The organism is Lachnospiraceae bacterium KGMB03038, from assembly GCA_007361935.1.
GTDB lineage: Bacteria > Bacillota > Clostridia > Lachnospirales > Lachnospiraceae > Massilistercora.
Map to the genome: position 1 here is coordinate 2,005,241 of CP041667.1, position 115,343 is coordinate 2,120,583.

General features: G+C 47.0%; 118 protein-coding genes, 1 tRNA gene, 1 other RNA gene and 6 pseudogenes (2 of these 126 running past the window's edge). 21 read left to right on the plus strand and 105 right to left on the minus strand.

Features of this window, described 5'->3' with window-relative positions; translation table 11 throughout:
* From FND36_09610 to FND36_09620, 3 genes are all read right to left on the minus strand, one after another.
* Positions 1 to 705 carry the beginning of a DNA gyrase subunit B gene (locus FND36_09610; protein ID QDW74267.1) on the minus strand. Its footprint begins 1,218 nt before the window's first position, so the window shows 705 of its 1,923 coding nt (coding positions 1–705); its start codon is at positions 703 to 705; its stop codon lies beyond the left edge, outside the window.
* 76 nt (positions 706 to 781) lie between these two features.
* The gene (locus FND36_09615; protein QDW75599.1) at positions 782 to 1,909 is read right to left on the minus strand and encodes a stage II sporulation protein P; all 1,128 of its coding nucleotides are present in this window, start codon (positions 1,907 to 1,909) and stop codon (positions 782 to 784) included.
* Positions 1,910 to 2,184: 275 nt separating this feature from the next.
* The gene (locus FND36_09620) at positions 2,185 to 3,153 is read right to left on the minus strand and encodes a GPR endopeptidase (protein QDW74268.1); all 969 of its coding nucleotides are present in this window, start codon (positions 3,151 to 3,153) and stop codon (positions 2,185 to 2,187) included.
* A 217-nt stretch (positions 3,154 to 3,370) separates the two neighbouring features.
* On the opposite strand from FND36_09620, the gene FND36_09625 reads away from it, so the two are divergent.
* Complete coding sequence (locus FND36_09625) at positions 3,371 to 3,634, plus strand: 30S ribosomal protein S20 (GenBank protein ID QDW74269.1); 264 nt, start codon at positions 3,371 to 3,373, stop codon at positions 3,632 to 3,634.
* Between the two features lie 178 nt (positions 3,635 to 3,812).
* Here FND36_09625 and FND36_09630 read toward each other — a convergent pair whose 3' ends face one another.
* The 15 genes and pseudogenes from FND36_09630 to FND36_09700 form a co-directional block, all read right to left on the minus strand.
* A complete protein-coding gene (locus tag FND36_09630) occupies positions 3,813 to 4,457 on the minus strand; it encodes an orotate phosphoribosyltransferase (GenBank protein QDW74270.1) in 645 nt (214 codons plus the stop codon).
* Positions 4,458 to 4,673: 216 nt separating this feature from the next.
* Positions 4,674 to 5,693: a ketol-acid reductoisomerase gene (gene ilvC / locus FND36_09635; GenBank protein ID QDW74271.1), complete on the minus strand. Its 1,020-nt coding sequence runs from the start codon at positions 5,691 to 5,693 to the stop codon at positions 4,674 to 4,676.
* A 96-nt stretch (positions 5,694 to 5,789) separates the two neighbouring features.
* The gene (gene ilvN, locus FND36_09640; protein QDW74272.1) at positions 5,790 to 6,311 is read right to left on the minus strand and encodes an acetolactate synthase small subunit; all 522 of its coding nucleotides are present in this window, start codon (positions 6,309 to 6,311) and stop codon (positions 5,790 to 5,792) included.
* A gap of 146 nt (positions 6,312 to 6,457) precedes the next feature.
* Complete coding sequence (locus FND36_09645; GenBank protein QDW74273.1) at positions 6,458 to 7,327, minus strand: radical SAM protein; 870 nt, start codon at positions 7,325 to 7,327, stop codon at positions 6,458 to 6,460.
* 38 nt (positions 7,328 to 7,365) lie between these two features.
* Positions 7,366 to 8,076, minus strand: coding sequence for a hypothetical protein (locus FND36_09650; GenBank protein QDW74274.1), 711 nt, complete (start codon positions 8,074 to 8,076; stop codon positions 7,366 to 7,368).
* A complete protein-coding gene (locus FND36_09655) occupies positions 8,073 to 8,948 on the minus strand; it encodes a DegV family protein (GenBank protein QDW74275.1) in 876 nt (291 codons plus the stop codon). The genes FND36_09650 and FND36_09655 overlap by 4 nt, the downstream gene beginning before the upstream one ends.
* A 45-nt stretch (positions 8,949 to 8,993) precedes the next feature.
* Positions 8,994 to 9,311, minus strand: a complete 318-nt coding sequence (locus FND36_09660) for a YolD-like family protein (GenBank protein ID QDW74276.1) — start codon at positions 9,309 to 9,311, stop codon at positions 8,994 to 8,996.
* Position 9,312: 1 nt separating this feature from the next.
* On the minus strand, positions 9,313 to 10,584 hold the full coding sequence (locus FND36_09665; protein ID QDW74277.1) for a DNA repair protein: 1,272 nt from the start codon (positions 10,582 to 10,584) through the stop codon (positions 9,313 to 9,315).
* 262 nt (positions 10,585 to 10,846) lie between these two features.
* Positions 10,847 to 12,043: an IS256 family transposase gene (locus tag FND36_09670; GenBank protein ID QDW74278.1), complete on the minus strand. Its 1,197-nt coding sequence runs from the start codon at positions 12,041 to 12,043 to the stop codon at positions 10,847 to 10,849.
* 101 nt (positions 12,044 to 12,144) lie between these two features.
* Positions 12,145 to 12,609: a LysR family transcriptional regulator substrate-binding protein gene (locus FND36_09675; GenBank protein ID QDW74279.1), complete on the minus strand. Its 465-nt coding sequence runs from the start codon at positions 12,607 to 12,609 to the stop codon at positions 12,145 to 12,147.
* A 232-nt stretch (positions 12,610 to 12,841) separates the two neighbouring features.
* Positions 12,842 to 15,637: a hypothetical protein gene (locus FND36_09680; GenBank protein QDW74280.1), complete on the minus strand. Its 2,796-nt coding sequence runs from the start codon at positions 15,635 to 15,637 to the stop codon at positions 12,842 to 12,844.
* 168 nt (positions 15,638 to 15,805) lie between these two features.
* Positions 15,806 to 16,799, minus strand: a pseudogene (locus tag FND36_09685) (site-specific integrase).
* Positions 16,799 to 17,011 carry a DNA-binding protein gene (locus tag FND36_09690; GenBank protein ID QDW74281.1) on the minus strand — a complete coding sequence of 71 codons (213 nt, stop codon included), beginning with the start codon at positions 17,009 to 17,011 and terminating at the stop codon, positions 16,799 to 16,801. The pseudogene FND36_09685 and the gene FND36_09690 overlap by 1 nt, the downstream one beginning before the upstream one ends.
* Positions 16,992 to 17,255 carry a helix-turn-helix domain-containing protein gene (locus FND36_09695; protein ID QDW74282.1) on the minus strand — a complete coding sequence of 88 codons (264 nt, stop codon included), beginning with the start codon at positions 17,253 to 17,255 and terminating at the stop codon, positions 16,992 to 16,994. Before FND36_09695 ends, FND36_09690 begins: the two co-directional genes overlap by 20 nt.
* A gap of 84 nt (positions 17,256 to 17,339) precedes the next feature.
* Entirely contained in the window at positions 17,340 to 17,555 is a 216-nt protein-coding gene (locus FND36_09700) for a DNA-binding protein (GenBank protein ID QDW74283.1), read from the minus strand.
* 263 nt (positions 17,556 to 17,818) lie between these two features.
* Here FND36_09700 and FND36_09705 point away from each other — a divergent pair, with 263 nt between their 5' ends.
* The 5 genes and pseudogenes from FND36_09705 (at position 17,819) to FND36_09725 (ending at position 22,140) form a co-directional block, all read left to right on the plus strand.
* Positions 17,819 to 18,442: a TetR/AcrR family transcriptional regulator gene (locus FND36_09705; GenBank protein ID QDW74284.1), complete on the plus strand. Its 624-nt coding sequence runs from the start codon at positions 17,819 to 17,821 to the stop codon at positions 18,440 to 18,442.
* An 86-nt stretch (positions 18,443 to 18,528) separates the two neighbouring features.
* Positions 18,529 to 20,214 carry an ABC transporter ATP-binding protein gene (locus FND36_09710; protein ID QDW74285.1) on the plus strand — a complete coding sequence of 562 codons (1,686 nt, stop codon included), beginning with the start codon at positions 18,529 to 18,531 and terminating at the stop codon, positions 20,212 to 20,214.
* A gap of 15 nt (positions 20,215 to 20,229) precedes the next feature.
* A pseudogene (locus FND36_09715) lies at positions 20,230 to 20,654 on the plus strand (sigma-70 family RNA polymerase sigma factor).
* Positions 20,655 to 20,846 carry a helix-turn-helix domain-containing protein gene (locus tag FND36_09720; GenBank protein ID QDW74286.1) on the plus strand — a complete coding sequence of 64 codons (192 nt, stop codon included), beginning with the start codon at positions 20,655 to 20,657 and terminating at the stop codon, positions 20,844 to 20,846.
* A 97-nt stretch (positions 20,847 to 20,943) separates the two neighbouring features.
* Positions 20,944 to 22,140, plus strand: a pseudogene (locus FND36_09725) (IS256 family transposase).
* Between the two features lie 122 nt (positions 22,141 to 22,262).
* Here FND36_09725 and FND36_09730 read toward each other — a convergent pair.
* The 3 genes and pseudogenes from FND36_09730 to FND36_09740 all read right to left on the minus strand — a co-directional run bounded on the left by FND36_09730 (position 22,263) and on the right by FND36_09740 (position 25,296).
* Entirely contained in the window at positions 22,263 to 22,802 is a 540-nt protein-coding gene (locus FND36_09730; GenBank protein ID QDW74287.1) for a hypothetical protein, read from the minus strand.
* 164 nt (positions 22,803 to 22,966) lie between these two features.
* A pseudogene (locus FND36_09735) lies at positions 22,967 to 23,860 on the minus strand (hypothetical protein).
* Between the two features lie 542 nt (positions 23,861 to 24,402).
* Positions 24,403 to 25,296, minus strand: a complete 894-nt coding sequence (locus FND36_09740) for a Fic family protein (protein ID QDW74288.1) — start codon at positions 25,294 to 25,296, stop codon at positions 24,403 to 24,405.
* A 331-nt stretch (positions 25,297 to 25,627) separates the two neighbouring features.
* On the opposite strand from FND36_09740, the pseudogene FND36_09745 reads away from it, so the two are divergent.
* A pseudogene (locus FND36_09745) lies at positions 25,628 to 25,729 on the plus strand (transcriptional regulator).
* A 248-nt stretch (positions 25,730 to 25,977) separates the two neighbouring features.
* Here the strand turns inward: FND36_09745 and FND36_09750 are convergent.
* The 10 genes from FND36_09750 to FND36_09795 all read right to left on the minus strand — a co-directional run bounded on the left by FND36_09750 (position 25,978) and on the right by FND36_09795 (position 35,770).
* Positions 25,978 to 26,988, minus strand: coding sequence for a GGGtGRT protein (locus tag FND36_09750; protein ID QDW74289.1), 1,011 nt, complete (start codon positions 26,986 to 26,988; stop codon positions 25,978 to 25,980).
* A gap of 51 nt (positions 26,989 to 27,039) precedes the next feature.
* On the minus strand, positions 27,040 to 27,732 hold the full coding sequence (locus FND36_09755) for a hypothetical protein (GenBank protein QDW74290.1): 693 nt from the start codon (positions 27,730 to 27,732) through the stop codon (positions 27,040 to 27,042).
* A gap of 105 nt (positions 27,733 to 27,837) precedes the next feature.
* Positions 27,838 to 29,271 carry a GNAT family N-acetyltransferase gene (locus FND36_09760; protein ID QDW74291.1) on the minus strand — a complete coding sequence of 478 codons (1,434 nt, stop codon included), beginning with the start codon at positions 29,269 to 29,271 and terminating at the stop codon, positions 27,838 to 27,840.
* 23 nt (positions 29,272 to 29,294) lie between these two features.
* Positions 29,295 to 30,779, minus strand: coding sequence for a GNAT family N-acetyltransferase (locus FND36_09765; GenBank protein ID QDW74292.1), 1,485 nt, complete (start codon positions 30,777 to 30,779; stop codon positions 29,295 to 29,297).
* A 12-nt stretch (positions 30,780 to 30,791) separates the two neighbouring features.
* Positions 30,792 to 32,036 carry a competence/damage-inducible protein A gene (locus FND36_09770; GenBank protein ID QDW74293.1) on the minus strand — a complete coding sequence of 415 codons (1,245 nt, stop codon included), beginning with the start codon at positions 32,034 to 32,036 and terminating at the stop codon, positions 30,792 to 30,794.
* 3 nt (positions 32,037 to 32,039) lie between these two features.
* Positions 32,040 to 32,582, minus strand: a complete 543-nt coding sequence (gene pgsA, locus FND36_09775; GenBank protein QDW74294.1) for a CDP-diacylglycerol--glycerol-3-phosphate 3-phosphatidyltransferase — start codon at positions 32,580 to 32,582, stop codon at positions 32,040 to 32,042.
* Positions 32,579 to 33,904: a 30S ribosomal protein S12 methylthiotransferase RimO gene (rimO, locus tag FND36_09780; protein ID QDW74295.1), complete on the minus strand. Its 1,326-nt coding sequence runs from the start codon at positions 33,902 to 33,904 to the stop codon at positions 32,579 to 32,581. The genes pgsA and rimO overlap by 4 nt, the downstream gene beginning before the upstream one ends.
* 74 nt (positions 33,905 to 33,978) lie before the next feature.
* Positions 33,979 to 34,218, minus strand: a complete 240-nt coding sequence (locus FND36_09785; GenBank protein ID QDW74296.1) for a DNA-directed RNA polymerase subunit omega — start codon at positions 34,216 to 34,218, stop codon at positions 33,979 to 33,981.
* A 6-nt stretch (positions 34,219 to 34,224) separates the two neighbouring features.
* Positions 34,225 to 34,845, minus strand: a complete 621-nt coding sequence (locus FND36_09790; protein ID QDW74297.1) for a guanylate kinase — start codon at positions 34,843 to 34,845, stop codon at positions 34,225 to 34,227.
* 43 nt (positions 34,846 to 34,888) lie between these two features.
* Positions 34,889 to 35,770: a YicC family protein gene (locus FND36_09795; protein ID QDW75600.1), complete on the minus strand. Its 882-nt coding sequence runs from the start codon at positions 35,768 to 35,770 to the stop codon at positions 34,889 to 34,891.
* 142 nt (positions 35,771 to 35,912) lie between these two features.
* Between FND36_09795 and FND36_09800 the strand changes: the two genes are divergently transcribed.
* Positions 35,913 to 37,658 carry a fibronectin/fibrinogen-binding protein gene (locus FND36_09800; GenBank protein QDW74298.1) on the plus strand — a complete coding sequence of 582 codons (1,746 nt, stop codon included), beginning with the start codon at positions 35,913 to 35,915 and terminating at the stop codon, positions 37,656 to 37,658.
* Here the strand turns inward: FND36_09800 and FND36_09805 are convergent.
* Genes FND36_09805 through pheA form a run of 3 tightly spaced genes read right to left on the minus strand, consistent with a single transcriptional unit; the run spans position 37,655 to position 40,397 of the window.
* Positions 37,655 to 37,924, minus strand: a complete 270-nt coding sequence (locus FND36_09805) for a hypothetical protein (GenBank protein QDW74299.1) — start codon at positions 37,922 to 37,924, stop codon at positions 37,655 to 37,657. The genes FND36_09800 and FND36_09805 overlap by 4 nt on opposite strands.
* Before the next feature lie 28 nt (positions 37,925 to 37,952).
* Positions 37,953 to 39,248 carry an ATP-binding protein gene (locus FND36_09810; protein QDW75601.1) on the minus strand — a complete coding sequence of 432 codons (1,296 nt, stop codon included), beginning with the start codon at positions 39,246 to 39,248 and terminating at the stop codon, positions 37,953 to 37,955.
* A gap of 18 nt (positions 39,249 to 39,266) precedes the next feature.
* On the minus strand, positions 39,267 to 40,397 hold the full coding sequence (gene pheA / locus FND36_09815) for a prephenate dehydratase (GenBank protein QDW74300.1): 1,131 nt from the start codon (positions 40,395 to 40,397) through the stop codon (positions 39,267 to 39,269).
* 84 nt (positions 40,398 to 40,481) lie between these two features.
* Here pheA and FND36_09820 point away from each other — a divergent pair, with 84 nt between their 5' ends.
* The 3 genes from FND36_09820 (at position 40,482) to FND36_09830 (ending at position 42,478) form a co-directional block, all read left to right on the plus strand.
* Positions 40,482 to 40,865, plus strand: coding sequence for a hypothetical protein (locus tag FND36_09820; protein QDW74301.1), 384 nt, complete (start codon positions 40,482 to 40,484; stop codon positions 40,863 to 40,865).
* A 237-nt stretch (positions 40,866 to 41,102) separates the two neighbouring features.
* Positions 41,103 to 42,020 carry an aspartate carbamoyltransferase gene (pyrB, locus tag FND36_09825; protein ID QDW74302.1) on the plus strand — a complete coding sequence of 306 codons (918 nt, stop codon included), beginning with the start codon at positions 41,103 to 41,105 and terminating at the stop codon, positions 42,018 to 42,020.
* Between the two features lie 17 nt (positions 42,021 to 42,037).
* Entirely contained in the window at positions 42,038 to 42,478 is a 441-nt protein-coding gene (locus FND36_09830; protein ID QDW74303.1) for an aspartate carbamoyltransferase regulatory subunit, read from the plus strand.
* A 64-nt stretch (positions 42,479 to 42,542) separates the two neighbouring features.
* Here the strand turns inward: FND36_09830 and FND36_09835 are convergent, their stop codons facing one another.
* A complete protein-coding gene (locus FND36_09835; GenBank protein ID QDW74304.1) occupies positions 42,543 to 43,427 on the minus strand; it encodes a LysR family transcriptional regulator in 885 nt (294 codons plus the stop codon).
* Between the two features lie 189 nt (positions 43,428 to 43,616).
* Here FND36_09835 and FND36_09840 point away from each other — a divergent pair, with 189 nt between their 5' ends.
* The gene (locus FND36_09840; protein QDW74305.1) at positions 43,617 to 44,060 is read left to right on the plus strand and encodes a GNAT family N-acetyltransferase; all 444 of its coding nucleotides are present in this window, start codon (positions 43,617 to 43,619) and stop codon (positions 44,058 to 44,060) included.
* A 1-nt stretch (position 44,061) separates the two neighbouring features.
* Here the strand turns inward: FND36_09840 and rnpB are convergent.
* The 4 genes from rnpB to FND36_09860 form a co-directional block, all read right to left on the minus strand.
* An RNA gene (gene rnpB / locus FND36_09845) (RNase P RNA component class A) lies at positions 44,062 to 44,412 on the minus strand.
* A gap of 101 nt (positions 44,413 to 44,513) precedes the next feature.
* Positions 44,514 to 44,987: a ribonuclease HI gene (gene rnhA / locus FND36_09850; protein QDW74306.1), complete on the minus strand. Its 474-nt coding sequence runs from the start codon at positions 44,985 to 44,987 to the stop codon at positions 44,514 to 44,516.
* A 64-nt stretch (positions 44,988 to 45,051) separates the two neighbouring features.
* Positions 45,052 to 45,747, minus strand: a complete 696-nt coding sequence (locus FND36_09855; GenBank protein ID QDW74307.1) for an MBL fold metallo-hydrolase — start codon at positions 45,745 to 45,747, stop codon at positions 45,052 to 45,054.
* 3 nt (positions 45,748 to 45,750) lie between these two features.
* Complete coding sequence (locus FND36_09860) at positions 45,751 to 46,221, minus strand: MogA/MoaB family molybdenum cofactor biosynthesis protein (protein ID QDW74308.1); 471 nt, start codon at positions 46,219 to 46,221, stop codon at positions 45,751 to 45,753.
* On the opposite strand from FND36_09860, the gene FND36_09865 reads away from it, so the two are divergent.
* Positions 46,209 to 46,271, plus strand: coding sequence for a hypothetical protein (locus FND36_09865; GenBank protein ID QDW75602.1), 63 nt, complete (start codon positions 46,209 to 46,211; stop codon positions 46,269 to 46,271). The genes FND36_09860 and FND36_09865 overlap by 13 nt on opposite strands.
* Before the next feature lie 28 nt (positions 46,272 to 46,299).
* On the opposite strand, the gene spoIVA is transcribed toward FND36_09865, so the two are convergent.
* The 5 genes from spoIVA to FND36_09890 form a co-directional block, all read right to left on the minus strand.
* Positions 46,300 to 47,772: a stage IV sporulation protein A gene (spoIVA, locus tag FND36_09870; protein QDW74309.1), complete on the minus strand. Its 1,473-nt coding sequence runs from the start codon at positions 47,770 to 47,772 to the stop codon at positions 46,300 to 46,302.
* Positions 47,773 to 47,969: 197 nt separating this feature from the next.
* Positions 47,970 to 48,983, minus strand: a complete 1,014-nt coding sequence (locus FND36_09875) for an NAD(P)H-dependent glycerol-3-phosphate dehydrogenase (protein QDW74310.1) — start codon at positions 48,981 to 48,983, stop codon at positions 47,970 to 47,972.
* A 54-nt stretch (positions 48,984 to 49,037) separates the two neighbouring features.
* Positions 49,038 to 49,688: a glycerol-3-phosphate 1-O-acyltransferase PlsY gene (gene plsY, locus FND36_09880; protein ID QDW74311.1), complete on the minus strand. Its 651-nt coding sequence runs from the start codon at positions 49,686 to 49,688 to the stop codon at positions 49,038 to 49,040.
* 2 nt (positions 49,689 to 49,690) lie between these two features.
* Positions 49,691 to 51,019 carry a ribosome biogenesis GTPase Der gene (locus FND36_09885; GenBank protein ID QDW74312.1) on the minus strand — a complete coding sequence of 443 codons (1,329 nt, stop codon included), beginning with the start codon at positions 51,017 to 51,019 and terminating at the stop codon, positions 49,691 to 49,693.
* A gap of 29 nt (positions 51,020 to 51,048) precedes the next feature.
* On the minus strand, positions 51,049 to 52,356 hold the full coding sequence (locus FND36_09890; protein QDW74313.1) for a DUF512 domain-containing protein: 1,308 nt from the start codon (positions 52,354 to 52,356) through the stop codon (positions 51,049 to 51,051).
* Positions 52,357 to 52,491: 135 nt separating this feature from the next.
* On the opposite strand from FND36_09890, the gene FND36_09895 reads away from it, so the two are divergent.
* Complete coding sequence (locus FND36_09895) at positions 52,492 to 53,670, plus strand: ribose-phosphate pyrophosphokinase (GenBank protein QDW74314.1); 1,179 nt, start codon at positions 52,492 to 52,494, stop codon at positions 53,668 to 53,670.
* A 45-nt stretch (positions 53,671 to 53,715) separates the two neighbouring features.
* Here FND36_09895 and FND36_09900 read toward each other — a convergent pair whose 3' ends face one another.
* From FND36_09900 to FND36_09975, 16 genes are all read right to left on the minus strand, one after another.
* Positions 53,716 to 55,149: a polysaccharide deacetylase family protein gene (locus FND36_09900; GenBank protein QDW74315.1), complete on the minus strand. Its 1,434-nt coding sequence runs from the start codon at positions 55,147 to 55,149 to the stop codon at positions 53,716 to 53,718.
* Positions 55,150 to 55,259: 110 nt separating this feature from the next.
* Positions 55,260 to 56,423 (minus strand): 3-phosphoglycerate dehydrogenase, encoded by a 1,164-nt coding sequence (locus FND36_09905; GenBank protein QDW74316.1) that lies wholly within the window; start codon positions 56,421 to 56,423, stop codon positions 55,260 to 55,262.
* Positions 56,424 to 56,425: 2 nt separating this feature from the next.
* Entirely contained in the window at positions 56,426 to 57,508 is a 1,083-nt protein-coding gene (gene serC, locus FND36_09910) for a 3-phosphoserine/phosphohydroxythreonine transaminase (protein ID QDW74317.1), read from the minus strand.
* A gap of 27 nt (positions 57,509 to 57,535) precedes the next feature.
* Positions 57,536 to 59,215, minus strand: a complete 1,680-nt coding sequence (gene ilvB, locus FND36_09915) for a biosynthetic-type acetolactate synthase large subunit (GenBank protein ID QDW74318.1) — start codon at positions 59,213 to 59,215, stop codon at positions 57,536 to 57,538.
* A 66-nt stretch (positions 59,216 to 59,281) separates the two neighbouring features.
* On the minus strand, positions 59,282 to 60,955 hold the full coding sequence (gene ilvD / locus FND36_09920; GenBank protein ID QDW74319.1) for a dihydroxy-acid dehydratase: 1,674 nt from the start codon (positions 60,953 to 60,955) through the stop codon (positions 59,282 to 59,284).
* 95 nt (positions 60,956 to 61,050) lie between these two features.
* A complete protein-coding gene (gene leuB / locus FND36_09925) occupies positions 61,051 to 62,133 on the minus strand; it encodes a 3-isopropylmalate dehydrogenase (GenBank protein QDW74320.1) in 1,083 nt (360 codons plus the stop codon).
* A 144-nt stretch (positions 62,134 to 62,277) separates the two neighbouring features.
* Entirely contained in the window at positions 62,278 to 62,721 is a 444-nt protein-coding gene (gene cdd, locus FND36_09930; GenBank protein ID QDW74321.1) for a cytidine deaminase, read from the minus strand.
* Between the two features lie 124 nt (positions 62,722 to 62,845).
* A complete protein-coding gene (deoD, locus tag FND36_09935; GenBank protein QDW74322.1) occupies positions 62,846 to 63,544 on the minus strand; it encodes a purine-nucleoside phosphorylase in 699 nt (232 codons plus the stop codon).
* A gap of 24 nt (positions 63,545 to 63,568) precedes the next feature.
* Entirely contained in the window at positions 63,569 to 64,354 is a 786-nt protein-coding gene (gene udp / locus FND36_09940; GenBank protein QDW74323.1) for a uridine phosphorylase, read from the minus strand.
* A gap of 126 nt (positions 64,355 to 64,480) precedes the next feature.
* Positions 64,481 to 67,012, minus strand: a complete 2,532-nt coding sequence (gene feoB / locus FND36_09945) for a ferrous iron transport protein B (GenBank protein QDW74324.1) — start codon at positions 67,010 to 67,012, stop codon at positions 64,481 to 64,483.
* A complete protein-coding gene (gene pflA, locus FND36_09950) occupies positions 66,919 to 67,641 on the minus strand; it encodes a pyruvate formate lyase-activating protein (GenBank protein QDW74325.1) in 723 nt (240 codons plus the stop codon). Before pflA ends, feoB begins: the two co-directional genes overlap by 94 nt.
* A 40-nt stretch (positions 67,642 to 67,681) precedes the next feature.
* Positions 67,682 to 69,934: a formate C-acetyltransferase gene (pflB, locus tag FND36_09955; protein QDW74326.1), complete on the minus strand. Its 2,253-nt coding sequence runs from the start codon at positions 69,932 to 69,934 to the stop codon at positions 67,682 to 67,684.
* A gap of 243 nt (positions 69,935 to 70,177) precedes the next feature.
* Entirely contained in the window at positions 70,178 to 72,439 is a 2,262-nt protein-coding gene (locus FND36_09960; protein QDW75603.1) for a glycogen/starch/alpha-glucan phosphorylase, read from the minus strand.
* 106 nt (positions 72,440 to 72,545) lie between these two features.
* Entirely contained in the window at positions 72,546 to 72,854 is a 309-nt protein-coding gene (yajC, locus tag FND36_09965; GenBank protein ID QDW74327.1) for a preprotein translocase subunit YajC, read from the minus strand.
* Between the two features lie 102 nt (positions 72,855 to 72,956).
* On the minus strand, positions 72,957 to 74,090 hold the full coding sequence (gene tgt, locus FND36_09970; protein ID QDW74328.1) for a tRNA guanosine(34) transglycosylase Tgt: 1,134 nt from the start codon (positions 74,088 to 74,090) through the stop codon (positions 72,957 to 72,959).
* 19 nt (positions 74,091 to 74,109) lie between these two features.
* Complete coding sequence (locus FND36_09975; GenBank protein QDW74329.1) at positions 74,110 to 75,945, minus strand: L,D-transpeptidase family protein; 1,836 nt, start codon at positions 75,943 to 75,945, stop codon at positions 74,110 to 74,112.
* A 194-nt stretch (positions 75,946 to 76,139) separates the two neighbouring features.
* Here FND36_09975 and aroC point away from each other — a divergent pair, with 194 nt between their 5' ends.
* The gene (gene aroC, locus FND36_09980; GenBank protein ID QDW74330.1) at positions 76,140 to 77,252 is read left to right on the plus strand and encodes a chorismate synthase; all 1,113 of its coding nucleotides are present in this window, start codon (positions 76,140 to 76,142) and stop codon (positions 77,250 to 77,252) included.
* 38 nt (positions 77,253 to 77,290) lie between these two features.
* Here the strand turns inward: aroC and FND36_09985 are convergent, their stop codons facing one another.
* The 15 genes from FND36_09985 to FND36_10055 form a co-directional block, all read right to left on the minus strand.
* Positions 77,291 to 78,961, minus strand: a complete 1,671-nt coding sequence (locus FND36_09985; protein QDW74331.1) for a nucleoside kinase — start codon at positions 78,959 to 78,961, stop codon at positions 77,291 to 77,293.
* Between the two features lie 14 nt (positions 78,962 to 78,975).
* Positions 78,976 to 79,755: a Nif3-like dinuclear metal center hexameric protein gene (locus FND36_09990; protein ID QDW74332.1), complete on the minus strand. Its 780-nt coding sequence runs from the start codon at positions 79,753 to 79,755 to the stop codon at positions 78,976 to 78,978.
* Positions 79,756 to 79,790: 35 nt separating this feature from the next.
* Positions 79,791 to 80,510 (minus strand): SAM-dependent methyltransferase, encoded by a 720-nt coding sequence (locus FND36_09995; GenBank protein QDW74333.1) that lies wholly within the window; start codon positions 80,508 to 80,510, stop codon positions 79,791 to 79,793.
* Positions 80,511 to 80,523: 13 nt separating this feature from the next.
* Complete coding sequence (gene rpoD / locus FND36_10000; protein ID QDW74334.1) at positions 80,524 to 81,639, minus strand: RNA polymerase sigma factor RpoD; 1,116 nt, start codon at positions 81,637 to 81,639, stop codon at positions 80,524 to 80,526.
* Between the two features lie 39 nt (positions 81,640 to 81,678).
* The gene (locus tag FND36_10005) at positions 81,679 to 83,448 is read right to left on the minus strand and encodes a DNA primase (protein QDW74335.1); all 1,770 of its coding nucleotides are present in this window, start codon (positions 83,446 to 83,448) and stop codon (positions 81,679 to 81,681) included.
* A 66-nt stretch (positions 83,449 to 83,514) separates the two neighbouring features.
* Positions 83,515 to 84,522: a deoxyguanosinetriphosphate triphosphohydrolase gene (locus tag FND36_10010; GenBank protein QDW74336.1), complete on the minus strand. Its 1,008-nt coding sequence runs from the start codon at positions 84,520 to 84,522 to the stop codon at positions 83,515 to 83,517.
* Positions 84,523 to 84,535: 13 nt separating this feature from the next.
* Positions 84,536 to 86,044, minus strand: a complete 1,509-nt coding sequence (pap, locus tag FND36_10015; protein ID QDW74337.1) for a polyphosphate:AMP phosphotransferase — start codon at positions 86,042 to 86,044, stop codon at positions 84,536 to 84,538.
* Between the two features lie 181 nt (positions 86,045 to 86,225).
* A complete protein-coding gene (locus FND36_10020) occupies positions 86,226 to 87,035 on the minus strand; it encodes an ABC transporter ATP-binding protein (protein QDW74338.1) in 810 nt (269 codons plus the stop codon).
* Between the two features lie 19 nt (positions 87,036 to 87,054).
* Positions 87,055 to 87,903 (minus strand): ATP-binding cassette domain-containing protein, encoded by an 849-nt coding sequence (locus tag FND36_10025; GenBank protein QDW74339.1) that lies wholly within the window; start codon positions 87,901 to 87,903, stop codon positions 87,055 to 87,057.
* Positions 87,885 to 88,652, minus strand: a complete 768-nt coding sequence (locus FND36_10030) for an energy-coupling factor transporter transmembrane protein EcfT (GenBank protein ID QDW74340.1) — start codon at positions 88,650 to 88,652, stop codon at positions 87,885 to 87,887. The genes FND36_10025 and FND36_10030 overlap by 19 nt, the downstream gene beginning before the upstream one ends.
* A 30-nt stretch (positions 88,653 to 88,682) precedes the next feature.
* Complete coding sequence (locus FND36_10035) at positions 88,683 to 89,309, minus strand: hypothetical protein (GenBank protein QDW74341.1); 627 nt, start codon at positions 89,307 to 89,309, stop codon at positions 88,683 to 88,685.
* Between the two features lie 45 nt (positions 89,310 to 89,354).
* Positions 89,355 to 90,314: a nucleoside hydrolase gene (locus FND36_10040; GenBank protein QDW74342.1), complete on the minus strand. Its 960-nt coding sequence runs from the start codon at positions 90,312 to 90,314 to the stop codon at positions 89,355 to 89,357.
* A gap of 16 nt (positions 90,315 to 90,330) precedes the next feature.
* Positions 90,331 to 91,239: a ribokinase gene (gene rbsK / locus FND36_10045; protein ID QDW74343.1), complete on the minus strand. Its 909-nt coding sequence runs from the start codon at positions 91,237 to 91,239 to the stop codon at positions 90,331 to 90,333.
* Positions 91,240 to 91,275: 36 nt separating this feature from the next.
* Positions 91,276 to 93,177, minus strand: coding sequence for a LacI family DNA-binding transcriptional regulator (locus tag FND36_10050; protein QDW74344.1), 1,902 nt, complete (start codon positions 93,175 to 93,177; stop codon positions 91,276 to 91,278).
* A 763-nt stretch (positions 93,178 to 93,940) separates the two neighbouring features.
* Complete coding sequence (locus FND36_10055) at positions 93,941 to 94,123, minus strand: antitoxin (protein ID QDW74345.1); 183 nt, start codon at positions 94,121 to 94,123, stop codon at positions 93,941 to 93,943.
* Here FND36_10055 and FND36_10060 point away from each other — a divergent pair.
* The 5 genes from FND36_10060 to FND36_10080 all read left to right on the plus strand — a co-directional run bounded on the left by FND36_10060 (position 94,117) and on the right by FND36_10080 (position 95,710).
* Positions 94,117 to 94,548 (plus strand): hypothetical protein, encoded by a 432-nt coding sequence (locus tag FND36_10060; GenBank protein ID QDW74346.1) that lies wholly within the window; start codon positions 94,117 to 94,119, stop codon positions 94,546 to 94,548. The genes FND36_10055 and FND36_10060 overlap by 7 nt on opposite strands.
* Positions 94,549 to 94,590: 42 nt before the next feature.
* The gene (locus tag FND36_10065; protein QDW74347.1) at positions 94,591 to 94,887 is read left to right on the plus strand and encodes a hypothetical protein; all 297 of its coding nucleotides are present in this window, start codon (positions 94,591 to 94,593) and stop codon (positions 94,885 to 94,887) included.
* Positions 94,888 to 95,001: 114 nt separating this feature from the next.
* Complete coding sequence (locus FND36_10070; protein QDW74348.1) at positions 95,002 to 95,184, plus strand: hypothetical protein; 183 nt, start codon at positions 95,002 to 95,004, stop codon at positions 95,182 to 95,184.
* Position 95,185: 1 nt separating this feature from the next.
* Positions 95,186 to 95,371: a hypothetical protein gene (locus FND36_10075; protein ID QDW74349.1), complete on the plus strand. Its 186-nt coding sequence runs from the start codon at positions 95,186 to 95,188 to the stop codon at positions 95,369 to 95,371.
* On the plus strand, positions 95,372 to 95,710 hold the full coding sequence (locus tag FND36_10080; protein QDW74350.1) for a hypothetical protein: 339 nt from the start codon (positions 95,372 to 95,374) through the stop codon (positions 95,708 to 95,710).
* 15 nt (positions 95,711 to 95,725) lie between these two features.
* Here FND36_10080 and FND36_10085 read toward each other — a convergent pair whose 3' ends face one another.
* The 25 genes and pseudogenes from FND36_10085 to FND36_10205 all read right to left on the minus strand — a co-directional run bounded on the left by FND36_10085 (position 95,726) and on the right by FND36_10205 (position 113,405).
* A complete protein-coding gene (locus FND36_10085; protein QDW75604.1) occupies positions 95,726 to 96,043 on the minus strand; it encodes an SH3 domain-containing protein in 318 nt (105 codons plus the stop codon).
* Positions 96,044 to 96,841: 798 nt separating this feature from the next.
* Positions 96,842 to 97,075, minus strand: a complete 234-nt coding sequence (locus FND36_10090; protein ID QDW74351.1) for a phage holin — start codon at positions 97,073 to 97,075, stop codon at positions 96,842 to 96,844.
* Between the two features lie 15 nt (positions 97,076 to 97,090).
* Positions 97,091 to 97,399 carry a hypothetical protein gene (locus FND36_10095; protein QDW74352.1) on the minus strand — a complete coding sequence of 103 codons (309 nt, stop codon included), beginning with the start codon at positions 97,397 to 97,399 and terminating at the stop codon, positions 97,091 to 97,093.
* Positions 97,400 to 97,403: 4 nt separating this feature from the next.
* A complete protein-coding gene (locus tag FND36_10100; GenBank protein ID QDW74353.1) occupies positions 97,404 to 97,808 on the minus strand; it encodes a hypothetical protein in 405 nt (134 codons plus the stop codon).
* A complete protein-coding gene (locus FND36_10105) occupies positions 97,741 to 98,160 on the minus strand; it encodes a hypothetical protein (protein QDW74354.1) in 420 nt (139 codons plus the stop codon). The genes FND36_10100 and FND36_10105 overlap by 68 nt, the downstream gene beginning before the upstream one ends.
* 356 nt (positions 98,161 to 98,516) lie before the next feature.
* Positions 98,517 to 99,221 (minus strand): hypothetical protein, encoded by a 705-nt coding sequence (locus tag FND36_10110; GenBank protein ID QDW74355.1) that lies wholly within the window; start codon positions 99,219 to 99,221, stop codon positions 98,517 to 98,519.
* A 47-nt stretch (positions 99,222 to 99,268) separates the two neighbouring features.
* On the minus strand, positions 99,269 to 100,327 hold the full coding sequence (locus tag FND36_10115) for a hypothetical protein (protein ID QDW74356.1): 1,059 nt from the start codon (positions 100,325 to 100,327) through the stop codon (positions 99,269 to 99,271).
* On the minus strand, positions 100,261 to 100,962 hold the full coding sequence (locus tag FND36_10120; protein QDW74357.1) for a hypothetical protein: 702 nt from the start codon (positions 100,960 to 100,962) through the stop codon (positions 100,261 to 100,263). The genes FND36_10115 and FND36_10120 overlap by 67 nt, the downstream gene beginning before the upstream one ends.
* Before the next feature lie 119 nt (positions 100,963 to 101,081).
* Entirely contained in the window at positions 101,082 to 103,337 is a 2,256-nt protein-coding gene (locus FND36_10125) for a hypothetical protein (protein QDW74358.1), read from the minus strand.
* 311 nt (positions 103,338 to 103,648) lie between these two features.
* Positions 103,649 to 104,068: a hypothetical protein gene (locus FND36_10130; GenBank protein QDW74359.1), complete on the minus strand. Its 420-nt coding sequence runs from the start codon at positions 104,066 to 104,068 to the stop codon at positions 103,649 to 103,651.
* Positions 104,068 to 104,610: a phage tail protein gene (locus tag FND36_10135; GenBank protein QDW75605.1), complete on the minus strand. Its 543-nt coding sequence runs from the start codon at positions 104,608 to 104,610 to the stop codon at positions 104,068 to 104,070. Before FND36_10135 ends, FND36_10130 begins: the two co-directional genes overlap by 1 nt.
* A 34-nt stretch (positions 104,611 to 104,644) precedes the next feature.
* Positions 104,645 to 104,956, minus strand: coding sequence for a hypothetical protein (locus tag FND36_10140; GenBank protein ID QDW74360.1), 312 nt, complete (start codon positions 104,954 to 104,956; stop codon positions 104,645 to 104,647).
* Positions 104,953 to 105,357, minus strand: a complete 405-nt coding sequence (locus FND36_10145; protein ID QDW74361.1) for an HK97 gp10 family phage protein — start codon at positions 105,355 to 105,357, stop codon at positions 104,953 to 104,955. Before FND36_10145 ends, FND36_10140 begins: the two co-directional genes overlap by 4 nt.
* Positions 105,341 to 105,682 (minus strand): head-tail adaptor protein, encoded by a 342-nt coding sequence (locus FND36_10150; protein QDW74362.1) that lies wholly within the window; start codon positions 105,680 to 105,682, stop codon positions 105,341 to 105,343. The genes FND36_10145 and FND36_10150 overlap by 17 nt, the downstream gene beginning before the upstream one ends.
* The gene (locus FND36_10155; GenBank protein QDW74363.1) at positions 105,682 to 105,987 is read right to left on the minus strand and encodes a phage gp6-like head-tail connector protein; all 306 of its coding nucleotides are present in this window, start codon (positions 105,985 to 105,987) and stop codon (positions 105,682 to 105,684) included. Before FND36_10155 ends, FND36_10150 begins: the two co-directional genes overlap by 1 nt.
* Positions 105,932 to 106,138, minus strand: a complete 207-nt coding sequence (locus FND36_10160) for a hypothetical protein (protein QDW74364.1) — start codon at positions 106,136 to 106,138, stop codon at positions 105,932 to 105,934. Before FND36_10160 ends, FND36_10155 begins: the two co-directional genes overlap by 56 nt.
* Positions 106,139 to 106,303: 165 nt before the next feature.
* Entirely contained in the window at positions 106,304 to 107,509 is a 1,206-nt protein-coding gene (locus tag FND36_10165; protein ID QDW74365.1) for a phage major capsid protein, read from the minus strand.
* A gap of 20 nt (positions 107,510 to 107,529) precedes the next feature.
* On the minus strand, positions 107,530 to 108,138 hold the full coding sequence (locus tag FND36_10170) for an HK97 family phage prohead protease (GenBank protein QDW74366.1): 609 nt from the start codon (positions 108,136 to 108,138) through the stop codon (positions 107,530 to 107,532).
* On the minus strand, positions 108,135 to 109,226 hold the full coding sequence (locus FND36_10175) for a phage portal protein (GenBank protein ID QDW75606.1): 1,092 nt from the start codon (positions 109,224 to 109,226) through the stop codon (positions 108,135 to 108,137). The genes FND36_10170 and FND36_10175 overlap by 4 nt, the downstream gene beginning before the upstream one ends.
* A 127-nt stretch (positions 109,227 to 109,353) precedes the next feature.
* A complete protein-coding gene (locus FND36_10180) occupies positions 109,354 to 109,587 on the minus strand; it encodes a hypothetical protein (protein ID QDW74367.1) in 234 nt (77 codons plus the stop codon).
* Between the two features lie 12 nt (positions 109,588 to 109,599).
* Positions 109,600 to 111,291 carry a terminase gene (locus FND36_10185; protein QDW74368.1) on the minus strand — a complete coding sequence of 564 codons (1,692 nt, stop codon included), beginning with the start codon at positions 111,289 to 111,291 and terminating at the stop codon, positions 109,600 to 109,602.
* Entirely contained in the window at positions 111,284 to 111,820 is a 537-nt protein-coding gene (locus tag FND36_10190) for a hypothetical protein (GenBank protein QDW75607.1), read from the minus strand. The genes FND36_10185 and FND36_10190 overlap by 8 nt, the downstream gene beginning before the upstream one ends.
* A gap of 99 nt (positions 111,821 to 111,919) precedes the next feature.
* Positions 111,920 to 112,336: pseudogene (locus FND36_10195) on the minus strand (HNH endonuclease).
* Positions 112,337 to 112,555: 219 nt separating this feature from the next.
* Positions 112,556 to 112,626 (minus strand) — tRNA-Arg (locus tag FND36_10200).
* A 125-nt stretch (positions 112,627 to 112,751) separates the two neighbouring features.
* Positions 112,752 to 113,405, minus strand: coding sequence for a hypothetical protein (locus tag FND36_10205; GenBank protein QDW74369.1), 654 nt, complete (start codon positions 113,403 to 113,405; stop codon positions 112,752 to 112,754).
* 100 nt (positions 113,406 to 113,505) lie between these two features.
* On the opposite strand from FND36_10205, the gene FND36_10210 reads away from it, so the two are divergent.
* Positions 113,506 to 113,820 (plus strand): helix-turn-helix transcriptional regulator, encoded by a 315-nt coding sequence (locus FND36_10210; GenBank protein ID QDW74370.1) that lies wholly within the window; start codon positions 113,506 to 113,508, stop codon positions 113,818 to 113,820.
* On the opposite strand, the gene FND36_10215 is transcribed toward FND36_10210, so the two are convergent.
* The 5 genes from FND36_10215 to FND36_10235 all read right to left on the minus strand — a co-directional run.
* Positions 113,663 to 113,893 (minus strand): helix-turn-helix transcriptional regulator, encoded by a 231-nt coding sequence (locus FND36_10215; GenBank protein QDW74371.1) that lies wholly within the window; start codon positions 113,891 to 113,893, stop codon positions 113,663 to 113,665. The genes FND36_10210 and FND36_10215 overlap by 158 nt on opposite strands.
* Before the next feature lie 8 nt (positions 113,894 to 113,901).
* Positions 113,902 to 114,306, minus strand: a complete 405-nt coding sequence (locus FND36_10220; protein ID QDW74372.1) for a hypothetical protein — start codon at positions 114,304 to 114,306, stop codon at positions 113,902 to 113,904.
* A complete protein-coding gene (locus FND36_10225) occupies positions 114,293 to 114,514 on the minus strand; it encodes a hypothetical protein (GenBank protein QDW74373.1) in 222 nt (73 codons plus the stop codon). The genes FND36_10220 and FND36_10225 overlap by 14 nt, the downstream gene beginning before the upstream one ends.
* On the minus strand, positions 114,501 to 114,890 hold the full coding sequence (locus FND36_10230) for a hypothetical protein (GenBank protein ID QDW74374.1): 390 nt from the start codon (positions 114,888 to 114,890) through the stop codon (positions 114,501 to 114,503). The genes FND36_10225 and FND36_10230 overlap by 14 nt, the downstream gene beginning before the upstream one ends.
* 201 nt (positions 114,891 to 115,091) lie before the next feature.
* Positions 115,092 to 115,343, minus strand: the 3' portion of a protein-coding gene (locus tag FND36_10235; GenBank protein QDW74375.1) for a hypothetical protein. The gene runs 144 nt beyond the window's last position; 252 of the gene's 396 nt are visible here — the last part of the coding sequence; the start codon falls outside the window, past its right edge; the stop codon is at positions 115,092 to 115,094.

Genomic DNA, 115,343 nt, shown 5'->3' on the forward strand with positions numbered 1-115,343 from the left:
CAGATCCCGGATAAATCCAAGGATACCCTCCGGCTCATGATAGACGATATGTTCTTTCGTCTCTCCCCGCAGATCTTCAAAGATGATCGTAAGCTCCGGGTTCAGATAGGCCGTCTCATGCATCCGGCTCTTCACTTCCTCCGCGCGGAACCGGGTCTTCTCAAAGATTGTATCGTCCGGCAGGAAATTGATCTTCGTCCCTGTCTTGCGGGTCTTCCCGGTCTTAGGAAGCAGCCCGTCTTCCAATTCTATCACCGGCACGCCGCGCTCATAGCGGTCATGGTGGACATACCCGTCCCGGCTGATCTCTACGTCCATGTAAGCAGACAAGGCGTTGACCACCGATGAGCCCACACCGTGAAGCCCGCCGCTGGTCTTATAGACAGAATCATCAAATTTTCCTCCCGCGTGAAGAGTGGTATATACGACACGCTCTGCGGACACGCCTTTTGCGTGAAGATCCACTGGAACTCCCCGTCCGTTGTCGGCGACCGTGGCTGAACCGTCCCGCTCTAGGGTCACTCGGATCTCGCTGCAGTATCCCGCCAAATGTTCATCCACAGAATTATCCACGATCTCGTAGATCAGATGGTTCAGGCCTTTGGTGGACACACTTCCGATATACATGCCCGGCCGTTTCCGTACCGCTTCCAGGCCTTCCAATATCGCAATACTGTCCGCATCATATGTATTCTTCTTCGCCATTGTCTGTAAATCCTTTCCTACATTTTTCCATGTCGTGACTATATTAGCACAAAATGTGGTATTAATCAAACACCTTTTATGGTGTCAGCACTGTATCTAGTGTTTCCGCCAGCACTTCCATGGCATTTCGCATCTCTTCCACTGTGTTGGTCTGCGCTCCGGCTTCTACCAGAAGGGTTTTGGGTTTCAGGTGCATATTATAGCGGTAGCTCTTCAGATAGATCCTCCGGGTGAACCCCGGATATTTTTCCGCTGCCGCGAGCTGCATCTGAAGAGAGAAGGCAAGATTGTCTTCTATGTACGGGTTCTTGAGGTAGTCAATACTGCCGTTTGCTTTGGTCCGGCTCATTCCGTTAAAGAACATGATCTGAGCCGTTGGCTTCCCATTGATTTCTGTCACCAGATGGGTCGATTCCCCCACTCCGTCCCTGTGCAGGTCGATAACCACCTCGATGCTCGGGTTTTCTTCCAGGATCTTCTGGATCTTTGGTTCCGCAAGCTCATAGGCACGGCTCCGGTCCAACTGTCCATCGATCAGATCGTAGACCCCTTTGTGGTGGATCGTGCTGATATGATACGTATCGTTCAACAGTTCCGTCAGATAATCTCCCATTCCTACAATGGAGGCGCTTTCATCCCCTTTCTTGGAATCAGCGAAGGCTTCCTGGGAATGGGTATGATAGACCAAAACCTTCGGGCCATCGCTTTTTGTATCGATCTTCATATTTTTACTGAGAAGTATTTCCGCGTTCAGTTGTTCCGGGTCTACTGCGGTACTTCCGTCCACAGTATAAAAATTTCCAATGAGATAATCAAAATTCTTTAATTTCTCAAGGGAGGTATCTATTGCGGAAGACGCTGCCTGGGCGGTATCAGCCTTTTCCTCTTCTCCGATCAGATTCCCATTCTCGTCTACCGCATTTTCATCATTGGCCTGCTGGGCCAGAATCATTTCGTAAGTCTCCTGATCTTCAATGGCGGTATCGGTCATGGTTTTCCCTTCCACATAACTGCCAAGAGGCACAAGTTCCATCGCTGCCTCTGCCGCCCAGCGGGAAGGCGCTTCTCCCGACCCGTCCTTACAGTAAGCAAATCCAGTCAGGTACGTATCCTCCGCTTTGCTTCCAAGGAACCTGTTCAGCTCCATTCTGGCTTCCTCCGGCAGATGGATATTTATGTGAAATCCCGCATATAAGATCAACATTCCCAGGATCACGACCATCAGTATCTGACTGATCCTCTTTTTCAACAAGTCCAACCATTTCACTCCGCTCAAACGCCTGGCTGTGATCTTAGTCCAAGGCCAGGTTTCTTATTTGTGTCTTAACACTATATGATGTCAGAATTTTAAATATGTGCATGTCCTTTTGAAAAATCCGCCTCACATGCGCATGCGCGTTTTTACTTCAATAAACTTCCTCTCTTCATAAGTGGTTTCTCTTTTCATAAGCGTTCCTCTCTTCATGAGCGCTCCTCTCTTCATAAGCGTTCTTCTCTTGAGAACAGCAGGTTGAGAGCCTCAGACAAGGTATAGCTGATCCGATTGATAGTATCGTCAATATCCTTTGGGGTGACAAAGAGACCGTTCAGGTGAGGAGAGATCAATTCCCGCACCAATTCATATTTTTCCGCCGCATTATATCCCTGAAGGACAACGCCTACTCCCTTCAAAGCTTCCGAAGTTTCCAGCGCCGCGATCAGGTTCTCCATGGCATCGTTTACGATCGTAGCCGCATCCACCACCGTAGGAATCCCGATCGCTACCACCGGAACTCCCACCGTCTCTTTTGTCAGGCCGCTGCGGTGATTTCCTACTCCGGATCCAGGATTGATCCCCGTATCTGTAACCTGGATAGTCCTGTTCAGTCGACGGGAGCTTCTGGCCGCCAGCGCATCTATCGCAATGATCATGTCCGGTTTCGTTTCCCGGACCACGCCTTTTACGATCTCTACCGTCTCCATTCCCGTCTGGCCCATAACGCCAGGCACGATAGCGCTCACCAAGCGTACCCTTTCTTCTCCCATAGCGTATTTCCCATATTCCTTCACGATATGCCGGGTAATATTCAGATGATCCACCACATACGGGCCCAGCGCATCCGGCGTTACCATACGGTTCCCAAGCCCTACCACCAGTACAGAGAAGTCTTCCTTTTCCATTTTCAAGAATCCTTCCAGGAATTTGGCCAGTTCCTCCGAAATCTCCCGGTGATAGTCCTCGTCCGGCACCGCCATTCCCGGCGCCTCCATCGTAATATAGGTTCCTACTGGTTTTCCCATCACCTTCGCTCCATTTTCCGTCTCGATCTTCACTTTGGTGATACGGATTTCCCTCTCTTCATCGTAATCCTCTTCCAAAACCACGCCCTGCACTTCCACATGATCCGACTCGAACCTTTCTTTTTGTTCCAGTGCCAAGTCCGTTCTGATACTATACTTCTCAATCATCCCATCAACCTCGCTGAACTTCAAGTTTCACTGACGGCCGCTCCTAATGCGGACCACAGCCGACAGCATCAGTTTTTGCAATATTTTGAGAAATATGTATTGACAGAACCCAAACCTTGGAATAAAATAAATTCGTATGTTTCGTTAGAACGTCCGTGTCCGGCTCTAACGAACTGGAAATCGATGAAATCGAAATATGGATATGGAGGTGGACGAGTTGGCTAATATCAAATCTGCTAAGAAAAGGATTTTGGTAAACGAAACAAAAGCGGCTAGAAACAAAGCGATCAAATCTAAAGTAAAAACTGCTGTAAAGAAAGTAGAAGCTGCTGTCGCTGAGAAAGACGCAGAAGCTGCAAAGACAGCTTTGAAAGCGGCAATCGTTGAGATCGATAAGGCTGGAACAAAAGGTGTTTATCACAAAAACACATGCTCTAGAAAGATCTCCCGTTTAGCAAAAGCAGTCAACGGAATCGCTTAATAGCATAGAAAAAAGACAGCCATAACCGTCGTGGCTGTTTTTTATTTTGTAAATTCCGTGTAAATTCCAGACGTAGCCTTTTGCAAAAAGGCTACGTCTGGAATTTACATTTACGGTGTACCATTTCGCATTTTGGGGTGTCACTTTTTGCGTTTTAAGGTGTACCCAAATGTATCTTTTACTCCAATTTAGAGTATCCAAAACTATTAACAAGAGCCTCTACTCTGCCGCCCTCCTGGCACATAGGACAGTTTCCCGCCTCATAGGCGCGGTAATCAGGCACATCTTTACTTGTAAATATTGTTTTAATATCCATTCCCGCAATTTTCGTAACTGCGCTGAAAATCGCACAAATCCCACATATAGTTCCGCCATAGTAAAGTATAGATTCAATCGCCCTGTTAATGGTTTTCCCTGTGGTAACAGAAGCAGCCAGAATCAACACCTGCTGATTCTTGACCATTCGCTGTTTATTATCCCTGAACATAATCTGGCCAAAAGGCGTGTATTCTGGCGTTACTACGGAAATATTATTTCCCGCGCTTAAAGACAACTGGCTGGAATCCGCCAGCTGCTCCGCCAAAAATGTCCCAATCACTTCTGTCTCATCCAAACAGACAATCGTATTTACAAAAGTATTGGCCAAATACTCCCCCGCCAGCTCTTTTGCGGTCTCCCTCGCATTATTATGTCTGGTTTTTATCGTTGACATATCGATATATGTATTCAAATGTGAGTTACTAGTAGCAAAATGTCCTTTCATAATTTTAATACGTGCTTTTGGATTTCTCACCGAACGCAGGTCTTCAAATCTCCCATCCATAGTTTTTCCTCCCTTCTGCAGGCATATTCCTTTTTTTGATACATCTATTCTATCATAATCGTCCTGCAAATTCAGCAAATTTACACGGAAGAATTACATTCGGGTACACCTCAAAATTCATTTTGGTACACCCCATCTTCCAAAAAGGTACACCCTTTAACGCAATTTAGGACGTAGCCCTTTTGCAAAAGGCTACGTCCTAAATTAAATAAAACTCTAATTATTGATCAGTTTATCGGAATCGCTCCAGCTGTAAAGACTTCTTACTTCTTTTCCGACTTTCTCAGAAGCGTGCTCGGAGGCCAGTTTCCTCATTGCGCGGAAGTGCGCCTGTCCGCCGGCGGAGGACATATCCAGAAGGAACTCTTTTGCGAAGGAGCCGTCCTGGATATCTGCCAGGATCTTCTTCATAGTCTTTCTGGTCTCATCAGTGATGATCTTTGGCCCTGTAATGTAATCGCCGTATTCTGCGGTGTTGGAAATGGAGTATCTCATTCCCGCGAAACCGGATTCATAGATCAGATCTACGATCAGTTTCATCTCGTGTACACACTCGAAGTACGCGTTTCTTGGATCATATCCAGCCTCTACCAATGTGTCGAATCCTGCCTGCATCAGCGCGCAGATACCGCCGCACAGCACTGCCTGCTCGCCAAAGAGGTCTGTCTCGGTCTCAGTACGGAAGGTTGTCTCCAGAACGCCCGCTCTTGCCCCGCCGATTGCCAGCGCATATGCCAAAGCTGTATCCAGTGCTTTTCCGGTGTAATCCTGTTCAACAGCCACCAGACACGGTGTTCCTTTTCCAGCCAGATATTCGCTTCTTACGGTATGGCCAGGAGCCTTTGGCGCGATCATGGTAACGTCCACATTTGCCGGAGGTACGATCTGTCCGAAGTGGATACAGAATCCGTGTGCGAACATCAGCATATTTCCTTCTTCCAGATTTGGCTCGATATCTTTTTTATACATTGCGGTCTGTTTCTCATCATTGATCAGAATCATGATGATATCTGCCTGTTTTGCCGCTTCTGCCGCTGTATAAACTTTCAATCCCTGCGCCTCAGCCTTTGCCCAGGATTTACTTCCCTCGTAAAGACCAACGATCACATCGCAGCCGGATTCTTTCAAATTCAGCGCATGCGCGTGTCCCTGGCTTCCGTAACCAATAACCGCAATCTTCTTTCCTTCCAGTAAAGATAAATTACAATCTTCCTGATAATAAATTCTTGCTGCCATTTTGTCATTCCTCCTACATTTATGAAATAGATTTATAGTTAAACAGGGGCAGAAGCTCGCCTTCTGTCTCCATTTAATTCCGGCTCACATCTGTCTCTACATTTTCTTTATGTTTCCGTCCTGATCGATCAGGGTTACGTTCTTCGTCCCCCGGTTCAGGCCGGTGATCCCAGTCCTTGCAAGCTCCAGGATCTCATACCCTTCCAGCAGATTAAGAAATGCTTCCAGCTTAGATTGAGCTCCCGTCAGCTCTACGATCAGAGACTCTTTTTCCACATCTACGATCTTCGCACGGAAAATATCCGCCACGGAAATGATCTCTGCCCGCTCAGCTCTGTCCGCCCGGATCTTGACCATGATCAGTTCCCGGTAAACCGAATCATCCGGCTGCAGTACTTTGATCTCTACCACATCTTCTAATTTTCTTACCTGCTTCTCAATCTGGGACAGAATCAGTTCGTCTCCGCTTGCCACGATGGTGATCCTGGTAAATCTAGGATCCGCGGTCACTCCGGCAGTAATACTGTCGATGCTGTATCCTCTGCGGCTGAAAAGCCCGGATATCCGGCTTAACACACCTGGATTATTGTCAACTAATAGTGAATATACTCTTTGCATATGGCACCTCTCTTTCAGATTATTTCAAAAACAGAGTGCGTTCTGTTTTTTAATCATAGCAATCTCACGCAGTTTTGTCAAGTACAACCGCTTATCTTCTTTTCAAAATCTTTCGTCAGAAAGGAAGACAAAAAACATCAAGGAACTTAATCTACAAAAGCAAATATTGGTTCTTTTCCATCTAATCCCGCAAGGGCCATTTGAATCTTTGCCCGCATCTTTTCCCGGTCTTTAGGAAGCTTTCCCCGTACTCGTACTTCCAGGAAATCATGAAATCCATCATATTCCAAGCCGGGCACCTCTAAAAGAGAAAGAAGCCTGTCTTCTTCCTCCAGATTCTCCCTCTCATCCGCCGGTGTAAAGATTCCTTTTTGAATCTCTTGGTACAAAGGCGCGCTTCGATGAAGAAATAGGGAGAAATTCACGATCCTGCTCGGCCCAGTCCGGTTAAAAAATTCCGCGGTCCTCTCTCCATTCTCAATTCCACGGCCCTTTCCCGCGATCCCGGTCATCATATGGGCGTCATAGACCAGCCCCGCTTCTTTCAGCCGCTCTGTCTCCCGGTAAGCCTGGGAAATGGTATGGTCTTTTTTCATAAGCCGCAGCACATCATCCAGCCCGCTTTCAATCCCAAGGTAAAGATGGCTGACTCCTTCCCGGCGCAGCCTGCAAAGCTGAGCCTCCGATTTGTTATGTATCCCTGTCACCGTAGCATCCATATTGATGGTCCTGCACTCTGGGAAATATTGGTGGATCAGATCCAGAATCTGAAGCAGCCGTTCCGTCTCTAAGTCAAACGCATTCCCATCTCCCAGAAAGATCTTCTCCGGTCTTCCGCCGGCAGCCTCCACTCTTTGGAGTTCTTTCTCGATCTGTTCCAGCGGGAGAACCCGGAACTTCAAGTGCTTAAACAGCATACAGAACCGGCATTGGTTGTAAGAGCAGCCCACCATCACAGGAAGCATAAAAGAGCCCCGCTCCATAGGCGCTCTGCAGATCTGTCCTTCATATTCCATGACATCCGCCTCCCTTCCTTACGAAAGTCCTTTGCCTCTTACCCTTTCATTCTCTGCAAAGAAGAGAACAAGACCTCGTAATTCTCTACAGACACTGGCACAAACACTCTCTTCATAAACTCTTCTCCGCCCGTTCTCAAAACTAAGCAGGAAACTTGACATCCTCCCGCTCGCCTGCGCAGTCTTTTCACCTGCGCCACTTCATTTCCATAGTCTTTCGCGCCGCCGGAAGCCATGACCCTCTCCACCGCTCGGCTCTGGCGGATTTCCCGCAGCGCTTTCGCCGTTTTCCAAACATCCTCCAAATATGTCAAAGGGTTCCGTCCATGGAAACCCCCTATGGAACCTGTCTTTATAAATTTCCGAAAGGCGGGCATCGTGTAATCAAACAGATAGATTCTTCCCCATTCGTCTCTTACAAAGACACACAAAAGCCCCTGGCTTCTGATTCCAATCTGATAGGCACCGACTGCAAGGAACAATGTGACCCCCACTACCGCCGCCAGCAGAAACCATGTCCTGGTCTGGACAGGAAGGCGGATACTGAATATGCTCAGACTAATGATCAGTAAAAAAGCGGCCAGGATCATTCCCGCCAGATAGAAAAGCCTCAGCCTCAGAAAACGGCCGGCCCCAGCCTCCTCCTGTTCCCATACGTAAAAACCTGTACTTCCATAGATATCCTTGGGCCTGTAAGAAGCATACGGATCTTCCTTCCTTTGCCCCCTGTCATTTTCCTCAAATCTCATCGTTCTACTTTCTTCCCATAAAATACCAGTCCCACTACACCTGGCCCCGCATGGGTCCCAATGCTGGGGCTTACATCATTGATGATCACATTCTCAAAACCCATTTCCCGCGCCTGTTTCTCCACCAGCCTGGCGTCTTCCAGACAATCTCCATGGATGACCGCCACCGGACGGTCTTTTCCAAACCGCTCCAGATCCAAAGCCTCTTTCATCCGAACCGCCAGCGTCTTTAATGCTTTCTTCCTTCCCCGCACCGTTCCGGCCGACTCAAGCTTTCCAGCAGCCGTCACTGTAAGCAGCGGTTTGATATTGATCATACTTCCCACCACCGCTGTAGTCTTGGATACTCGCCCGCCTCTCTGCAAATGGTGCAGGTCATCTACCGTAAACCACACATTTATGTAATCCCGCTCTTCCTCCAGAATCTTCAGGACTTCTTCCATTGGCTTTCCTTCCCGCCAAAGGCTTGCTGCCCGCATCACGGAAACTCCTTCCCCCAGGGAAGCATTCAGCGAATCGAATACCAATATCTTTCTTTCTGGATACTCTTCCATCAGATCTCTGGCCGCCACCTGTACATTTCCGCAGCTTCCGCTTAACGCGCTGGAAAACGCCACATGCAGGATATCCTTTCCCTCCTTCAATATTTTCTCAAATGTTTCCCGGATCACTTCTGGATTATTAGCCATAGACTTGGGCAATTCTCCCTTACGCATAGTTTCATAGAATTCCCCCGGTTCCATATTCAGCTCGTCCCCATATACCGTATCCCCAAACATATAATACTGAGGGATCACCGGGATCTCATACTCTTTCAAAAAAGCCGCCGGAACATCGGAATTAGAGTCTGTTGTCAGTATATATTCCGTCATTTCTCTTTTCCTCCTTTTCTCTGCTCTCCATTATATCGCACTCGCTTATATTTGACCAGAAAAACAAATATCGTACAAGTCGTCAAATGGGATCTTTGTGCGCACGATCTTCAGGATTCTTGCGGTTTTGTCAATTCCAGACACCATACCCGTTACTTTCAAGTACTCTCCATTTTGAAAGTAAACCGCCGTGATCATATCCCCTTTCTTTACCCGCCGTAATTTCCGATCCAGCTCCTGCTGGTAATCCTCAGAAAACTCAACTTTAGGCACTATAATCTTTTCTCTTTGTCTAAGAGCAGCCGGATACCCTTTCAGCGCCGCAAAGGGCATAAACTGTTTCGCCCGCTCCGCTCTTTCCATCTTAGGCCTCTCCACTTTTGTGTCCTCCGATCTGCAGGTTCCGTTCCTTCGTGGTGGCTCCTTTCTGCAAGTTCATACCTTTTAGGACCGCATTCTTCCCATATTTATCTTTAATATCCAGTACCGCTTTCTGAAGCCGATTCTCCCGCTCTTCCTCTTCCGGATCGCAAAACAGATCGTACTGCCGGTAAGCCTCGTCCATCACCCGGTTAAAGGTCAGGGTCATGCGCCGCACCGGAACATAAGGGTCCACGATCCTTCCATAAAGGTCCTCCGTCTCTTCCATCAAGCGTTTCCCCGAACTGGTAGCCGCCCTGAGAGATGCTGTGCCATGAGCCGGTTTGCTTCTCATCCGATTGGAATATCCCACATGCAGGGTCAAAGAATCCGTGACCAGTCCTTTCTCCACCAATTCAAGGCTGAGCAGATCCGCCATCTCTTTCACCACAAGTCTTCCCTCTTCAAAGCTATAGTCCCTGGGCAGTACCTGGCCGCTTCCAATCGAGTTGGACTTGGGCGCGTAGGCTTTGATATCCCCCATTGTCACCGGTTCCCTGCCCCAGGCATGATCGATCAGAAGCTCCGCATCTACGCCAAATAGATGGTACAAAAGATCTGGATCTCCTTGGGCCAGCTCTCCCATGGTGCGGATCCCTGCCGATTCCAGGCTTCTGGCTGTACCTTTTCCAATTCTCCAGAAATCAGTCAAAGGTCTGTGATCCCACAACGTCCTCTGGTAGCTCTCCTCGGTCAGCTCCCCGATATGGTCGTCTGCGTGCTTTGCCGTAATATCCAATGCGATCTTAGCCAGATACAGATTCGTACCGATACCTGCCGCAGCCGTAATCCCAGTGTTTTCATACACATCCTGCATCATCTTTCCCGCCAGCTCTCTTCCTGTCATCCGATACATAGCCAGGTAATCCGTCACATCCAGAAATACCTCATCGATAGAATAGACATGGATATCTTCTTTCGCCACATATTTTAAGTAAATCTCATAAATATCCGCCGAATATTTCATATACAATTTCATCCTTGGAGGCGCGATCAGATATTCAATGCCTTTTGGAATCTCAAACAGACGGCATCTTCCCGGTACTCCCAGCGCTTTCATAGCCGGCGAGACAGCAAGGCAGATGGTCTTCTCTGTGCGTTCCGGATCTGCCACTACAAGATTCGAAGTCATAGGGTCTAATCCCCGCTCCCTGCATTCTACCGATGCATAAAAAGATTTCAGATCAATACAGATATAGTTTTTTTCCAAGACCACACCTTCTTCCAGAACAGAACATATGTTCTATTTATAAATAATAACACACCTTCTTCATACTTTCAATAAAAGCTTTCCCGGAATTAGGCAAAAAATTTCCCCACAGCAGAAATGCTGTGGGGAAATTTTCTCTTTATAACTCTTTTAACACCTTTTTCCAGAAGGAGGCAGTCTTGGGATCCTCCATCGTTTCTTTTCTGGCGGCGAGATAGTGTCAATAGTTTTTCGCAAAATCAAAACCTAGCCGTTTAGCAGCCGGTAGTCAGCCGGCTATGATATCAGACAGCAGATCCTCTTCTGTTTTGAAAAGATGATCCATATTCATATAGCGTCTGGCTCCCCAACTGGTTGCTGCTACGTGACGCAGTCTGGCACATACGAGCATCAAGGCACTCTGCCCGTCAGGAAAAGCACCGATCGCTTTTGTACGCCGTTTAATCTCACGGTTGAGGCGCTCAATAGCGTTATTGGTTCGGATCCGGGTCCAATGCTGCGTAGGAAAATCCATATAGGTCAAGGTTTCTTCAATCCCGTCCTCTACCTTCTTGGCAGCTTTAGCAAGCTTCATGGCACGGAGTTTCTCCGCTACCTGGATTGCTTTTTCACGGGCGGCTTCCTTGCTTTCCTGCGCATGGATCGCCTTGAGCATAAGCGCTACCGTTTTCATCTTGTTACGGGGGGTAACAGAAAATATATTTCTGTAAAAATGAACCGTACAGCGCTGATATCTGGAATCCGGAAAGACTTCCGGAATGGTTTCAAGCATACTGAGATTCTTATCGCCGATGATCAAACGTACACCAGTAAGCCCGCGTTCTTTCAACCATACGAAGAAAGAACGCCAGCTTTCACGATCCTCTTTCATCCCTTCCGCAGCACCAAGGATTTCCCGGCAGCCATCCTGACTGACGCCAATGGCAACGAGAACAGAAACGTTCTGGATCTCGCCGCCCCAGCTACGTTTCAGGTAAACACCATCTACGTAAACATAAGGATAGTTCCCGGAAAGCGGACGGGTACGCCAGGTTTCAATATGCTCATAAGCCTTTTTATTCAGGTTACTGATGGTTCCAGGGGATACTTTCGTTCCCCATAAGGCTTCGGTGATATCTTCCACGCGTCGGACAGAAACACCGGCCAGATACATCTCAATAAGAGCTTCTTCCACGGAAGATTCTCTGCGACGATATCTTTCGATAATGGCTGTCTCGAAAGGAACCCCTTTCAGTTTAGGAACCTTCAGTTCGACTTCCCCTGCGGTAGTGTGGAGATTTCGCTTATAATGGCCGGAACGATATCCCTGGCGGTCAGAGGAGCGCTCATACTTTTCAGCGTTGACTAATTCGTCGGCTTCCTTATCGAGCAGGGCGTTTAATGTTTCTTCGACACTGTTACGGACAAGATCCTTTAAATCATGCTTTATTAAGTCCTCATTTAGCTGTATAATCTTATCAGACATGGTTCTATAGCCTCCTTTGATAGATTTAGTTGTGGTGACTTGATTTTACCAAACGGCTATAGACCATGTCTATTTTTATGAAATTGATTTTGCGAAATTAATTATACGTTATCGGCGGCGATCACAATATCCATATAGCATGCGGGCTCCAAAGAAAGTGGAATAAGTTCGCTGTCTTTTTCCAGGAATTCTCTGGGAAGGAATACGCCTGCTCCCGCATTATTTCTTACATACTCCGCCAAGACATGGGGACGATTAGATCGGAGCACGCTTTTGGGTTTGGCGTGGTGCCCTTGGTAAAGCTTCATGACCTTCTTAAAATTATAGGAATCCGGTCCCAGAGAAACGATTTCCATCTTCTCAATCTCCGAGAATGTCACAGAATTTTTTTCTGCTAATGGATTCTCCTTATTCACACAAAAACAAAGTTCCAAAGAAACTGCCGGCAGATAGACAAGCTCTTGGAATCGTTCTCCGTCTCCCAGGCACAAAGTGTAGTCCAGCAGCTCATTCATCACCATTTTCTGAAGCTTTACATAGGATTCCTCCGTTACATCTACCAGCACTGACGGGTTCTCTTTTGCCGTGGCACACGAAAAGCACTCGTATCATATTTTAAAGTCCTCCTAATTTGCGTTAGTTTGCCCTGTTTTGCCGCAATTTGCCGGGTATGTAATTGCCTCTAAGATTGTTGAAACATTCACAGAATAAGCAAAACGGGGCAAATCGGGGCAAGTTGAGGCCGTTAATCGTAGTAAAAACGTAGTAAGAATAGGGGTGTGTTACTACCATTACTTATCATCGGCTATTCATCCGATATTTATGTTTTCTTAAATCAAAAGCAATTTTCCCTCCTTCGAGAATATCACAAATATGTTGTTGGATTCCTTGTTTTCCCAAAACATCTTTTCTTTCTGCGTCATAAGGCATGTCATCTTCTATAGCTCCGGAACGATATTCGAATCTATATTTTTCATTTGGAGTATTTTTACCTGTCTGATTCGCAACAATAACTTCTTCAGCATCTCCACCAAGCACAACATTAGCATTGTGCGTCACGATGATTATTTGACGATCAATTTTTTTTCGTTTTATAAATGGTATAAGTTCATCAAAAATAGATCTATTATCAAGATCATCCTCTGGTTGATCGATTAAAATTGGGCACTTACTTTCAGCCAGATTTATCAACATTTTTAATAACACCAATGCTTTTTTACCAGGCGACATATCATCAATCAAATCATTATCCATTGCCACTCTATATGTAGTATTATACCAATCACTCATGATATCCCTCAAAGCACTTTCTACTGTTCTACCACGTGTTAAGCGTAGTCTTCCATCCAGGCATGCCTCTATTAATTTTTTTACATTTTCTTCTTTAATCCACTCTCCAGAAAATTCATCTGTATTAATAATCATTTTTTGTGTTTTAAGAGTTCGTTTATCAAATATTTCTTCTATTTGCTTAACAAACGCCTCTGATCTATAAGGTGTCTCAACAGAAAATTCCAAATCTTCACTATTTACTGCTGAACTATCATTAATTATTTTTGCATACTTATCATGTATGTTATAATATTTAATGAAAGAATTTACTAATAGATCTAAATTGGAACCGAATTCCTCTTCTTTCTGTTTTATCATTGAAACAACAGCTTGGAACTCTATTTTTTTCTTTTCTTCACTCTGAATAGCTTCAGTTAGCTTTTTTATAGATTCATTGTCAGCTATTTTAGGAGATAAGACATTTATTATATCTTGCTGTTCCGTTTGCAATTTTTCTATTTTTGATACTTGTGTTTTTAATTCAGCAATTATTTTTGTTTGCTCTGTTAACCATATATGATCTGCTGATTCAATTACATTTTTAATGGAATCATTTATTAAATCTCTCGTTTTTTCAGAAAAAAAGTCGTATACCTCAACAGGTTCAACTACAGATTTAATCATTTCAATTTTTTGAATCTCTTCTTTAAGCTTTTTTATTTGTACCTCTATCTGTGATACTATCCCAATAGCCTTATCATATTTTTGTATATCTTCTTCTGACAAAGAAAGTTCCCTGGAGATATTCTCCTTCTGTTTTTTTAAATTATCTAATTCCTTTTCTATACCAGAAAAGTTTCCAATATCAGATAATTTTTCTTTTTGCTCATTTAAATTATTATAATTTTGTACTAAGCGATAAATATATTGATCAATCTCCAATTTATTCTTTGCCAAATCATCTTCCATTTTTTCAAATGCCGTTTTTGCATCTTCATTTATTAAAACAATTTCATGAATTATTTTATCTATTTCGGTTATCTCTTCATGTTCATCGCTTAACCTATTTAAATAAGTCTGTGGAATATAAATGATTTTATGTTTATAATCAGAACTCTCCGTAGTACTTACAGTTCCATCCTTCCAGAATACTTTTACTTCATCGATTTCTTTATTATTTCCCTTAGTGACTTCTAATTTTTCCTTTTCTTGTTCTGAATCAATTGCTCGAGCCATATTATTTAATAATAAGGATTTGCCAGTAGATTTCCCCCCTATAATACAAGTTAATTTATCATTAAATAGTATAGGTTCCGTAGGAAAATTGGAATTAGAAAATTCCACCCTCTCGATTACCTGATAACTTGGTTTTCTTTCTGGTACAATGGGTGATATTTGAATTCTATCCTCCGGTTCATATAAAATTTGCCTAAAACCATTAAAAGTAGGATTCGCCTTTATCCAACAATACCTTTTTTCATCTGGTTCAAAAATTTTTTTATTTGTATGTGCGTCTGATCCGTGTATACATCCCATCAAGGATCCACACTTTCTTTTCACTGTTTGAACATCATCAACTCCTTTTCCCAAGAAATATAATCTATCAGATTGTTTTGCTGAAAAGATTAAATCTGACATTTGATATATAGCTCTTCTAGTAGCATCCATTTGAGATATTTTCCCAATAAAATACTCAGAATGGTTAACCACACCACTTGCTCCATCACCACTACTGTTGGAAACTACAATAATTGTATTGTCTCTTAATTCAGGATCTTTATTAAAAACATTTTTTATTGCATCTATAGTAAGAACATATTGCTGTAACCCTTCTTTGTATGCTTGTTTGTCTTTCAATTCGCTATTATTAGTAAACGCTCTACCTAATCTACATAATTCGGAATGTGAAGCACCATAATTCTGTCCGTTATAATCAAACTCCAACTTGCCAAAAAAACGTGTTTCTAATTCTTGTGCCAAATCAGGATTAAATATGCAATGAAGATTTACGGGACTACTTTTAGCTAAAGGGACTATACGCATTTCTACATTTGGGAGTACCAATTGAATGGACGATGGTAATTTTTTATCATTAACTACTTTTAAGTAATTGTCGATCGATAAATAATCTGTTATTCCCAAAACAGCTATATTTCTTAATGGTTCTTTCCCATCTCCTATATATTCTGATATTGTTTGATAAAATTGTTCCCATTTTTCTTCAGTATTTTTCCCTGAAAAATTATCATTTTTCTGTGTTTCAGGTGTATGAAGATGCAGCTCCCATCTTCTCCACTCTGATCCCCTGTCAAAATGTTTCATTATTATCCCCCTTACTTATATTTAATAGCTAATTCTACCACTCTAACTAAACACATTAAAGACATAGTAGACATAGTAATTTTATCATATAGATCGAATATTAACAATTCAAAACACTGTACATAGAAAAACGCCCTGCCATAGCAGAGCGCCTTCATCCTTTCCATATTATATCGCCCGGAACATTTTCTGTGAAATTGCCCCTTCCCCATTTAACTTCTCCATCTCCTTCCTTGCGTTCTCCAGTTCTTCCACCCGCTTTAACTCATTCCTCCAGGCCCAGATGAGTATAGGTGTTCAGCGTTACTCCGATATCGCTATGCCCCATCAGATACTGGAGTGTCTTTGGATTCATGCCTGACTTTGCCATATTGCTGCAGTAAGTGTGACGGCAGACATGCGGGGTGATATTCGGCATCTGAACCCGGTAAATGTCGTTGTATCGTTTTACCATATGATTAAATCGATGCTCCCAATGCATCGCCACCAACGGAAGGCCCTCTTTATCCGTAAACAGAAATCCTGTGTATCCGTCCACCACTCTCTCATACCTTGGTGCTTCCCGGTCCTCGATGATGGCCTGGAAACACCGGAATACGTCTTCGGACATCGGCAGCTTCCTGGTTCCTGCATTGGTTTTCGTTGACTCGATAACCAGCCGCATATCGGAAGTTCTTTGCAACTGGTGATCAATGTTTATGATTCGATTCTTCATATCCAGATCCTTCAGTGTCAGGCCACAAAATTCCGAAATGCGCATCCCTGTATGAAAAAGGATATAAACCACTTCGTAATACTTACAGTACACATTATCGTCATGGACGAATTTTAAGAACTGCCGCATCTGCTTTCTGGTAATCGCCTCCCTGGTCACGCTGTCGTTGACTACCACTGTGGCAAGTTCAAAGCCAAATGGTTTTTTGCGGAGGACATCATCATCCACCGCCATCTGAAAAGCGGGACGCAGCACACCCCGAACCGTCTTGATCGTGCTGTACCTTCTGCCGTCCTGCTGAAGTTTGTCCGTTGGTTCCAACCACCAACTGTATACAAAATGCGGAATCCCATTCACATGGTACTTAAACTGGTATTTCCCATCGGCCCGAATGGATTCTCCCCGCCGGAGAACCCGGTGCTTGGAGTCACGCCTCCTGCCTGCCATCAGCTTCCCCTCCTTTTCAATTCTGGGTGCTTATCCAGGCATTTCTGGAATTCTGACCGGATAATCAGCTTTCTGGAACCATACATAGCCAGAAATCCCAGCTTCCGGTTTTCTTTCAGCAGCTTATAAAACTTTCTTCTGCTGAGTACAAATAGTTCAATCGCCTCATTTGGATTTAAAATATCTTTTTCTTTAAGAATCGGTTTGCTCATCCGCTTCGTCCTCACTTTCTCCATTGATTAAAGAATCAATATATTCTTCAAATTTTTCCCGGACAATAAGGTATCGGCTGCCCATTGTAATCGCAAACTTTCCCTCATTGTCTTCTGCCATTCTCCTTAACTTCTTAACTCCAATGCTAAAATAGGCAGCCGCCTCGTTAATAGTCAGCATATACTTTTCGCTGATCGGAATCTCTATCTTCCGGCTTCCTGGAGTCTTATGAATTTCCTGCATCGTGCCACCTTCCGTTTCTTTGGTCATGACATTCATCACTCTAAACAGGAGAAATAGCAACTACTTTTGGCAGAGAAAAAGAAGTTATATCGTAGAAGTTTCCTCCATAAATTTTTCAAATTTTGTGCGGATTATGAGGTAGCGGTTCCCGCTATAAATCGCAAACCTGCCCAGATTATCTTCTGCCAGACGTCTCATTTTCTTTATTCCAATACTGAAATATTCCGATGCTTCCCGAATTGTTAGGGCGTACTTTTCCTGTACCGGAATCAATTCTGCACTTCTGTTAACTTCCTGCATAATGTACCTCCTATCTGAAGGATAATCTCCTTCAAAATACGGAGATTTATATGGCGTTTTGAGGGGGGATCGCAGGCAAAAAAATAAGGCCCGCAGACCATGCATCTTGATATGATTCCTCTTAAGTAGACACGAGGAAATAAGGATATGAGTGTTGTTGCTCCACTGAAAGATAAACTGTTTTCAAAAAGAACTCCCCATTGACATACATACAGATTGCATGATATCATATACGTGCAAAGTACATGTATGGGGGTGGGCTTTTGCCACGAAACAAGTATCCAGAAGAAACAGTTCAAAAAATATTGGACGCTTCTTTAAAATTATTTTTAGAAAAAGGGTATGAAGAAACAACTGTATTAGATATTATAAGCGAAATGGGCGGACTGACGAGAGGAGCTTTTTATCATCATTTCAAATCAAAGGAAGAAGTATTTGACGCTTTATGTGAAAAACTTTTTTATGAGAGTAATCCCTTTGAGAAAGCAAAAAGCCACAAAGAACTGAACGGATTAGAAAAGTTGAAGTTCGTATTAAAAACATCTTTTGATGAAACAGAGCACCATCAGTTAAGTATGGCATCCATGCAGCTTATGGGAAGTCCAGCTTTTCTAAAAAAACTGATTGAAAGTAATCAAGAACTAGCACCTATGTATCAAGAACTGATCGAGGAAGGAATACAAGACGGTTCTATTAAATCAGAACAGCCAAAATTATTAGCAGATTTATTTGTTCTTTTAACGAATTTCTGGTCGATACCTACGATATATCCCATGACTGATGATGAAGCATGGCAGAAATTTTTAATGATTAAATCGATTATGGATAATCTAGGGCTTCCAGTAATTGATGATGAAATTGTCAAGTTATGCAAAGAAAACGCTTAGCGTTGCATATGAAAATAAGATTGTCGAAAGGCAATTTTATTTTTTACAATATACATACATGCAACATGTATAAAAGGGAGGAAATTATGAGTATCTATATTAAGAAAAACAAGTTCTTATTTATCTTAACGATTTTAACCAGCGTAATCTCTTCTCTGGGGTATGTTTTTATGGCTGTCCTGCTTCAGCAACTATTGGATATCGCTATGGATAAAAATATCCAGCAATTTATAAGAATGGTTATATTTTCGATTGTCTACTTTGTAGTGTTGGGATTTTTTCTTTATCTCCAATCGTTACTAAGCAAAAAAGTGATTTGTAAGATTATGCTTCAAATCCGCTCGGATGTTTTTCGAGGAACAATCAATCACAGTATAGAAGATTTTGAAAAGAAGAATACCGCTGATTATATATCTGTCGTTACAAATGATGTGAAAATGCTGGAGGACAATTTTTTACTCCCATTATTTGAAGTAGTCCAATACACCGTTATCTTTATATCATCTTTCGTATTGATGATTTATTTTGACATCATTGTTACACTTTGCGTAATAGTAGCGATTGCAGTTATGTTCCTTATGCCAAGTTTGCTGGGTGGAACACTGGAAAAAAGACAGAATAAGTTTTCTTCAAACTTGGCAGAATTCACAGTCAGCTTAAAAGATATTCTGTCTGGATTTGAAATTATCAAATCATATTCTATGTCAAAAACCGTAATACAACGATTTGATAAGGCAAATACCGAAACAATCAAATCTAAATATAGCGTTGACAGATTACTTGCACTAAACGAGGGGCTTTCTGCTTTCCTAGCCCTTATGGTTCAAATTGTGGTTTTATTCTTATCTGCTTACTTTATTATCGCAGGACGCATAACTGTGGGAACTTTATTAGGAATGGTACAAGTGAGCAGTAATCTGGCAAATCCACTTATTATGATCTTTACAAATATTCCTAAAATGAAGAGCGTCCACCCCATTGTAGAGAAGTTGGAAATTATATCGAAACATTCCATATTTCTGTCCCAAAAAGAAAGTGTAGCCACATATCAATCTCATATAAATGCAAAAGATTTGTCCTTTTCCTATGACGGAACAACAGATATATTAAGCGGAATAGACTGTCTTATTAAAAAGGGTAAGAAATACGTTATTGTTGGGAAAAGCGGTTGCGGAAAAAGTACACTGATTAAACTTTTATCTGGTTATTACTCCACATACAAAGGCAAAATTTTATATGATGATACGGAATTTCATATGCTGGATAAAGATAGAGTGGTTCAGCTGTCATCAATAATTCATCAGAATATCTATATGTTTGACGAAACCATATATGACAATATCTGTTTACATGAACATTATCCAGAGGAACAAGTTGAAAAAGTTATAGCGGACAGTGGATTGACCGAATTTATATCTAAGCTTCCAACCGGCTTGCAATATCGGGTCGGAGAAAATGGCTCTAATCTATCTGGTGGACAAAAACAAAGAATTGCAGTTGCACGTGCTTTGATCAGAAACAAACCTATTCTCATATTAGACGAGGGTACCTCTGCCATTGATATGCAGACAGCATACGATATAGAAAACAGATTATTAAAAATGGAAGATTTAACACTCATAACAATTACTCATCATTTAGAACAAAATTTATTGGATAAGTACGATGAAATCTTTTATATGGAAAATGGTCACATTAAAGAAAGGGGAAGTTTTAAACACCTTATCAATACATCCTCTTGTTTTTCAGAATATTTTCATTTAAAGAAATAAAGGACACTAGAAAGAATGAAATCATCTTCTTTTAAAGAAGTCATCAGACTACAATTCAATGCTTTAATGATGATAACATAAAAGGCACGTTGAAGCAAAAGAGAAAGTTGCTTGCCAGACGTTTCAAGCAGGAAGTGTTATTTTGTGAAATGGGCGAAACAAAGCTGAATGAGCAAGGTAATTTTGATAAGTATTCTTGCGAAGCAACGATATTCCCGGTGTTACATTTCACTGTTCAAATATCTGATGAAAAAATCAGTACCGCATTGAACAAATTGTCAGAGAAACAAAGGGCGTTTATTCTGCTCTACTATTTCCATGATATGAGCGATAAAGAAATTGCCAAGCTGTACCATGTATCACGTTCTGCTGTTGGCTATACACGGAACAAAGGCTTAGAAAAATTGAAAATGATGTTAAGTAAAAAGGAAATATTGTAAATGACAAAAGATTATGGTTATCCCTCTTTTGACCTTATCTGTAAAGCGTCAAGCGGAGATGAGACATCCATCAAAGAAATTCTAAATTTTTATGACGCTTATATCTCCAAGCTGTGTTTACGCCCGTTTTATCACGAAAACGGCAATGTCAGCATGCAGGTAGATGAAGAATGGAAGATAACGTATAATTAATTTCGCAAAATCAATTTCATAAAAATAGACATGGTCTATAGCCGTTTGGTAAAATCAAGTCACCACAACTAAATCTATCAAAGGAGGCTATAGAACCATGTCTGATAAGATTATACAGCTAAATGAGGACTTAATAAAGCATGATTTAAAGGATCTTGTCCGTAACAGTGTCGAAGAAACATTAAACGCCCTGCTCGATAAGGAAGCCGACGAATTAGTCAACGCTGAAAAGTATGAGCGCTCCTCTGACCGCCAGGGATATCGTTCCGGCCATTATAAGCGAAATCTCCACACTACCGCAGGGGAAGTCGAACTGAAGGTTCCTAAACTGAAAGGGGTTCCTTTCGAGACAGCCATTATCGAAAGATATCGTCGCAGAGAATCTTCCGTGGAAGAAGCTCTTATTGAGATGTATCTGGCCGGTGTTTCTGTCCGACGCGTGGAAGATATCACCGAAGCCTTATGGGGAACGAAAGTATCCCCTGGAACCATCAGTAACCTGAATAAAAAGGCTTATGAGCATATTGAAACCTGGCGTACCCGTCCGCTTTCCGGGAACTATCCTTATGTTTACGTAGATGGTGTTTACCTGAAACGTAGCTGGGGCGGCGAGATCCAGAACGTTTCTGTTCTCGTTGCCATTGGCGTCAGTCAGGATGGCTGCCGGGAAATCCTTGGTGCTGCGGAAGGGATGAAAGAGGATCGTGAAAGCAGGCGTTCTTTCTTCGTATGGTTGAAAGAACGCGGGCTTACTGGTGTACGTTTGATCATCGGCGATAAGAATCTCGGTATGCTTGAAACCATTCCGGAAGTCTTTCCGGATTCCAGATATCAGCGCTGTACGGTTCATTTTTACAGAAATATATTTTCTGTTACCCCCCGTAACAAGATGAAAACGGTAGCGCTTATGCTCAAGGCGATCCATGCGCAGGAAAGCAAGGAAGCCGCCCGTGAAAAAGCAATCCAGGTAGCGGAGAAACTCCGTGCCATGAAGCTTGCTAAAGCTGCCAAGAAGGTAGAGGACGGGATTGAAGAAACCTTGACCTATATGGATTTTCCTACGTAGCATTGGACCCGGATCCGAACCAATAACGCTATTGAGCGCCTCAACCGTGAGATTAAACGGCGTACAAAAGCGATCGGTGCTTTTCCTGACGGGCAGAGTGCCTTGATGCTCGTATGTGCCAGACTGCGTCACGTAGCAGCAACCAGTTGGGGAGCCAGACGCTATATGAATATGGATCATCTTTTCAAAACAGAAGAGGATCTGCTGTCTGATATCATAGCCGGCTGACTACCGGCTGCTAAACGGCTAGGTTTTGATTTTGCGAAAAACTATTGACACTATCTTTGCAGCAACTTCAATTATATAAATTCTTAATAATCGTGATAAATTCAATAACCATTACAAAGTATTTAAGCCAAATATTTTTGATTATCTACAATATACTGCTTTATTGTTTTTCGTGATTTTAAATAATATTTTTTTCCAACACTATCAACTACATATAACATAATCTTATCTGTATTTCTAAATGTACCTTGGTCAACCTGCTCTTGAAGATTTTTAACAAATAATTTTATATCAAAAAGCAAATCCATAGATTGCTCTGGCTCAAGAGTGTATGGCAATGGTTTTTGAATCATTTTAATTATCGGATTCTTCACATCTGGCACAATTAAAAGATTTTGCTTCTTAGATACTTTAATTCCCCAATTTTGAACTATAATATTTCTATTTCCAATATTTGAAACAGATAAACATACAAAATGGAATTCTAAATTTCCATTCTCCGAAAACACAACATTATTATCAGAAAATGTCATCTTCACTTTTTTTCTATTGGCAAATTTAATTTGCCATAACGTAATAATCACTGCTAGTGCAGTAGCAATTGCACCAATAACTTGTCCAATAGCAGCAAATGCTGTCCAAAATAGTATTTGTTCATCCATGTTTTTTCTTCTTTCCATCTCTATTTTCTATTTCACTTTTACCTATCAAAAAAACTCTTAGCTGTGTAATATAATGGCAAATTTTTATCTGAGGGTGTGTTTTTTTCTATTACACATAAATCATCAACTAATGAATATACATCTGTCCAAGTCATCCCACTATGAAATCCTCTTCTATTATCCGCTGGAACATTTAAGGAATACATTGCAAAAACTGTTTCGCAACTTCGTCTCGGAAACATTCCCAAATACGAATCAAAAAAATTATTTGTATATCTATAATGATGTGAATATATAAAATCTTTCCACTTAAATAACATTTCTTCTTCGTCAATGATGTCTATTACTGATACTTCTTCAAGCTGTCTATCTTCTTTTTTACCCCATGCCTTTTTTAGAAGTCCAACCGCTTCTATATCACTTGAAGGAGCGCTATAACCAAATATAGTTATCATATATGATTTTTTTATAACCTCATCTACCGCTTCCCAACATCCGCTTATATAATCATCATCTTTATAGTTTTTTTTCTTTACTGGATATAGTAATTTTATTGGGGTTAATATTTCATTGCAAATAGGACAGATTGCATCCTTAGTACCAAATTCTCTATGCTCTTCGCAATAACCCATTGCTACGTTCCCATGTAAACATAAAATATGAGGTAGATTATTTGTAATTTTGTAACATCTTACATACGCTTGAATCAATAATGGATCCCAATTAAAAGTGGCAATTACATCTTTACTGGTTAGGCTTAGTATCAGCATATCATAAATCGTTGGCTCATCTGGTAATTCAAGCGAATCAAAATATTCGTATAATCTCTTTTCTAATTCCACTACTATTGCTTTATATTCTGTTTTTGCATATAGTTCAGAATATATATCTTCAATATTGTCACTTTTCGTATCAAGTTTTACATTTTTTAACAAATCATCTAATGCTAGTTTTTGAATCATTCCATTCATAACAGCCGACTTTTTCCCATTTTTATCTCCATTAGGAATTGCCGCCATTGTTGCACCTGCCCCTAAAATAACCGTATGTGCTCGCATATATCTATCCTCTCTTATACTATTACTCATAGAACATTAAATAGCATGTCATATCGAAACGCTTTTCAAAAGTTGTAAACACGTTGTAAAATATTGCTTTAGTATGTGGAACCCCGCATAAAATAAGAGAATTTAGAAGAAACGGTAACTCCTGCCGTGGCACACGAAAAGCACTCTAGCCGGAGACGATGGAGCATATTATCTTGAGTCTCAGTTTTTCCCCAAAAGCCGCACCATGTTTACTTTCAGAGAACCCAAGATTTATACCATTTATTTCTAAAGATTTAAATCGTTTAAATGCTGTTTTATAAAGTTTGTCCTTTTTTGAATCAGAGGCATTAAGAAATGTCGCTATTTCACTAAAATAATCATTTATTCGCTGATATGTATCTTTGAAATCGGGAACATCAGATATTTTCAAACGCATAAGATTAATAAAGAATCCACTGTCATTGTCCAGAACACAATCCCCACATTTTATCCAATTCATCGTCTAAGTCAAAATATACTGAAACAAACATTCCCACACCTCCATAATATTTTCATTCTTCCAACATTGTCAGATAGCTGTCCAACCTTGTATTCACATATCCAGCAAACAACTTTTCCATCGCATCCAGATTATGATTTACATGATATTCATCAAACGCATTGTAATAAGCAATCCGATCTGTAAACTTAATATCTATTGGAGGATACCCAGCTTTCATCAATTCCAGATTCACAAGCAGCCGTCCCGTCCGGCCATTTCCATCGATGAAAGGGTGTATACCCTCAAACTCAATATGAAACCGCGCAAGCCGGGGAATGATATGCTCAGTACTGTTTCTATAATCTTCCAGCAGCTGCTCCATCTTAGGCTGTATCAGATATGGCTGCACTGGTTCATGCTTTGCACCCATAATTCTTACCGGAACTCTTCTGTAAACGCCTCGGTCATCCTTTTTATCAGCCAACACCAAATAATGAATCCGCTTGATAATGCTCTCTGATAATGACACCTGATCTTTTACCAAATCCTGCACAAAATCAAAAGCTTCCTTATGTCCGACCGCTTCCATATGATCTTTCAGCGGCTTCTTGTCAATCGTTAAGCCACGCAGCACCATATCTGTCTCTCGCAAAGTCAGCGTGTTTCCTTCTATCGCATTGGAATTGTAAGTGTATTCAACTACAAATTCCTCTGTCAATCGCTCTACCTCTCCCGCTGTCAAAGGCCGGCTGGAATCCAGTTCGATTTTTTTCCTATCAATCATTGCAAGCAGACTCTCTGCTCTTTTATACCTACCGTCCTCCGGTTTCTTTGCAGCTGCAGGAATTTTCCAACTGCGCCCTTCGCGGGTAACACCCGGAATCTTTCCTTCTGAACATAATATACGAACTCTTCTATCTGAAACACCCCATTTCTCCGCTGCCTGCTTCACTGTCATGTACATAAATCTACACCTCACTTCAAACAGTAGTATACCCTATTATCGGAACAATATCAACGACATCGGAATAATATTCCCCGCTTATCGGAACAATACAAAAATCCGGAAGATACCAATTATCCATCTCCCGGACTATTATTTCACACTTCTGATTTTGGACTCCTCAATCGTACTCTAAAGCCTCAGACTGATGATACTTTGAAATAAGACTTACAAATCGAGGCTTTGCTGCAACTATACAGTCATATACCTCATTCCTTTCTATATTCTCCTGAATTCTTAATAAATAAGATTTTACAGTTTCATAATTATCAATAGTCAGAAAGTGAGATATTATGATGATGTAACATTAGCTGACCTTGCGGATGAGAACAATAAGCGGAACATTCCAGAAATATCACCGAAAGATAATTTTGACAGCTACGCTTATAAAGACAACGGGAGCGATCATCCTTGTCTGTGTGATCGGATGTTTCGCGCTGACCACCCTGCTTGGCATTCCAAGCGGCATTACACCTTTATTCTGCGTGGTCGCAGGCGGTATCTGCTCACATCTGATCTATAAAAAAGGGAAAAAGGCGGAAACAAAAGCTTAAGCTTTTGTGGCATACATTACCTATCCAAATTGAAAAGAGGGACAAAGACTGCAGACTTTGTCCCTCCTATTATTTATGTATGTCTGTTTTAGAACTTGCCAGCCTTAGCAGCTTCTTCAATACTTACCGCCACAGCTACCGTCATACCTACCATCGGGTTATTTCCAGCGCCAATCAGTCCCATCATCTCTACATGGGCCGGCACGGAAGAAGATCCGGCGAACTGCGCGTCAGAGTGCATACGTCCCAGAGTATCTGTCATACCATAGGAAGCCGGGCCTGCCGCCATGTTGTCCGGGTGAAGGGTACGTCCTGTACCGCCGCCGGAAGCAACGGAGAAGTATTTCTTGCCTACCTCTACGCACTCTTTCTTATAGGTTCCTGCTACCGGATGCTGGAAACGGGTCGGATTGGTGGAATTTCCGGTGATGGAAACGTCAACGCCCTCTTTCCACATGATGGCAACGCCTTCCCGCACATCGTTGGCGCCGTAGCAGTTTACTTTGGAACGGAGTCCGTCAGAGTAAGCGATCCGCTGTACTTCTTTCAGCTCTCCTGTATAGTAATCATAGTCTGTCTGTACATAAGTAAATCCATTGATCCGGGAAATGATCTTTGCCGCGTCTTTTCCCAGTCCGTTCAGGATCACACGAAGTGGTTTTTTCCGTACTTTGTTCGCTTTCTCAGCGATACCGATGGCGCCTTCCGCCGCCGCGAAAGATTCGTGTCCCGCAAGGAAAGCGAAACAGTCTGTATCCTCTTCCAGAAGCATTTTTCCAAGGTTTCCGTGGCCCAGGCCTACTTTCCGCTGATCCGCTACAGATCCTGGGATGCAGAATGCCTGAAGACCCTCTCCGATGGCCGCCGCCGCGTCTGCCGCTCTTGTACAGCCTTTCTTGATCGCGATAGCCGCTCCTGTAATATAAGCCCAGCAGGCGTTTTCAAAACAGATCGGCTGGATGCCCTTGATCTGGTCATACACGTTAAGGCCCGCGTCTTTTGTGATCTTCTCTGCTTCTTCCAATGAAGCGATCCCATAGCTGTTTAATACTTCATTGATCTTATCAATTCTTCTTTCATATGATTCAAATAAAGCCATTTATGTACCCTCCTGAATTTGTTCTTTTCAATAACACTTATCCTGCCGCGTCTACTCTTTCCGTGGATCAATGATCTTCACTGCGTCCGCGACACGTCCATACTGTCCTTTTGCTTTTTCCCACGCATCATTCGGGGTATCTCCGGCCTTAATGAAATCTGTAAATTTGCCAAGGCTTACGAACTGGTATCCGATAATCTCGTCATGGTCGTCCAGCGCGATCCCTGTCACATACCCTTCAGCCATCTCAAGATAACGGGGACCTTTTGCCAGAGTTCCATACATGGTCCCTACCTGGGAACGAAGGCCTTTTCCAAGATCTTCCAGGCCCGCGCCGATCGGAAGACCATCTTCTGAGAACGCGCTCTGGGTCCTTCCGTATACGATCTGAAGGAAAAGTTCTCTCATTGCTGTATTGATCGCATCACAGACCAAGTCTGTGTTCAACGCCTCTAAAATAGTCTTGCCCGGAAGGATTTCGGAAGCCATAGCCGCGGAATGAGTCATTCCTGAACATCCAATAGTCTCTACCAGCGCTTCCTGGATGATCCCATCTTTCACATTCAGCGTCAGTTTACAGGTACCCTGCTGTGGAGCACACCAGCCCACACCATGCGTCAGGCCGGAAATATCTTTGATCTCTTTTGCCTGTACCCATTTTGCTTCTTCCGGGATTGGAGCTGGTCCGTGATTCGCGCCCTGCGCTACCGGACACATCATTTCTACTTCGTGTGAATAAATCATTTTAAAACTCCTTTCAACTATGAATCTTTTCTGTCGTAAAGGTTGTTATAACTTTAACACCATACCACGTTATATTTTCTCATAGATTGGTTGATTCGTCAATTATTAGTTTTCCTGCACATGGAACAAGTTCCACATCTGGCTGTCTGTCTGATAGGGCGCGATCTCTTCCGGGGTGAAGGGCGCAGTCACCCAGCCCCGCGAAAGTCTCTGGCCGTCCTCACTGGAAAACGCGTAGGTAAATCCCACCTCCACGCCGTTTTTCGTCAGCAGAAGATTGGAGAAATATCTGTTTTCCGCGATAGCTCCCGTCAGTGTCTCCTGAAGTACCTCATCGGGAAGTTCCGCGGCCGGGTAATTATCCGGATCTTCTTCCAGCATCTTCTCACGCCAGGTCTCAAGGAATGTTCCATCCGTCTGCAGCACATCCTGGATCTCATAGCGGCTGGCCAAATTCAAGTCTATGATCCGCACCCGCAGAGCAGAATATTCCCCATAGACTGAACCAGTGAAATAATGATCGTCAAACACCACACACAGAAGGTTCTCGTCCATATAGGTAACTTTATATTCTACTTCGCTGCCTAAATAAAGATACTCCTGCTGATCCAAGAATTCCTGGATCTCCGGGGTGGGATTTATATAATAAGAATCCGCGTTTGCCATAGCCGCATCTCTCAGGATCTGATTTACTTCTTCATCTTTTCCTGAAGGAAGACCGGAAACCTGCGGATACCGGATCTGGTAATCGATCGTCGAAGTCTCTGTATCTTCTCCTTCTGTATAAACCTCTTCCGTCAGTTCATAACCGGCAGCTTCAGATATGTAAGCCTCGATCCCTTCTATTCCATCTTCCCCTTCCGGCTGTCCCTCTTCCTTTTCCTGTTCTTCGCCGGGCGGTGCAGGATCCGTCGGAATCTGATAGGAAGGCTCTTCCTCCGGCTTCTCTTCCTCGGTGATCTGCCGCTCTTCCTCCGCTCCTTTGTGATCCGCGATTTCCTGGACTACACCGCGTCCCAGGAAAAAAATAAGCACACACAGAAGCAGCGCCGCCACACAGACTCCTCCAATGATCAGGCCCATATGGAAAGTATTTTTCCGGGGCTTTACCTGAGCCGGGGAAATCATCCGTTCCATAGGTAGGGTTTTTCTTCCATGTTCCAGCCGCTCCGGACCATAAATCACAAGTCCGCATCGGTTGAAAAAAGGAACCAGTTCTAACGGAGCCGCCGTGGTGATCCTAAGGACCAAATACTTTTGGCTGCACGCCTGGCACAGCATTTCTACGATTGCCGCGCCCATTCCATGCCGGCGATGTTCCTCCTTTACAAACACAAACAAGATCTCTCCGCCGCTGTCTGCCATGCCCCATCCCAGAAGCCCGTTTATCTGCCCGTCTCCAAAACACCCGGCAAAAATCAGATTGCCTTCCTCCACCTGGCGGCTGATCTCCTCTTCTTTCTCGAGGCCGTCAAAAATCTCGGCAGACATTGCCAGCGCCTCATGGATTTCATGTCGTTCCAGCAAATGAATCTCCATACTCTTTTCCCCCTCTTCCGCTCTTACTGAGCATAAACATCAATATTGTTCCAAAATCCGCTGTCCGAAGCATAGGAAGCGATCTCTTCAAATGTAAAGGGCGCTGTCACCCAGATATATCCAAGATCATGAGGATCATCGGCTGGATAGTTCAAATCATATCCAATCTCAATTCCATCTGCATGGACAAAAAAATTTGCCGTATACACGCCGTTTATTGTATCTCCTCCTAAAGCCGCCAACATCTGCTGAGTGCTCAGTTCCGATAGAAATTCTTCATTTTCCGCTTCCCCGCGCATTTCCTCCAGCCAGTCCGCGGCAAACGCTTCATCCAGATTCACAACATCTTTTACTTGATAGATCTTCCCGTCTTTCAGGCCGATATTGATAGTCCTTAAATCTGCCTGAAAAGCTTCCTGACTTCCCTGATAGCTGTAATCCTCAAAAGCAATACTGATAAAATCTTCTCCCGCGTAACAAACCTTATAAGTCACACTGCTTGCTAAAATAGGCACCTCTTCCCCCAGGACTCTTTCCTTGATCTCCTGGGACGGATTGAGATAGATTTTATCGGCCGTTTCCATGGCGCAGCTTCTGATCGCTTCGTTGATCTCATCGGCCGCCTGGGAATCCAACCCCTCCAGTACCGGATATCGGACATCGAATTGAATCACCGTGGACTGTTTCTCATCATCGATGAAACTGTATGTTTCTTCCTGAATCTGGTAAGAAAGGGCTTCCGCCTCGTAAGCAGGCACCGCATCCAGGCCGTTTAGTTCCAGGCTTTCACCGCCGGAATCCCAGCCGTCTCCGTTTCCCCAGCCATCTCCGGAATCCCAGCCGTCTCCAGAATCCCAGCCGTCTCCGGAATCCCAGCCGTTCTCCGGCTGTTCTTCAAGATATTCGTCGGTCATCCGGACCGCCCTCTGGAAATTACGGACAAAAAACACGCCTGCCAAAAGGATTACGATCAAAAGCACTGCTCCTGCCGCTGCCGCGATGATCACCGGAGTCTTTGACTTTTTCTTTACTGGCTGAACCAGTCCCATACTGGCGTAGACAGACATGGGAACATAACGGATGCCATGCTCTTCCCTCTCCGGGCCCGTCACGCGAAGCCCCAGCCGCTCATAGATCGGCACCGCCGTTGGCGCGGCGTGCACTGTCACCTCCCGGACAGAAAGCTCCTGTACACAGCAGTTATATATTGTCTGGAACAACATTCTTCCTATACCTTTTCTCTGATATTCTTTTTTCACAAAGAAAAGACTGATATGTCCATTATTGCCCACCGCGGCAGTTCCGCACATCCGGCCATTTTCAAAAGCTCCAAAGAAGAGCTGTTCCTGTTTCTGGAACAACGGGCTGATATTTTCATATTTGATGAATTTCTGAAATTCCGCCACTCCCTCCGGCGTATAGGATGGCGCCACGTCTTGAGCAAACACCTCCCACACCAGATGAAGAGCCGGCAGTAATTCCTGGTGTTCCAAACGTCTGATTTCCATAAGCATCTCTCCTTATTCTGAAGACTTCAACAGTTCCTCCCGCAGAAGCGTCAGTGCGTTTACCACTGAGAATTCCCGGTTCTTCTCTCGATTCCCGGTAAAATGATATTTTTCTACCCTGCATTTTCCTCCGACCTGACAGCCAATATAGACAAGGCCCACCGGTTTATCTTCTGTCCCTCCTCCCGGTCCTGCGATTCCGGTCACAGAAAGAGCCGCGCCGGCTCCGGCTGCCGCGGCCGCTCCCGCAGCCATCTCCGCAGCCGTCTGAGGGCTGACTGCCCCATAAGTTTCCAAAGTCTCATGCCTGACACCCAGAATCTTTTCCTTCGCTTCATTGGAGTAGGTGATATGTCCCTCCTGATATACATCAGAAGCTCCAGGCACGTTCATGATCCTTCCTGCCAAAAGGCCTCCGGTGCAGGACTCTGCCGTGGTAAGAGTCAGATTCTTTTCCTCCAAAAGCCTAACTATCACTTCTTCCAGCGTTACCTCTTCCTGATTCGTATAGATCAGATTTCCAAATCTTTCATACAATTTCTTTTCCACAGGACGGATCAATTCCTCTGCCCGATTTTGGCTGTCTGCCTTGGCCGTTATTCTGAGATGGACCTCTCCCGTCTTGGCGTAAGGGGCCAATGTGGGATTCCCCTGTTCCATCAGATCTGTGATCTGGGCCTCCACCTGACTCTCTCCCATTCCGCAGATCTTGATCATATGAGAATAGATTCCCTCTGGTTCCCGTTTGTTCAAATAAGGGGCAATATCCCTCTCAAACATAGGCCGCAGTTCTCCCGGCGGTCCCGGCAGAAGGACGGCCGTCTTTCCATTCTCTTCCAGGATCAGTCCTGGAGCCGTTCCATTATGATTATCTATAACGACCGCGCCCTCCGGAACCAACGCCTGTTTCCAGTTATTCGATGTGATCTTCCGTCTTGGATTCCGGTCAAAATACTCCTGGATCCTGGCCCTTGTATGGGGATCTTCCTTTAACTGATATCCAAACACTTTGGCCGTCACCTCTTTAGTCAGATCGTCCTTCGTAGGACCAAGGCCCCCGCTTAAAATCACAATATCCGACCGGGACAGGGCACGGCGCAGCTCTTCTTCCAGTCTCTCTTCGTTATCTCCCACAACGCTTTGATGATAACAGGAAAGGCCCAAAAGAGCACATTGCTCTGACAGATAGGCCGCATTGGTATTGATAATATTTCCAAGCAGGATCTCAGTTCCTACCGAAATCAACTCTACCGTCATGCTTTACATCCCTCCTTTTGTCAGCACCTGCACATTCTTGGCCACGTAATCGATCAGGGATACGATTGTCAAGATCAAAGACAGCCAGATCAGCACCGTTCCGATCACATCGAAGATGCCGCCCAGATCAGCAATGAGTACAATGATCATAAACATCTGGGACACCGTCTTAAATTTCCCCCAGTAGCTGGCCGCGATCACGATCCCGTTGTCAGAAGCCACCAGGCGGAACCCGCTGATGATAAATTCCCTGGCAATGATAACGATCACAAACCAGGCGGAAAGGGTGCCGTCCGGGATCATACAGATCATAGCGGAGCACACCAGCAGCTTATCCGCCAGAGGATCCATAAACTTTCCAAAGTTCGTCACCAGATTCCTGGACCTGGCGATCTTTCCGTCCAGCATATCCGTAAGGCTGGCCACACAGAACAGTACCAGAGCGATCCATTTATTCGCCGCTCCGCCTGTGTCCGTCAGCATAAAGAAAACAAAAAAGGGTACCATGATCACTCGCAATACCGTCAACTTATTTGGCAGATTCATTCTATCAACTCTCCTATCAAATCATATTCTAATGCCCCGGTCACTCTGACTTTCACAAAGTCTCCGGTCATCAGTTCCTCATCTGTATTGATAAAGATCAGCCCGTCCACGCCGGGCGCGTCTTTATAGGTCCTTCCTACATAAGCGTTCTCATCGGCTATTTTCCCCTCGATCATTGCCAGCATTTCCCGGCCTTTCATCTCTTCGGCCTGATCGAACGCGATCTCCTGCTGCAGCTCCATGATCTGAGCTTTCCGGTCTTCCTTTACCTCTTCCGGGATCTGGCCTTCCATCTGGGCCGCGGGGGTATCTTCTTCCGGAGAATAAGTAAAGACTCCCAATCGTTCAAATTCCATCTCATCCACAAAATCCAGCAGTTCTTCCTGCTGGCTTTCCGTCTCTCCCGGAAATCCTGTGATCAGGGTGGTCCTTATGGTGATGTCAGGGATCTCTTTTCTTAATTTCCCGATGATCCCGCATAATTGGCTTTTCGAAGTCCTTCTTCCCATCCGCTTCAAGATCTCATCGGAAGCGTGCTGGATCGGAAGATCGATATAGTGGCAGATCTTAGGTTCTTCCTTCATTACCTGGATCAGCTCATCATCCACCTCTTCCGGATAACAATAGAGTACCCGGATCCAATAGATCCCCTTGACCTTGCATAATTCCCGCAGCAGTCTTGGAAGCGATTTCTTCCCGTACAGGTCCTTCCCGTAGACGGTAGTCTCCTGGGCCACCAGGATCAACTCTTTCACTCCCTGACCCGCAAGCGATTCCGCTTCTTTCAGAAGCCGTTCTATGGGAACGCTTCGGTAGCTTCCCCTAAGCTTGGGTATGATGCAGTAAGTACAGTGTTTGTCACAGCCCTCCGCGATCTTCAGATAGGCATAGTGGCCGCCTGTAGTCACCAGCCGTTTCGCCTCCGGCAGCGGCAGGGCGTTGATATCTTCCATCCGGATATATCCTCCTGCCTCCAGAGCCTGTTCCAGCGCCTCAGCGATCTTATCATAGGAAGCTGTTCCCAGGACCGCGTCTACCTCCGGAATCTCTTCCAAGATCTCCTTTTGATATCTCTGAGCCAGGCATCCGGTCACGACCAAAGCTTTCAGCCTTCCTTCCTTCTTATATTCTGCCATTTCCAGAATCGTCTGGATGCTTTCTTCCTTTGCGTCATGGATAAAACAGCAGGTATTGATGACGATCGCATCCGCCTGTTCCTCATTGTCTACGATCGTCCATCCCTTTTCATCCAAGATCCCCAGCATGACCTCCGAATCCACCAGATTCTTATCACAGCCCAGGGAAATAAACAATAAATTCATTCCTTCCTCCTTCTTGTTTAGAAGAAAGGCAGATACCTGCCGGCATCTGCCCTCCTGATCATACTCATCTTCTGTTATTCCTCTTCTTCTCCAACGATCTTAACCTTTCCCTGGTTCAGTTCATCAATGGCGATCGAAAGCGGCTTTTCCCCTTCTTTAGTGCGTACCAGCGGTTCCGCTCCGTCAATGATCTCTCTGGCCCGCTTTGCTGTGGCCATAACAATTGAATAACGGCTGTTGACCACCTTGGTCTCGCCCTCTTCTACGTCTTTGTTTACAACCTTCATTAAATCTGTGTAAGATGGATGCAGCATATGCTTTTATTCTCCTTTCAATTCCTTCCTCATCTTCTCTATAAAGTCTATATTACGGAAACTTTTCCGGTGTTCTCCCTGAATGATCTGATGGACTTCTTCCACACAGTCCTCAAGCACATCGTTGACGACCAGATAGTCATACTGATCCATTCCTTCCGCCTCTTCCCTGGCTCTTCTCATCCGGGACTCGATCACATCCATGGTCTCCGTCCCCCTCTTCACCAGCCGGTTCTTCAACTCTTCCGCCGATGGCGGAGTCACAAACAGCAGAAGGGTTTCCGGAAACTTTTTCTTAACCTTCAAGGCTCCCTGGATCTCAATCTCCAGAATCACATCTTTTCCGGCCTGAAGCTGTTCTTCTACGTATGCCCGCGGCGTTCCGTAATAATTATCCACATATTTAGCATACTCTATCAATTCTTCTTTCGCAATCATTTTTTCAAATTCTTCCACGGTTCGGAAGAAATATTCTCTTCCCTCTTCTTCTCCCGGCCGGGGCGCTCTTGTAGTGGCAGAAATGGAAAGCGCGTAATTATCATACTGCTTTATCAGTTCTTTCATGATCGTCCCTTTTCCCGCGCCGGAGAATCCGGACACCACCGTTAAAATTCCTTTTTTATCCACAGATTTCCCTCTCCCTCGATGGTTCTCTTCATTTACATTCTGTCTATTCAATATTCTGGATCTGTTCCCGCACTTTTTCGATCTCTGTTTTCAGATCGATCCCCACGTTGGAAACTTCCAGATCATTGGCTTTGGAAAGGATCGTATTGGCCTCCCGGTTCATTTCCTGAGCGATAAAGTCCAGCTTTCTCCCAATCCCACTCTCAGAAGCTTCCAAAGTTTCCTTCATATGTACGATATGGCTTCTCAGCCGCACCAGTTCTTCGTCTGTACAGATCTTATCCGCGAAGATCACTACCTCGGCGGCGATCCGGCTCTCCTCGATCTGGGTATCCTCAAGAAGCTCCTGGACTTTGGCTTCCAGCTTTTCACGATATTCACTGATGATCTTAGGCGACCGTTCTTCAATGTAGCCTACCAGCTCCAACATTCCGTCCAGCTTTTCCAGGATATCCTTTTTCAGATTCTCCCCCTCCAGCGCACGGGTCTCGATAAAGTGATCGACCGCGCCGTTTAACGCTTTCTCCAGCCCGTTCCAGAGTTCTTCCTCATCCAGGGCCTGTTCTTCCATCGTCAGCACCTCCGGACATTTGGAAATGGTGGATACCCGGATATCATTTTCCAGGCCAAATTGTTCTTCCATTTTACGAAAATAGGCCAGATACTCTTCCGCCAGCCCTTGATTGTATTTCAGAGACACCTGTCCTTCCGACAGGTCTTCATAAGTGATAAAAAGATCAACTTTCCCCCGTTGAATCCTTTTCTTCAGCAGGCTCCGGATCGAAGTCTCGAAAAAATTCAGTTTCTTGGGCATCCGGATATTCACATCCAGGTACCGGTGGTTGACTCCCTTCATTTCAACTGTAAATTTCCGATCTCCTTCAGACACTTCACAGCGCCCGAACCCTGTCATGCTTTTTATCATGTTCTCCATACTCCATTTCCTTTTGTAATCAGTCCATGTCCGAACTAGGTTCCGAATTATTATAAGCCATTTGGCAATTCCCGTCAACCATGGTATACTGGTATCCACCGTAATCTATTACCTTAGAAAGGAATGACATAACATGGCATTTGACGGAATTACTGTAGCGGCTATCGTACAGGAATTAAAAGGAACTCTCTCCCAGGGACGCATCGCCAAGATCGCCCAGCCGGAAGCGGACGAACTGCTTCTGACGATCAAGACTCCAAAAGGACAGCAACGGCTATATCTTTCTGCCAGCGCCTCCCTTCCTCTTATCTATTTGACGGATGAGAACAAGCCAAGCCCTATGAACGCGCCCAACTTCTGCATGCTTCTGCGAAAACATATCGGGAACGGCCGGATCGTCAACGTATCTCAGCCGGGCTTGGAACGGATCATCCACCTGGATATTGAGCATCTGGATGAACTGGGAGATCCCTGCCGGAAGAAACTGATCATAGAGATCATGGGAAAACACAGCAACATCATTTTCTGCGACGACCAGGGAAAGATCATAGACAGCATCAAACATGTGTCCGCCCAGATGAGCTCGGTACGGGAAGTATTGCCGGGACGGCCTTACTTTATACCGGATACTATGTCTAAAACAGATCCGTTAAGCGCGGACCTGGACACTTTCATCCAGACTCTTGCCGCAAGACCTGTCCCGCTGGTCAAAGCGATCTACACAGGTTTTACCGGGATCAGCCCTGCTGCCGCGGAGGAAATCTGCTGTCTGTCCGGCGTGGATTCCAGCCTCCCGCCGCGGGAACTGTCCCAGGATCTTTTCACCCATTTGTATCGGCAGTTTTCTTACTACATGGACGATATAAAATCTTGCGGCTTCTGTCCTTCCATATACTACGAGGGAGCCATGCCTAAAGATTTTGCCGTTCTTCCCATGACCCACTACAGCGGCTATACAAAGAGGGAATTCCCAACTGTCTCCCAGATGCTGTCTTCCTATTATTCCGCCCGAAACGCTTTGACACGCATCCGACAAAAAAGCGCGGATCTGCGCCACATCGTCCGCACTGCCCTGGAACGGAACCGCAAGAAATACGACCTTCAGTTCCGCCAGTTGAAAGATACGCAGAACCGAGATCAATACCGGATCTACGGAGAATTGATCAATACTTATGGATACAGTCTCCCAGAAGGCTCTAAGGAACTGACGGCTCTTAATTACTATGACGGGAAAGAGATCACCATTCCTTTAGACCCCTCCCAGACTCCCCAGGAGAATGCCCAGCGGTATTTCGCCCGATATAACAAACAAAAAAGAACCTACGAGGCTCTAAGCCAGCTGATCCAGGAAACCTCTGATGATATCAGCTATCTGGAGTCGGTAGAAAACGCTCTGGAAATTGCGCAAAACGAAGAAGACCTGGCTCAGATCAAGGATGAACTGGCCGGCAGCGGCTATATCCGGCAGCGGTCCGGCCGTAAAAAGGCGCGGACTATCAGTCGTCCTCTCCATTATATTTCCAGCGACGGCTATGACATATATGTAGGAAAAAACAATTTTCAAAATGATGAACTGACCTTTTCTTTTGCCGCTGGCAGCGACTGGTGGTTCCACGCTAAAGGCGCTCCCGGCTCCCACGTGATCGTCAAGACCGGCGGAGATGAACTGCCGGACCGCACCTTTGAGGAAGCGGGCCGCCTGGCCGCCTACTATTCTAAAAACCGCGGAAGCGACAAAGTGGAAATTGATTATGTGGAGAAAAAACATGTGAAAAAACCAAACGGAGCCAAGCCCGGTTTCGTGGTCTATTATACCAACTACTCCCTGGTCATTGACTCCGACATTTCTCAGATCAAAGAGGTCTCTCCTGACAGTTAGATCAGCTCCAGCTGCAGGAAAATGGCCCAGACATAAGGGGCCCCAAATACACCCAGTTGTTTGGGGCCTTTGATATTTTCTTTCCCTTCCCGGCAGATTTTCTCATAGGCTTTCTCGAAGGTAGCCCGTGTGATAGATTTCTTCCGCCGGTCAATGAAACATTCCCCGCCTTTGATCACATATACGAAAGGCAGTTTCTTCAAGGTATAAAACTGTTCTCCCTGATGGGCTGTTACCACTTCCCAAACTTCTGCTTTCTGATCCATAGCCCTCTTTCCTCTGCTGTTCCCGCTCTTATGCTTCCATAGTTCCCGCCAGGTAGTCAATGAACTGCTGCGCCGTTCTGCCGGACAGCCCTCCGTGACTTAATTCCCATTTATTTGCTTCTTTGAGAAGTTCTTCTTCCGGAAGCCGGATCTGATTTCTTCTGGCCAGCTGCCGCACGATCTCCTGGAACTCTTTTTTATCTGGTTTCCCAAAATATATCGTAACTCCAAATCTTGCCACCAGAGATAATTTCTCCTGGACCGTATCGTTGGAGTGAAGTTCCTCATCCCGTTCTTCTTTATCACGAAACGTCTCTCGGATGAGGTGGCGCCGGTTGGACGTAGCGTAGATCAGGATATTGTCCGGTTTCCGCTCCAACCCGCCTTCGATCACCGCTTTCAGGTATTTATATTCAATCTCAAATTCCTCAAAAGACAGATCGTCCATATAAATAATAAACTTATAATTCCGATCTTTCACCTGGGCGATCACAGAATTCAGATCCTGGAATTGATGCTTATAGACTTCGATCATACGCAGTCCCTGGTCGTAATATTGATTTAAGATCGCTTTGATGGAAGAAGATTTGCCCGTCCCCGCATCTCCAAAGAGCAGACAGTTATTGGCCTTCCTTCCCTTGACAAACGCTTCTGTATTGTCGATCAGTTTTCTCTTGGCGGTCTCATATCCCACCAGATCATCCAGATGGACATGGGCGATCTTAGTGATAGGCAGGATCTTGGCTCCTTCTTCTGTATGCTGGATGCGGAACGCCTTGTGGAGTCCCAGCTTTCCCACCCCAAATTCTTTATAAAACTGGGTCAGGATATCTTTGAACCCTTCTGCTGTTCCCGCCGCAGCCAGATGGACGCTGAGCTCACAGATCCGGTCCCTGATCCTCTGATTGAAAACTTTTCCGCGGCTGCCGGTCCCCTGATAATGGGACAATATTGAAATACATCCTGCCCCCAGCTTTTCTTCCATTTTCCCGAAATCGTAGTCAAACAACTCTTTAAAAATCGCGAAATCATGAAGCGCCGCCTCATTGATAGTTCCTTCCACTTTCCCTACGATCTCGCAGGAGGTACTGTAAGCATTCTCATGGTTCGCCAAAAGGAAAGTCAGATAAGTATGCCACAGATTTCCCTCGAAACCATGGCTGACCGACAATTCCAAGATCTGATTTGCCGTCTCAAAGAAAAGGCCTTTCAGATCTTCCTGATTGTAATAATCACTGTCATAGTTCTCCATGAGAAAAGCCATATCCTTTAAAGCTTTTCCCTCCTCCATATGTTTATAGATCATCAATTCATTTACTCTCATCAAAGTCGCCTTCTTCCCTTAATAGTTCCCCAGTATCTTTAAACTTCGGCTCTCTTCCCGCAATCCCCGGAGAGCATTTTTCACCGCCGCCTCTCCCAGGTTCCCTTCAAAATCTATGAAAAACCGATATTCCCAGCTTCTGCCCTCAATCGGCCTAGACTCGATCTTGGTCATATTCAGGTCGTTATAAATAAAATGAGACAGCAGGTGGTACAAGGAGCCGCTCTCATGGGGCAGTTCCAGACACAGGCTGATCTTGCGGGCTTCCTTTAAGAAAACTTTCTGGTTGGTGACTACAATAAACCGGGTAGAATTATTTTTATCGTCATTGATCGCGTCTTCCAACACGGCAAGACCATGGATCTTGGCCGCGTAAGCGCTGCACACCGCCGCCTGGCTCGTATCTGCGTCTTCCAAGATCTTCTGGGCGGCAATGGCTGTATTGGATACGCTGATCTGCTGCCAATCGCTGTGTTCGTCCAGAAATCTGGATGTCTGCATCAATGCCTCCGCCTTGGAATACACTCTCTTGATATTCTGCAGGCTTGCCCCCGGAAGTCCGGCCAGCGTATGGGTGATCGGGATAATGGTCTCTCCCACAATATAATTTTCAAACTCTACCAGCAGATCATACATCTCCGCCACCGCTCCCGCGGTGGAATTCTCAATGGGAAGCACCGCGTAATCGGCCGCTCCTTCTTCGATCGCGTTCATGGCATCCCGGAAGGTCCTGACATGGAAACTGTTGCATTCTGGGCCGAAATAAGCCTGCATAGCGGCCTGGCTGTAGGCCCCTTCCGTCCCCTGGAATACAATCCTTGCGCCTTCTTTATCCAAAGAGTCGATCTGGATAAAGGGAAGCCTTCCCAGGGCCCCAGCCTGAACCAGCTGCTGGTACTGCAGCTTGCGGCTCATGGACATCAATTGCTGGTACAATTCCTGGATCCCCTTTTTATTAAACTCTGTGGCAGTCTTCCCTGCCACGTCTGCCAGCTTTTCCTTCTCTCTTTGACGGTCAAACACCTTGGTTCCGCTGTTGATCTTATATTCTCCCACTTCCCGGCAGATCCGCATCCGCTCTTCATAGAGCTTTACGATCTGATCGTCTACAAGGTCTAATTGTTCTCTTAATTCTCCTAATGATGCCATGATATATCTCCTTTTTTGCGAACTACGCTGTATTATAATACATTTCCCGCATAAAATCTACCTCTGCAAACCATACTTAGAAATATGAGACATGATTTTTTGACTTGCGGGACCACCGGCTGGTGTATGGAAATCCTGTTTACCGGCCTGCACTCTCTGCGTCGGGAAAACCCTACCCTTACGGGGAACACTTCCATCTGGATGTTTCCCATCTACGGAATGGCCAGCTTTCTCTCTCCTCTCTGCAAACGCCTGGAAGGAAGAAGCCTGATACTCAGAGGAGGTGTGTATACATGCTGTATCTTTTGCGCGGAATATCTTACCGGCTCCTTCTTGAGAAAGTTTAACGCCTGCCCGTGGAATTACAGCGGCGCCCCCTGCAATATCAACGGTTTGATCCGTCTGGACTATGCGCCTTTATGGTTCGGCGCGGGACTTCTCTTTGAAAAAATTCTCTCCAGACATTGAAAATCTTTCACATTTAGTATATGATGTATGAAAGATTTTCAGTGGAGGAGGGAAAATGATGCGTCAGTACAAACATAAGATGGCCAGTCCGGCCGCTTTTCCTGTTCTTTTGCGTAAAGATCATCTTTTCTTTTCCCGACTCTTTCAGTTGAAATCTTTTATTTTCTATTTTTATTCCAAATTCACAATATCCCAAAACAGCAACGGAATATTGATACATCTTCAAAGGAGGTTTTTATGAGACACTTAATGAGTCCACTGGATTTTTCCGTGGAAGAATTAGACCAATTGATGGATCTGGCATCCGACATTGAGGCAAATCCAGGGAAATACGCCCACGCCTGCGATGGGAAGAAGCTGGCCACCCTTTTTTATGAGCCAAGCACCAGAACTCGGCTCAGCCATGAGGCGGCTATGCTCAATCTGGGAGGAAATGTACTCGGATTTTCTACCGCCGACTCCAGTTCCGCCGCCAAAGGGGAGAGCGTCGCCGACACCATCCGCACCATTTCCTGCTACGCGGACATCTGCGCTATGCGGCATTATAAAGAAGGCGCGCCTATGGTTGCCGCCAAACATTCCAGGATTCCGGTCATCAACGCCGGGGATGGAGGCCACCAGCACCCCACCCAGACCCTGACCGATCTTCTGACCATCCGATCTTTAAAAGGCCGGCTGGAAAACATGACCATCGGTCTGTGCGGAGACCTAAAATTTGGCCGTACCGTCCATTCTTTGATCCACGCTCTGGTCCGCTATCCGGGGATTCGTTTCGTGCTGATCTCGCCAGAGGAGCTGCGTCTCCCAAGTTATATCCGCTCCGATGTGCTGGATCAGAAGAATATCCCTTATGAAGAAGTAGTCCGGCTTGAAGACGCGCTTCCGAATCTGGATCTGCTCTACATGACCCGCGTGCAGAAAGAGCGTTTCTTCAACGAAGAAGATTATGTGCGTATGAAGGATTTCTATATTTTAGACCGGAAGAAAATGAAGCTTGCTCCTGAGAATATGTATGTTCTCCATCCTCTGCCAAGGGTCAACGAGATATCCGTAGAGGTAGACGATGATCCAAGAGCCGCTTATTTCAAACAGGCCCAATATGGTGTCTACATAAGAATGGCGCTGATCCTGACACTGTTAGAGATTGAAGTATAAAAAGGAGGCCAGAAACTATGGTAAAGAATACATTGACCGTTGGACGTATTGAAGAGGGGTTTGTACTGGATCACATTCAGGCCGGACGAAGCATGGATATCTATAAATACCTCCATCTGGATAAACTGGACTGCTGTGTGGCTATCATCAAGAACGCCCGGAGCAGTAAAATGGGACGGAAGGATATTATGAAGATTGAATGTCCCATTGATTTTATGGATCTGGATATCCTTGGTTTTATCGATCACGATATCACGGTAAATATTGTCAAGGACAGTAAGATCGTAGAGAAAAAATGTCTCCATCTTCCCAAAGAGATCACCAATGTGATCCGCTGCAAGAACCCCCGGTGTATCACTTCCATCGAGCAGGGCCTGGACCATGTCTTTGTACTGACAGATCCGGAGAATGAAGTCTATCGCTGCAAATACTGCGAAGAAAAATACCACAGAAGATAATTGATCATAAAAGAAAAGCACGGCCGTCAGACATCAAGCGGCCGTGCTTTTCCTTTCTTATTTCTTACGCGATCGAGCTGGAAAGCCCGATCATCAGACGCATTAGGGGACTGATCCACTTATTCTTATTATGGGCGCATACGGCTGTGATCCTGTTGTGCGAGATCTCTGTGGGGATTTCCTCCAACTCACCTGCTTCTAACTCTTCCCGCACCGTGAATTCAGGAAGGTACGAGATCCCCACATCGCTTTTTACCAGATTCTTGATCGTGGGAATACTCCACATCTCAATCGTATGATCCAGGGTAATAGACTTTTTCCTTAAATACTCTTCAAAGATCTGCCGAAATACGCATGTTGGCTCGTTAATGACCAAAGGGACCGAAAGCGTCTGATCCGGCGTCACAAAATCCGGGAACCTGCGCCTGGTCTCCGGCGAGGCCACCAGTACCAGCGGGAAGGCGCCGATCGGGTAGGTGATCAGACCGGAACCGAAGCCGCCGATGTCTTCATAGAAAATCCCCAGATCCAAACTTCCCCGCAGCAATTCATTCCGGATATCGTAACAGTTCATGGAGCGCAGATAGATCTTGGCCTTTGGCGCCTGCTGACAGAACTTTTTCAGCGCGGTGGGAATCTTGTAACACAGCAGCGTCTCTCCTACTCCAATATGGATGCTCCCCTGGCAATCGGCCAGATCATTTTCAAAATACCGCAGTTTTTCTACCGACTGAAACACCTCATCCACATAAGGGACCAACAGTTCTCCAGCCTGGGTCAGGACCATGTTTCTCCCGGATTTCTCGAACAATTTCACAGATAATTCCCGCTCCAACTGACCCATCTGGAAAGTGATGGCCGATTGGGTATAATTCAGCTTTTCCGCGGCAGCTCTAAAACTTCCCGTCTCCACCACCGTGCGGAATGTATTCAGATACTTTAATTCCATTTTTCCTCCACACTTAAATTATTTTTAATCGTTACTTATTTATCTTTAAATTGTTTTTAATTATTATATAATGCTATTATATGTAGAAGAAAGAAATTCTGCAAGATATTTACGGAAGGAGAACGAAACATGTATACATTAGAACTGGCGCGCCCGGATGAGCTGCAAACCTGCTGAGAGATCATAGCGATGGGGCGAAATTTTCAGAAAGAACAGGGATTCACACAATGGACCGAAGACTATCCTAATCCGGATACGATCCGGGATGATATTGAGGCACAAAAAGGGTATGTGATCAAAGCGGACGGCCGGATCGCCGGCTACATGTGTGTCGATTTTGACGGGGAACCTGCTTATAATAATATCGAAGGAGAATGGCACACGAAAGCCCCCTATGCCGTCGTACACCGGAGGGCATTCCATGGAGATTTCAGAGGGAGGGGTATGGCTGATGTCGCTTTCCGCCTGATCGAGAAACTTTGCCTTGACAATCAGATCGCAAGCATCCGGGTTGACACAGATTTTCCAAACAAACGGATGCAGCATATTTTAGAAAAAAACGGATTTGTCAAACGTGGAGTGATCGTTTTCCAGGGAAGCGGAAAACTAGCCTATGATAAAGCATTAGAATAAACTTGCGAGCAAGACGATAAGCCGGGTTATGTCGTGGGTAATCATCTATCTAGGCCTGCCGTTGCCAGCAGACTCCAGCAGCCTACCTAAGACGTGACGGGCCGCCACATCGTCTTTATTCAGCCTTGCTTCGGATGGGGTTTACATGTGCCCCCGCCGTTACCGGCAGGGCGGTAGTCTCTTACACTGCCCTTCCACCCTTACCTCCCTTTAGAGAAGGCGGTACATTTCTGTTGCACTTTCCTTGGAGTCGCCTCCACCGGACGTTATCCGGCATCCTGCCCTGTGAAGCCCGGACTTTCCTCACCTGCGGCCTTTCGGCACATGCAGCTGCGATTACCTGTCTTACTCGCGGTTTTAGATTTTATCACAAAATCAAAGAATAATCAATCGGGTACACCCCATTTTTCATTTTGGTACACCCTTGAGGTCAATTTGGGACGTAGCCTTTTTTCATTTTACTACGTCCTCAATCAGCTCCTCTCCATCCGCCGCGGTCGTCGCCAGCTCATCGCAGCGCTCATTCTGCGGATGGCCGTCGTGCCCTTTGACCCAGATAAAGGTCACCTGATGGGACTCTTTGGCTTTCAAAAGACGTTTCCAGAGATCGATATTTTTGACCGGTTCGTTTTTCCCTCTTTTCCAGCCTTTCTTGATCCATCCCTGGATCCAATTCTGATTAAAGGCGTCTACCAAATACTTGGAATCGGAATAGAGATCTACCTGGCAGGGCCGATTTAAGGCTTCCAGTCCGGCAATGGCCGCCATCAGCTCCATCCGGTTATTGGTGGTCTTTTGGTAACCCTGAGAAATTTCCTTGGTATGGAGCTCTCCCTTAGAATCCCGGTATTCCAGAACGGTTCCATATCCTCCGGGGCCATCTGGATTTCCCCTGGCCGCCCCGTCTGTATAAATGTCTACGTGCATAGTTTTTCTCCTTTTCTATACAGTTTTATTTTGGTCTTTCTCACTCTTTCAGACCACTCTGCCTTTATAATTCAAATTCCTGGGGAGTTTGGGTGATCTGCATCACTTTGTCCTTATATCCGGCGGCCTCCGGGTTTTCCATCAGCCAGTCATAAACTTCAAACCTTCCCCACATATGCATCGGAAAAACCACTTTGGTATCTGTATGCCGCATAAAATAATCCATCCCCCAGTAATACTGCTCCTCCTGTCTTGGATCTAATGGGACAAAAGCCGCATCGATCCGCGTCCCCTCGATCTTTCGGATCTCATACTGGTAATTGCGCTTCATCATCTCGTTAAATGCCCGGCTTTCTTCTTCCCAGTGCCACCAGTTTAAGTCGCCCCCGTGGTAAAGCGTCTTTCCCTCTGCGTTCACCAGAAAAGCTACTCCTTCATCGGTGGAACGCAGCGTTTGAACGAAGATCTCGTCCGCTTGGAGCGTCTGCCTAGGGCCGATATAATGCACTTTTCCCTCCAACGCCTGTCCTTTTTCCACCGACGATCTGATATCATCGGATAAAATATAAGTCACATCATAGTCTTTCGCCCAGTCAAAGATCTTCCTCTGAAAATGGTCATAATGTACATGGCTGGAAAATATATAAAGCTTCCTGTCAACTGCCTTGGCAGGAAGCTCCCCTTTGTAATAATCAAAGACCAGCATGTTTCTCCCCAGATCCACAGCGAATCCACTGTGCCCCAAGTAAGTCACCTTCATCGCTTATGCTTCTCCCTTCACCACTTCCACAGCATGGGTGATCTCCGGAAGCAGATAAGATAAACATTCTTTTACCGCTCCCGCTTTTCCCGGGAGATTTACGATCACTACATCTCCCCGGATCCCAGCGATCCCACGGTTTAACATAGATCTCTTGGTCAGCTTCATCATATGGATCCGCATCACTTCCGAAATTCCTGGTATCAGCCGTTCTGTCACATCCATAGTAGCTTCAGGCGTACAGTCCATCGGCCCGCACCCCGCCCCGCCAGTGGTCAGGATCAGGTCCGCCAGATGATTGTCTGCCATCCTCTGCATCACAGTAGCCAGAACCTCCCGGTCTGTAGGCAGCGCTTTCTGAAACACGACATGATTTCCAGCATCTTCCACCAGCTTACGGATTACTGTCCCGGCTTTGTCTTCTTCTTTTTCTCTATAAATATCTGTATTTGCTGTAAGAATTGCAATTCTCATATTGTACCTCCGTGCTTTCTCTAAATGTATCCCATATAGTAGCATTTTAACGCTTTTGGTCGAATAATGCAATGAAAACTAGATAATAATGCAGACCAGTCCCCCATTGCTGTCGTTGACGATCTTCTGCATCGTATCCTGCAGCTTCTCCTGGCTGGCATCGCCGATCATAGAAATCTTATTTTTCATTCCATCCATTACCAGCTCTTCTATAGATTTGCCAAAAATATTGGTCTCCCAGATACCGCCCTCGCTTTCCTTTCTTTCTTTAATGTAATCTGCCAAATCCTGAGCCTGCTGCTCATTCCCCACAATGGGGGCGATCTCCGTTTCAATATTAGCTCGGATCAAATGGATGGATGGAGCCTCTGAATGGATCCTTACCCCGAATTTATTCCCCTGCTTGATGATCACCGGTTCTTCCAGGGTAATCTCCTCCCTGCGCGGGCTTACTACTCCATACCCTTTCATTTTCACAGCGGTAAAGGCGTCTTTGACTTCTTCATATTCCGCTTTCAAAGCAGACAGGTCCTTCATCGCCTCGATCAACTCATACTGACCTGCGATCGGCAGCCCTGTAAGCTCACTGAGTGTCTCGTAATAAAAGCTCTCTCCGATCCGCACCCGGATCTGTACGCAGCCGGTATCCATCTCAATATGCTCAATCCGCAGATCCTCTATGTAAATGCTCTCAGGCGTTTCAATACCTGAAGCCGCATCCTTGATCTCTCCCAGGTCATCTAAAATCCGACGGACATGTTCCACCAGATCCTGTTTGATCTTATGGTCTCTAGGCAGCATTTCCACCCATTTAGGAATAAAAAACTGGACTTCTGAAACCGGAAATTCATAAAGTACCGCTTCCATGATCCTGCAGATATCTTCTTCCTTTAGCTGTTCACAGTTTACCGGCAATGCCCTTACCCCGTAAGCCGCTTCCAGCTCTTCCGCGGTTTTGCCCGCCTCCTCTCCCAGAGGCTTTCTGGAATTCACCAAAACGACAAACGGCTTGCCGATCTCCTGCAGCTCCCGGATCGTCCTTCCTTCCGCTTCCCGGTAATTCTCACGCTGGATCTCCCCTATACTCCCGTCTGTAGTCACTACAAGCCCAATGGTGGCGTGTTCGTGGATCACCTTGCGGGTCCCGATCTCCGCCGCCTTGGTAAACGGAATCTCATGATCGAACCAGGGCGTCTTTACCTGCCGCTCCTGTCCTTCCTCAATATGGCCGGAGGCGCCTTCTACCATGTATCCCACACAGTCGATCAGCCGCACCTTAACTTCCGTCTCCTCAGACAAGCGCACCTTAGCCGCCTCTTTGGGAACAAATTTGGGTTCTGTCGTCATGATCGTGCGTCCGGAAGCGGATTGAGGAAGTTCATCCCTGGTCTGGGCCTTTCTGTGATCATCCTCCATATGCGGGAGTACCAATACATCCATGAAACGTTTGATCAGTGTGGACTTTCCGGTCCGCACCGGTCCTACTACTCCTATGTATATCTCTCCCTTTGTTCTAGCCTGTATATCTTTGTAGAGTTGGAACGTATTCATTCTAATACCCCCTTGTTATGCTGATAACAGTGTATGAAGGGGACTCCCGCTTTAGAACCCGCAATAAAGGAAAATCCAAATACTTTTGCCGTAAATCAAATCACCCCGCGGGAATCAGACATTGCACTTTTATGCCCAGATTCCCGCAGGGTAAATTCTAAAATCAGCAGTATGAAAATCCGCTTTCTTAAGTCCCGCTATTCTTTCCAAGCCAAGGAACTGTTCTCCGCTTTACTATCTCTGAGCATCAGCTCATTGACCGCTTCTTTCGGGTCTTTTCCATTAAACAGTACCTCATTGACTTTATTGATGATAGGCAGAGACACGCCGTACTTTTCGCCCAGCTTCACCGCGGCTTTAGCGGAATACACACCTTCCACTACCATATTGACTTCTTTCATGGCTTCCTCCATGGATTTTCCCTGGCCCATAAGGTAGCCGGCTTTCCTGTTCCGGCTGTGTACGCTGGCGCAGGTTACGATCAGGTCGCCGATGCCTGTAAGTCCGGTAAAGCTTTCGATAGATCCGCCCATCTTCACCCCAAGTCTCGCGATCTCCGCAATGCCTCTGGTGATCAGAGCCGCCTTGGTATTGTCGCCGTAGCCCATTCCATCGGCAATACCAGCCGCCAGAGCGATCACGTTTTTCAAAGAACCGCCCAGCTCCATCCCCAGGATATCCGGACTTGTGTATACCCGGAATACTTCATTCATAAACATGCTCTGCAGGTACTCAGCCGTCTTCTTTGTCTTAGCTCCGATCACCACAGTAGTAGGAAGGCCTCTCCCCACTTCCTCCGCATGGCTTGGGCCGGACAGGACCGCGACGTCTGCCTGCGGAATCTCTTGTTCGATCTGCTGGGAAAGGGTCATCAATGTATCTTCTTCGATTCCTTTTGCCACATCCACAATAATCTGTCCATCCTGAATATAGGGATTCATCTTGCGGGCCGTGCTCCTAGCAGCGTGAGACGGAACAGCCATCACGATAAAATCTTTCCCGGTCACAGCCTTCTCCAGATCGCCGGTAAATTCCATATCCTCAGGAAGCTTGATTCCCGGAAGTTTGCTTTTATGCTCTCTTTCCTTAGAAAGTCTCTCCGCCTCCTCTTTTCTGAAAGACCATACCGTGATCTGATGGCCATTTGTATGAAGCAGCAACGCAAGAGCTGTTCCCCAGCTTCCCGCCCCTATGATGCCTACATTTGCCATAGCCTGTTACCTCCTTATTTATCTCTTTCCTGTGTACTTTGACCATCCTTCTTACTAAGGCTGTTTCCCTACACTCAGTTTGTTCTCTGTGCCGTTCAATAACCTCTTTATATTCGCCCGGTGCTTAAAGAAGGCCGAAAGCACTAAGAAGACAGCAATCCCATACATCTCATAGAGATGAGCGTCGGTCAGGCTGTATCCTCCCATCTGTCCGTATGCGATCACCTCGATCATATAGACGATGACCACCACCAGCGACCCCACAGACACATACCTAGTTGCGGCTACCGTTCCCACAAATACGGCAATACAGATCAAGATCATCCAGATATTGGTAGTACTTGCGATCAGGCCCGCTGTTACGGCGATCCCTTTTCCGCCTTTAAATCTCATGTAGAATGGATAATTATGTCCCAGCACCGCTCCCAATCCCGCGTACATGGACAAAAGCGAAAGCATGCCGCTGTCCGCGAATGTATTCCGATACAGGAACCGTACCAGCAGTACCGCGAAGATGCATTTAAAACAATCTCCCAGGAAGGTGACCAGTCCAGCTTTCCATCCAAGAGTACGCAGGGCATTGGTCGTTCCCACATTGCCGCTTCCTTTCTGCCGGATGTCCACATGATGCAGCCTGCCGTAGATATATCCTGTCTCGATCAAGCCAAAGGCATAACCAATAGCCACACAAACCAGCCGTTCCATCTTTACTTCTCTTTCCCCTTTCTCTCACGCACGAAAAACCTCAAAGAGGTTCCCCGGAAGCCAAATGCCTCACGAATCTTATTCTCCAGATATCTGGTATAAGAAAAATGCATCAATTCCTTATCGTTGACAAACAGTACAAAACTTGGCGGTCTTACCGCTACCTGTGTGGCATAGTAAAGTTTCAGCCGTTTTCCCTTATCAGAAGGCGGCTGCTGCATTGCCACCGCCTCCATAATGATCTCATTTAATACTCCGGTAGCCACCCGCAGGTTCTGATTCTCAATGACCATATCGATCTTATCATAGATCTGCCGCAGCCTCTGTCCTGTCTGTGCGGAGATATACATGATTTCAGCGTAAGGTACAAAGGAGAGCACCCGGCGGATCTCCTGCTCGTACTCCCGCATAGTCCGGTCGTTTTTCTCAATGGCATCCCACTTATTTACCACGATCACAATGCCCTTCCCTCTCTCATGGGCGATCCCTGTGATCTTGGCGTCTTGTTCGGTAACTCCTTCTGTAGCGTCGATGACTACCAGCACTACATCTGCCCGTTCCACCGCCGACACCGTCCGAATAATACTGTAGCGCTCCAGTTCCTCTTTGATCTTATTCTTTCTGCGCAGTCCGGCCGTATCGATGAATACATACTCTTTGCCGTTGTGCATGATATCTGTGTCTACCGCGTCTCTCGTAGTTCCCGCCACTTCTGACACGATCACCCGCTGCTGTCCCAGCAGCTTGTTGATGATCGAAGATTTCCCCACGTTTGGTTTTCCCACGATGGCTACACGGGGACGCTCATCTTCTCCTTCCCCTTCTTCCGCCTCCGGGAAATGGGCGATGACCGCGTCCAGCATATCTCCCAGGCCGATCTTGCCGGCGGCTGAGATCGGATTGGGATCGCCAATCCCTAAATTATAGAATTCATATACATCCGCCATAAATTTCTGCATACTGTCCACTTTATTAACAGTCAGCACAACCGGCTTCCCGGAGCGGCGCAGCATATCCGCTACTTTGGCGTCCGCATCCACTAATCCCTGACGCACGTCTGTGATGAATATGATCACATCCGCCGTATCAATGGCGATCTGAGCCTGCTCCCGCATCTGGGAAAGGATGATATCTTTGCTCTCCGGTTCGATGCCTCCGGTATCGATCAGGGTAAATTCCCGGTCCAGCCAGCTTACATCTGCATAAATCCGGTCTCTTGTCACTCCAGGCGTATCTTTGACAATAGAAATCTTTTCTCCCGCCAGCGCGTTAAAAAGTGTAGACTTTCCTACATTTGGCCTTCCCACGATAGCTACGATCGGTTTACTCATGTTCTCTCTCCTATTCTATGGAATGGTCCTTATCCAAGGACCGCGTCTATCAAATCCTGTCCGCTTGATTTTACAATATCTGCCCTCACTTGTAAAGCCTCTTCCACCTGTGGCAAAGCAACATCATCCAGAAACACTTCTTCCCCGCTCCGGAACATATTACAGGGCAGCAGCAGCCGTTCCCCCAGCGTTTTTCCTTTTAACTGAGCGATCAAGTCCCCTCCTGTGATCAAACCGGATACGGTGATCTGCTCTCCAAAGAACTCATTTCGGATTGGATAAACATGAACCCGGACTCCCGGGTATTTCTCCTGGATCCGCTCTGTCAATTCCTGGATATAGGGCGCGGCCAGCTTTCCCGTAGCAAGAGACACAACTCTTTTTCTTCCATCTCCCGGAAGTTTCTGAAAACCTTCCGCAAATTCCTGTTCTAAAAGGCGCAGCATCCCAACTCCATTTTCCAGTTGGAGATATCCGTCATACCGGGTTTCTTCCGGGAGTTCCTTTTCAGCCAGAAGATACCATTCATCGCTTGCGTGGATAAAGTGGACGCCATGCTCTTGGAAAAACCTCTCCTGCCACCGGTGGATCGTATCCAGAACATTCTCTGCTTCTTCCTTCTGGAATGTTTCCAAAGGATACAGTCCCTCCCGATATTTAGTAAGTCCCGCCGGAACCACAGACACGCTCTCCAATACCGGAAGATAACGGGACAGATCCCGGATAGTGCGCTCCAGTTCCTCCCCGTCATTGATCCCTTTGCACAGTACGATCTGCCCATTCATATGGATACCGTGTTCAAAAAGGGTATCCACCTTCTTAAGAGCTTCCCCGGCAAATCGGTTGTGGAGCATCTGACAGCGAAGATCCGGATTCGTTGTATGGAACGAAACATTAATGGGTTCCAGGTGATAACGGATGATCCGCTCAATGTCATGATCGCTCATATTGGTCAGCGTCACATAATTTCCCTGCAGAAAGGAAAGCCGGGAATCATCATCTTTAAAATACAAGGTCTCCCGCATCCCTTTTGGCATCTGGTCTATAAAACAGAAAATGCATTTATTCCGGCAGGAACGATATTCGTCCATCAATCCCTGCTCAAATTCCAGGCCGAGGTCTTCTTCATAATCTTTCTCGATCTCTAATTCCCATTCTTCTCCATCTGCTTTCTCCACCAGAAGCGTCAAAAAATCATCATTTACATAATAATGGTAGTCAAACACATCCTCAATCTTCTGCCCGTTGATAGAAAGCAGACGGTCGCCGGGCCGAATCTCCAGTTCGTCTCCGATACTGCCTGGCTTTACTTCGCTGATCTTATGTCCGTATTTCATAAACTTAAAGATTCCTTTCTCTATTACGATCTCATTATAGCGTACCTGTAAAAAATAGTCTATGTAAATCATTGACCTTGCAAAGGAAATAGTGATATAAATAGAAGTATAAATTATATATTTTAGGAGATTGCCATGTCAAGTATAAAACTGATGGAAGAGGCGCTGCCTGTAGCTCCTCTTAAAATCGCAGCGCTAGAAAGCTGTGAAGAGCTGGGGAAAAAGGTTAATGATTATATCGTCAAGTTCCGCAAAGACCGGGTGAAAGAGTCTTTGGAATCCCCGCTTTTTTTTAATTACCAGTTGGACAACTATCTGTTGAAATTCCGCTGTCCCCGTTTTGGAACCGGGGAGGCTAAAGGCGTCCTGGAAGAATCCATCCGCGGCAAAGACCTGTTTATTATGGTGGATGTCTGCAATTACAGTCTCACCTATACAGTCAACGGACATTTAAACCATATGTCTCCGGACGATCATTATCAGGATCTGAAAAGAGTCATTTCCGCGGCCAACGGCAAAGCCCATCGTCTGAATGTGATCATGCCTTTCCTATATGAGAGCCGTCAGCATAAACGGACCAAACGGGAATCCCTGGACTGCGCGCTGGCTCTTCAGGAACTGGTAGATATGGGTGTCAGCAACATCATCACCTTTGATGCCCATGATCCGCGGGTGCAGAATTCAATCCCGCTTCACGGATTTGATAATTTCAACCCGCCTTATCAGTTTATCAAAGCTTTGCTGAGAGCTGAGCCAGACCTTCCTGTGGACAAGGATCATCTGATGATCGTAAGTCCGGATGAAGGCGCTATGCATCGGGCTGTCTACTTCTCTAACGTTTTAGGAGTAAATATGGGTATGTTCTACAAGCGCCGGGATTATTCTACCATCGTAGGCGGCAAGAACCCCATTGTAGCCCACGAGTTCCTGGGAGAGGATATCAAAGGCAAAAACGTGATCGTGGTAGACGATATGATCTCTTCCGGGGAAAGTATGCTGGATGTCGCCAGACAAATGAAGGAACGAGGCGCAAGCCGGGTTTTTGTCTGCACCACCTTTGGTCTTTTTACCAATGGTTTTGACAAGTTTGACGAATATTATGAGAAGGGTTATATCGATCGGGTCATCACTACCAACTTGACATATCTTCCTCCTGTCACACAGGAAAAGCCTTACTTTGTAGTGGCGGATATGAGCAAGTTCATTGCCTTGATCATCGACTCTTTCAATCACGACATTACCATGAGCCATGTGCTGAATCCTACAGACCGTATCCACACGCTTTTGGAGAAACACGCGCATAATAATTCTTAAAATCGAAAAAAGGAACGAGGCGAGCAGCCCCGTTCCTTTTTTTATCTAAAAATCCGTATATTTCGCGCCATTTTCCAGCGTTACGTTCTTGTAAGCCGCCAGTTCCGACACCGTCACAAGCTGATACCCTTTCTCCAGCAGTTTGGGAATCAGCTCTATCGCCGCGTCCACGCTCTCTGTATGGATATCGTGCATCAGGATGATATCGCCGTCCTTCACGTTATTCATCACCATGTCCACCGTCGTCTTAGCATTCCGGGTCTTCCAGTCCAGCGTGTCTATGTTCCACAGAATCAGCGGCATCCCCGCGTTTTCCTTCAATGTGGAACTGATCGCCCCGTAAGGAGGACGCATCACTGTAGCGCCTTCCCCAACGATCTCCTTGATCTTATTATTCGTATCCCCGATCTGTTTCTTCACCTGGTCAGCGGAAAGCTTTGCCAGATTGGGGTGGTCGTAAGAATGATTTCCTAACTCGCATCCAATCTCTTTCATCTTCTTTACCGCTTCCGGATGGGAGGAAACTTTCTGGCCCAGCATGAAAAATGTCGCGCGGGCATCATATTTCCCCAACTGCTCCAACAGCTCGTCCGTCCGGTCTCCCGGCCCGTCGTCAAAGGTCAGGGCCACCATAGGCCTGCTGGGATCGACTTTGCTTTCTTCCTTGGAAACCAATTTCCCATCCTCACCGAACTCACACAGCATGGTCCCCAGATATACCGTTCCCTCAGCCATCTTTCCATCCTGGTGGAAATAATATGTACTGCCTTCTATATCCAGCCAGCCTGTAACGGCGGCTCCGTCTTCTCCCAGATAGTAGGTGTCCTCCTCCTTCTTCTGCCAGCCAGTCTGCATAACGCCGTCCTCATCGAAATAATAGATCTTCTCGCCGATGGTCTGCCAGGAAGTCGCCTTTTCTCCGTCTTCCCCAAAGTAATAAGTCTTTCCCTTGGATACCACAAAGTCATTTGTTACGTAAGTTCCGTCATATTTCTTGAATTTATTTCCATCCCAGTCTCCTACCGGGTTCTTAACCTGGAAAGTTCCGTCTTTCGTCTGAATCTGGACCAGCCCTGCCCAGTCTGTCTCCAGCTTCTGGCTGATATCTTCATTCAATACGATATTGGCCGTATATTCTCCCTCCGTATTAGGATCCGCCTCACAGACGATGGTATACCCCTCGCCATTTTGGAATTGCTGCAGAAGATCCTCTGCCGTGGTCCCCTTCTCGTCCAGTTTCTGCTTCCCGTCTCCTTCCAGCGTAACTTCCGCCGACATTGCCGGCATCTCTTCTCCCTGGAGGATGGAAGCGCTTTTTACCGAAATACGGATCACTGCTTCCGGTGAATTGGCGGAAGCGGTCTTTAATAAAAACGGCATCGAACAGCACAACAAAAGAAGAGCAAAAACCTTGATCAAAGTTCTTACTCTCCCCTGTCTGCGCCTGCTTTTGATTCGTTGTCTTCTCCCCTGGTCCATCTGTACATTCTCCCCGTCTTACTGTTAGAATCAGTATAACTTTTTTCGACAGATTTCGCAAGGAAGGTTCTCTTTAGATTTTATTAAGTTTTATTACGATTTATTAAGAATTAGTGAATAATCCGGACCCTCAGCACTTCTCCCACTTTCCGCAGGTCGTCTGCCACACTTTCTGGCACATCGTTGTCAATATCGATCATTGTGTAGGCGTATTCGCCTTTACTTTTGTTCGTCAGGTCCGCGATATTCATATTATCTTTGGCAAGAATCTTAGTAAACTGTCCGATCATATTCGGCACGTTATGATGCAGAAGTACGATCCGGGTGGTATTGGCCTGCCTTCCCATTTCACAGTTGGGATAATTTACGGAATTCTTGATATTGCCGTTCTCCAGATAATCCTGCAGCTGCCGAACAGCCATTCTGGCGCAGTTGTCCTCTGATTCTTCCGTAGAAGCGCCCAGATGGGGGATCACAATGGCCCCCTTGACTCCCGCGATCACCGGCGTTGGAAAGTCAGTCACATAGTGCTTTACCTGGCCGGATACCAGCGCATCGATCACCGCTTCCTCATCCACCAGCACATCTCTTGCGAAGTTCAGAAGAACAACTCCTTTTTTCATCAAGCTGATCGCGTCCTGATCGATCATTCCTCTGGTATCTTCTGTAGCCGGCACATGAACCGTAATATAGTCACATTCTTTATATAGTTCATCTACCGTAGAAGCGTGGCGGATATTCCGGGACAGATTCCACGCAGATTTTACTGAGATATAGGGATCATAACCATAGACTTCCATTCCTAAGTGGATAGCGGTATTAGCCACCAAAACCCCAATCGCCCCGAGGCCGATGACCCCCAGTTTTTTCCCATCCAGCTCACAGCCGGCAAACTGTTTTTTGGCTTTTTCCGCATCTTTAGCGATATTTCCGTCTTCCTCATTTTCCTCCACCCAGTTAATGCCTCCGATGATGTCTCTGGAAGCCAGGAGCATCCCCGCGATCACCAGTTCCTTGACTCCATTGGCATTTGCCCCCGGCGTGTTGAACACAACAATTCCTTCTTCTGTACAGCGCTCCAGCGGAATATTATTTACGCCTGCTCCCGCCCTGGCGATCACCTTCAGATCTGGTCCAAACTCCATTTCATGCATAGAAGCGCTTCTTACGAGGATCGCGTCCGCGTTGTCCGGCGCGCTCACCGGAACGTATTCTTCGGTAAATTCTTCCAATCCTACGTCAGAGATTGGATTCATGCAGTGATATTGATACATAGCTATACGTTCTCCTCTTCAAATTTTTTCATAAAGGCTGTCAATGCTTCTACGCCTTCGATCGGCATAGCATTATATATGCTGGCCCGCATACCGCCCACAGTGCGGTGGCCTTTAAGATTTACGAGCCCGGCTCTTTCTGCTTCTTTCACAAATTTTTCGTCCAGCTTTTCATTTCCTGTGACAAACGGGACGTTCATCAAAGACCGGTCCTTAGGAACTACTGTTCCTCTGAACAGACGGCTTTGATCCAGATAGTCATAGAGGATCTTAGCTTTTTTCTCATTGTACTCTTTCATTGCTCCAAGGCCGCCCTTCTTCTTCAGCCATTTAAATACTTTGCCGCAGATATAGATCCCATAGGTATTCGGTGTGTTGTACAAAGACCCCGCATCCATGTGTGTCTTGTATTTCATCATTGTGGGAGTGCCTGGCAGTACATCCTCGGTGATCAGATCCTCACGGATGATGGCGATCACCACGCCCGCAGGTCCGATATTCTTCTGGACTCCTCCATATACTATCCCGTATTTCGTCACGTCAAACGGTTCCGACAAAAAGCAGGAAGACACGTCCGACACCAGAAGTTTCCCTTTGGTATTTGGAAGTTCCTTGAACTTTGTTCCATATATAGTATTATTCTCACAGATATACACATAATCCGCATCTGGTGAGATATCCAGATCAGAGCAGTCTGGAATATAGGAGAACGTCTTGTCTTCAGAGGAAGCCACCACTCTTGCCTCACCGAAGCGCTTCGCTTCCGCATAAGCCTTCTTAGACCACTGGCCGGTCAGGATGAAGTCCGCTTTCCGATTCTTCATCAGGTTCATGGGAATCATGGCAAACTGCAGGGATGCTCCCCCCTGCAGGAACAAAACCCGGTAATTTTCCGGGATTCCCACTAGTTCCCGAAGGTCTGCCTCCGCTTCATCGATGATCTCCTGGAAGGAATGAGATCGGTGACTCATCTCCATCACGGACATTCCAGTTCCTTTGTAGTCCAGCATCTCTTGAGATGCTTCTCGCAGCACGTCTTCTGGCAGCACTGCCGGTCCTGCTGAAAAATTGTACACTCTGCTCATTTCTCATTCCTCCTCTTTCCTTTTCTGCTATTTCTTCTGTTCCAGATCTTTTCCGTCAAAGGCTTCGCTGATGGCCGCCCCCGGCGCCACCATAGGCCATACTTTATCATCGCAGTCAATCTGGCAGTCGATCACCATCGGGCTTCCTAATGTCAGCGCGCGGGCAAATGCCTCCTGGAATTCTTCCCTGGTAGTTACGCGCACTCCTTCTGCCCCAAGAGCTTCCGCCAGCTTTACAAAATCAACCTTGTCGTTCAGTACGGTAGCTGAATACCGTTTCCCATAGAACAGATCCTGCCACTGGCGTACCATGCCAAGCACATGGTTATTGACCACCACCTGGATCACCGGGATATTGTATCTTGCCGCAGTGGCGATCTCATTCATATTCATACGGAAACATCCGTCCCCCGCAATATTGACCACCGTCTTCTCCGGTCTTCCTACTTTTGCCCCAATGGCCGCGCCAAGGCCGTATCCCATGGTTCCCAGACCGCCTGATGTAAGCAGGGTCCTTGGCTTAGTAAAGCGGTAAACCTGCGCCGCCCACATCTGATGCTGGCCTACCTCCGTCACAATCAGGGCATCCCCTTTGGTCTGCCGGTAGATCTCTTCTACCACATAGGGACCGGTCAGCGAATCTTTTCCATATGCCAGAGGATATTTCTCCTTGTAGTCCATGATCTTCTGGATCCATTCCTCATGATTCTGCTGCTCCAGACGCTGGTTTAAGATTTCAAGGATCACCTTGATATCCCCCACCACTCCTTCGGTGATCAGCACGTTTTTATTCATCTCCGCCGCGTCGATATCAAACTGGAGGATCTTGGCGTTCTTGGCGAATTTCTTGGCATTTCCTGTGACACGGTCGCTGAACCTGGCACCCACTACAATGAGAAGATCGCACTCACTGACTCCGTAGTTGGATGTTTTCGTCCCATGCATTCCCAGCATCCCTGTATAAAGAGGATCTGTCCCTGGGAACGCTCCTTTTCCCATTAATGTGTCTGTCACCGGAGCGTCTACTTTCTTGACGAATTCATAGAGTTCTTCACTCGCCCCGGATAGCACGGCGCCGCCGCCCACGAAAATATAAGGTTTTTTGGCTTTTTTGATCATCTTGAGTGCGGTCTCAATATCCTCCTGGCACACATCTTTAGAGGGCACTGGCTCTTCCGGCTGTTTTGGCTCATACTCTGTCTGATTAGAAGTTACATCTTTGGGAATATCGATCAGGACCGGAGCCGGACGGCCGGATTTGGCGATCGTAAATGCCTTTCGGATCGTACCAGCTAAGTCTTTTACATCCTTTACAATAAAATTATGCTTGGTGATCGGCATGGTGATCCCCGCAATATCGATTTCCTGGAAACTGTCCTTTCCAAGAAGGGACACGCCCACATTACAGGTGATCGCAACAATAGGGATCGAATCCATGTATGCGGTGGCGATACCGGTCACCAGGTTCGTAGCCCCCGGGCCGCTGGTAGCGAAACATACTCCCACCTTGCCTGTGGCTCTTGCGTACCCATCTGCCGCATGAGCCGCTCCCTGCTCATGAGAGGTCAGGATATGCCTGATCTCATCGCTGTGTTTATACAGCTCATCATATACGTTTAGGATCGATCCGCCCGGATATCCAAACACCGTATCTACGCCCTGTTCTTTCAGACATTCTATTACGATTTCTGCTCCTGTCAACTGCATACCTTATATCTCCTGTTCTATCTATATAATCTCTTTTTGGCTTTTGGCGCCTCCAAGACCGTTCCTTTATTCCGCCTTCGGCGCTTCCAGGATCGCTCCCCGGTTGCCGGAGGTTACCATGGATGCGTATCTTGCCAGATAACCTGTGGTCACCTCCGGCTGCCTCGGCTTCCATTCTTTTCTTCTTCTTTCCAGCTCTTCCTCTGGTACATCCAGCTCCAGCTTCAGTCCTGGAATGTCAATCTTGATGATATCCCCTTCTTCCACCAGGGCAATGGGGCCTCCCACTGCTGCTTCCGGTGAAACATGACCGATCGAAGCTCCTCTGGAAGCTCCGCTGAACCGTCCGTCCGTGATCAGGGCCACACTGGATCCAAGTCCCATTCCGGCAATGGCGGAAGTGGGATTTAACATCTCCGGCATTCCCGGTCCGCCTTTTGGTCCCACATAGCGGATGACAACCACGTCTCCTTCTTTGATCTTGCCGCCTTTGATGGCATCGATGGCATCTTCCTCACAATCAAAGACCCTTGCCGGACCTTCATGCACCAGCATTTCATCCACAACAGCGGAACGTTTTACTACGCTTCCGTCCGGCGCCAGATTTCCTTTCAAAACCGCCAGGCCGCCGGTCTCGCTGTAGGGATGATCGATCGGACGGATGACTTCCGGATTCTTGTTTACCGCCCCTGCGATATTTTCTCCCACTGTCCTGCCCGTTACCGTCATACAGTCTGTATGCAGCAGTCCCTTCTTATTCAGCTCGGCCATTACCGCGTACACGCCGCCAGCCTCGTTCAGATCCTCGATATAAGTCGGGCCAGCCGGCGCCAGATGGCAGAGATTAGGAGTTTTCTCACTGATGCCATTGGCAAAATCAATCTCGAAATCCATGCCCACTTCATGAGCGATCGCCGGCAGATGTAGCATACTGTTGGTGGAACAGCCAAGCGCCATGTCTACCGTCAAGGCATTTAGGATTGCCTCTTTTGTCATAATGTCTCTGGGACGGATATTTTTCTCCCACAGCTTCATTACCTGCATTCCCGCATGTTTCGCCAGGCGGATCCTTGCGGAGTAGACTGCCGGGATGGTTCCATTTCCCTGAAGTCCCATACCCAGCACTTCAGTCAGACAGTTCATGCTGTTTGCCGTGTACATCCCTGAACAAGATCCACAGGTAGGACAGGTTTTGTTTTCAAACTCACACAGATCTTCATCCGTGATCAGTCCCGCCGCGTTGGCGCCTACCGCCTCAAACATGCTGGACAGGCTGGTCTTCTTTCCTTTCACATGGCCGGCCAGCATAGGGCCGCCGCTGACAAAAATCGTCGGCACATTGATCCTGGCCGCCGCCATCAAAAGTCCCGGAACATTCTTGTCACAATTAGGAACCATCACCAAAGCGTCAAACTGGTGCGCCATGGCCATCGCCTCCGTAGAATCCGCGATCAAGTCCCTGGTCACCAAAGAATACTTCATGCCAATATGTCCCATAGCGATCCCGTCACAGACTGCGATCGCCGGGAACACGATAGGAGTTCCGCCAGCCATTGCCACACCCTGCTTTACCGCTTCCACGATCTTATCCAGATTCATATGCCCCGGAACGATCTCATTATAGGAGCTGACGATCCCGACCAGCGGCCGGTCCATTTCCTCCTGCGTAAGTCCCAGCGCGTTGAATAACGAACGATGGGGAGCCTGCTGTTTGCCTTTCGTCACTGTATCACTTCTCATAGTTGATCCTCCTTATTTTAAGACGTAGCCTTTCTTCATTTTACTACGTCCCAAATTAACGTTTGTGGTGTACCTTTTTGCGTTTTGCCCTGTACCTAAATGAAGTCGGCAATCCGGTCGCCCATCTCTTCTGTACCGATCTGAGTCTTGCCCTCAGACATGATATCAACGGTCCGGTATCCTTCTTCTAATACTTTGGCTACTGCTTTTTCAATGGCGTCTGCCTCCTGATCCAAGTCAAAACTGAATCGAAGCATCATAGCTGCCGACAAGATCGTGGCAATAGGGTTGGCGATCCCTTTGCCCGCAATATCTGGGGCAGATCCGCCGCTTGGCTCATACAGTCCGAATTTGGTCTCGTTTAGACTTGCGCTTGCCAGCATTCCGATGGATCCCGTCACCATACTGGCTTCATCGGACAGAATATCTCCAAACATGTTCTCCGTCAGGATCACGTCGAACTGCTTTGGATCCTTGACAAGCTGCATAGCGCAGTTGTCTACCAGCATGTGCTCCAGAGTCACGTCTGGATAGTCTCCCGCCACTTCTTCTACCACTTTGCGCCACAGTCTGGAGGAATCCAGAACGTTTGCTTTATCTACGCTTGTGACTTTTTTTCTCCGCTTTCTGGCAATATCAAAGCCCCTCTTTGCGATCCGCCGGATCTCCTGTTCATTATATGTAAGTGTGTCGTAAGCGGTCATAACGCCGTCTCGCTCTTCCGTCCCGCGTTCTCCAAAGTACAGGCCGCCGGTCAGTTCCCGCATGATCATCATATCGAAACCGCCTTCTGTGATCTCTTCTTTCAGCGGGCAGGCCCCTTTTAATTCATCATACAAAACGGCGGGCCTTAAGTTGGCGAACAGATTCAGTTCTTTCCGGATCTTCAAAAGTCCCGCTTCCGGCCTTTTGGACGGTTCCAGCTGATACCAGGGCGAAGTTTTGGCATCGCCGCCGATCGAGCCCATCAGCACCGCGTCACAGGCTTTTGCCTGTCGGATCGTCTCGTCTGTCAGAGGGATCCCGTGTACGTCGATGGATGCTCCCCCCATCAAAAGCTGTGTATAATCACAGGTATGGCCGTAGACTTTTGCCGTCTTATCCAGGACTTTCATGGCTTCTGCCACAATTTCCGGTCCAATCCCGTCTCCTTTGATCACTCCGATTTTCAGATTCATAGCTCTCTTCCTTCCTTTGCCCTGCCCATCCAGCGCATCGGCGCTTTTTGGACAAAAATCTATAAAATTTATGATATCCTATTTTTCTTTATGTTTCAAGACTTTAATCTACTAAAATATTCCCTGAATTCTTACGGTTTTTGTCTATTTTTTCAGATTTCCGGGGCCAAATCCCAAAGGAAGAAGTTCTCCCAAAGTGTGGATCTCCCATTCTTCCAGGCTGACGGCCAAAAGAATCTGAAACTCTTTCGGATCACAGAACTCCATTAATACTTGGCGGCAGACGCCGCAGGGCGGGCACATTCCATGACGGCCCTCCTGGTCTTCGCTGACGATGCAGATCGCGGCAAACTCCCTCTCCCCTTCGCTTACCGCTTTGAAAACCGCGGTCCGCTCCGCGCAGTTTCCAGGACTGTACGCAGCGTTCTCCACATTACATCCAGTAAAAATTCTGCCGCTCTTTGTCAAAAGAGCGGCTCCTACTTTAAAGCGCGAATAGGGGGCATAAGCGTATTTCAATCCTTCCATCGCGCTTTGGATCAATATCTCTGCCGGGATGCTTCCAGCAATCTTGTCAGGTTCTTTCATCAGGATGATCCCTCCTCTTCATCTCTGCCGTTACTGACTTGGCCCGGATTGCTCTTCCTATCCACCTCGTCTGCCGCGGCTTCTTTCGTTTCAAATACTTTAGATTGTTTTACAAAGGATATGGTCATAACTCCAGCGCGATCTCCATCATTTCTGTGAAGCTGGTTTCCCGCTCTTTCGCGCTCAATTCCTGTTCCTTAAATAAATGATCCGAAACGGTCAGGATACAGAGGGCTTTCTTTCCCGCCCTTGCCGCGTTCATATACAAGGCCGCCGCCTCCATCTCCACCGCCAGAACGCCCATCCTTCTCCATTTCTCATTGACACTGTCATCGTCATTATAGAAAATGTCGGAGGAAAGGATATTTCCCACCTTTACTGGAATCCCCTTTTTCTCTGCCGCTTCCACCGCCTTTTTTAAAAGGCTGTAGTCGGCAATGGGGGCAAATGTCCCTGGAAGCCGGTACTGGCTGGCATAATCTGAGTTGGTGCAGGCGCCCATGCCGATCACAATGTCTCTTGCGTTCAGCTCGTCCTGCAAAGCTCCCGCAGATCCGATGCGGATGATCGATTCCACATCATAAAAATGAAACAGTTCATAACTGTAGATACCGATGGATGGCATCCCCATTCCGCCTCCCATGACAGAAATCTCTTTCCCATGGTAAGTTCCTGTGTAGCCCAGCATATTTCTCACTGTATTAAAACATTTCGCCCCTTCCAGGTAGTGATCCGCAATGTACTTCGCCCGCAGCGGATCTCCCGGCATCAAGACTGTCTTGGCGATTTCCTGTTTTTCTGCCGCGTTATGTGGTGTACTCATAAAATTTCTCTCCTTTCTCTGCCTCTATCTTTTCTTTTCCCTATCCTGCCGGATCAGCGTACGGATGGCTTCTACTGCTGTCTGGATCGGCGCCTCTGTGTCATGGACCACCGGATTGGGCAGTCCTTTTTTGGCCCGTTCCTGATTCGCCATAGTAAGAAGAACCGTTCCCACCCGGACTCTCAGCCAGCTTCCTACAACGAAAAGAGCGGCCGACTCCATCTCTGAAGCAAGGCATCCGCATTTCACCCAGGCGTCCCATTTATTCAAAAGCTCATACCCCACCGGCTTTGTCTCTGGAGAATGTTGTCCATAGAAAGAATCCTTGCACTGGACCACCCCTACATGGTACTCCTGCCCCAGCTTCTCTGCCGCCCGCATAAGCGCCTGGGTCACTTCCACATCCGCTACCGCCGGAAATTCGATGGGCGCGTACTCTTTGCTGGTCCCTTCCATCCGTATGGCGCCGGAAGCGATCACCACGTCCCCGCTTTTCACTTCCAGGGCCATACCGCCGCTGGTGCCTACCCGGATAAAGGTATCCGCCCCCACTCTGGACAATTCTTCCATGGCAATGGCGGCGGAAGGACCGCCGATGCCAGTTGAGGTCACGCTTACCTTCTCCCCTTCCAGATATCCGGTATAAGTCACATATTCCCGGCTGTCCGCGATCAATTTGGCGTCCTGGAAATGCGCCGCGATCTTCTCGCAGCGTTTGGGGTCTCCCGGCAGGATCACGTATCTGCCTACTTCTCCATCTGCCACCTGGATATGGTACTGTCTGTCTTTGTCCTCAGAATAGTTGATCATCCTTTTTGCCTCCTTGTATCCAAGATTACTTTTATCATACCATTCTGGCGGCAGATGTACCAGCGCTTCTTCGATTCCTGTATATTTTCATCCAAGATTTCCGCCTCAAATAGCCAATCTGCCCATTCACCTCATAAACCACCGGGCTGCGGCGGTAAAACTTACGCACAGAACCACTCCCAGGACCGCCGGGATCAAAACCGCGGCCGCCGTCCATTTCCAGCTCCCTGTTTCCTTCCGGATAGTCAGGCAGGTCGTTCCGCAGGGCCAGTGGAACAAAGAAAATAAAAGCATACTGACCGCCGTTGTCCAGGACCACCCATGCCGCGCCAAAATCTGACGTACTTCTCCCAGCGTCCCCATCTCCGTCAGGCTGCCCTGGGAGAGATACCCCATTAAAATAATGGGAAGCACGATCTCATTTGCCGGAAGCCCCAGAATAAACGCCAGCAGGATCATCCCATCCAGCCCCATCCATTCTCCCACCGGATCCAACGCTTGGGCGCACTGCCACAAAAGGGACGTATCTCCTGTCTTTAGATTGGCCAAGATCCAGATTGCCAGTCCCGCCGGCGCGGCCGTCACCACTGCCCTCCCCAGGACAAACAAGGTCCGGTCCAGAACAGACCGCACAACTACTTTTCCCACCTGCGGCTTCCGGTAGGGCGGAAGCTCCAGCACGAAGGAGGAGGACATTCCTTTTAAGATGGTTGCGGAAAGTCCCGCGGACACCAGAAATGTCATCAGGACGCCAAAGAGGATCACCAGCGCCAGGATACCCGCGGATATCAGAGGATTCCCCACACTTCTTTTGGTTCCTGCAAGGAACATGGAAATCACTGCCGCCATCATAGGGAATCTTCCATTACAAGGGAGAAAACTGTTGGTAAGTATGGCGACCATCCGCTCTCTGGGAGAGTCGATGATCCGGCAGCCTGTCACTCCTACCGCATTGCATCCCAATCCCATACACATCGTCAGCGCCTGCTTTCCGCAGGAATGGCATCTGCAGAAGCACCGATCCAGATTGAAGGCGGCTCTTGGCAGATAACCCAGATCTTCCAATAAGGTAAACAGCGGAAAGAAAATCGCCATTGGAGGAAGCATGACGGAGATCACCCAGGCAGTCACCCGGTACACCCCAAAGATCAGCGGTCCGTAAATATCTTCTGGAATCCCTGCCCCACATACTCCTTCCAGCAGTTTTCCCTCCACCCAGGCGAAACCGTTCGAAAGCAGCTCCGAAGGGTAGTTGGCGCCCCATATGGTCAGCCAGAAAATAAGAAATAGTCCGCCTGCCATTACAGGCAGTCCCGTCCATTTCCCCGCGAAGATGCGGTCCAGTTTCCGGTCCATCCGGTCGCAGTCCGCATTTTCATAAGCAACCACATCTCCCGCTATCATTTCCGCCTGCTTGACATATGCTTTGGCCGTCTCCTGGCGTACGTTCCGGCTGTCCATTCCTTTTTCTTCCAATTCCTGACAGGTCTGCCAAAGCGCCTGCTCAATCCCTTTGGTTTCCAGCACAGGGAAATATTCTTTCAGAAGACTGGCAAGCTTCTCTTCTCCCTCCAGAAGACGCAGGCTCAGCCATCTTGCCCTTCCCCGGCCCACCCCTTCCTTCCAGATCGCCTCTTCTAAGAAAGCCTCTCTTTCCTCCAGCCAGTCAGGATATCGGATCCGTTCTGGCTCCGGCTCTTTTTGAAACACCTTCTCCAAAGCCTGATAAACTTGCGCGATCCCTCTCTTCTCTCTTGCGGTGACCCCCACTACCGGAATCTTTAGACGTTCTTCCAGCTTCTTCAGATCTATGTGGATTCCTTTCCTCTTTGCCTCATCCTGCAAATTTACACACAACACTGCCTTCTTGGCTGTTTCTATGATGGAAAGAGCCAAAACCAGATTCCGCTCCAGACATACCCCGTCACAGATCACCAGAACCGCGTCGTAATCCTTGAAATACAGGAAATCTCTAGCTGCTTCCTCTTCTTTGGACCGGGCAGAAAGGGAATAGCAGCCCGGCAGATCGATCCACTCATACTTCCATCCCTGATATGTACTGTACCCTCTGGCATGTTCCACCGTTTTCCCGGCCCAGTTTCCCGTGTGCTGCCTGCTTCCCGTCAACGCGTTAAAAAGCGTGCTCTTTCCCACGTTCGGATTGCCGGCCAGCACGATCTTTCTTCGGCCCTTTACCTTGTTCTCTCTGGTTTTTTCGTTCTTTTTCCCGCCCGGTATGATGATTTTGACTCGCACCGCCTCCACATCGGATTTGCGGACCGCGAATACCGCTCCCCGGATCCGGTAAGCTAAGGGATCTCCCAAAGGGCTGTTCCCCACACATTCCACGGTTGTCCCCTCGATCAGTCCCAGATCCCGGATCCGTTTCCCCATGTCCCCTTCTATCTCCAGCTTTACTACCACTGCTTTGTCTCCCGGCCTTAGATCCGCCATGCTCTGTCCATCCATACAAGATTCCCGCTCCTCTTTGAACGCCTTATGATAACATATGCCGACAGATCCACTTCGTGAAAAAAAAGCCGCGCGAGATCGCGCGGCCCTCATTAGCAGCCCAATATATTTCTTGCGTTTTCCACCCGCTCCTTTGAGGGCGGATGGATTCCTTCCAGTGGATATTCCAATCCCAGTTCTTTCCATTTATAGACTCCCAGCGTATGGTAGGGCAGAACTTCGATTTTCTCTACATTTTTCAAAGTATCCAGGAAAGCTCTGAGTCTTTTTAAATACCCATCGTCATCGTTTCTCTCCGGCACCAGCACATGGCGGATCCATACGGGCTTCCCAATCTCCGACAGATATTCTGCCAGGTCCAGGATATTCCGGTTGGTACGTCCGGTCAGCAGCCGGTGCTGTTCTTCATCGATCTGCTTGATGTCCAGAAGGACCAGATCTGTCACCTTCATCAGCTTCTCAAAATCCGCGAAGAAAGGCGTTTCCCTGGTAAAAGGGCTTCCGCTGGTGTCCAGGACCGTGTGGATGCCTTCTTCCTTCGCCTTCTCAAAGAGTTCCGTCAGGAATTCTATCTGCAGAAGCGGCTCTCCGCCACTGACGGTGATCCCTCCGTCTTTCCCCCAGTAAGTCCGGTACCGGAGGGCTTTCTGGATCAGTTCTCCGGCTGTATACTTGGTTCCCGCCTCCATCTTCCAAGTGTCCGGGTTATGGCAGAACTGACAGCGCATCGGGCAGCCAGCGAAAAAAATCACATAGCGTACTCCCGGACCGTCCACCGAGCCAAAGCTTTCCAGCGAATGAATGTATCCTTCCATCCTTTCTCCAACTCCTTTTCTTTTTCCTTCTTATGCCGTCTTACATCTTATCGTGGCAGGTTCTTGCGATCACATCCATCTGCTGTTCCCTGGTCAGGTCGATGAATTTTACCGCGTATCCCGATACCCGGATGGTAAAATTGGCGTACTCTGGTTTCTCTGGATGTGCCATTGCATCCTTTAATTTTTCAATCCCAAACACATTTACATTTAAGTGATGGGCGCCCTGGCAAAAATAACCGTCCAGAATCTGGACCAGATGGTTTTTCCGTTCTTCGTCATCCTGCCCCAGGGCTCCGGGACTGATGGTCTGGGTGTTGGAAATCCCATCCAGCGCCAGCTCATAAGGCAGCTTAGCCACCGAGTTCAAAGAAGCCAAAAGCCCGCTTTTCTCTGCCCCATAAGAAGGATTTGCTCCCGGCGCCAGCGGTTCTCCCGCCTTTCTTCCATCTGGCAGAGAGCCGGTAGCCTTTCCATAGACCACATTGGAAGTGATCGTCAGGATAGAAGTAGTCGGCTCTGAATTGCGGTAGGTGTGGCATTTCTTTAACTTGTGCATAAACGTTTTCAAAAGCCATACAGCAATGTCATCCGCCCGGTCATCGTCATTTCCATATCTTGGGAAATCTCCCTCTGTCTCAAAGTCCACCGCAAGCCCATCGGCGTCACGGATGACTTTGACCTTGGCGTATTTGATCGCGCTCAGCGAATCCACTACGTGGGAGAAACCCGCGATCCCGGTGGCGAAGGTCCGGCGCACGTTTGTGTCGATCAGGGCCATCTCCGCCGCTTCATAATTATATTTATCGTGCATATAATGGATCATATTCAAAGTATCCACGTACAGTTTGGACAGCCACTCCATCATTGCATCATACCGTTCCATCACCTCGTCATAATCCAGATACTCCGAAGTGATCGGCCGGTAAGCCGGGCCCACCTGCTCTCTGGTCTTTACATCGATGCCCCCGTTGATCGCGTACAGCAGGCATTTTGCCAAATTGGCCCTGGCGCCAAAGAACTGCATCTCTTTCCCTGTCTGGGTGGCAGATACACAGCAGCAGATGGAATAGTCGTCGCCCCATACCGGACGCATCACATCATCATTTTCATATTGGATGGAACTGGTGGTCACCGAGATGAGAGCCGCGTATTTCTTAAAGGGTTCCGGCAGTCTGGAGGAATAAAGGACTGTCAGGTTTGGTTCCGGCGAGGGGCCCATGTTCTCCAGAGTATGCAGGAAGCGAAAGTCTGTCTTGGTCACCATGGAACGGCCATCCTGCCCCAGGCCCGCCACTTCCAGAGTCGCCCATACCGGGTCGCCGGAAAAAAGCTCGTTGTAAGAGGGGATCCGGGCAAATTTGACCATTCTGAACTTCATGACCAGGTGGTCGATCAGTTCCTGGGCCTCTCTTTCTGTAAGGGTACCGTTTTCTAAATCTCTTTGGATATAAATATCCAGAAAGGTAGAGATCCGTCCCACGCTCATAGCCGCTCCATTCTGGGTCTTAATGGCCGCAAGATATCCAAAATACAGCCACTGCACCGCCTCTTTCGCGTTCTGGGCCGGTTTTGAGATGTCATAGCCATAGATCTGGGCCATTTCCTTCATCTGCTTGAGCGCCCGGATCTGATCCGCGATCTCTTCTCTCAGCCGGAAATCCGTACCTTTCATTCCATGGCGCTCTCCCTGGATGAAGTCCTGTTCCTTCTTCTCGATCAGATAGTCGATGCCATAAAGCGCCACCCTCCGGTAGTCTCCTACGATCCGGCCCCTTCCGTAGGTATCCGGCAGACCGGTAATGATCTTATTATGCCGGGCCTTTTTCATCTCCGGCGTATAAATATCAAAAACCCCCTGGTTATGGGTCTTGTGGTATTTCGTAAAAATCTCATGCAGTTTCGGACTTGGCGTATAGCCGTAAGTGGTGCAGGCCTGCTCTGCCATATTGATCCCGCCATAGGGCATAAAAGCTCGTTTCAGCGGCTTGTCCGTCTGAAGGCCCACCACCTGTTCTAAATCTTTCAGATCCTCCTTGATATAGCCAGGGCCGTAGGATGTAAGGCCAGAGACCACTTCCGTCTCCATATCCAGGACTCCACCCTTTTCCCGCTCTTGCTTCTGAAGTTTCTGCAGCTCTCCCCAAAGCAGGTCTGTAGCTTCTGTAGAGCCCTCCAGGAATTGTTCGTCTCCATCATAGGGTGTATAATTCATCTGGATGAAATCTCTCACATTCACATCATCTTTCCAAAGTCTTCCCTGAAAGCCATTCCATTGTTCAAATTGTGTCATAACGATCGATCTCCTTTCCAAGAATTCTTTCTTTCCTCCCCTAGGATAACACCCAGCCGATCAAATCACAATATATTTATTGAAAATAGGTATCATTTTCGTTTATGTACGTGATTTTATACAATGCCATGACACAAAAATTCTAGAAAAGCGTCAAATGGGTACAGGGCTTGGCGCGTTTTGGTACACCCCAAACGTCAATTGGGGACGTAGCCTTTTTTAACTTTACTACGTCCCCAATGATTACAGCTTCCAGATATCCCTGTTATATTCCGCAATCGTCCTGTCGGATGAGAAATATCCCGCTTTCGCGATATTCACCAGCATTTTCTTTGCCCAGGCTGTACGGTCTTCATATCCCGCATATGCCTGTTCTTTTGCCTTGATATAGTCTTTCACATCCAGCAGTGTCATGAACCAGTCTTTCTGGATCAGCTCCGCATGGATCTTCAACAGATGGTATGGATCTCCGATCCGCATCATTTCCGGGCTGATGATGAAGTTGATCCACTCCCGGATCTGTTCGTCATTGATATAATAATCTGCCGCCCGGTAATCGCCATTGGCGTAATGTCGGATGACCTCCTCGCTGGAAGCTCCGAAGATATAAATGTTCTCATCTCCTACCAACTGATGGATCTCTACATTGGCTCCGTCTTCTGTTCCCAATGTTACCGCTCCGTTCAGCATGAATTTCATATTACCGGTTCCGGAGGCTTCTTTTGAGGCCAGTGATATCTGCTCGGAAATATCGCAGGCCGGAATCAGATGTTCCGCCAAAGTCACGTTATAGTTTTCTACCATGACCACCTTCAGATACGGAGATACTTCCGGATCGTTGTCGATCAGTTCCTGCAGACACAGGATCAAATGAATGATATCTTTGGCGATCTCATACGCAGGCGCCGCCTTGGCCCCAAAGATCATGGTAATCGGCCTGGCCGGCTTCTTCCCGCTCTTGATCTCCAGATATTTGGCGATCACTGACAGCACATTCATCTGCTGCCGCTTGTACTCATGAAGCCGCTTTACTTGAATGTCGAAGATAGAATCCGGATTCAATTCGACTCCCTGTGTCTTTTTCAAATATTCTGCCAGCTCTGCTTTTTTCTGATGTTTTACTTCCAGCAGAGACTGAAGCGCTTCCTGGTCTTCCTTATGGGCAAGCAGCCCTTCCAGCGCAAGAGCGTCTTTTCGGAAATCGCCTTCCACATAGTGGTCCAGCCATGCTACCAGCTCCCGGTTGCAGTACAGCAGCCACCGGCGGAATGTGATTCCGTTTGTCTTATTGTTGAATTTCTCCGGGTAAATGTCATAAAATGGCTTCAGCTCAGAGTTTTTCAAGATTTCTGTATGCAGCTCCGCCACTCCGTTGACACTGCACCCGTAATGGATATCCATGTGGGCCATGTGAACCCGGCCTTCCTGGTCGATGATAGCCACTCGTTCGTCCTGATATCTGCCCTTGATCCGAAGATCCAGTTCCCGGATGATAGGAACCAGCTGCGGCACTACTCTTTCCAGATAGTGAAGAGGCCATTTCTCCAGCGCTTCCGCCAATATCGTGTGATTGGTGTAGGCGCAGGTCTTCTGGACGATCTCTACCGCCTCGTTAAAATCAATGTTCTTCTGCACCAACAGACGGATCAGCTCCGGAATCACCATCGATGGGTGCGTATCATTGATCTGGATCACCACATGTTCATGGAGTTTTCTCAGATCATATCCCTTTTCCTCACACTCTTTCAAAATGAACTGCGCTCCATTGGACACCATGAAATACTGCTGATAGATCCTCAGCAGATTTCCCGCTTCATCACTGTCATCCGGATACAAAAAGAGGGTCAGGTTCTTGCCGATATTGTATTTATCAAAAGAGATCCCATCTCCTACAATGCTCTCGTCTACTCCCTCCACATCAAACAGATGGAGTTTGTTTTTCCCATTTTCGTATCCTGCCACATCAATGTCATAGAGTTTGGAAGTCAGGGTAAAATCCTTAAATGGCACTTGGAAGCCTACACCCGTATCCGTCAGCCAGCTTTCCGGCTCCAGCCATGGATTCGGCGTTTCCTTCTGTTTGTGATCCTCAAATACCTGTTTAAAAAGTCCCATATGGTAATTCAGCCCGATTCCATCCCCATTCAGCCCTAAAGTAGCAATGGAGTCTAAAAAGCAGGCCGCCAGCCGTCCCAGACCTCCATTTCCGAGAGACGGCTCTGGTTCAATCTCTTCAATGGCCGCCAAGGTTTTCCCATTTTCCTCTAGAATCTGCGATACTTCCTCGTAGATCCCCAGATTGATCAGGTTATTGGACAGCAGTTTCCCGATCAGAAATTCCGCGGAAATATAGTAAAGTTTCCGGTTTCCCGTAATCTCCGGGAGCTTCCGCAGCTGCTCTTTTGTATAAGACAAAAGGGCCAGATACAGCTCCTGATCTTTTGCTTCACAGATACTCTTGTGAAATCGCTCCTGCACCAGTTTTTCTAACTCTTCTCTTACCATCGTCTTTCTCCTTTCAAACATAGCGGGATAACTCCTGCCTTTTTCAGTAAAAATACCGCTCCATAACTAAATCCAGTTATTTTGCGGTATCTTTCGTTCTGTCTGTTTATTCGGTTGAAGTAGCTTTCTCGATCTGCGCGATCGCTGCCTTCTGCATCGGAATCCGGCAATTTCGGTTGCTTCCAAATTCCACGATGACATCATCATCATTAATATCAATGATCACGCCGTAAAATCCACTGGTAGTAAGGACAGTATCCCCAACTTCCATCTCCGCGATCATTGCCTGAACTCTTTTCTGTTCCTTTTTCTGCGGACGGATAAAGATGAACCAGAAACCACCAAAGATCACTATATATATAATGATCAGCAGGCCCCAGCTTCCACCGCCGCTCTGTGATGCTAATGCAAACATACTAAATTCCTCCTAAATCTCTTTTCGCACTATTGCTATCATACACAAAAATCCATATTTCATCAAGTGCTTTCGTCTAATTCCAGAAAATTTTATTCTATTTTATTCATTTCCCGCCGTCATTCCACTGAGCTTTTTCTTCTTGTATTCCTGATAATTCCCAGCTTCAATGGCCCCTCGGATTTCCTTCATCATAGTATTGTAGAAATACAGATTGTGAAGCACACAAAGCCGCATCCCCAGCATTTCTTTTGCTTTCAGCAGATGCCGGATATAAGCTCTGGAATATCTGCGGCACACCGGACACTGGCACCCTTCCTCAATGGGGCGCGCATCCAGCTCGTATTTTGCGTTAAATAGATTTAATTTTCCTTGGTTGGTATAGACATGGCCATGCCGGCCGTTTCTGCTTGGGTAGACACAGTCAAAGAAGTCCACGCCCCGGTCCACCGCTTCCAAAATATTGGCAGGCGTACCCACTCCCATCAGATAAGTAGGCTTATTTACCGGCAGATGAGGGACTACCGCCTCCAGGATCCGGTACATATCCTCATGGGACTCGCCTACCGCCAGGCCGCCCACCGCATAACCGTCAAGATCCAGCTCCGCAATCTCCTGAGCATGACGGATACGGATATCTTCACAGATCCCGCCTTGGTTGATCCCAAACAGAAGCTGACGCGGATTGATGGTGTCCGGCAGACTGTTCAGCCGTTCCATCTCCTTTTTGCAGCGCCTCAGCCACCGGGCGGTCCTTGCCACAGACCGCTCAATATAATCCCGGTCCGCCACACTGGATGGACATTCATCAAAAGCCATGGCTATGGTGGAGGCAAGGTTGGACTGGATCTGCATACTCTCTTCCGGCCCCATGAATATCCTTCGTCCATCAATATGGGAATTGAAATAAACGCCTTCTTCCTGGATCTTGCGCAGGCCCGCCAAGGAGAACACCTGGAACCCGCCTGAATCCGTCAGGATTGGCTTATCCCATACCATAAACTTGTGAAGTCCCCCAAGCTTTTTCACCACCTGGTCCCCGGGGCGCACATGGAGATGGTATGTATTAGAAAGCTCTACCTGGGTTCCGATCTCTTCCAGATCTTCAGTAGAAACCGCTCCCTTGATCGCCGCCGCTGTTCCTACATTCATAAATACAGGGGTCTCAACGACCCCATGTACAGTGTGAAGCCTTCCTCGTTTAGCAAGGCCGTCACGCTTTATCAATTCATACATTGCATTCTCATCCTTTGATTTAGTAATGGCATACCACCGGCGTACCGTCAGAGATCAGATCATACATCTTTGCCGCCTGATCCGTTGGCATGTTGATACACCCATGGGATCCATTCGTCTTGTAGCGTTCGCCGCCAAAAGAAGACTGCCAGGAGGCATCGTGGAATCCGATTCCGCCGTTAAATGGCATCCAGTATTTTACCGGTGACTCATAGGTATAAGACCCGTCAGGAAGCCGGTCTCCCCGAAGCACCGCGTTTTTTGTCTTATATGACAAAGAATAAGTTCCTTGCGGAGTCCCATTTCCTTTATTAGGATTTCCCGTTACAACCGGAGAATCCAGGACCACCTGACCATCCTTAATGAAATACGCATGCTGGTTGGTCAAGTCCACTTCCGCATAGGTGGTTCCAATGTCAATAGAACCATGGCTTGCCGCCCGGCTGGAGTATTCCGGTTCCCTTGTTACTACTTCGCCATTCTGGATATTTGCGACCAACGCATTGTATTCCGCATCCTGGTCGATCTTCCACCCATAACTTCCGCCTTCTACTGTCACCGTATTCCCTGTCGCTGTGGTAAACTGTCTGGATTTTCCTTTTGTATCATATTTGTCCGCCAGCGACTGGATATATTGCTTTACCGCATCTGTATTAAAGGTAACTTCCATCTTATCATTGACCGTTACCCACTGAGAGATCACAGCCGCGTTTACCACCTCTGTATTGGGGTTGAAATCATAGGTGATCTCCGCTTTTAAGTAGCTGTTCATGGCATTATTAGCCGCGATCACTTCTTCAGAGTCTGACACATATGAAGGCTTGATATAGCACTCTTCTTCTGTCAGATTCAACGTGTGCTGGAATCCTTCAATATAACTGCGCACTTTCTCATTGAACACTTCTTCATTGATCTGCGTCCCCACAACTTCCGGCACGATCTCAAATTGGGTTTCCTTAAATTCCGGGTGCGCGTTTACGGACGCCACCTGATTCTCAGGATTCATGCATGCCAGAGCCGCGATCTGCTCCGCCAGCGCAGTCTCGTCATATTTGACTCCTACTTCCGCATCCAGCTCCGGGTGGTCCCACAATGTCGTCAGCCACAGGAAATTATCCTGATCCTTCACAAGCTGAGCCAACTGCTTGCCAGGCACATACTCCAGAGAAATATTTTTGCCTGCGATCTCTTCCGTTCCGCCGTCAGATTCTTCCAGCGTCAGTGTGTAATCTTCTACCTGCTGGCGCATATAATCTTCAACCTGGCTGACACTCTTTAAAGACACGTCTGTTCCATTGATCGTAGTAAAGAACATGAAATGACTATTAAAGTAAACCGCAAATCCAATATAGACTACAGCGATCACACCAATGATACTGCCGATGATGATCGCCAGTTTCTTTCTAAATTTATGCTTCCGATAGGCCTTTTCCGCATCCGTCTCTTCTTCCTCCTCGCTCTCCTCTTCCGGATTCAGAATATCCGTCTGGTCTTCCGCGCTATCTTTGTCCAATTCCTCTTCTAATGCCTCTTCTGCCTCTTCCTGAAAATCCTCTTCCTTTTCTAAGTCCTCTTCATCCAGGAAATCTTCCTCTAAATCTTCTTCGCCATCTAGGTCTTCTTCATCTAAAAATTCTTCGCTGTCGAAACCCTCATCTTCATCCTCTTCGTCTAAGAATTCTTCTTCATCTAAATCTTTTTCCTGGAGATCCTTGTCGTCTAAATCCTCTTCCTCAGACACAGGGATATCTTCCTCTTCTTTCTTTTCAAAGACTTTATCTCTATCCAGATCATCATAGATCTCTTTCATTGTTTCTTCAATGATCTCATCTGCATTTTTATCAGTATTTCCCATATAACCATACTCCTCTTAATATTTACAGACTCACACGCTAACATTATAATATGCTTCCATGCAAAAGTACAGCATAAAATCTTTAAAATTTTTTGAAAAAAAGAAGGTTTTTTTGTGAAGGATTGCAGGTTTTCTCCTCATCCTATATAATAGAACGGTACGACAGAAATCATACCAGCAAAAGGAGATTATTTATGGCAGGTTCAACTTATGGAACTTTATTTACGATCACTACCTGGGGCGAATCCCACGGTCCGGGAGTCGGCGTTGTCATTGATGGCTGCCCCGCGGGTCTGCCTCTTTCTTCCGAAGATATACAGAAGTACCTAGACCGGCGCAGGCCCGGCCAAAGCCGTTATACCACTGCCCGCAATGAAGCAGATGAGGCGGAGATCCTCTCCGGCGTTTTTGAAGGGCGGACCACCGGAACTCCGATCTCAATCCTGATCCGCAATCAGGACCAGCGTTCCAGGGATTATGGGAATATCAAGGACTGTTACCGACCCGGCCACGCGGACTATCCTTTTGACGCCAAATACGGTTTCCGGGATTACCGGGGCGGCGGACGTTCTTCCGGCCGGGAGACCATTGGCCGGGTAGCCGCTGGCGCTGTAGCCGCTAAGCTGTTGGAAAGACTTGGCGTCCGTCTGCTGACCTATACCAAATCCATAGGTCCCGTCTCCATTCCTTCCGAGGAATATGATTACAGCCAGATCAGCTGCAATCCTTTATACATGCCAAATGAAGAATATGCCCGGAAGGCACAGGATTATCTGCAGGAGTGTATCCACTCCCTGGATTCCTCCGGCGGTATCATCGAATGTCAGGCCAAAGGACTTCCCGCCGGTATTGGAGAACCTGTTTTCCAAAAATTGGACGCCTGTCTGGCCAAGGCCATTATGTCCATTGGAGCCGTAAAAGGCGTAGAAATCGGCGACGGTTTCGCCGCCGCCAAGTCCAAAGGAAGTCTGAACAACGATCCCTTTATTTGTCAGGATGGAAAAATTTCCAAGATGACTAATCATTCCGGCGGCACACTGGGCGGGTTCAGCGATGGTTCTGCATTGATCCTGCGGGCTGCGGTAAAGCCCACTTCCTCTATCGCGCGGGAGCAGAAAACCGTTACTTCCAGCCTGGAGAACACCACTTTGACCGTCAAAGGACGGCACGACCCGGTGATTGTTCCAAGAGCTGTAGTCGTAGTAGAAGCCATGACTGCCCTGACTCTCATCGATCTTATGATGCAGAACATGACAGCCCGGTTAGAGTGGATGGAAAAATTTTATTTAGGGCCGGGGGATTTTTAAAAATCCCCCGGCCCCAATTAAAAATGCCCTGTCCCTTTTTACACGCGAAAGCATCCGCCTCCAATGAACTCCCGCAGCAGGGAGTTCATTGGTACCATCTCGCTGCCGATCCCCACGAAGTAATCCATAAATTTCAGCAGTCGTTTGGCTTCCAGATATTCCGGACAGTCCCGGTCAATCCCGAAGAGCAGCCTCTCTACGTAGGGTTTTAAGACCGCCAGCTCGTAGATCAGGGCAGAATTGAACATCACATCCGCCTCTTCTTGATAAGGGAAGATGTTGCGCTCTTCTCCCCGGCGCACAGAAGACCACATACGGATGGTCTTTTGGGCAGAAGCGCCTCTGGTCCTGGCGTCCCGCACGATACGGCGGATCAGCCGTCCATCTGTGGTAGGGATCCGATTATGTTCGTCTATATTCAGCTGTGTCAATGCGCTGATATAAATCTTGAATTTATTCTCATTGGAGAGGCTTTCCGTCAGTTTGGGATTCAGGCAGTGGATCCCCTCGATGACCAGCACATCATTTGCGCCCAGTCTTTTTGGTTTATTTCCGTATTCTTTGTGCCCTGTCACAAAATTAAAGGTTGGGATCACCACTTCCTGGCCGGCCAGCAGTTCTTTGAGCTGCTGGTTAAAAAGCTCCACATCCACCGCTTCCAGACATTCAAAATCATAAGCTCCCGTCTCATCTCTTGGATTCTGCTCCCGCTCTACGAAATAATTATCCACCGCGATCGGGTGAGGAACTAATCCGTTTGCTCTAAGCTGGACCGAAAGTCTGTGGGAAAATGTAGTCTTTCCGGAAGAAGAGGGTCCTGCGATCAAAACAAACTTCACCTGAGGGCTGGCAGCGATCTCCCCGGCGATCTCCGCGATCTTCTTCTCCTGCAGAGCTTCCTGGACCAGCACTACATCTGTGGCTTCTCCCCCTGTGATCTTGTCATTTAAGGCTCCCACCGTCTCGATCCCCTGCATATCGCCCCATTTCGTAGATTCCTTCAGAACCTGGAACAGCTTATTCTGGGGCTGAAAATCCGGAACCTTAGCGGGATCTGACATATCCGGCATCTGGATCACAAATCCTTCATCATAAGGATAGAGTTTAAAGTACTTCAGATATCCGGCGCTTGGCACCATATATCCATAATTGTAATCTTCAAATTCATTCAGACTGTAGATATTAACTTTGGAAACTCTCCGATATTCAAACAGCCGCTCTTTATCGTACATCCCATGTTTGTGGAACAGCTCGATCGCTTCATCTGTATGTATACTCCGTTTCTGGATCGGCAGGTCTTCCTCCACCATCTGGCGCATCCGCTCTTCCACCAGGCCAAGAAACGCTTCATCGGGAGACACCTTCCCCTCGATCGTACAGTAATATCCTTTGCTCACCGAATAATGGATCCGAACCTTCTCAATTGCTTCCCTGTCAGCCACATCATAGATCGCCTTGACCAGCAGAAGGCTCATGCTCCGTTTATAGGTTTTGTGCCCCACCGATCCGCCGATGGTCTCGAAGCGGATCTCGCAGTCGAATCTCAAGGGCTTATGAAGTTCCTGCAGCCTGCCGTCTACAAACGCCAGGACAATATCATATTTATAATTCTTCTGGAAATCCTTGGCGATCGTTCGATAGGAGGTTCCCTCCTGGTATATTCTCGTTTCCTCCCCCACGGTCACCCGATAGCTTCTCTTCTCCGCCATTTTGTCTCCTTTCGTCACACCGTCCAAAATGGATGCCGGACTGGTTCTGTCTTCACCTGGACTCCTGGGAAATGTTCTTCCACATATCTCCTCATATCGTCTACAAAGATATGCTCAATCCCGTAATGGCCCCCATCGATCACCGCCAATCCCTGGGCGGCCCCATCAATGCCATCGTGATGGCCTATATCCCCCGTGATCAAGACCTGCGCCTCCTGCTCCAGCGCCGCACCAATCCCGCTCTTTCCAGACCCCGGCAGAATCGCGGCCCGGCGGATCTTCATCTTCGGATCTCCGAACACCCGCACGTCAGGAAGGCCAAAAGCTTCTTTCACCTGCCGGCCAAGCTCCTCCAAGGTCGTCTCTTCCTCCAGATCGGCGATCTGTCCGATCCCCGGTCCGCCTTCTTCCTCGCTGACAGGCTCTAACGCCCGGCCCCTTTTCCATCCCAACCGTTTTGACGCCAGCTCTCCCATCCGGGCAGCGTCATAGTTGGTATGCATGGCATAATAGGATATGTCTCCCTGAAGCAGTTTTAGAACCCGGTTCCCGATAAAATCCTGGTCCGTCACCCTTTTTAAGCCCTGAAAGATCAGCGGATGATGGGTAAGCAGAAGATCTGCCCTCTCCCGCAGCGCTTCCTCGATCACCTGATCTGTAGCATCCAGCCCTATGTAAATACATTTGATCTCTTTTTCCATTCTTCCAGCCAAAAGCCCTACGTTATCCCATTCCATAGCGTAAGACTTGGGGTAATCCTTTTCAATCCGCTCTATAATATCCCGGCAGATCATATGCCACCTCCTGTTTATCCTGATTTCCCTTTTTATCAGTTATCCCCTTTGGACTCGGCTCTCTCCATCCGGTCCAGAGCCTTTTGGGTCAATTCTCTCGCTTCGCATATCTCTTTCGCCCGCTCTTGGGCGCTCACACTTTCTTTCCTTCTGGCAAGCTGTTCCAGGATACTTTCCTGGATCCGCAGCTCCCTGAGAAGAAACTCCCCAAGGATCGGATGCCGCTCTTCCAGCAGCCGCTTTCCATAGAGATATTCCCAGGCTTCATACGGTTCCGGGGCCCCGTGGACCACCCGCATGACCGGATAATATTTTCCATCTTCAAACACCATATCTTCCCGCTGGATCCGGTATCCTTGTTCCACAAGGAACCTGCGCACTCTGGCGATCTCCGACTGGGGCTGGAGGATCAGGGCTTCCAGTTTGTCCGTCACCGCTTCTCCGTCTTTCAGGATCCGGATCGTCAAGGGACCGCCCATTCCGGAAACGATGATCGTATCCACCTCGCCCGGCCGGATCTCTCTCAGTCCATCGGAAAGCCGGGTCTCGATCTTATCTCCAAGGCCATGGCCCACAATATGCATCCTGGCCCGTTCCAGAGGGCCTCTATTTACATCCAGGGCAAGCGCCTTCCTGGCAATCCCTTCTTCCACAAGATAGATGGGAACATAGCCGTGATCCGTTCCGATATCCGCGACAGAGGCGCCCTCTGTCACAAGACCTGCCACCGCGTACAGTCTCTTTGATAGTTCCATAGGCGCCTCTTCCTTAATCCAGATAATCTCTCAGTTTTCTGCTGCGGCTGGGATGACGGAGTTTGCGCAGCGCTTTCGCCTCAATCTGACGGATCCTCTCTCTGGTAACGTCAAACTCTTTCCCAACTTCTTCCAGCGTCCTGGCTCGTCCATCATTCATGCCAAACCTGAGCCTTAACACCTTCTGCTCCCGCTCCGTCAGCGTATCCAGCACTTCATCCAACTGTTCTTTCAAAAGCGTCTGGGCCGCCGCCTCCGCTGGAACCGGCACATTGTCATCCTGGATAAAATCTCCCAGATGACTGTCTTCTTCTTCTCCGATCGGCGTCTCAAGCGACACCGGCTCCTGGGAGATCTTCAAGATCTCTCTTACCCGTTCCACAGGCATGTCCAGTTCTTCCGCGATCTCTTCCGGCGTGGGTTCTCTCCCCAGCTCCTGCAGAAGCTGTCTGGATACCCGGATCAGCTTATTGATGGTCTCCACCATGTGGACCGGAATCCGGATGGTTCTGGCCTGATCCGCGATCGCTCTCGTAATGGCCTGGCGGATCCACCAGGTAGCATAAGTACTGAATTTAAATCCTTTATGATAATCAAATTTCTCTACCGCTTTGATCAGGCCCAGATTTCCTTCCTGGATCAGATCCAGGAACAACATTCCACGGCCCACGTAACGTTTCGCGATGCTCACCACCAGACGCAGATTAGCCTCCGCCAGCCTTTTTTTCGCCCACTCGTCTCCGTCTGCCATTCGTTTGGCCAGCTCTACTTCTTCGTCCGCTGTCAAAAGCGGGACTTTTCCAATCTCTTTCAGATACATACGGACCGGATCTTCAATGCTGATCCCATCCGGCACAGAAAGATCGATCTTCTCCATATCTACTTCATCTTCATCGGTGATCACGATATCCGCATCGTCAATATCATCATCATCGTCATTTCCAATGCGAAGCACGTCGATATTATTCGCTTCCAGATAGTCGTATACCCGCTCCATCTGTTCCGCGTCAAGCTCCATGTCTGAGAAGAAATCATTGATTTCCTGCAGTTCCAGGATGCTTTTCTTTTTCTTTCCCAGGGCTACCAGTTCTTTTAATTTCTCCTCAAATTTTGCCATGCTTTCTTCCATGTAATTTCCATCCTCTCATTGCTTGATTATATTTTATCCCTAATTAATAGAAATATGCAGTTTCTCAAGGCCCTGCAGCTGCCTTTTCGCCTCCATCAGCTTCTGCAGTCCCTGAATGTCTGTAGGCTCCAGATGAGCGGCCTTCTCATCGATGCTGTGGTTTTTCACACGGATGATCGTCTCCTTTAGCGCTTTCTCCTGCTCATCCGCGGTAGTCAGCTCCCGGATCCTGGTATGGAACAGCGAAGCCGCCTCCCGGTGCTCTTCTTCCTCGGTAAAATAATTCATGATCTGGGCCGGGTTGACTTTCTGTTCTTCATATTGATCATACAGTAAATGGGCCACCTTCCGGTACAGACCCTCAGTAAAATCTTCCGGTGTAATATAAGCGCTGATCTGCCGGAAGATCTTCTCATCCTCGATCATCCAGGTAAGCAGGATTTTCTGGGACTTTAAGATCCCGTCTTCTTTCTCCGGCTTTCCCGCCTTCCTTGGCCGCGAGACAGGCTTCGCAAGCCCGGTCTGGACTGCTGTATGGACCACGAGCTGCTTCAATTCTTCGTATCCCACGCGGTACTTTTGGGCAACCGCTTCTATGTAATTATTCCGCTCGATCTCTTCCCGGAATTCATTCAGCCGCCGGGCGGTCTCCTTCATGAAATCCGTCTTGCCCTCCGGGGAATTCAGATCATAGTCCCGTTCCAGCACTTCCAGGCCAAACAAGAAACCATTCCTGGCTTCCCGGATCCTCTCCTCAAAAGCCTCTTTGCCCAGATTCTTGATAAACTCATCCGGGTCCTTATACGGTTCCATACGGATGACCTTCGCGCTGATCCCGGCTTCCCTTAAAATGGGTATCGCCCTCAGGGCCGCCTTCGTCCCTGCCTCATCGCTGTCGTAAGTTAAATATACTTCATTGACATAGCGCTTGATCAAAGAAGCGTGTCCCTGAGTCAGAGCCGTCCCAAGAGAGGCCACCGCGCTGGTAAATCCCGCCTGATGCAGCGAAATCACATCCATATATCCCTCGCATAGAAGGAAATATGGTTTTCTGGAGCTTCTGGCCCGGTTCAGGCCATACAGGTTCCGGCTCTTATCAAAGATCATCGTCTCCGGGGAATTGAGATATTTGGGTTTTCCGTCTCCCATGACCCGGCCTCCAAAGCCGATCACCCGGCTGTTGGCATCCATGATCGGGAACATGACACGGTTCCAAAACTTATCGTGGGCGCCGTGCTTCTCGTCCACACTGATCAGACCCGCTTTGGCGATCATATCGTCTTTATAGCCTTGATCTTTCAAATAGCGGTACAGATCGTCACTGTACTTATTGGCATAGCCCAGTCCAAACGCCCGTATGGTATCATCTCCCAACTGGCGTCCTTTCAGATATGCCAGAGCTTTCTCGCCCTGCCGTCCTTTCAATTGTATGTAGAAATACCGGGCGGCCGCTTTATTGATCTCCAATAGGACCGCTTTCGTATCTGCCCTCTGTCTGGCTTCTTTCGACAGATCCTGCTGGGGCAGTTCCACCCCGGCCCGGTCAGCCAGATACTTCAAAGCCTCCAAAAACGTATAGTTTTCGTACTCCATCAGAAATGTAAACACATTGCCTCCGGCTCCGCAGCCAAAACAGTAGTACATCTGCTTCTGCCTGCTTACAGAAAAGGAAGGCGACTTTTCATTGTGGAACGGACACAGTCCAAAATAAGAACTGCCTTTTTTCTGCAGCCGGACATAACTGGAGATTACGTCTACGATATCATTTTTTGTCCTAACTTCTTCAATCAGTTCATCGGAGTAATACATATCCCGCTTCCTTATCTTTAAAAATAGCCTTCATATATAATATTCGACAAAACGATCCGATTTCCTTTAAATTTTCCAAGATTCTGGAATAAAATATTCTTCAAACTTTTTCACCGCGTATGTATCCGTCATCCCCGCGATATAATCACACACGATCTGCTCTTTTTTCGCGCCCTTTTCTTCCATCATCTGAAGGAACTGCTCTGGAAGCAGTTCCAAATGTTCTATATAAAACTGATACAGATTGGTGATCATATTGATGGCTTTCTTTTCTTCTCCCTTTGCCGTAGGATTCTTATACACATTCTCAAACAGGAATCCCCGAAGTCCCATGGTAGCCTCATAAACTTCCGGTGACATCCGGATCTGAGGCTGATCCATACTGTTTATGATCACATTGTGGATCATCGTGTCCAGGCGGATCTTGGTAGACGTTCCAAGGACATCCGTATATTTGCGCGGAATATCCTCTTCTTCCAAGATCCCGCCGCGGATAGCGTCGTCAATATCATGGTTGATATAAGCAATCTTATCTGACAGCCGGACGATCTGGCCTTCCAGAGTATGAGGCGTGCCGGAGGATTTGTGGTTTTGGATGCCGTCCAGCACCTCCCAGGTCAGATTTAGTCCTTCCCCCTGCTTTTCCAGGCACTCCACCACCCGCACACTCTGCGTATTATGCTGGAATCCCGCCGGATTCAGACGGTTCAGGGCCGTCTCTCCCGCATGTCCAAAAGGCGTATGCCCCAGATCATGGCCTAAGGCCACCGCTTCCACCAGATCTTCATTTAAGCGCAGCGCTTTCGCGATGGTCCTGGCATTCTGGGACACCTCCAGCGTGTGGGTCAGTCTGGTACGGTAATGATCTCCCTTTGGCAGCAGAAAGACCTGCGTTTTTTGCTTCAAGCGCCGGAATGCTTTGCTGTGCAGGATCCGGTCCCGGTCCCTTTGGAAAACCGGTCGGATATCACACTCCTTCTCTGAACGCTTTCTGCCTTTTGACTTGCTGCTTAAGGCCGCGTAAGGACTTAAAAACTCCAGTTCTCGTTTCTCAAGCTGTTCTCTGATCGTCATGCCGCGCCCTCCTCTATCTCTTTTCTTCCTGCCGGATTCTTTCTTCAATCGCCTTTACCGCCGTCTCTAAGACTTTGATCCTGGCGTAATATTTGCAGTTTCCTTCTACAACGATCCATGGCGCTTCCGGGGTGGAGGTCCGAAGCAGCATCTCATTTACCGCTTCTTCGTACTGATCCCATTTCGCACGGTTGCGCCAGTCTTCTTCCGTGATCTTCCACTGCTTTTGGGGATCCTCTTCTCTGGCTTTAAATCTCCGTTCCTGCTCCTCTTTATCTATCTGCATCCAGAACTTCAGCACAATGGCGCCCCCATCTGTCAGATCCTTCTCCATATCATTGATTTCTTTATAAGCCCTCTGCCACTCCTGCCGGGTGCAAAAGCCTTCCACCCGCTCTACCAGGACCCGGCCGTACCAAGTCCTGTCAAATATAGTAATGTGCCCTGCCTTTGGCATATCTGTCCAGAACCGCCACAGATAATGATGCGCCTTCTCAATATCATTGGGGGAGGCGGTGGGATGGACCACATAGCCTCTGGGATCCATTCTCTGGGTCAGCCGCTTGATCGCTCCTCCTTTTCCTCCCGCATCCCATCCTTCGAATCCCAGCACTACCGGAATCCTTCTGCGGTACAGTTCTCCGTGGAGCTTCTCGATCTTAGCCTGCAGTTTTTCCAGCCGTTCTTTATACTCTTCCTTAGAATAGGAAAGGGTTAGGTCCGCTTTCGAGAGGATCGTCTCCCCCAGTCCGCGTTCTGATCCCTGCTCTTCTGCCGGTTCCGGCTCTGCTATAACCCTTCTTGCCTTCTTTTCTTTCTCAATTTTCTCCGACAAGATCCGCTCCACGATCGTATAGATCTTAACCGCGGCAAACCGCCGGTCTGACGCCTCTACAATATTCCAGGGAGCGTACTCGGTATCCGTCCGGGCCAGCATCTCTTCATTCATAGCCTCATATCTTGGAAACTCCTTATTGCGCTTCAAGTCTCCTTTCCCCACCCGCCACGCGGTCTCTTTGGATTCCAGAAGCTTAGCAAACCGTTTCTTTTGTTCTTTCTGGTCGATAGCCAGAAAGAGCTTGATGATCACCATTCCATCTGCCGTCAGTTGTTCTTCGAAAGACAGGATCGACCGATAGGCGTTCTCTACTTCCTTTTTGCGGATCTTTTTATCAAACCGGTCGATCAGGACTTTGCGGTACCAGCTGCTGTCATAAATGGCGATCCGGCCTTTCGGCGGCATTTTCATCCAAAATCTCCAAAGGAACGGATGCATCCGCTCTTCCTTCGTCTCCTTTTTCACCGCATGGACTTCAAATCCTCTGGGATCTAAAGCCCTTATCAGCTCTGCGATCTGAACGCCTTTCCCCGCCGCGTCATATCCTTCAAAAGCGATCATCACCGGAATCCCCAGTTCCCTGCACTCCCGCTGCAGCTTTCCAAGCTTTGGTTCCAGTTCCATCATCTTCTCTTTATATTCTGATTTACTGACCGTCTTTGTCAGATCCAGTTTCTCCAGCATGAACATCTCTCCTTTCCCGGATAAAACACTCTATAAACAGGCGTTCTCTCCCTGATTCTTAGGGTTTCTGATTCTTATCCTCATTATACACAAAATACTGTTCCAGAAACACAACTTTCGCCAGATTTTGCGAAAAAGACCGGCGGAACTTTCGTCCCGCCGGTCTTATATGTATTTTCCCTTATTTCTGTTTTGCCTTAATGTAGTCTGCCACCTTTTTTACATCCAACGTGTTTTCTTTCATGCCGATCTTCGTAGCGATCCGAACGAGGGCCGGCTGCTTCAGCATCGCCTGTTCCATAATGTCTTTCTGAAAGAAGACATCTTCCGTTCTTCCGTCCGCCAATACCTTTTTCTTGCACATAACGATAACTCTTTCATAGTTATCGGCCACAAATTCCATGTCGTGGGTTATGGTCACGATCGCCTTCCCGCGCCCTGTCAGGATCTTGTTCAGCTCAGAAAGCCGATCCAAGCCGTCCAGATCCTGTCCCGCGGTAGGCTCATCAAAGATCATCACATCACAGTTGCTGGCAATGACAGAAGCGATGGTCACGAATTTCCGGATGGAAAGAGGCAGATCATAAGGATTCGACTCCAGATACTTGTCCATGCCAGTCAAGGCCGCCGCATCTTTGATCCTTCGCTCACTCTCTTCCATATCCACATTCATTTTTTTAAGCCCGTACTCGATCTCGCTGTAAACGGTGGAATTAAAGATCTGATCATCCGGATTCTGGAATACATAACCGACCCGTCTCGCCATTTGAGCCGTAGTATAATTTTTTGTCGAGTCTCCGTCGATCAGCACATCCCCGTCGCAGGGTTTCGTCAGACCATTCAGCATCTTGACCGTGGTGGTCTTTCCTGCTCCGTTCTGCCCTACGATCGCGATATTCTCTCCCGCTTCAATGGAAAAACTCACATCATCGACCGCCAGATAGCCATTTGGATATTTGTATGAAATGTTTTTTACTTCTACTAATGCCATCTTCTCTACGCCCTTTCTCTTATTCTTCCATTGCTGTCCGAATCATCCCGACCGTCTCTTCAACCGTAACGGGAATCTCTGAAAGATTTACGCCCTCTTTCTTAAGTTCCAGCGCGATCCGGGTGCTCTGAGGCAGCCTTGTATGGTACTTCAGACAGTCCGGATCAGAAAACACCTCTTTGGGCGTTCCTTCCATCACAACTTGTCCGCCATCCAGCACAATGATCTGATCCGCATATTCCGCGATCTGTTCCATCTTGTGCTCCACCAGGACGATCGTTTTTCCCATACTCTTCATCAATTTGATGATCTCAAATACATTATCGGTACTCTGCGGATCCAGCTGCGAGGTAGGTTCATCGATCACCAGCACATCCTGGTCCATGACCAGAATCGCCGCCAATGCTACTCTTTGCTGCTGACCGCCGGATAACTGATAGGGGTCTCTGTCCCGGAATTCTTGAATCTTAGTCAATTCCATGATCCGCTCGATCCTCTGACGGATCTCTTCCGGCTCCACTCCCATGTTTTCCAAGCCATACGCCAACTCTTCATATACCGTGCTGGCGATCCCGCTGATCTGGGTAAAGGGGTTCTGGAAAACGAATCCGATCTCCAGCGCATTTTTCCCATCCGGATCTTCTTTTACATCTCTTCCGTTTACCAAAACCTCACCGGAGATCTCCCCTTTGTAAAACTTTGGCACAAATCCGCGAATGGCGTTGCAAAGCGTAGTCTTCCCGCTTCCGTTCGCGCCCACGATGGCGCACAGCTCGCCTTTTTTCACGGTAAAGGAAACATCTTTCAGCACATCTGCCTCGGAGGTCGGATACCGGTATGTTAAATTCTTTATCTGAATACTATCCATAAAACAATCTTCCCTCCAATCGCCAATACTACCGCCGCGATCATCAGTCCGCGGATAATCCGGTCTGTCTGTGTATCTTCTACTACCTTCAACGTGGTCTTCTTACAGGGTACGGAAAAGGCTCTCGCCTCCAGTGTGATCGCCCTCTCTTCCGCGCTGACCAGTGAATTCAGGATCAGCGGGCCTACTGATGGGAAGAAGGCTTTCGCCCTGACGATAATGTTGCTGTCCGTCTCAATTCCTCTGGACTTCTGCGCCTCCAGGATCGCGTTCATCTTCTTAGACATCTGCGGGATGATATTGGTAGTGGAAACCAGCACATAGGTTGCGGAAGGGGACATTCCCCTTTTTTCCAACATCACCATCAGCTTCTTGATATCGATCAGCTTGCCTCCCAGAAGGATCGCGGAACCGATCCCCATGATCCGAGAGCACAGTACGATGGCCTTCTGCACGCTTTCCATCTTGATCTGCAGCACCCAGAACTCCCAGAGCACCTCTTCGCCCGGAATAAATAAAGACTGGAGCACGAAGCAGATCACACAGATCAGCACGATGGATTTCAGCCAAAGTTTGATAAAAGACACTCCCTCGCCCGCACTTGCCGCGATCACAATCATGACTACGACTGTGGCCAGGGTCACGCGATAGTCAAAGATGGCAGAAACCACGGCCAGCGCAATGACCAGATATAGGATCGTCAATGGATTCAGGGCCTTGACCCCTTTCTGCCTTTCACTCATTTTCATTTCTCCTCTGTCGTTTCTCTTGATTTCTGATTATTTTCCTGCTTCTTTTTTCTCTTTTCTGGCATTGATGAATACAGAGCCGTTAGAGAATTTGTACAGATACCTGTCGGACATTCCCCGGATTACCAGGTATGGCACCAAAAGGGAGATAAACTTGTCCGGAACCTCGGAGATAAAGTTTCCGATCACCTGAGCCGGCCAGAACGGAATTCCCGCTGACATCATAGCGCCGATCATGATCGAGTTTCCGCTGGAATCAAACCCTCCAAAGAACGCATAGGAAATGATCACACTCATGATCACTGCCAAAACTGCTACCAGGATCGCGGAGATCACGAATTTTCCAAAACTTGTGAACATTTTCTTTCTTGCAAGGATACCAGCCAGGACTGCTGTCGCCGCGGCAGAAAGAGCAAACGGGAACAGAGATGGGTCCGCGATAGAGTTGATCGCGATACTTAAGAGTCCGGTCAATCCTCCTACCCACGGCCCGGCCAGGATTGCTACCAGGAAGGTTCCAATGCTGTCCAGATAAAGAGGCAGCTTCAAAGTCAGTACCAGGTTCCCTACAATAAAGTTGATAGCGATCGCGATCGGGATGATCAAGATCGTGATCAGGTTAAAGTCTGCTTTTAATCCTTTTTTTTCGTTGCTCATGTTTTTCATTCCTCTCTTTCGTTATACTTGGTTTCTCATTTCCTTCTATATCAGTTCCCTTGCCACATCCATATGCTCTGGGAACAGATAACCAAAAAAGATCTCAAAAAATCGCTTTGTGTCAGCTTTTACCGCCACTTCGCAGTTTTTCTTCTTGTCCGGATAATATTTGGTCCGATAGACTACAGAAGCGCCGTCACACAGCCCGCTGGTCTCTACATCTACAAAGGCATCTACCTTTTCTACCACATTCCGGTCCAAGAGATAAGCGATGGTCAAAACGTCACACAGCTCGCAGCCCAGTTTCTTCTCGATCTCCCAGTGTCCGTCTGCGTAAACCCGGGTGATCTTATGGATAAATCTGGATACCGGCGTATTGATAAGATACAAAAGTTCTCTCAGGGTCGGGCTTAAGAACACATAGTTAGTGGCATCCAGCCCTACCATAGTCACGCGCTCGAATCCCGCCTGAAAGACGATCTTCGCCGCTTCAGGATCCGTCCAGAAGTTAAATTCCGCATGAGGCGACATATTGCCGCCATGCTCAGCGCCTCCCATGATCACTACCTCTTTGACGTTCTTAGCAAATTCCGGATCCTTCTGCACCGCTTGAGCAATGTTTGTAAGAGGACCAATGGGAACCAGTGTGATCTCGCCTTTTTCCTCCCGCACTTTCCGGATCAGAAAATCTACAGCGTGTTCTTCTTTTACAGTTCCCGGCACTTCTTTAAAGCCTAAATTCCCAAGCCCGTCATCGCCATGGAATTCCTCACAGTTATCGTTCTCCCGCATCAGAGGCTTTCCATTTCCTTTGTAAACTGGAATATCGCTTCTCCCGGCTACGTCCAGGATACGGAACACATTTTTCGTCACCTGGTCTACGCCTACATTTCCGTTGACCGTGGTGATCGCCTCAACCTCCAGTTCGCTTTTAGCTGACAAAGCCAGTAAAAGGGCCAGCGCGTCGTCAATTCCCGGGTCTGTGTCAATAATCAGTTTCTGCATGTTCTTCCTCCTTGTCTCAGCAAGACTCCACTTCCTCCATAGTCGGAATCGAAGTCTGCGCTCCTTTTCTTGTCACCGCTATAGCGGAAGCCTTCTGTCCAAAAGCAATAGCTTCCTCGCAAGTCTTCCCTTGGCTCAGGGCCAGGGCAAATCCCGCGGTAAAACAGTCGCCGGCCGCCGTAGTGTCCACCGGTTTTACCTTGTGCGCCGGAAAGAATCTAGCTTCCTTTTTGTTTACCAAAAGGCATCCTTCGCCGCCCATGCTCACCAGAACATTCTTAACGCCTTTGTCCAGCATCTGTCCCGCGCCTTCTTTAAGATCTTCCAGGCCATTCCTTTCCTGTCCAGTCAGGATCGCAAGTTCTGTCTCATTCGGTTTGATGAAGTCGATCCCTTTCCAGAAATGATCCGGGATCCCTTCTACCGCCGGCGCCGGATCCACGATCACCAGCTTCCCAAGCTCTACGGCCAGTTCCTTGACATATTCCACCACCTCCAGCGGAATTTCCAGCTGCATGATCACGATATCGCTCTCTTCGATCAGATGGCGGTTTTCCTCGATCATTTCCTTTGATACAAGGCCATTGGTACCCGCAATGATGATAATGGAATTTTCTCCCTGATCATCCACGGTGATAAACGCTTGTCCTGTGCTCTCTCCTTCCAGAACCGCAAGACCTTCCGTGCGGACTCCTACACATTCCAGATTTTCCTTGAGCGCGGTTCCGCAGCTATCTGTCCCCACAGCTCCGATCATCTGGACATCGCCGCCCAGCTTAGCGATAGCATATGCCTGATTCGCGCCTTTTCCTCCAGGCACCTGGGCCACGCTTCTTCCCGCTATCGTCTCTCCAGCCTTTGGCATTGCCGGAGTCTCCACGACACAATCCATGTTCAGGCTTCCTACAACTACGATTTTCTTCATTCCATGTTCCCTCCTCTCTTCTTCTGATTTTCTATCCTAAATTTGATATCTTGAGTAAATCTCATCTTCATAGATCTCCACCGCCTTCCGATCCGGGAGCGCCGGCTGCACCCCATATCTGGTCACGCTGATTCCCGATGCGTACACCGCAAAACCAATTGCGTGGATCAAACTCCTTCCCTCGCTGAGATAAACGGCCAGGGCGCTGATAAAGGAATCCGCCCCTCCTGTCGTATCCACCGCCTCAAATCCGGTTCCATCAAAATACATGGAGTAATCTTGATTCTTCAGGTAACATCCTTTTTCTCCCAGGGTTACGATTACATTTTCAATTCCTTTCTCAAACAGAAACTGGGCTTTTTCTTCCAGCGACATCCGTCCCGGCACAAACCTGTGCAGCTCATTTTCATTTGGCACAAAATAAGCGATGTCTTTCAGCAGTTCCTCTTTGATCTTGTCGGTGGCAGAAGGTTTTAAAATCACCTTCGTATCATTCCTGCGGCAAAACTTAATCGTATATTCCGCGATCACTTCCGGGATCTCCAGAGACAGCAGACAGTATTTGGCGCTTTGAAACAGATATCTGCACCGGTTGATCTGTTCTATACTTAAACTCCGGTTCGCTCCCTGATATACCACGATGGTACTCTCTCCATTTTGGTCTACGTTGATATAAGCTTTCCCGCTTGGCACAGAGGCGTTCACCTGGACGCCCTCCATATGGACATGGTTTTCTGTCAGGCTACTGTAAAGCTGTTTGCCATCCAAGTCGTTTCCCACACAGCCGATCATGTAAACCCGGCCGCCCAGCTTTCCAGCTCCCACGGCCTGATTGCCTCCTTTTCCTCCAGGAAACGTGTAGACCTTTTCCGCGATCTGCGTCTCCCCTTTCAGCGGAATCCTTGAGACTTCGATGGTAATATCCATATTCATGCTTCCCACCACTACTATCCGCTCACCCTGTTTCTCTCTGGGAGATCCCATGATGCTGTTTCTTTCCACAATAGAAGGGGAGAATTTCCGCATGACTTCCACTTGCTTTTTCCCCTGGATCATCTCTACCAGATAATCCACCGCTTCCCGGCTCATTTCTTCGGCAGGAAGGCGAACGGCTGTAATCCCGTCTGCCAGGATCTCCATCCATCTTCCGTCTCCGACGGCGATGATAGACAAAGAGTCCGGCATAGCGATCTGCAGTCTCTCTACCGCTTTATAGAAGCAGCCGGCAATCTCCTGGGAGCCGCAGATTACTGCTGTCACATTTTCTTCCAGGCACTGCTGGATTCCATAATCCTCTATTTCTTCCAAAGATCGGCCCTCGTAAACCCACAAAGGCTGAATTGCCAGGTGCGCTTCCCTCATGGCGATCTGATAACCGTCCTGGATCGTCCGTTCTCCTGTCATGGTGACACAGGCGATCCGTTCATGGCCTTCCTGCATCAAACGCTGCGCCGCCAGTCTGCCCGCCTCTGAAAGCCGATAATAGAAAGTAGCCTTCTGTCGGTCATCAAACTCCTTTGTCTGATTTAAATAAACGGTAACATCCTCCAGTTTCCGGGTGTTGAGCAGTTTCTCAGAATCTACAAGAAGCCCCGCGACCCCCTTTTTTATCATATCGTCAATACATTCCTGTATTTCCTCCAAGTTATCCGCGAAGCGGACCAAAAGTCCATACCCCTTCTCCGCCGCTTCTTTCTGAGCGCTTCTAACGATCTGGGCGCCTTCTCGGTTATACTTCTTCATCACCAGGCCGATCAAGTGGCTTTTAAGCCCTTCCTTTTCCCGGAACTTCAAATAAGGAACATACTGCTCCTGCTCGATCACTTCCAGAACCTTCTGCTTTGTCTTGTCACTAATATCTTTATCTTTTCCGTTCATGACCTTGGATACAGTGGAGGCTGATACACCGGCAAGTTTTGCAATGTCGTGTATGTTCATCTACTCATTCCCTTTACTTATCTTCTTCCGATTCGTTTTCCTGTTTCAATTTTTCTAAATCTTAGCATTTTGTGCATTTTATTTCAATATTTCAACGAAACGAAACTATTTTCCGATACATCCTACAATTTTATTGTTTTACTAAACTTGTTTCGTAATTTTATTTCTTACATAAATACCGAAGAAAAAGCCTTCCAAAAAGGGAGGCCAATCGCACAGCAAACGAAATCATCAAAACCGTCACGCTATTTTGCGGGAATCTGCCAGAAAATCGGCGGAGGGAGAAAATAAAAAAACCCTTGAAAATGGAATCCGACTCCTTTTCAAGGGAAATAAAAAATGCGGAAGATGGGACTGCTTTTATTATCATCTCTAGCCGGAAAATCCCTATTTTCCGGCTTTTCTGCATTTTTCTTTTGATTAATATATCGTATTATTTTATATTGTTTGCCCCTTTTCTGCCCCTCATTTTTGTGATATTATTTGGATGTGGGGAGCGGTGGCAAGCCCGCCCTCCCTGTGTTGTCTTATTTTTGGTCTTTCGCTGTTGCTATCTTATCCAGCAGTTCTACAATTTCGTCTGTGCTATATTCTTTTTTATCTCCCTGTGTAAAAATCAATCTAAGTTCATACAGCGTAGACATCTTAACTGTCTGCATTTCCTTTTCTGTCATTTCTCTTACTACCTCCATGTTAGTTCTCCTTTCTGTTAAAGCCTTGCCATCTCTAACTGTCTTTATTATATACTAACGCTAGTATATTGTCAATAGGTTTCTAGGCTTTTTTCTATTAATTTTACAACATATTCATTTAAGGACATCCCTTGATCTTCAGCCTTCTTTTTTATTATATCCTTCTTCCCTTTTCCTATTGTGATATATAACCTATCATAGTTATTCTCGTTATACTTTCTGCTTGCCCGTTTTTGAGCCTCTGAATATGCCATCCCAAGCACCTCCTATCTATGTTTATATTAACACTATAAAAATACTAGCGCAAGTATATTTTTCTGAAAAATCTATTGACAATATACTTGCGTTAGTATATAATAAAATCATCAAAGGAACGGAGGAAACAAAAATGTTAAAAGGATCAGAAAAACAAATCGCATGGGCTGAAGATATTATCAAGGAAGCAAGAGAAACCGTCAAAGACAATATCGATTTTATCAAAAAACTCCAGGAAGAGCATGGCTTAAAAGTTCGCCAGGACGAGCTGGAAGCATATGAATTGTGCGGAAAACAAATGGAAGAAATGTTAGCAAATATCGACAGCGCTTCCAAGATTATTGATATGAGAGATCAGTTATCTAGCGCAAACATTAATAAAATGGTATCTGAATACTGCATGAGAAACAAAAATAGGAAATAATCCCCCCGTCCCGGAGGTTACGAGGGCAGAAAGGAAAAGAATATGAAGATTAGCAGGAAAGATCTTGCAAGACAGGTAAGGAAGGAATATAAAGAAGGCCGTGAGTGGTCTGACTTGAGGCGAGATCATTGTTACACAATGATGATCGATGTAAGTGATGGGTCAATCTGGGCGGACTGTCTGGACAGAAATCGGTGGAAAGAGTACGAATCCGATACGGTTGTAAGGCTAAACCTGTATGAAGCAGAATCTTATGAGCCTGTGGAGCGGGTGGAAGAATTGTATATCGAGTTAGCTATTACTAAGTTGAAAGAAGCTGGTCATGAGATAATATCCTAAATTTAAAATCTTCCATTTTTCACTTGACTATTGGGTACGAATATGTTATATTATAATCACAAACAGAAAGAAGCAGAAAATGGAATCAGCGAGAGGTTTACGGGAGGTAAAATTATGACACTGAGAAATTGGATGAATGATCACTTTTTTGACGATACGTATCCCTATCAAATCATCGAAAATAACCAAAAATTAAATATCGGCTGGGATGAATATATAAATTACAAAGTCTTAAAAGTCGAAACTATCGACCGAGAAGTTGACAAATTAAAACTCATATATGTAGAAAGGATTTAATATGGAGTCCAGAAAAGCAAAAATTATTTTTACACGCCCAGGCGGGACGGCCGGAAAAAACTCTCAATCAAGCAGGATCACCCTCCCAATAACTTGGGTAAGGGAAATGGGGATTTCGGAAGATAACAGGGAAGTGCAGGTATGTTTTGACGGAAAAACGATTATGATTAAAAAGGAGACAAATTAAATGGGGATCGACAAAGAAATATTGGACGCTTATAAGTTAAAAAAGTCTATCAAAGCTACCGTAGCCCATACAGGATATAGCTGGAATAGAGTTGTAAAATCGCTATCTAGCAACGGGATCATCCTGAATGACACGCACCAAAAAATTATTGATCTCTATAATCACAAAACACCTGTTTGCGATATAGCCTCTCAACTCAAAATATCAACAAAAACCGTGGAATCCTACATCCCTCGCACGCGTCCGGTATACAACGAAAACCCATCACCAAACGCAATGAGAATCAGAAAATGTAGAGATGGTAAAAAATCCGATAGAAAAGACGCCCCGGAGCCGTAACTCCGGGGTTATTTTTTACTGCTTTTTAAGGTACTCGGCAGAGGCAAATCCTGTTACTCCGTCATACACCACGTACAGCCACTTAACACTGCCGACCTTTGTGTAGTATCCATAACACTGTACCTTTGCCCCTTTAGGCATACTGGTCAGTCTCTTTTTGCTTGTCCCAGCTCCAGATCTCAGTGTTAGCGGATCTGTCTTAGTATTTACTGTGTATGTCCCGGCCAGAGACTTGTCAAAACTTTTTGCCGCTTCTGCCTTTCTGCCTGTGCTCCCGCCGGCCCCCTCCAACTTTGCCTTGCTGAGCGGCCCGTACTCGCCGTCTACATCCAGCCCGTGATCTGCCTGGAAGCTTTTAAGCGCCGCCTCGGTATTGGCGCCAAAATCTCCGTCTGCCCCATCCGGTCCGCAGCTATATCCCTTTGCGATAAGTCCATCCTGCATGTCTTTGACCGCCGCCCCGGTGTCTCCCCTCCGTAGGATTCCATCGCCAGACGATGATCCGTCGCCGGAAGACGCCCCTGCTTTAGCAAGCGTATCGCTGGCCTTTGAGCCGTTGGACAGCCCACAGACCGTATGAGAGCCAGCTTTGACGTAGATTGCGCCCCGCACGCAATAGGCGGAACTGGTTAGGTAAGTGCTTGCTGTGATGATCTTGTACCCGGCCGCCTTGAGCGCCGCCAGCATACTGGAGGTTGTCCAGCCGTTGCTACCATAAGACACGCCAGGCGCGCCGGAGGCCACCGCCGCCACGTTCTGGAGGCTGGAGCAGTCGCAATTGCACTTAGTCTTTATCTTAGACAGGACATACCCAACTGCCTTGGCCTGCGTGTTTAATGTGTTCCGGTCATGCCATCCATAGCCGATATTGTTATTGGCGCAAGCCTGCTCTATAGCCCTGGCGTGTCGCTCCCGGACGTTTGCGTCTGGATGAATGGCCATGTAGCCCCAGGGCTTGCTATACCAGTTCCGGGTGCAGACCTCTTTCCCGGTGCTGTCTCCCTTGGCTCCCTCGGTGGTTCCTTTTTCCGATATACTTGCGTGTCCGATTAATATTGCCATGATATTCTCCTTTCTCCGGCTTGCGCCGGCAAAACAAAAAAGGGGCAGTCTCCCGCCCCTTGCTAAGTATTATTTATCTACATTGCTATCCCCAACGCCAGGCGTGGATGGGTCTACCACGATCCCTGCAATCACCAGGACCGAAAAGATCGCATTAACTACGTCAAGCAGCTTATTTCCCAGGTCGCCCAGATCTAGAGTGTATCCAAACACTGCGGCCACCGTCTGGATCACCAGCAACACCGCCGGGATGATGGCCAGCCAAAACATCTTGTTTTTAAATCTTTCTTTCCAATCAAACATAACATTACCTCCTCCTTACAAGCCTATCATTGTAAATACTGCTCCAGCCACCGCCCCGATGGCCAGCGTTAAAATGTACCATTTTACTTTTCTCCAGGTTTCGCCATCCCGGTTTTCCAGAGCTTCCAAACGCTCCTGGTGTTCCTTTTGTTCTTTAGTCATTGTCTCGATTGACGTCGCCAGGCGCTCTACCGATAGGGTCAGATCATAGATCTTATTGACCATTTTTTCACTGTCCGAGATTCGATAATGGATTCTTTTATGCTCGTCCTGCATACGGCGGACAAACTCTTCATGTTCTACCCTGGTCACATATTCATCCATTGGTCTATTCCTCCTGTACTTCTATCCAGCCATATACCCCTGGCTCCCAGACATTATTATCCACAGTGGACTGCCAGGTCTTTCCGTTATGTATCACACGGTCGCCTGTCATATATGGGTTTGTACTCTCCGGCTGTTCCCACGGCAAAACTTCTCCGCTTGGATCCGTCAGCACCTTAGTCCACAGGCTCGGCGCGGCCTCCGGTGTCCAGTCTGCCTGTGATGTATGCTCTGTCAGGCACTTGTACAATATGCCATTGTACAAGACCCTGTCTCCGACCTTATAAGGATATCCGATCACCCAGGCCGGGAAGAAGCTAGGTACTTCCAATGCCTGCGTATCAGTCAATGTCGTAGTCTGCATTTCCAGCAGCCGCCGGAACTGTTTCGCCTGTTCCTTCGTTATCATTCTCTCCACCTCCTTCTCCCGTCACGATAATCTGCAATGCTTGCTCTACGTTTGTCACACGGCTGTCCATCCCATCCAGGCGTTCTTCCGGCGTTTCTCCCACTCGGTACATGGCCACGCCCAGGATGGCGCCGGTGTATTCCTCAATCCGGTACAGTTCTGTGTACCGCTCATACGTGGCAATGATCTGTCCGCGCTCCTCGATCTGGATCTTCCTGCAGGCAAATTCGTCCGAAAACTTTGTACGCAGTTCTTCTCGTGTCGCTGACACGGTTTTGATCTGCAATAGATTTCCAACTATGGCCGCCGCCTGGATGGTTAATTCCGTGGCGTCGTTAAAAACAGCTTTCATAATGATCGCTCTCCTTTCTTTTTTATTATTAAAAATTTTTAGCACTAAATGACAAATTGCCGGAGGAAGGAAACGATTACGTTAAGCTTCCTAATGGAACATTAATCCAATGGGGACAGGCAAGTTTTCCAAGTTCTGGTTCCGGCGGAAATGGATATGCCGTGGAAGATTTTACAATCCCATTTGTCGACACGCCGATCGTAACAGCAACATCTATGTATGCAAGCAGTGTTATAACTTTTGATTTGTCTGTCCAGCCAAGAACGTACAATGTTACGATATACGCTCGGACAAACGATGGGAACCCTGTTACCGGCGCAAGCGCTTGCTGGACGGCTATGGGCCGATGGAAATAATCACTCCACCATTAATGTCAAATCCACATAAAACGTTTCTGGAGTGACAGAATCATGTGCAGAAAATGGTATAACAATCCGGTTATTATTGCTGTCGTACGCTCCTCCACCGCACAATGTTGTCGCGTGAAGTGCGTATGCAGATATACCTATTATTGTATATCCATCAGGGATATTTACATTGATAGCAGTGTATGAGTTTTGCCCATTTGATACATTAATTCTGTTCGAATATCTTTGGACAATAATCTTTTCGTCCAATTTGTCATTTAGTTCCTCAAGCGTGGGCGCCGTCGGGAGTAGCGTGGTGACGCCTGTAACGTTAATCCCGTCCAGCTCGACAGCAAAAACCGGTACCTGTACAGGGCTGTCTCCCTGCTGGATATCCCCGTCCGTATACGCTGGTTGCTGTGGATCCGTCTCTGCCGGGGTGCCCTGGATTACAACCCACTCTGCAGATTCTACGTCCTGCTCGGCGTCGTAGGTGTACTGCCAGCAGATCAGATCGATTCGCTTCATCCCCTGCGTGCCATTCTGGATCGTCACAGGGTCATAACTGTTAACCTTCACGGTGCTCAAAGCCCCCTGGATCATCATTGCTCCGTCCCGAATCCTGATTTCATTTGATGACTGCACCTGCGGCTCCAGCATTTGACCAGTCTGTAAGATATATCCCCCACTTCCCCAGGTCCCCTGGTGCTTCATTCTGCCCTGCTGGCTTGTGATATGCGGTGACCCTTTTCTGCCTGTTGCTAATTCCCTTGTTCATCATCTCCTTCTATGCTATATTCGATGGATTCTTTTCCATCTGTTATTTTGTAAATCTTTTCTGTTATCGGTTTTGCCGCATACAGTCCCGTTATATAGTCTCTTCCTCCGATAATATCTCCGATGTCCACGTTAATTCCGATAGAGGCGACGTCCATCTGGAAATCAGTGGAATTCATCAATTCTCTTAGTTTTTCTACTCCGTTTTCTCTCAGTTCTTCCGTTTCCGCAGACGTATTTTCGTATACTTCCGCAATTTCTTCTACGCCTTTGTAGTATTGCGTATTTCCGATCGTTCCATCTTCCTGCACATACAGATGGATCACTTGCCTTTCCTGCAGCTCTCCCTTTCCCAGACAGATCAAATGATTGACTCCGTTTCGCTTATTTTTAAACGTAAAATTTATTTCGCTGTCCTGCGACAGTTCGATTTCATTAGAATAGTCCACAATCGGAACTGCTGCGACCTCCACATATCCCGGCTGCCCCCTCTCTTGCTGTACGTATTTTATCTGTATCCTGTGCCCTACGGATTTCAGCATTTTTTCAATTCCATACAATAGCGTGCAGTATCTCTCGAATTGATAATCATTCACGTTTACTCCTGTATCCTCAGACGATACTACAAAATAATTCCCGAATTGCTCTTCGATCAGTCCCGACAGCACGGTATTCAGCTCTCCGCTAACTTTTTTGTAGTCTTGTCCAGATGGCGGCTGTATAACTTTTTTATCCAGACTCCCTCTCCAGGTTCTTCCGAGCATAGACACGGTATTTAATTCCGTGTTGGTGTTTACCTCTCCGATAATTCCTCCATACTCTGTCCCTGGTATATAGATTACATTTCCAAAATCCAGGTCGTCCTTCCATGCTTCATACGGTATTTTTATCTCATAATCGTTATCTCCTCCAATGTCTATATCTACATCCGCATCTGCGATCTGTCTGATGTCTCTGAGCGTCTTATCTGCAAGGATCAGTTCCATCTCGGCTCGCTCCTTTCTAGAAAAAGAGTAATGTCGAATCCGAACGCTCCACTCCATACAATATCAAGATTCCCAGCCGGTATTTTTTCGAATACACTTTGCTTTTTCGCTCTCAGGTCGTAAATATTTTGGATCGTTCCGTTTGTAAGGTATTTGAGTACCGTGTTCTCTCTGCTGTCGATTACCATGTACTCTCCTGCCTCCAGCGTGTCAAACACTTCATATGGATATCCATTTATCAGTATTCTCGGGTTTACACACGGCCCATAGATCGTCATTTTAAATTTGCTTTTTGCAAAATGGTCGATATACCAAGAGGCCGTTCCTGCTTTTTGCGCTGTGTAATCGTATTCGTAATCGTATGGATAGTCCAGCCCATCTTCCGGCTGTATTTCGTTTTGTTTAAAAAACTGTTTTGTTTCTTCCTTGATCCAAAACGAGTATGGGCACAAAAATTTCACGTTCTTTTCCGTCCACAACGCCCCTTCCGCCGGCGCCGTGCTGGATGATAAAATATAGCTTCTTATGTAGTGCTCTCCACAGATCAGTTTTCCAGGCGTTTCATTAAGGATATCCCTTTCCCCGGCCTCAAAAAAACGGTTCAGGTTCTCTTTTCTTTGGCTTATAGGCCCCCGGAACACAATAACTCCTTCATATTCCGCGGGGCCCTTCTTAAATCCAGTTATTTTCACGCCATATTTCTGCTCTATCCCGTCATATTCCCACGAATAATTATGGAAATTTATATTTTTTACCCTTGTCGGGTATGAGAGAAGGTCGATTTCTTCCCCAGCAGAATTAATATATTTTGCTACCCTTGAAATACAACCCCCATTCCTTTTAGCTGTCTCTTATATGCTCTCTCTCCGATATACAAGACTGTGCTGCTGTCGGATGCTCCGCTCCTTACAGAGTTGTAGAGCATATTATAGTCAATCGTCTGTGCCGGCGCATCTTTCATAATTTCATAGTTTATTGTTTCCGCCGCTGCTTGTGCTGCCTTTTGTATGGTCGGTATGTAATCGTAGATTCCTTTTGCCAGTCCCTTCATCATATCCGGCATCCACTCTTCATAAAAGTGTAGCGGTCCTTCGTCCGGCCTTGAAAAGTGCAAGAATGAGCTGATCTTGTCAGCCACGTCTTTTACAGCTCCGGTCACTTTCCCGATCGCCCCCTTAATTCCTCGCACAATCCCGTCGATGAAGTCGCTTCCCCACTTCACCGCTTTTGACGGGAGTGAGGTCAGGAAACTTATCGCGCTTTCGAACGCAGACTGTACGGCCGAGCCGATTTTCGAACCAATTCCGCGGATGACCGCAACGATATTATTGAACGTAGACGTTACCAAAGATCGAATCAACGAAAGCGCTGACTGTACGATGGCCTTTGCCGCGTTCCAGGCTCCTTTCCAGTCCCCCTTCAGGACCGAAGTCACCAACTTTATCAAATTTTGCACGATTTTCAATCCGCTGTTCACGACCGTGGTAATGGTTGAGATCGTATTTTGTACGACCTGCATGATCGTGTCGCCCCATTGCGTCCAAATTACGTTCACCAGCTCTACAAATGCCGCGAAAATCGCTTGTATTGTCGAAATCGCTGTTTGTATCGCAGCCTGAATCTGCGACCATGCGGACGATACGGATGCCCGAAAATTTTCGTTTGTCTTCCACAGTGTTGCAAAGATGGCGATTAGAGACGTCACCACTCCTATCACAATTAAAATCGGCGCGGCAACTCCCGAAATTGCTGCTCCTACTGCCGCAAATCCTGCCTTGATACTTCCCAACGCCGCCGTAAGTCCTCCAGATCCCAATAGCGTACTTAGCTTCCCTATTATCCCTAGTACTGGCGATAATGCTGCCACAATTCCTAACAATACCAGCACAAAATTTTGTACTGGCCCTGGAAGGTTGTTAAACGCATTTATTACCTTCGACGCAAATTCTGTTATTTTTGTAATGATCGGGGTCATTACCTCCGCCAGGCCGGCCATAGCCTCCTGAAACTCCTGATTTGCCTTTTTGTTCTCGACCAAAGCCTTGTTGTTTTCTTCCCAACCATTATAGGTATCCATTAGCCCAGCATCCGCCAGCGTCTGCAATGCATAGTTTTGCTTTTCCGCATCCGACGTACACTCCTGCAGTCCGGCTGAAAAGTTATCAGCTCCGATTCCCAGTCGATCTAGCAGTTCTCCGAATTGTCCTGTTGCTTTCTCGGTTGCAAGCGTCTCCTGCAAAGAGTCTGCAAGAGACTCTATTTTTAACGTGTCCGGGAATCTAAGGTATGCTCCAGATAATCCTTCTACTGCTTTTTGCAGGTTCGATTCAGTAAATCCAGCTTGCAAAAGGTTCGAGGTTGCCTCCACCGATGAGTCCGTTTCATCCGACACAACATTAAATTTATCAAATGCATCTCTTGTTGCATCGATCCCAACTCCAGCATTTCTGGCGTTATTATCCAGCTTCGAAAGATCAGATCTAAGTTCAGATGTTGCCGGAACAGTTGCCGCCATTGCCCCCAGCAACCCGCCCGCTGCCGTTGATAATCCTTTTGTCTTTTCTGACGCAGACGATGCCGCATCTCCAAATGCCGTTAGATTCGCATTTAAAGTAGAGGTCTTTTTCGCTTTTTCCTCCAGGTTATCCAATTTCTGTTCTGTCTCAATTATTTCTCTCTGCAGCGCATCGAATTGTTTTGGACTTATCGGATTGTCAAAAGTTTTGTTTACCTTCTCGGCCTCTTGTCGTAACTCTCTCAGTTTCACCGTGGAGTTCGCCAGCTCTTTTTCCAGGTTTTTGTACTCTTCTGTATCGACCTCCCCGGCGTCCTTCATTTCAGACATTTTTGCCTTTAGTTTTGTGATCTTATCTCCCGTTTCTTCAATTTCTTTTTGGATTGGATCATAGGCTTTTTTCCAAGCATCGTACTTTTTTACAGATTCCGCCGCCTGCTCGCTTGCTTTCCGAAGTGTTTTTAGCTTTGTCTCTGTTTCCTCAATCGATTCCGCCAAAAGTTTTTGCTTTTGTTCCAGAAGCGTTGTGTTCTTTGGGTCTAGCTTCAGCAATTTATTTACATCGCTCAGGCTTCTTTGCGTAGATTTCAGATTTTTCTCTACTCCATCCAGCGCCTTATTTAATCCCGTTGCGTCTCCATCCAGCTTTATCGTGATTCCGGTTATTCTTCCCGACCTCTTATCACCTCCCTATAGCCTGTCTATATCTTCCTGGGTTGCCATCACTGGATAGTCGTAGCTATCGTTTTTTGATTCGATAAACATGTCGTTAATCATCCCAATGCTCAGGAGTTCCAATTCTGATATGGATATCCCCAGTTGTACACACCTGAGCATAAATAGCGGCGTATTGATCTCTCTGTCTATTTCACGTTCTTTTTTTTTGGGGTTGACGATGTTTTGTTTTCCTTATTCCACATCTCCAAAATTTCCGGGAATATCTTGTAAATGTCAAACGTCTCAAACTGTTCCAGCCATTCATCTATTTCTTGCGGCTGGCTTGGGTCCCCATGCTTATGCATCATGTATGCAATGTTTTCAAAAACTTCCAGAGATTCGATCGGGAGTTCGCTTTCAAATTCTTTCTCGTCAAATTCTTCTCCCGCTTCTTCTGCTTTTCTTTTTAATTCTTCCTTCAACTGTTCTTGCTTCTCTACCTGTTTTCTAAGCCAGTTTAGATCCACAAAAATATCCCGTCCAAATTTAATCCTATACATTCGCGGGATTGCCGCCGAGCTTTTAAACTCGCACGGCAACCCGTTGATCACTATCGTTTTTCTCATTATGCTGCTTCCGCCTTTTCATATACTTTCGTAAACCAAGTATCTTTTACTGCTGCGTAAGATTCGTCTGTGGTTTTTGCCCTTACCGTTCCATCATCCGCAGCCCCGCAAGATATGGTTAATGTGTCCGTGTTTGGCTCTTTTGTATCTTCCGTTGTAGTCGCATCCACGCTTGGGCGCGTAGCGGTACAGTTATAAAACCAAAAGAGCGTTGGGTTTTTGTCTCCGTCCACCTGGAATCCCAACGCAAATTCTACAGTCTGTGCATTTGCGTCCTCAAACAGCACCCCGTTTTCATCCTCTACTTCCCCCAATACATCTTTCCTGAAGGAATCCGGGATCAGTGCGACTTCCAAATCTCCCTCGTATCCCCCGTTTGAAGCCGAAGTGTAGTATTTCACTCCGTCTGCGTAAAAAGGAGTTAGCTCCCCCTGCTGCTCCAGCGAAATAGATACCGCTCCCGGAATGGCTACCGGTGTCGCATACGTTGTTCCTGCCTGCTCTCCTGTCGTATTTTTTACTGCGTAATGCACATTTTTAATATTAAATTTTACTTTGCCCCTTTTTGCTTCCTCCTTAAATTTCCGTCTCAAAAATCACTTGTATCATTTTTTCTGATTCAATGTAGTATTCCTGTTTTTCGTAATAGAGTCCGTTTTCCGTCAGCCAATCCGAAATCTTTTCCTCGCCTTCCAGGTCTTTTTTCTCCGAATAGAATTCAACGTCCAATTCGATGATCTCCTGGTATACAATCCCATCCGCGGAAAAGTTTTCCGTCCCCGGCGAGTAATATGTTATATATGGCAAATCCGGGACGTCTCCTTCCGCGAAATGGCTGTATGCTACTGGATACCCAAGCTTTGTCAACCCTTCGTGAAATTCTTTTATGGTCCTTGGTTCAACCTCTCTTTCACGCGTCGCTCAAATTCTTCATTGCACCATTCTTCTACCTGCTTGATATGTGGGATTGCCCTGGCACGTCCTCCCTGGCGGAGCTGGTGCCCTTTTTCCAAGAGATGGGTTAGGCCTGGTTTGTTCTTGTTATGGACCACAAACGCAAACTTTCCATTCATTCCCCGGATGTATTTTACGGACCATCCGTCTGCATAATGGCCTTTTGGCCCTCCATTTCCCTTTCCCCGCGGAGAATTTGTTTTTAGTTTCTTCGCTCCTTCTCTCGCCACCGCTCGCGCGATTTTTTCCAGATCGTCCTCCGTCACGTCTCTATACTCTTTTAATTCTTCCAAGACCGCATTGGCTAAGTCGTCAATGCTAATTGTCTGCGCCATTTTTTGTCACCGCCTTGATTTTTACCGTTTTATTCCGAAATTGGATATTGTCAATCAGGTTGATATTGTAGATCGCCCCTCTAAACAATATCCGGTACTGCTTTGTGTTCATCTCTTCAAAAAACGGATGCCATCGAAAAACAAATTCTACCGTGTTTTCTTGGTGTACGTTTGCCGCTTCCCAGTATTCCGCCCCCGACAGACCATTTACATAGGCGTATGCTTTTCTCTCTTCCTTCCATTCTCCAGATGGATTCCCGATTTCGTCATATGCGCTTATGTATTTTTGGAATGTCACCAAGCCCCTGTATGCTCCAGAATCCATCAGCTCGCCTCCCCGTCTGGCGTTGGCAGGAGGTTTATGCAATGCATTCCAAGGATTGTATCTACTACCCGGTTGACGTTCGACCGATCGATCGACATAGACCGGTTATCCCACATATCCGATATCAACGTCAGGACCGCGATCGTAATATCCTCGTTTTCATCCAGCTCTTCTTTTGTCAGTCCCGTCTGCCCTACGCAGTAGCTTACTGCCGCGGCCTGCATCGCCTGGATTAGTGTCAGATCTTCTTCAGTTAGATTTTCTTTCACTTCCCGCAGATGATCCAGGATTATTTCTTGCGTTATTTCGCTTACTTTCCTTTTTCTTCACCGCCTTCACCGCTTCCAGGTATCCGCATTTTACAAGAGGGGCCGCCAGGGAGCTAGAAAGCTCCCTTTCTTCCCCTTTTCGCATAGTTACCTGCCCCGCGAATGATATGATCGCTCTATACTTCATAGTCTCACCTAGCTTTTGATCGCGGTTTTGATGTCCGTCCAGTTGTCCTTAATCCATGCGATCACGTCCGAGACCGTTTCGCCCGGAATATCCGCTGCCGTCCCGCTTCCTTTCATGGTTGCCGCCAGTTCTTTCAATTCTTCAACGATTGTCATAGGCTCCTCCTTATGATTCCGCCATGGTCAAAACGGAGATCTTCTGCTCGTTTTCCACTTTCGCATCCAGTTCTGTCCATCCAACCACGCCTATCGCGTGCTGGGTTGCGTAATGCTCACGCAATACCTGTACCTCAAATTCTTCTGTGATTTTTGTAGCCAGGCCGGACATATCTCCGTAATAGATCGTCTTTGCGGACGCGGCCATTTCTGGCATGTTATCAGATACGTATACCGGCTTACCAAGGAGCGTTTTCCCGAATGGCGCCGTGATATCGTCCTGCATGAGATATCTCCCTACGTCATCTTTCAGTTTCCGAATCGCTGTCCTGGTCTTCGAAGACATAATCCAAATCGAATTCTGCTGGAACGCGTCCTTTACGGAATCCTGTAGATCGATCAATTCGTCCGCCGTAATCGCTGTGGCTGCCGCCGCCGTTACTCCCTGCGTTACGCTTGACAGTCCTTCAATCTTGCTTGTCGTCCCCTTCAGCAGTTCTCCTTCAATCCATCTGGCTGCCTGGTACGCCATATGGTCCACCACAAAGCCCGTTACATCAAACTGGCTGTTATTAATCAGAGATCTTGAGATCTTCACCAGCGCTCCGGCAAGGAATCCATTCAACGTGATGCTTCCGAACTTTCCGGTGTCCGCTGTTAAATCCGTAAATTCCGTTGCGTATGCCATTTCTACGTCATTGGAATCCGCCGGATAAAATGGGATGGTCAGGTTTCCTTTCACGTTGTATTTTGTAGATCTCTCCAGAATCGGAGAAATATCGTAGATTTTCTCAATGATTTTGTTCGCAATTGTTGTCGGGATGATCGCTCCGTTATCCGTCAGCGTCATGTTTGTATCTGCCCGGACTTCTCCGGCCACTACTCCACGCAGATAGTCCGCAAACGCTTTCTCTTCCTCCTGCGCTCTCTGCTCTGCCCCTTCTTCTTTTACGCCGTCTACAACTTCCCGTTTCCCTTCGTTTGTTTTTGCCAGGCGGCTTTTTACGTTTTCCAGGATCTCAATGGTTTTATCGATCTGTTCGATTTCCCCTTCGATCGCCCCGATCTGCTTCTCTTCTTCTTCCGTGATCGCTCTCTGCTCCGCTTCCAGCTTTTCATACAGCATTTCCAGTTCTTCTACTTTTTCAGCTCTCGTTTCTCTGAGCGCTTTGATGTTGTTTTTCTTTTCAGCAAAAAACTGGATGTTGTACTTCATTGCTAATTTTTTGTTTTTCCTTAGACTTTCCCTCCATATTTTTCAATTATTTTTTTCAGTTTGCTGTTGTCTGGTTTCTCTTTTTTATCTTCAAACCCGATATAATCGGGCTCGAATTCTTCCGCTCGAATCTCGATGGTCTCTTCTCCTTCTTCTCCAGCCCTCGTTTCCACGGTTGTAGATTCATACCAGGGCCTCATACGATCCGAGATCAGCGACACTTCGCTGATGTCAAAATCAGTGATGGTTCTAAGCGGCAGCCCTCCCGGAGTTTCTGCCCTGGTTTCCACTGGCCGTTTGATATCAAAGGACCAGCCACGCAAGCGTTTTTCTCTCGCCAGTTTTACTACCTCTGGATCGGACGTTTCCAGGTGCGCTCTTAACCCCACCACATCCTCACGCAGATTCAGGTTTTCTCCTGTCCGTCCGATGGTCTTGTCCCATTTATGGTCTAGCAGCGCTGTAACTTTCTGCGCCCGCGTAACCGCCCGGCCGAATGCTCCTTTCTGGATGCGCTCGATAAAATATCCGCCCTTGCGGTCTGGTATGGGCCGGCTGTCTCTTCCGGTAACATTTACATATCCGTCGATGATTACGGTTTCTTTCCCTGGTTCTCCCCGAAGCTCTATTCTTGCCCTTCTTCTACACCTCCTTCTCCGATTTTTACGGTCTTATTTGTGTTTGGGATATATACAGTTTGTGTTTTTGGATCATACAGGACGTCTTGCAATCCTAATTTGATCATATTCATTCCCAGCGGCTCCATGTTTTCCTTTTTACGGATCTCATCAATCTGCAGCCAGCCTGTTTCCGCCGCCGTCTTGTAAGCGCTGTACCGCTTATCCGCATCTCCTTTTGTCAGTTCGTACATGTCTGGGGCAAAATAGTAGGTCCCTTTTTCTGATTCCAAGAGCAGCGCCCGGTTCAGCGCCGTCATGAATTCATCCATAAACGTGCTTACACAGTATTTTATATACGCCTTATCCCCGGCTTCCGTTCCTAAATCATCTGGGATTCCCAGAATCCTCCGGAACTCTTCTCCGTTGGTCTTTTTGTTTTCGTTCAATTGCATCTCTACAGATGTGTTTGACGCCTCCTGGAACTCTAACCCGTCATTCAAAATCACCACGTTTTCCGTGTTGTTCTGATACAGTTTCCTCCAGGCTTCTTTTAGCGCGTCAATTGCTGTCTGTGTCAACCGCTTTGCTGATTTCACAAATCCTTTCTTGTTTCCGCCCGTCTTTACCAGCCCTTCTTCGTAGGACAAGGAATTATAAGCCACACTAAGCGCCTTTTTGTTTTGTTCTACAATTCCATTCCCAAACATGCCATCTCTGGTATTCCTTAAAATTCGAACAAATTCATCCGGGAAGTAAGATCTTCCCTGGACCAGGATGACATAATCCTTGAAAATCACATCTGCGTTTGGCGCAATTGACACATATTCGCTATAGACATAACGCAGAGAGTTCACTTCCAGGCCCGTCCAATCGACATACACAAACCCGCCGCGGCCCAGGTAATAATCCCGAACCAGCGCTTGTTTCATCTGATTCGCGTCCAGCGTGTCTCCAGTTTCTTCGTTCAGCAGGTAAACCCGTCGGTCTCCTTCCATCTCTATGACTTTCCCGTTTTCTTTTTTATACAGACGAATCGGAATACTTGCTACAGTACGGGCAATCTCACAAATCGCTCCGGCTACCGACGGGACCTGCATCGCTTTTTCTCTTGTTATATTCTCTTCCGAAAACCACGCCCGGAGAAGCTGGTCGCTCACCTGGCTTTCGTCCAACACCTTTTCCTCTTTCTCCGGCTCTGCTCTCACTCGTTTAAAAAACGCCCTTTTATTCGACCTCCCGTTTCGTCCATCTTTCTAATGTTTTTTTATTCGCCACACTTGTATGGATTGTAATCTCCGGCCAGCCTGTTACATCTGTCATTGTCCCCAGATGTATGTCAATCGAGATGTCTGTTATTTTATCAAGGCCGTTTCCTACCATGCTTTCCGCTCTTTCTATTAATTCTTGTCCAGCCTCTTTTATTTGCTGTACAATCTCATCTCTATATGGTTTTATCACTTTCTTTCCTCCTTATGCCGTCTGTACAACAAAGCCATCATCGTATAATACATATTGCTGCAATAGATACATGGCATTAATCAGCGCCACTACCATGTCCACCTTTCCATTTGATTTCTTTTTGTTGACATATTTGTTTTTATTGGTGTCTTCTGTGCACCTTGCGTTCTGGAAATTGATCTCCAACATTCGATTATCGCAATATCGGAATTTCTTATCCAGTATCAACTCCTTAAGCCACTTCGTCGGCATGTGTAGGACGGAGCTGTGCTGTCGGATTTCTACACATTCATACCCATCCGCTTCCAATCCTTGCACAGTTGCCAGCGCGTTCCACTTGTCATATCCGATCTGCATGATCTCTACCCCGTATTCTTCTTCGATTTCTTCCGCTTTCGCCTTGACATATAGATAATCAATCACTTCGCTTCCGCACGAAAAGCAATCCCCGCGCTCGATCAGCCTTTTGTAGTCAACATGTTCTTTTTTGCTTTTGAACTCGACTTTTTCCTCTGGCACAAATCCAAATACTTTCGCATATACAACCCCTTCTTCCTCCGTTACCATTGCCAGCGCTGTGTTGTCGTCCGTCTGGGATAGGTCCAGCCCCATCCAGACTCGGCGCCCCTTCCAGAACTCCTTGTCGTTTTCTTCCCTGCACACCTTTACTTTCTGTATGTCAATATAGCCTTCCACTCCCAGGCCCTTATAAAGAATGTTATTATGCTTACATAAATAGTTCTCTCTCTTATTTTCATACAATACCGCAATCGCGCGCTTTTTCTTGATCTCTTCAAAGATATAGGAGTGTGACACAGCCACCGGATTGCTCTGATAGATGCAACGATCATCCTTCTGCCATGCCTCCCCGGTCTTCAGGTCTTCGTCCGGCTCGTATAGCAACGCAAATACCCGCTGATCTTCCAGCAATCCATCAATCGCTTTTTTTGCGATGTCGATTTCGTCGATCATAACGTTGTCGTCGTTAGGGTACTGGGTGCTGATGATGATCCCCAGCTTGTTGAATAACGTGATCTGGGAGGACCGCATGGCCTCCACCGGGTACTCGTCCAACGCTCCCGCTTCATCTGCCAGAAAAGCATTGGCCATCTTCCCGTCCATGTTGTCCTGGCTATATGCCAGCGGCGTGTACTCGTTGTCATTGATCAAGCATCGGATCTGGCTTCTCATGATCTTAAATGCCGGGTCATCTTCGTCGTAGAGCGCCGGGCTGACCTTGATGATCTTCCGGATCGCCAGCTTCAATTCTGACGATAGCGATAGGTCTGGCGCCACAGAAAAGAACCGGGAAAAATCCGGCTCGATCAGCATCAGCAGGATGAATATGATCGCGCTCACAAATGTCTTGAAATTCTTTCTTGCGATCTCCAGGACTCCGGTAACGTAATATCGAATGTCCAAATCACTTCCCTGTACCTTCGTGCACATAACCGCCACGATAAACAGCCATGCGTAATCTTCTATGCTGTCGTACATTGGCTTTCTCAGATCTGGGTGGATCATGATCTTTAGCAGGTTACAGACTTTCCTGTATGCTTCCTTATCGACGTAGGCCTCCTGGTTCCTGCCTTCTACGATGTCCAGCCAGAGTGCGGCCTGTCGTTTGACATAGATCGGTACATATCGATCGGGTTCTGTTGTGCACCACTTCGCGTATGTGTACGCCTTTCCCTCTTTAAGCATTCAGCACCTCCCGCAGGGCGTTCTTTTTCGTCTCTGGCTTTTTAGGGATCGACCGCAGGGCCGCCGCTATGGTCATCACATTCTCTTTCTCTATATCAAACAGCATTTTTCGCTTGGTTTGTATCTGCCGATCGTAGCTGATCGCCATCTTGGACAAGTCGTTTTGCAAGGTGATGTACTCTGTAAACTCCATTTCTCCGGCTTTTTCTTCTAGCTCCTGCTGCCGGCAGAAGATCTTCTCTCGCTGCTCCTCAAACTCTGCGCACTCTGCAAAGATCAGGCAGTATCTATTGATCGCTCCGGAGTAAAGATCGTCGTCTTTTCCAATTTCCTTCAGTAGGTTTTTTAGCCGCAGGAACTCCCGATGTGCGATTTCATTGTTTTTGACCTCTGCCTTTTCCTTTAGCTTTTTCCCCGTCAGGAGGTTCTCTTCTGCCTGTTTGCGCTGGCGCAATTCTTTTTTTGTCCGATGGGACTTACCTTCCAGGCGGATCACATCCGCTGGCTTCACTGGTGTTGGCCTATTGATTCCTCCTTTCAAAATCTGATCTGGGAATATTTTATGAATAAGGGGTGGGCGTCGGTGGTATAAATCGTCAGAATTTTCTCTCCGAACCTCCGGGGAGGATCATCCGCAAGCCGGACATCCGTCCCTTTCCTCCTGTTCCTCTGCTATTCTTGATAATTCTTCTCGTTTAACTTCCCCTTTTTCTGCCATCTCGTGGTGCCTCGGACACAATGTTATCAGATTGTAATCATCCAACCTTCTATTCCAATCCTCTGCTACCGGTACGATATGATGCACGGACAGATTTTCTGTTTCAAAGATCCGCTCCGGATTGTGCAACCCCCTCACTCACAACTGGCAGACCTGCCTGTCTCTAACTCTGATAGATTCTCTTTTATCTTTCCACTGATTCGTATATCGGAATCTCGTTTCCGGTGTGTCCTTTTTCTTTTGCCTTATTTTTTGTGCTTCCTTTTTCTGCGGGCAGATATTCTTGCTGTCATGTATCCTCCCGCAGTAGTGGCAGGACTTTAACATCTTTCTCTCCACATCTCCTCTATCAGCTCGGACATTCCTTTTTGATCCATTTCCCAGGTATCTTCCCCAACCTCTACCATTTGCGTATTTGGTTCCTTTTTTCTGTTTTTCGCATTTGATGTATGCCTACATTCTCCTCCGTTCTTATAGCAGCTTTTTTTGTTGCAGTCCTTTACTTTCCCGTCACATAAATAGAAAAACATTTTATCCCTCCCTGAATTGCGCCCCCTGGACTCGAACCAGGATTGCCGGCTTAGGAGGCCGGTGAATTACCATTACTCTAAGGCGCAGATCTGTATCAGAAAAGGCAGCCTCCGTTTCCGGTTGCTGCCTCGTCTGAGATATCTTATCTCAATATCTCATGCTAGCATTATAGCACGGAATTCTGTCCCCTGAGTGACGCACTTTTGCAAATTTACAAATATTTATGTCTCACTTCCTTCAGTTCGCTTTTCTTGTCCCATATCCTCCCAACCACTTGATCCATGGCTGTCATGATCCCTTTTATCCTTTGGTCTGTGTTTGGTCTGCTGTATATTTCCATCAACGCCTCCATGGCTGTCAGGTACTTTCTCATCTCTTCCAAAATCGTCATTGCCGTTTTATTTCCCCGGATATCTACCAGCCTTTCTCCCGTCCTGTGTTTTCTGTCGGCTATTTCTCTGACTTGCGCCAGTTCTGTCCTTCCTGCTGCCGCTGGTGCCTCCTGCTGCCGGAAGTAATAATCTACCAGGTAGTCGTATACTTCCCAGGCTTTGTCTGTGTTCAGGCTCTTTGCGTGGAGAAGAGCGCCTTTCTCTGTCCAGAGGTATAAGATTTTTGCGTTTTTCTCAACAAGGCGTGAATTTCCACCCTCGTTATTAACAAGGTGAACATTTTTCACCTTGTTCTTGAAAGACTTCAGTTCTTCCCCTTGCAATAGGAGATAGTGCTTTCCTTCCGCAAATCTCTTCCTATTGTTCGAGTAGTTCTTTTTGATAATATCTACTGTTGCCTCATAGCACTCTGCTAACTGCTTGCTTGTAAGCACTCTGATCCCTTTTACTTCTATTGTTTGTGGTAACTGCATATATGCCCCTCCTTTTTACGCCTATTTTTGGCGTATCTTTTTGATATATATTACGCCATTATTAGGCGTAAGTCAATAATTATTTTTATAGGAGGTTCATATGTTTAAGGATAGGCTTCGTGCCACTCGTATATTTCGCGGCTTTACTCAGCAAAAGACAGCAGATTCTATCGATGTTCCTCTTAGACATTATCAAAAATACGAGGGCGGAAACATTGAGCCTGATCTTTCCACTTTGGTCAAGCTCTCTGACCTGCTCAACGTCCCCTCGGATTTTCTTCTTGGGCGCGACGATTATCTGAAATCTCTCGGAGTTTCCGTTGATGTATCTCTAGAATGTCCTCCAAGGCGTCCCAAATCTCAAAGGAACCTCCAATCTCTGCATATTCAATCTTCTGATAGTGCCTCAAAGTAATCCCCAGCTTATCCGCCATCTGCTGCTGGGTCATGCCCGCTTTCCTGCGGGCTTCTTTCAAATTCTCTCTCATACTCTCACCTATGCTTTCTGTGACAACAACCAGTAAAACCTTCTCCTGCGGTCATAGTACATTGTCTGGCCGCAGGGCATCCCAATACTGCTTAGATATCGATAAGATCCATATTCTGTGGTGACGCCTATCAGTATGTACTCGTAGATGTCTGGATCTGCTTCTATGACTGCTTGCTCAATCAGTTCGCAGTTTTTTCTTAGCTTTTCTCTCCGGATCACAAGACGCTCTGTCGCTGAATCTCCTCCGTTTCCGGCTGTGGCAGTTCCGTAGCCTGTACTTTTTACCGTGTCCTGCATGTGATTTAGCTCATTTTTCCATTCTTGGTACTGAAGGCAGAAATGATATAACTCCAGGAACCTATGCTTGCTGATCTCGTATTTGTCTTTGTTAAGTGGCCTAACCTTTGTCATGCTTTCTCCCACACTTTTCTTTTAGGTATTCTGCTACCGTCTTTCTTTCCATCTGTTTTCCCTGCGCCCGGATCATCTTTGCCGCCTGGTATGCCGGCCGGCGGAAACGCTCCTTTGCTTTTGTGTTTGGTTTATTGTTCTCCAGCTCGTCCATGTATTTCCCCTTGTCCGCTTTTATGCTGTGCTCGTCTCTTTTATGCTTTTTCATTTTTTGTTCCCTTCACTTTCTTTAGTATTTCCGTTCTTGGTATGTAAGTCCTGTTTTTCATCTTCTTTTCTATCTTCCTTACTTCTCCAAGCAGCCTTTCAAGCTCTTTTACTGTCTTTTCGTTTTCTTCTGTCCAATCTATAATTGGCTCAAGCTGCTCTCTTTTATCTTTCGCCTTTCTTCTCTCTTCTCTGACCTCTTTCAGCGTTTTGGATAGTCTTGCGTGTTCGTGGTATGTGTTTTGATCTAGTTCTACTGCGTGCAGGATGTCTTGGGTTTCTTTTTCTGTTTCGCTCTGTCCTAACATGGCTATGTCATATTCCTGCTTCGCTTCTCTTAAAAATTTCAAAAACTCGTCTATATATTTGCTGTACACATATTTCTCCTTTCCTGGCTATATGGCTCCGGCTTTTCCATCCATGCTATGATTTGATACATGATGACATCATTGCTTTCCCAAACAAATTCTTCTACCTCAGAATCGTAATCCAAATATCCAATTAATTCATTTCCGTATCTATCGCAAGCCAAAATCTCATGATCTGGAACATTGTCTTTATGTACCGGGATCCAGCCGTCATTTGCGTGTTTTTTGTACGATTTCTATGCATTTATCCACAACACATAAAAGACAATCATCTCCATCGCACGGTACTCCAAAGCAGTCCCCATCTTTGGGAGATAGCACAATCTCTTTTACTTCTTGCATTTCTGTTAGAATTTTGGTAATGACATCTGTGTCCTTACCATCCTCATATCCAATCTGATACCATTTCCGGCGACTACATTCTCCGCAGCTATCTCGTGGTGATCTCGTGGTTTCCTGGTC

What these genes read in the sequence shown, in the direction of transcription:
- pgsA (QDW74294.1), bottom strand. Translation starts at nt 32,582, where the DNA reads ATGAATCTGCCAAATAAGTTGACGGTATTGCGAGTGATCATGGTACCC.
- FND36_09800 (QDW74298.1), top strand. Translation starts at nt 35,913, where the DNA reads ATGGCATTTGACGGAATTACTGTAGCGGCTATCGTACAGGAATTAAAA.
- FND36_09805 (QDW74299.1), bottom strand. Translation starts at nt 37,924, where the DNA reads ATGGATCAGAAAGCAGAAGTTTGGGAAGTGGTAACAGCCCATCAGGGA.
- deoD (QDW74322.1), bottom strand. Translation starts at nt 63,544, where the DNA reads ATGAGTACACCACATAACGCGGCAGAAAAACAGGAAATCGCCAAGACA.
- FND36_09770 (QDW74293.1), bottom strand. Translation starts at nt 32,036, where the DNA reads ATGACGGTAGAGTTGATTTCGGTAGGAACTGAGATCCTGCTTGGAAAT.
- FND36_10210 (QDW74370.1), top strand. Translation starts at nt 113,506, where the DNA reads ATGTTTAAGGATAGGCTTCGTGCCACTCGTATATTTCGCGGCTTTACT.
- FND36_09630 (QDW74270.1), bottom strand. Translation starts at nt 4,457, where the DNA reads ATGGATGGGAGATTTGAAGACCTGCGTTCGGTGAGAAATCCAAAAGCA.
- FND36_09720 (QDW74286.1), top strand. Translation starts at nt 20,655, where the DNA reads ATGACAAAAGATTATGGTTATCCCTCTTTTGACCTTATCTGTAAAGCG.
- FND36_09835 (QDW74304.1), bottom strand. Translation starts at nt 43,427, where the DNA reads ATGGAATTAAAGTATCTGAATACATTCCGCACGGTGGTGGAGACGGGA.
- FND36_10205 (QDW74369.1), bottom strand. Translation starts at nt 113,405, where the DNA reads ATGCAGTTACCACAAACAATAGAAGTAAAAGGGATCAGAGTGCTTACA.
- FND36_09985 (QDW74331.1), bottom strand. Translation starts at nt 78,961, where the DNA reads ATGGCGGAGAAGAGAAGCTATCGGGTGACCGTGGGGGAGGAAACGAGA.
- FND36_09895 (QDW74314.1), top strand. Translation starts at nt 52,492, where the DNA reads ATGTCAAGTATAAAACTGATGGAAGAGGCGCTGCCTGTAGCTCCTCTT.
- FND36_09830 (QDW74303.1), top strand. Translation starts at nt 42,038, where the DNA reads ATGGTAAAGAATACATTGACCGTTGGACGTATTGAAGAGGGGTTTGTA.
- FND36_09755 (QDW74290.1), bottom strand. Translation starts at nt 27,732, where the DNA reads ATGATTTATTCACACGAAGTAGAAATGATGTGTCCGGTAGCGCAGGGC.
- yajC (QDW74327.1), bottom strand. Translation starts at nt 72,854, where the DNA reads ATGTTTGCATTAGCATCACAGAGCGGCGGTGGAAGCTGGGGCCTGCTG.
- feoB (QDW74324.1), bottom strand. Translation starts at nt 67,012, where the DNA reads ATGGAAAGAACTGGGATTGGAATATCCACTGGAAGGAATCCATCCGCC.
- udp (QDW74323.1), bottom strand. Translation starts at nt 64,354, where the DNA reads ATGATCAACTATTCTGAGGACAAAGACAGACAGTACCATATCCAGGTG.
- FND36_09810 (QDW75601.1), bottom strand. Translation starts at nt 39,248, where the DNA reads ATGAGAGTAAATGAATTGATGATCTATAAACATATGGAGGAGGGAAAA.
- FND36_10080 (QDW74350.1), top strand. Translation starts at nt 95,372, where the DNA reads ATGGGGATCGACAAAGAAATATTGGACGCTTATAAGTTAAAAAAGTCT.
- FND36_10005 (QDW74335.1), bottom strand. Translation starts at nt 83,448, where the DNA reads ATGTATTACTCCGATGAACTGATTGAAGAAGTTAGGACAAAAAATGAT.
- FND36_10145 (QDW74361.1), bottom strand. Translation starts at nt 105,357, where the DNA reads ATGGCGCAGACAATTAGCATTGACGACTTAGCCAATGCGGTCTTGGAA.
- FND36_09615 (QDW75599.1), bottom strand. Translation starts at nt 1,909, where the DNA reads ATGTTGATCTTATATGCGGGATTTCACATAAATATCCATCTGCCGGAG.
- FND36_10050 (QDW74344.1), bottom strand. Translation starts at nt 93,177, where the DNA reads ATGAACATACACGACATTGCAAAACTTGCCGGTGTATCAGCCTCCACT.
- tgt (QDW74328.1), bottom strand. Translation starts at nt 74,090, where the DNA reads ATGTATGAATTGATAAAGCGTGACGGCCTTGCTAAACGAGGAAGGCTT.
- aroC (QDW74330.1), top strand. Translation starts at nt 76,140, where the DNA reads ATGGCAGGTTCAACTTATGGAACTTTATTTACGATCACTACCTGGGGC.
- FND36_09785 (QDW74296.1), bottom strand. Translation starts at nt 34,218, where the DNA reads ATGCTGCATCCATCTTACACAGATTTAATGAAGGTTGTAAACAAAGAC.
- FND36_09990 (QDW74332.1), bottom strand. Translation starts at nt 79,755, where the DNA reads ATGATCTGCCGGGATATTATAGAGCGGATTGAAAAGGATTACCCCAAG.
- FND36_09885 (QDW74312.1), bottom strand. Translation starts at nt 51,019, where the DNA reads ATGAGTAAACCGATCGTAGCTATCGTGGGAAGGCCAAATGTAGGAAAG.
- FND36_10090 (QDW74351.1), bottom strand. Translation starts at nt 97,075, where the DNA reads ATGTTTGATTGGAAAGAAAGATTTAAAAACAAGATGTTTTGGCTGGCC.
- FND36_09700 (QDW74283.1), bottom strand. Translation starts at nt 17,555, where the DNA reads ATGCAGGAAGTTAACAGAAGTGCAGAATTGATTCCGGTACAGGAAAAG.
- FND36_10150 (QDW74362.1), bottom strand. Translation starts at nt 105,682, where the DNA reads ATGGATTCTGGAGCATACAGGGGCTTGGTGACATTCCAAAAATACATA.
- FND36_09690 (QDW74281.1), bottom strand. Translation starts at nt 17,011, where the DNA reads ATGAGCAAACCGATTCTTAAAGAAAAAGATATTTTAAATCCAAATGAG.
- FND36_09975 (QDW74329.1), bottom strand. Translation starts at nt 75,945, where the DNA reads ATGGGAAATACTGATAAAAATGCAGATGAGATCATTGAAGAAACAATG.
- FND36_10100 (QDW74353.1), bottom strand. Translation starts at nt 97,808, where the DNA reads ATGATAACGAAGGAACAGGCGAAACAGTTCCGGCGGCTGCTGGAAATG.
- FND36_09645 (QDW74273.1), bottom strand. Translation starts at nt 7,327, where the DNA reads ATGGAATATGAAGGACAGATCTGCAGAGCGCCTATGGAGCGGGGCTCT.
- FND36_10025 (QDW74339.1), bottom strand. Translation starts at nt 87,903, where the DNA reads ATGGATAGTATTCAGATAAAGAATTTAACATACCGGTATCCGACCTCC.
- FND36_09695 (QDW74282.1), bottom strand. Translation starts at nt 17,255, where the DNA reads ATGCAGGAAATTCATAAGACTCCAGGAAGCCGGAAGATAGAGATTCCG.
- FND36_09760 (QDW74291.1), bottom strand. Translation starts at nt 29,271, where the DNA reads ATGGAGATTCATTTGCTGGAACGACATGAAATCCATGAGGCGCTGGCA.
- pflB (QDW74326.1), bottom strand. Translation starts at nt 69,934, where the DNA reads ATGACACAATTTGAACAATGGAATGGCTTTCAGGGAAGACTTTGGAAA.
- FND36_10055 (QDW74345.1), bottom strand. Translation starts at nt 94,123, where the DNA reads ATGGCATATTCAGAGGCTCAAAAACGGGCAAGCAGAAAGTATAACGAG.
- FND36_10165 (QDW74365.1), bottom strand. Translation starts at nt 107,509, where the DNA reads ATGAAGTACAACATCCAGTTTTTTGCTGAAAAGAAAAACAACATCAAA.
- leuB (QDW74320.1), bottom strand. Translation starts at nt 62,133, where the DNA reads ATGAATCTGAAAATCGGAGTGATCAAAGGAGACGGGATTGGACCGGAA.
- rnhA (QDW74306.1), bottom strand. Translation starts at nt 44,987, where the DNA reads ATGCACGTAGACATTTATACAGACGGGGCGGCCAGGGGAAATCCAGAT.
- FND36_10105 (QDW74354.1), bottom strand. Translation starts at nt 98,160, where the DNA reads ATGAAAGCTGTTTTTAACGACGCCACGGAATTAACCATCCAGGCGGCG.
- FND36_09840 (QDW74305.1), top strand. Translation starts at nt 43,617, where the DNA reads ATGGGGCGAAATTTTCAGAAAGAACAGGGATTCACACAATGGACCGAA.
- FND36_09750 (QDW74289.1), bottom strand. Translation starts at nt 26,988, where the DNA reads ATGGCTTTATTTGAATCATATGAAAGAAGAATTGATAAGATCAATGAA.
- FND36_10020 (QDW74338.1), bottom strand. Translation starts at nt 87,035, where the DNA reads ATGGCATTAGTAGAAGTAAAAAACATTTCATACAAATATCCAAATGGC.
- FND36_10095 (QDW74352.1), bottom strand. Translation starts at nt 97,399, where the DNA reads ATGGATGAATATGTGACCAGGGTAGAACATGAAGAGTTTGTCCGCCGT.
- spoIVA (QDW74309.1), bottom strand. Translation starts at nt 47,772, where the DNA reads ATGAATACGTTCCAACTCTACAAAGATATACAGGCTAGAACAAAGGGA.
- FND36_10065 (QDW74347.1), top strand. Translation starts at nt 94,591, where the DNA reads ATGAAGATTAGCAGGAAAGATCTTGCAAGACAGGTAAGGAAGGAATAT.
- FND36_10220 (QDW74372.1), bottom strand. Translation starts at nt 114,306, where the DNA reads ATGACAAAGGTTAGGCCACTTAACAAAGACAAATACGAGATCAGCAAG.
- ilvB (QDW74318.1), bottom strand. Translation starts at nt 59,215, where the DNA reads ATGCAGTTGACAGGAGCAGAAATCGTAATAGAATGTCTGAAAGAACAG.
- FND36_10030 (QDW74340.1), bottom strand. Translation starts at nt 88,652, where the DNA reads ATGAAAATGAGTGAAAGGCAGAAAGGGGTCAAGGCCCTGAATCCATTG.
- FND36_10040 (QDW74342.1), bottom strand. Translation starts at nt 90,314, where the DNA reads ATGCAGAAACTGATTATTGACACAGACCCGGGAATTGACGACGCGCTG.
- serC (QDW74317.1), bottom strand. Translation starts at nt 57,508, where the DNA reads ATGAGCAGAGTGTACAATTTTTCAGCAGGACCGGCAGTGCTGCCAGAA.
- FND36_10160 (QDW74364.1), bottom strand. Translation starts at nt 106,138, where the DNA reads ATGAAGTATAGAGCGATCATATCATTCGCGGGGCAGGTAACTATGCGA.
- FND36_09820 (QDW74301.1), top strand. Translation starts at nt 40,482, where the DNA reads ATGAGACATGATTTTTTGACTTGCGGGACCACCGGCTGGTGTATGGAA.
- FND36_10075 (QDW74349.1), top strand. Translation starts at nt 95,186, where the DNA reads ATGGAGTCCAGAAAAGCAAAAATTATTTTTACACGCCCAGGCGGGACG.
- plsY (QDW74311.1), bottom strand. Translation starts at nt 49,688, where the DNA reads ATGGAACGGCTGGTTTGTGTGGCTATTGGTTATGCCTTTGGCTTGATC.
- FND36_10115 (QDW74356.1), bottom strand. Translation starts at nt 100,327, where the DNA reads ATGGAGTGGAGCGTTCGGATTCGACATTACTCTTTTTCTAGAAAGGAG.
- cdd (QDW74321.1), bottom strand. Translation starts at nt 62,721, where the DNA reads ATGAAAGAACCTGACAAGATTGCTGGAAGCATCCCGGCAGAGATATTG.
- rbsK (QDW74343.1), bottom strand. Translation starts at nt 91,239, where the DNA reads ATGAAGAAAATCGTAGTTGTAGGAAGCCTGAACATGGATTGTGTCGTG.
- pflA (QDW74325.1), bottom strand. Translation starts at nt 67,641, where the DNA reads ATGGAAGGATACATTCATTCGCTGGAAAGCTTTGGCTCGGTGGACGGT.
- FND36_10185 (QDW74368.1), bottom strand. Translation starts at nt 111,291, where the DNA reads ATGCTTAAAGAGGGAAAGGCGTACACATACGCGAAGTGGTGCACAACA.
- FND36_10225 (QDW74373.1), bottom strand. Translation starts at nt 114,514, where the DNA reads ATGAAAAAGCATAAAAGAGACGAGCACAGCATAAAAGCGGACAAGGGG.
- FND36_10060 (QDW74346.1), top strand. Translation starts at nt 94,117, where the DNA reads ATGCCATCCCAAGCACCTCCTATCTATGTTTATATTAACACTATAAAA.
- FND36_09795 (QDW75600.1), bottom strand. Translation starts at nt 35,770, where the DNA reads ATGATAAAAAGCATGACAGGGTTCGGGCGCTGTGAAGTGTCTGAAGGA.
- FND36_09855 (QDW74307.1), bottom strand. Translation starts at nt 45,747, where the DNA reads ATGAAGGTGACTTACTTGGGGCACAGTGGATTCGCTGTGGATCTGGGG.
- FND36_09740 (QDW74288.1), bottom strand. Translation starts at nt 25,296, where the DNA reads ATGTACATGACAGTGAAGCAGGCAGCGGAGAAATGGGGTGTTTCAGAT.
- FND36_10215 (QDW74371.1), bottom strand. Translation starts at nt 113,893, where the DNA reads ATGAGAGAGAATTTGAAAGAAGCCCGCAGGAAAGCGGGCATGACCCAG.
- FND36_09905 (QDW74316.1), bottom strand. Translation starts at nt 56,423, where the DNA reads ATGTATCAATATCACTGCATGAATCCAATCTCTGACGTAGGATTGGAA.
- FND36_10010 (QDW74336.1), bottom strand. Translation starts at nt 84,522, where the DNA reads ATGACGATCAGAGAACAGCTTGAGAAACGAGAACTGGAGTTTTTAAGT.
- FND36_09995 (QDW74333.1), bottom strand. Translation starts at nt 80,510, where the DNA reads ATGGAACTATCAAAGAGACTGTACGCGGTGGCAGGTCTTGTGACAGAG.
- ilvN (QDW74272.1), bottom strand. Translation starts at nt 6,311, where the DNA reads ATGCAAAGAGTATATTCACTATTAGTTGACAATAATCCAGGTGTGTTA.
- FND36_09710 (QDW74285.1), top strand. Translation starts at nt 18,529, where the DNA reads ATGAGTATCTATATTAAGAAAAACAAGTTCTTATTTATCTTAACGATT.
- FND36_09860 (QDW74308.1), bottom strand. Translation starts at nt 46,221, where the DNA reads ATGAGAATTGCAATTCTTACAGCAAATACAGATATTTATAGAGAAAAA.
- rimO (QDW74295.1), bottom strand. Translation starts at nt 33,904, where the DNA reads ATGAATTTATTGTTTATTTCCCTGGGCTGTGATAAGAATCTGGTGGAT.
- FND36_09765 (QDW74292.1), bottom strand. Translation starts at nt 30,779, where the DNA reads ATGGAAATCAGACGTTTGGAACACCAGGAATTACTGCCGGCTCTTCAT.
- FND36_09650 (QDW74274.1), bottom strand. Translation starts at nt 8,076, where the DNA reads ATGAGATTTGAGGAAAATGACAGGGGGCAAAGGAAGGAAGATCCGTAT.
- ilvC (QDW74271.1), bottom strand. Translation starts at nt 5,693, where the DNA reads ATGGCAGCAAGAATTTATTATCAGGAAGATTGTAATTTATCTTTACTG.
- FND36_09620 (QDW74268.1), bottom strand. Translation starts at nt 3,153, where the DNA reads ATGATTGAGAAGTATAGTATCAGAACGGACTTGGCACTGGAACAAAAA.
- FND36_10110 (QDW74355.1), bottom strand. Translation starts at nt 99,221, where the DNA reads ATGAAGCACCAGGGGACCTGGGGAAGTGGGGGATATATCTTACAGACT.
- FND36_10130 (QDW74359.1), bottom strand. Translation starts at nt 104,068, where the DNA reads ATGAGAAAAACGATAGTGATCAACGGGTTGCCGTGCGAGTTTAAAAGC.
- FND36_09890 (QDW74313.1), bottom strand. Translation starts at nt 52,356, where the DNA reads ATGAAATACGGACATAAGATCAGCGAAGTAAAGCCAGGCAGTATCGGA.
- FND36_10070 (QDW74348.1), top strand. Translation starts at nt 95,002, where the DNA reads ATGACACTGAGAAATTGGATGAATGATCACTTTTTTGACGATACGTAT.
- rpoD (QDW74334.1), bottom strand. Translation starts at nt 81,639, where the DNA reads ATGGAAGAAAGCATGGCAAAATTTGAGGAGAAATTAAAAGAACTGGTA.
- FND36_09875 (QDW74310.1), bottom strand. Translation starts at nt 48,983, where the DNA reads ATGGCAAATGTAGGCATCATAGGGGCGGGAAGCTGGGGAACAGCTCTT.
- FND36_09730 (QDW74287.1), bottom strand. Translation starts at nt 22,802, where the DNA reads ATGGATGAACAAATACTATTTTGGACAGCATTTGCTGCTATTGGACAA.
- FND36_09680 (QDW74280.1), bottom strand. Translation starts at nt 15,637, where the DNA reads ATGAAACATTTTGACAGGGGATCAGAGTGGAGAAGATGGGAGCTGCAT.
- FND36_10035 (QDW74341.1), bottom strand. Translation starts at nt 89,309, where the DNA reads ATGAGCAACGAAAAAAAAGGATTAAAAGCAGACTTTAACCTGATCACG.
- FND36_09960 (QDW75603.1), bottom strand. Translation starts at nt 72,439, where the DNA reads ATGGTAAGAGAAGAGTTAGAAAAACTGGTGCAGGAGCGATTTCACAAG.
- pap (QDW74337.1), bottom strand. Translation starts at nt 86,044, where the DNA reads ATGCTGGAGAAACTGGATCTGACAAAGACGGTCAGTAAATCAGAATAT.
- pyrB (QDW74302.1), top strand. Translation starts at nt 41,103, where the DNA reads ATGAGACACTTAATGAGTCCACTGGATTTTTCCGTGGAAGAATTAGAC.
- FND36_09655 (QDW74275.1), bottom strand. Translation starts at nt 8,948, where the DNA reads ATGACGGAATATATACTGACAACAGACTCTAATTCCGATGTTCCGGCG.
- FND36_09670 (QDW74278.1), bottom strand. Translation starts at nt 12,043, where the DNA reads ATGTCTGATAAGATTATACAGCTAAATGAGGACTTAATAAAGCATGAT.
- FND36_10175 (QDW75606.1), bottom strand. Translation starts at nt 109,226, where the DNA reads ATGCAGGTCCCGTCGGTAGCCGGAGCGATTTGTGAGATTGCCCGTACT.
- FND36_09900 (QDW74315.1), bottom strand. Translation starts at nt 55,149, where the DNA reads ATGGACCAGGGGAGAAGACAACGAATCAAAAGCAGGCGCAGACAGGGG.
- pheA (QDW74300.1), bottom strand. Translation starts at nt 40,397, where the DNA reads ATGGCATCATTAGGAGAATTAAGAGAACAATTAGACCTTGTAGACGAT.
- FND36_09660 (QDW74276.1), bottom strand. Translation starts at nt 9,311, where the DNA reads ATGGAAAGAGCGGAGCGGGCGAAACAGTTTATGCCCTTTGCGGCGCTG.
- ilvD (QDW74319.1), bottom strand. Translation starts at nt 60,955, where the DNA reads ATGAGAAGTGATACAGTGACGAAAGGCAAACAGCAGGCTCCCCATCGT.